The organism is Heyndrickxia faecalis (assembly GCF_040267745.1).
Taxonomy (GTDB): Bacteria; Bacillota; Bacilli; order Bacillales; family Bacillaceae_C; genus Weizmannia; species Weizmannia faecalis.
Genome location: NZ_CP158453.1, coordinates 3,285,663 through 3,401,005, shown reverse-complemented (window position 1 = coordinate 3,401,005; position 115,343 = coordinate 3,285,663). Strand labels below are relative to the sequence as shown.

At 46.4% G+C, this 115,343-nt stretch carries 102 protein-coding genes, 1 pseudogene and 3 riboswitches (2 of these 106 cut by a window edge); of the genes and pseudogenes, 71 read left to right on the top strand and 32 right to left on the bottom strand.

Going from position 1 to position 115,343, the window contains the following annotated elements; genetic code table 11:
• A protein-coding gene (locus tag ABR335_RS16130) for an IS5-like element ISBco3 family transposase (RefSeq protein ID WP_043052461.1) crosses the window boundary here: on the bottom strand, positions 1 to 1,432 show its 5' portion. It extends 89 nt beyond the left edge of the window; 1,432 of the gene's 1,521 nt are visible here — the first part of the coding sequence; it begins with the start codon at positions 1,430 to 1,432; its stop codon lies off the left edge, out of view.
• Positions 1,433 to 1,799: 367 nt separating this feature from the next.
• A complete protein-coding gene (locus tag ABR335_RS16125) occupies positions 1,800 to 2,204 on the bottom strand; it encodes an NUDIX hydrolase (protein WP_014096427.1) in 405 nt (134 codons plus the stop codon).
• A gap of 682 nt (positions 2,205 to 2,886) precedes the next feature.
• On the opposite strand from ABR335_RS16125, the gene ABR335_RS16120 reads away from it, so the two are divergent.
• The 5 genes from ABR335_RS16120 (at position 2,887) to ABR335_RS16100 (ending at position 7,566) form a co-directional block, all read left to right on the top strand.
• Positions 2,887 to 3,507, top strand: coding sequence for a hypothetical protein (locus ABR335_RS16120; protein WP_017550280.1), 621 nt, complete (start codon positions 2,887 to 2,889; stop codon positions 3,505 to 3,507).
• A 212-nt stretch (positions 3,508 to 3,719) separates the two neighbouring features.
• Positions 3,720 to 4,988: an MDR family MFS transporter gene (locus ABR335_RS16115; protein WP_014096424.1), complete on the top strand. Its 1,269-nt coding sequence runs from the start codon at positions 3,720 to 3,722 to the stop codon at positions 4,986 to 4,988.
• 197 nt (positions 4,989 to 5,185) lie between these two features.
• The gene (locus ABR335_RS16110) at positions 5,186 to 5,626 is read left to right on the top strand and encodes a GNAT family N-acetyltransferase (RefSeq protein ID WP_014096423.1); all 441 of its coding nucleotides are present in this window, start codon (positions 5,186 to 5,188) and stop codon (positions 5,624 to 5,626) included.
• 212 nt (positions 5,627 to 5,838) lie between these two features.
• Complete coding sequence (locus tag ABR335_RS16105) at positions 5,839 to 6,630, top strand: lipid II flippase Amj family protein (RefSeq protein ID WP_014096422.1); 792 nt, start codon at positions 5,839 to 5,841, stop codon at positions 6,628 to 6,630.
• Between the two features lie 195 nt (positions 6,631 to 6,825).
• The gene (locus ABR335_RS16100; RefSeq protein ID WP_014096421.1) at positions 6,826 to 7,566 is read left to right on the top strand and encodes a CPBP family intramembrane glutamic endopeptidase; all 741 of its coding nucleotides are present in this window, start codon (positions 6,826 to 6,828) and stop codon (positions 7,564 to 7,566) included.
• A gap of 70 nt (positions 7,567 to 7,636) precedes the next feature.
• Here ABR335_RS16100 and ABR335_RS16095 read toward each other — a convergent pair whose 3' ends face one another.
• Positions 7,637 to 7,873 (bottom strand): hypothetical protein, encoded by a 237-nt coding sequence (locus tag ABR335_RS16095; RefSeq protein WP_014096420.1) that lies wholly within the window; start codon positions 7,871 to 7,873, stop codon positions 7,637 to 7,639.
• A 555-nt stretch (positions 7,874 to 8,428) separates the two neighbouring features.
• Positions 8,429 to 10,114, bottom strand: coding sequence for an IS1634 family transposase (locus ABR335_RS16090; RefSeq protein WP_014096930.1), 1,686 nt, complete (start codon positions 10,112 to 10,114; stop codon positions 8,429 to 8,431).
• A 397-nt stretch (positions 10,115 to 10,511) separates the two neighbouring features.
• On the opposite strand from ABR335_RS16090, the gene ABR335_RS16085 reads away from it, so the two are divergent.
• The 3 genes from ABR335_RS16085 (at position 10,512) to ltrA (ending at position 15,714) form a co-directional block, all read left to right on the top strand.
• Positions 10,512 to 11,927 (top strand): ISLre2-like element ISBco6 family transposase, encoded by a 1,416-nt coding sequence (locus ABR335_RS16085; RefSeq protein WP_014095994.1) that lies wholly within the window; start codon positions 10,512 to 10,514, stop codon positions 11,925 to 11,927.
• Positions 11,928 to 12,304: 377 nt separating this feature from the next.
• The gene (locus ABR335_RS16080; RefSeq protein ID WP_014096418.1) at positions 12,305 to 13,594 is read left to right on the top strand and encodes a hydroxymethylglutaryl-CoA reductase, degradative; all 1,290 of its coding nucleotides are present in this window, start codon (positions 12,305 to 12,307) and stop codon (positions 13,592 to 13,594) included.
• 710 nt (positions 13,595 to 14,304) lie between these two features.
• Positions 14,305 to 15,714 carry a group II intron reverse transcriptase/maturase gene (gene ltrA / locus ABR335_RS16075; RefSeq protein WP_017552042.1) on the top strand — a complete coding sequence of 470 codons (1,410 nt, stop codon included), beginning with the start codon at positions 14,305 to 14,307 and terminating at the stop codon, positions 15,712 to 15,714.
• A 67-nt stretch (positions 15,715 to 15,781) separates the two neighbouring features.
• Here ltrA and ABR335_RS16070 read toward each other — a convergent pair whose 3' ends face one another.
• Entirely contained in the window at positions 15,782 to 16,966 is a 1,185-nt protein-coding gene (locus ABR335_RS16070; protein ID WP_017552043.1) for a hydroxymethylglutaryl-CoA synthase, read from the bottom strand.
• Positions 16,967 to 17,109: 143 nt separating this feature from the next.
• On the opposite strand from ABR335_RS16070, the gene ABR335_RS16065 reads away from it, so the two are divergent.
• Both ABR335_RS16065 and ABR335_RS16060 read left to right on the top strand, forming a co-directional pair.
• Positions 17,110 to 18,525 (top strand): ISLre2-like element ISBco6 family transposase, encoded by a 1,416-nt coding sequence (locus ABR335_RS16065; protein WP_260832253.1) that lies wholly within the window; start codon positions 17,110 to 17,112, stop codon positions 18,523 to 18,525.
• 447 nt (positions 18,526 to 18,972) lie between these two features.
• Positions 18,973 to 20,151, top strand: a complete 1,179-nt coding sequence (locus ABR335_RS16060) for an acetyl-CoA C-acetyltransferase (RefSeq protein ID WP_014096414.1) — start codon at positions 18,973 to 18,975, stop codon at positions 20,149 to 20,151.
• 236 nt (positions 20,152 to 20,387) lie between these two features.
• Here ABR335_RS16060 and ABR335_RS16055 read toward each other — a convergent pair whose 3' ends face one another.
• Together ABR335_RS16055 and ABR335_RS16050 are read right to left on the bottom strand one after the other, a co-directional pair.
• Positions 20,388 to 20,726, bottom strand: coding sequence for a DsrE family protein (locus tag ABR335_RS16055; protein WP_014096413.1), 339 nt, complete (start codon positions 20,724 to 20,726; stop codon positions 20,388 to 20,390).
• Positions 20,727 to 20,855: 129 nt separating this feature from the next.
• Positions 20,856 to 21,314, bottom strand: coding sequence for a CBO0543 family protein (locus ABR335_RS16050; protein ID WP_014096412.1), 459 nt, complete (start codon positions 21,312 to 21,314; stop codon positions 20,856 to 20,858).
• Between the two features lie 162 nt (positions 21,315 to 21,476).
• Between ABR335_RS16050 and ABR335_RS16045 the strand changes: the two genes are divergently transcribed.
• The 7 genes from ABR335_RS16045 to treR all read left to right on the top strand — a co-directional run bounded on the left by ABR335_RS16045 (position 21,477) and on the right by treR (position 31,341).
• Positions 21,477 to 22,454 carry a 2-hydroxyacid dehydrogenase gene (locus ABR335_RS16045; RefSeq protein ID WP_014096411.1) on the top strand — a complete coding sequence of 326 codons (978 nt, stop codon included), beginning with the start codon at positions 21,477 to 21,479 and terminating at the stop codon, positions 22,452 to 22,454.
• Between the two features lie 1,379 nt (positions 22,455 to 23,833).
• A complete protein-coding gene (gene opuFA, locus ABR335_RS16040) occupies positions 23,834 to 24,790 on the top strand; it encodes an osmoprotectant update ABC transporter ATP-binding subunit OpuFA (RefSeq protein WP_350346383.1) in 957 nt (318 codons plus the stop codon).
• Positions 24,783 to 26,312 carry an osmoprotectant update ABC transporter permease/substrate-binding subunit OpuFB gene (gene opuFB / locus ABR335_RS16035; RefSeq protein WP_017550606.1) on the top strand — a complete coding sequence of 510 codons (1,530 nt, stop codon included), beginning with the start codon at positions 24,783 to 24,785 and terminating at the stop codon, positions 26,310 to 26,312. Before opuFA ends, opuFB begins: the two co-directional genes overlap by 8 nt.
• 532 nt (positions 26,313 to 26,844) lie before the next feature.
• On the top strand, positions 26,845 to 27,327 hold the full coding sequence (locus ABR335_RS16030) for a PTS sugar transporter subunit IIA (protein WP_014096407.1): 483 nt from the start codon (positions 26,845 to 26,847) through the stop codon (positions 27,325 to 27,327).
• A gap of 30 nt (positions 27,328 to 27,357) precedes the next feature.
• Positions 27,358 to 28,776 (top strand): PTS system trehalose-specific EIIBC component, encoded by a 1,419-nt coding sequence (gene treP, locus ABR335_RS16025; RefSeq protein ID WP_168985815.1) that lies wholly within the window; start codon positions 27,358 to 27,360, stop codon positions 28,774 to 28,776.
• A gap of 128 nt (positions 28,777 to 28,904) precedes the next feature.
• Positions 28,905 to 30,581, top strand: a complete 1,677-nt coding sequence (gene treC / locus ABR335_RS16020) for an alpha,alpha-phosphotrehalase (RefSeq protein WP_014096405.1) — start codon at positions 28,905 to 28,907, stop codon at positions 30,579 to 30,581.
• Between the two features lie 40 nt (positions 30,582 to 30,621).
• Positions 30,622 to 31,341, top strand: a complete 720-nt coding sequence (treR, locus tag ABR335_RS16015) for a trehalose operon repressor (RefSeq protein WP_061565655.1) — start codon at positions 30,622 to 30,624, stop codon at positions 31,339 to 31,341.
• Between the two features lie 93 nt (positions 31,342 to 31,434).
• Here treR and ABR335_RS16010 read toward each other — a convergent pair whose 3' ends face one another.
• The 4 genes from ABR335_RS16010 to gnd form a co-directional block, all read right to left on the bottom strand.
• The gene (locus tag ABR335_RS16010) at positions 31,435 to 32,763 is read right to left on the bottom strand and encodes a gluconate:H+ symporter (protein WP_035190551.1); all 1,329 of its coding nucleotides are present in this window, start codon (positions 32,761 to 32,763) and stop codon (positions 31,435 to 31,437) included.
• Positions 32,764 to 33,164: 401 nt separating this feature from the next.
• Positions 33,165 to 34,721: a gluconokinase gene (gene gntK / locus ABR335_RS16005; RefSeq protein ID WP_260832256.1), complete on the bottom strand. Its 1,557-nt coding sequence runs from the start codon at positions 34,719 to 34,721 to the stop codon at positions 33,165 to 33,167.
• A 150-nt stretch (positions 34,722 to 34,871) separates the two neighbouring features.
• Entirely contained in the window at positions 34,872 to 35,564 is a 693-nt protein-coding gene (locus tag ABR335_RS16000; RefSeq protein WP_017550602.1) for a GntR family transcriptional regulator, read from the bottom strand.
• 60 nt (positions 35,565 to 35,624) lie between these two features.
• The gene (gene gnd, locus ABR335_RS15995; RefSeq protein ID WP_061565653.1) at positions 35,625 to 36,533 is read right to left on the bottom strand and encodes a phosphogluconate dehydrogenase (NAD(+)-dependent, decarboxylating); all 909 of its coding nucleotides are present in this window, start codon (positions 36,531 to 36,533) and stop codon (positions 35,625 to 35,627) included.
• Between the two features lie 766 nt (positions 36,534 to 37,299).
• Here gnd and ABR335_RS15990 point away from each other — a divergent pair.
• Together ABR335_RS15990 and uvrC are read left to right on the top strand one after the other, a co-directional pair.
• Positions 37,300 to 37,761 (top strand): flavodoxin, encoded by a 462-nt coding sequence (locus ABR335_RS15990; protein ID WP_014096398.1) that lies wholly within the window; start codon positions 37,300 to 37,302, stop codon positions 37,759 to 37,761.
• Positions 37,758 to 38,843, top strand: a complete 1,086-nt coding sequence (gene uvrC, locus ABR335_RS15985; RefSeq protein ID WP_014096397.1) for an excinuclease ABC subunit UvrC — start codon at positions 37,758 to 37,760, stop codon at positions 38,841 to 38,843. The genes ABR335_RS15990 and uvrC overlap by 4 nt, the downstream gene beginning before the upstream one ends.
• A gap of 13 nt (positions 38,844 to 38,856) precedes the next feature.
• Here uvrC and ABR335_RS15980 read toward each other — a convergent pair whose 3' ends face one another.
• On the bottom strand, positions 38,857 to 39,015 hold the full coding sequence (locus ABR335_RS15980) for an ATP-binding protein (protein ID WP_017550597.1): 159 nt from the start codon (positions 39,013 to 39,015) through the stop codon (positions 38,857 to 38,859).
• 71 nt (positions 39,016 to 39,086) lie between these two features.
• Between ABR335_RS15980 and ABR335_RS15975 the strand changes: the two genes are divergently transcribed.
• The 6 genes from ABR335_RS15975 (at position 39,087) to ABR335_RS15950 (ending at position 47,395) form a co-directional block, all read left to right on the top strand.
• Positions 39,087 to 39,839: a Crp/Fnr family transcriptional regulator gene (locus tag ABR335_RS15975; protein WP_014096396.1), complete on the top strand. Its 753-nt coding sequence runs from the start codon at positions 39,087 to 39,089 to the stop codon at positions 39,837 to 39,839.
• Positions 39,840 to 40,044: 205 nt separating this feature from the next.
• Positions 40,045 to 41,988, top strand: coding sequence for a heavy metal translocating P-type ATPase (locus tag ABR335_RS15970; protein WP_014096395.1), 1,944 nt, complete (start codon positions 40,045 to 40,047; stop codon positions 41,986 to 41,988).
• Between the two features lie 21 nt (positions 41,989 to 42,009).
• Complete coding sequence (locus tag ABR335_RS15965) at positions 42,010 to 42,231, top strand: heavy-metal-associated domain-containing protein (RefSeq protein ID WP_014096394.1); 222 nt, start codon at positions 42,010 to 42,012, stop codon at positions 42,229 to 42,231.
• A gap of 1,152 nt (positions 42,232 to 43,383) precedes the next feature.
• A riboswitch (cobalamin riboswitch) is annotated at positions 43,384 to 43,579 on the top strand.
• Positions 43,580 to 43,705: 126 nt separating this feature from the next.
• Entirely contained in the window at positions 43,706 to 45,940 is a 2,235-nt protein-coding gene (locus ABR335_RS15960; RefSeq protein WP_017550091.1) for a ribonucleoside-diphosphate reductase subunit alpha, read from the top strand.
• Positions 45,925 to 46,407: a flavodoxin gene (locus ABR335_RS15955; protein WP_014096390.1), complete on the top strand. Its 483-nt coding sequence runs from the start codon at positions 45,925 to 45,927 to the stop codon at positions 46,405 to 46,407. The genes ABR335_RS15960 and ABR335_RS15955 overlap by 16 nt, the downstream gene beginning before the upstream one ends.
• On the top strand, positions 46,352 to 47,395 hold the full coding sequence (locus ABR335_RS15950) for a ribonucleotide-diphosphate reductase subunit beta (protein ID WP_014096389.1): 1,044 nt from the start codon (positions 46,352 to 46,354) through the stop codon (positions 47,393 to 47,395). The genes ABR335_RS15955 and ABR335_RS15950 overlap by 56 nt, the downstream gene beginning before the upstream one ends.
• Before the next feature lie 322 nt (positions 47,396 to 47,717).
• Here ABR335_RS15950 and ABR335_RS15945 read toward each other — a convergent pair whose 3' ends face one another.
• Together ABR335_RS15945 and ABR335_RS15940 are read right to left on the bottom strand one after the other, a co-directional pair.
• The gene (locus ABR335_RS15945; RefSeq protein ID WP_014096388.1) at positions 47,718 to 48,332 is read right to left on the bottom strand and encodes a glycerol-3-phosphate acyltransferase; all 615 of its coding nucleotides are present in this window, start codon (positions 48,330 to 48,332) and stop codon (positions 47,718 to 47,720) included.
• The gene (locus ABR335_RS15940) at positions 48,329 to 49,414 is read right to left on the bottom strand and encodes a glycosyltransferase (protein WP_014096387.1); all 1,086 of its coding nucleotides are present in this window, start codon (positions 49,412 to 49,414) and stop codon (positions 48,329 to 48,331) included. Before ABR335_RS15940 ends, ABR335_RS15945 begins: the two co-directional genes overlap by 4 nt.
• A gap of 268 nt (positions 49,415 to 49,682) precedes the next feature.
• On the opposite strand from ABR335_RS15940, the gene ABR335_RS15935 reads away from it, so the two are divergent.
• The 5 genes from ABR335_RS15935 (at position 49,683) to ABR335_RS15915 (ending at position 52,813) form a co-directional block, all read left to right on the top strand.
• Positions 49,683 to 50,612: an Rpn family recombination-promoting nuclease/putative transposase gene (locus ABR335_RS15935; RefSeq protein ID WP_265114519.1), complete on the top strand. Its 930-nt coding sequence runs from the start codon at positions 49,683 to 49,685 to the stop codon at positions 50,610 to 50,612.
• Position 50,613: 1 nt separating this feature from the next.
• Positions 50,614 to 50,850 carry a hypothetical protein gene (locus ABR335_RS15930; protein WP_014096385.1) on the top strand — a complete coding sequence of 79 codons (237 nt, stop codon included), beginning with the start codon at positions 50,614 to 50,616 and terminating at the stop codon, positions 50,848 to 50,850.
• Entirely contained in the window at positions 50,847 to 51,110 is a 264-nt protein-coding gene (locus ABR335_RS15925) for a hypothetical protein (RefSeq protein WP_014096384.1), read from the top strand. The genes ABR335_RS15930 and ABR335_RS15925 overlap by 4 nt, the downstream gene beginning before the upstream one ends.
• 132 nt (positions 51,111 to 51,242) lie before the next feature.
• A complete protein-coding gene (locus ABR335_RS15920) occupies positions 51,243 to 51,740 on the top strand; it encodes a PaaI family thioesterase (protein ID WP_014096383.1) in 498 nt (165 codons plus the stop codon).
• A gap of 143 nt (positions 51,741 to 51,883) precedes the next feature.
• Entirely contained in the window at positions 51,884 to 52,813 is a 930-nt protein-coding gene (locus ABR335_RS15915) for a DMT family transporter (RefSeq protein ID WP_302466527.1), read from the top strand.
• A gap of 13 nt (positions 52,814 to 52,826) precedes the next feature.
• Here the strand turns inward: ABR335_RS15915 and ABR335_RS15910 are convergent, their stop codons facing one another.
• From ABR335_RS15910 to ABR335_RS15890, 5 genes are all read right to left on the bottom strand, one after another.
• Positions 52,827 to 53,141 (bottom strand): DMT family transporter, encoded by a 315-nt coding sequence (locus ABR335_RS15910; protein ID WP_014096381.1) that lies wholly within the window; start codon positions 53,139 to 53,141, stop codon positions 52,827 to 52,829.
• A complete protein-coding gene (locus ABR335_RS15905; RefSeq protein ID WP_014096380.1) occupies positions 53,141 to 53,482 on the bottom strand; it encodes a DMT family transporter in 342 nt (113 codons plus the stop codon). Before ABR335_RS15905 ends, ABR335_RS15910 begins: the two co-directional genes overlap by 1 nt.
• A 93-nt stretch (positions 53,483 to 53,575) precedes the next feature.
• Complete coding sequence (locus ABR335_RS15900; protein WP_013858187.1) at positions 53,576 to 54,358, bottom strand: TSUP family transporter; 783 nt, start codon at positions 54,356 to 54,358, stop codon at positions 53,576 to 53,578.
• A 139-nt stretch (positions 54,359 to 54,497) separates the two neighbouring features.
• Positions 54,498 to 55,523 (bottom strand): FecCD family ABC transporter permease, encoded by a 1,026-nt coding sequence (locus ABR335_RS15895; protein ID WP_014096379.1) that lies wholly within the window; start codon positions 55,521 to 55,523, stop codon positions 54,498 to 54,500.
• Positions 55,523 to 56,569, bottom strand: coding sequence for a FecCD family ABC transporter permease (locus tag ABR335_RS15890; protein WP_014096378.1), 1,047 nt, complete (start codon positions 56,567 to 56,569; stop codon positions 55,523 to 55,525). The genes ABR335_RS15895 and ABR335_RS15890 overlap by 1 nt, the downstream gene beginning before the upstream one ends.
• Before the next feature lie 156 nt (positions 56,570 to 56,725).
• Between ABR335_RS15890 and ABR335_RS15885 the strand changes: the two genes are divergently transcribed.
• From ABR335_RS15885 to ABR335_RS15875, 3 genes are all read left to right on the top strand, one after another.
• Positions 56,726 to 57,688: an ABC transporter substrate-binding protein gene (locus ABR335_RS15885; RefSeq protein WP_071452295.1), complete on the top strand. Its 963-nt coding sequence runs from the start codon at positions 56,726 to 56,728 to the stop codon at positions 57,686 to 57,688.
• Positions 57,689 to 58,015: 327 nt separating this feature from the next.
• Positions 58,016 to 58,831: an ABC transporter ATP-binding protein gene (locus ABR335_RS15880; RefSeq protein ID WP_026685131.1), complete on the top strand. Its 816-nt coding sequence runs from the start codon at positions 58,016 to 58,018 to the stop codon at positions 58,829 to 58,831.
• A gap of 31 nt (positions 58,832 to 58,862) precedes the next feature.
• A complete protein-coding gene (locus tag ABR335_RS15875) occupies positions 58,863 to 59,900 on the top strand; it encodes an NAD(P)/FAD-dependent oxidoreductase (RefSeq protein WP_026685132.1) in 1,038 nt (345 codons plus the stop codon).
• Positions 59,901 to 60,045: 145 nt separating this feature from the next.
• Here the strand turns inward: ABR335_RS15875 and ABR335_RS15870 are convergent, their stop codons facing one another.
• Positions 60,046 to 60,684: a hypothetical protein gene (locus ABR335_RS15870; protein ID WP_017550727.1), complete on the bottom strand. Its 639-nt coding sequence runs from the start codon at positions 60,682 to 60,684 to the stop codon at positions 60,046 to 60,048.
• 1,006 nt (positions 60,685 to 61,690) lie between these two features.
• Here ABR335_RS15870 and ABR335_RS15865 point away from each other — a divergent pair.
• The 12 genes and pseudogenes from ABR335_RS15865 (at position 61,691) to ABR335_RS15810 (ending at position 73,761) form a co-directional block, all read left to right on the top strand.
• The gene (locus ABR335_RS15865; RefSeq protein ID WP_014096373.1) at positions 61,691 to 62,311 is read left to right on the top strand and encodes a hypothetical protein; all 621 of its coding nucleotides are present in this window, start codon (positions 61,691 to 61,693) and stop codon (positions 62,309 to 62,311) included.
• The gene (locus tag ABR335_RS15860; RefSeq protein ID WP_014096372.1) at positions 62,304 to 62,891 is read left to right on the top strand and encodes a hypothetical protein; all 588 of its coding nucleotides are present in this window, start codon (positions 62,304 to 62,306) and stop codon (positions 62,889 to 62,891) included. Before ABR335_RS15865 ends, ABR335_RS15860 begins: the two co-directional genes overlap by 8 nt.
• A 384-nt stretch (positions 62,892 to 63,275) precedes the next feature.
• Positions 63,276 to 63,995 carry a YebC/PmpR family DNA-binding transcriptional regulator gene (locus ABR335_RS15855; RefSeq protein WP_061086630.1) on the top strand — a complete coding sequence of 240 codons (720 nt, stop codon included), beginning with the start codon at positions 63,276 to 63,278 and terminating at the stop codon, positions 63,993 to 63,995.
• 198 nt (positions 63,996 to 64,193) lie between these two features.
• Positions 64,194 to 65,213 carry an STAS domain-containing protein gene (locus ABR335_RS15850; RefSeq protein ID WP_014096370.1) on the top strand — a complete coding sequence of 340 codons (1,020 nt, stop codon included), beginning with the start codon at positions 64,194 to 64,196 and terminating at the stop codon, positions 65,211 to 65,213.
• 186 nt (positions 65,214 to 65,399) lie between these two features.
• The gene (locus tag ABR335_RS15845; RefSeq protein ID WP_014096369.1) at positions 65,400 to 66,644 is read left to right on the top strand and encodes an acyl-CoA dehydrogenase; all 1,245 of its coding nucleotides are present in this window, start codon (positions 65,400 to 65,402) and stop codon (positions 66,642 to 66,644) included.
• Positions 66,622 to 67,395, top strand: a complete 774-nt coding sequence (locus ABR335_RS15840; RefSeq protein WP_017550722.1) for an SDR family oxidoreductase — start codon at positions 66,622 to 66,624, stop codon at positions 67,393 to 67,395. Before ABR335_RS15845 ends, ABR335_RS15840 begins: the two co-directional genes overlap by 23 nt.
• Before the next feature lie 85 nt (positions 67,396 to 67,480).
• Positions 67,481 to 69,095 (top strand): annotated as a pseudogene (locus ABR335_RS15835) (long-chain-fatty-acid--CoA ligase).
• 68 nt (positions 69,096 to 69,163) lie between these two features.
• On the top strand, positions 69,164 to 69,727 hold the full coding sequence (locus ABR335_RS15830) for a TetR/AcrR family transcriptional regulator (RefSeq protein ID WP_017550721.1): 564 nt from the start codon (positions 69,164 to 69,166) through the stop codon (positions 69,725 to 69,727).
• A 265-nt stretch (positions 69,728 to 69,992) separates the two neighbouring features.
• Positions 69,993 to 70,205, top strand: a complete 213-nt coding sequence (locus tag ABR335_RS15825; protein ID WP_017550720.1) for a hypothetical protein — start codon at positions 69,993 to 69,995, stop codon at positions 70,203 to 70,205.
• A 248-nt stretch (positions 70,206 to 70,453) separates the two neighbouring features.
• Entirely contained in the window at positions 70,454 to 70,858 is a 405-nt protein-coding gene (locus tag ABR335_RS15820) for an acyl-CoA thioesterase (protein WP_017550719.1), read from the top strand.
• Positions 70,859 to 70,900: 42 nt separating this feature from the next.
• The gene (locus tag ABR335_RS15815; protein WP_017550718.1) at positions 70,901 to 71,959 is read left to right on the top strand and encodes a phosphotransferase family protein; all 1,059 of its coding nucleotides are present in this window, start codon (positions 70,901 to 70,903) and stop codon (positions 71,957 to 71,959) included.
• A gap of 383 nt (positions 71,960 to 72,342) precedes the next feature.
• Positions 72,343 to 73,761 carry an NAD-dependent succinate-semialdehyde dehydrogenase gene (locus ABR335_RS15810; RefSeq protein ID WP_017550717.1) on the top strand — a complete coding sequence of 473 codons (1,419 nt, stop codon included), beginning with the start codon at positions 72,343 to 72,345 and terminating at the stop codon, positions 73,759 to 73,761.
• A gap of 1,300 nt (positions 73,762 to 75,061) precedes the next feature.
• Here ABR335_RS15810 and ABR335_RS15805 read toward each other — a convergent pair.
• Positions 75,062 to 76,465 carry a glycosyl hydrolase family 28-related protein gene (locus ABR335_RS15805; RefSeq protein ID WP_179234138.1) on the bottom strand — a complete coding sequence of 468 codons (1,404 nt, stop codon included), beginning with the start codon at positions 76,463 to 76,465 and terminating at the stop codon, positions 75,062 to 75,064.
• Positions 76,466 to 76,634: 169 nt separating this feature from the next.
• Here ABR335_RS15805 and ABR335_RS15800 point away from each other — a divergent pair, with 169 nt between their 5' ends.
• From ABR335_RS15800 to ABR335_RS15775, 6 genes are all read left to right on the top strand, one after another.
• Positions 76,635 to 76,940 (top strand): TIGR04104 family putative zinc finger protein, encoded by a 306-nt coding sequence (locus ABR335_RS15800; RefSeq protein WP_035190342.1) that lies wholly within the window; start codon positions 76,635 to 76,637, stop codon positions 76,938 to 76,940.
• Positions 76,941 to 77,265: 325 nt separating this feature from the next.
• A riboswitch (SAM riboswitch) is annotated at positions 77,266 to 77,370 on the top strand.
• Positions 77,371 to 77,461: 91 nt separating this feature from the next.
• On the top strand, positions 77,462 to 78,187 hold the full coding sequence (locus ABR335_RS15795; protein WP_017550712.1) for a phosphoadenylyl-sulfate reductase: 726 nt from the start codon (positions 77,462 to 77,464) through the stop codon (positions 78,185 to 78,187).
• Positions 78,188 to 78,587: 400 nt separating this feature from the next.
• Positions 78,588 to 79,346 carry a uroporphyrinogen-III C-methyltransferase gene (gene cobA / locus ABR335_RS15790; protein ID WP_046721602.1) on the top strand — a complete coding sequence of 253 codons (759 nt, stop codon included), beginning with the start codon at positions 78,588 to 78,590 and terminating at the stop codon, positions 79,344 to 79,346.
• A 6-nt stretch (positions 79,347 to 79,352) separates the two neighbouring features.
• Entirely contained in the window at positions 79,353 to 80,093 is a 741-nt protein-coding gene (locus ABR335_RS15785) for a sirohydrochlorin chelatase (protein ID WP_350346382.1), read from the top strand.
• A gap of 259 nt (positions 80,094 to 80,352) precedes the next feature.
• Positions 80,353 to 81,006, top strand: coding sequence for an NAD(P)-binding protein (locus tag ABR335_RS15780; RefSeq protein ID WP_350346381.1), 654 nt, complete (start codon positions 80,353 to 80,355; stop codon positions 81,004 to 81,006).
• Between the two features lie 144 nt (positions 81,007 to 81,150).
• Positions 81,151 to 81,681 carry a YbaK/EbsC family protein gene (locus ABR335_RS15775; RefSeq protein ID WP_017550706.1) on the top strand — a complete coding sequence of 177 codons (531 nt, stop codon included), beginning with the start codon at positions 81,151 to 81,153 and terminating at the stop codon, positions 81,679 to 81,681.
• Positions 81,682 to 82,359: 678 nt separating this feature from the next.
• On the opposite strand, the gene ABR335_RS15770 is transcribed toward ABR335_RS15775, so the two are convergent.
• Positions 82,360 to 83,463: a glycerol dehydrogenase gene (locus ABR335_RS15770; protein ID WP_061565028.1), complete on the bottom strand. Its 1,104-nt coding sequence runs from the start codon at positions 83,461 to 83,463 to the stop codon at positions 82,360 to 82,362.
• Positions 83,464 to 83,695: 232 nt separating this feature from the next.
• Here ABR335_RS15770 and ABR335_RS15765 point away from each other — a divergent pair, with 232 nt between their 5' ends.
• Positions 83,696 to 85,288: a long-chain-fatty-acid--CoA ligase gene (locus ABR335_RS15765; protein WP_350346380.1), complete on the top strand. Its 1,593-nt coding sequence runs from the start codon at positions 83,696 to 83,698 to the stop codon at positions 85,286 to 85,288.
• A gap of 254 nt (positions 85,289 to 85,542) precedes the next feature.
• Positions 85,543 to 85,628: riboswitch (cyclic di-GMP riboswitch) on the top strand.
• A gap of 78 nt (positions 85,629 to 85,706) precedes the next feature.
• Positions 85,707 to 86,747: a GGDEF domain-containing protein gene (locus ABR335_RS15760; protein ID WP_026104534.1), complete on the top strand. Its 1,041-nt coding sequence runs from the start codon at positions 85,707 to 85,709 to the stop codon at positions 86,745 to 86,747.
• 291 nt (positions 86,748 to 87,038) lie between these two features.
• Here the strand turns inward: ABR335_RS15760 and ABR335_RS15755 are convergent, their stop codons facing one another.
• Together ABR335_RS15755 and ABR335_RS15750 are read right to left on the bottom strand one after the other, a co-directional pair.
• The gene (locus ABR335_RS15755; protein WP_014096346.1) at positions 87,039 to 87,263 is read right to left on the bottom strand and encodes a hypothetical protein; all 225 of its coding nucleotides are present in this window, start codon (positions 87,261 to 87,263) and stop codon (positions 87,039 to 87,041) included.
• Positions 87,264 to 87,385: 122 nt separating this feature from the next.
• Complete coding sequence (locus ABR335_RS15750; protein WP_017550701.1) at positions 87,386 to 88,315, bottom strand: DMT family transporter; 930 nt, start codon at positions 88,313 to 88,315, stop codon at positions 87,386 to 87,388.
• Between the two features lie 221 nt (positions 88,316 to 88,536).
• Here ABR335_RS15750 and ABR335_RS15745 point away from each other — a divergent pair, with 221 nt between their 5' ends.
• Positions 88,537 to 89,430: an NERD domain-containing protein gene (locus ABR335_RS15745; protein WP_340703271.1), complete on the top strand. Its 894-nt coding sequence runs from the start codon at positions 88,537 to 88,539 to the stop codon at positions 89,428 to 89,430.
• A gap of 498 nt (positions 89,431 to 89,928) precedes the next feature.
• A complete protein-coding gene (locus ABR335_RS15740; protein WP_237682124.1) occupies positions 89,929 to 90,156 on the top strand; it encodes a hypothetical protein in 228 nt (75 codons plus the stop codon).
• Here the strand turns inward: ABR335_RS15740 and ABR335_RS15735 are convergent.
• The 4 genes from ABR335_RS15735 to ABR335_RS15720 all read right to left on the bottom strand — a co-directional run bounded on the left by ABR335_RS15735 (position 90,148) and on the right by ABR335_RS15720 (position 94,835).
• Complete coding sequence (locus tag ABR335_RS15735; protein ID WP_017550699.1) at positions 90,148 to 91,089, bottom strand: cation diffusion facilitator family transporter; 942 nt, start codon at positions 91,087 to 91,089, stop codon at positions 90,148 to 90,150. The two genes, ABR335_RS15740 and ABR335_RS15735, sit on opposite strands and share 9 nt — an antisense overlap.
• 296 nt (positions 91,090 to 91,385) lie before the next feature.
• Entirely contained in the window at positions 91,386 to 93,221 is a 1,836-nt protein-coding gene (glmS, locus tag ABR335_RS15730) for a glutamine--fructose-6-phosphate transaminase (isomerizing) (protein ID WP_350346379.1), read from the bottom strand.
• 477 nt (positions 93,222 to 93,698) lie between these two features.
• On the bottom strand, positions 93,699 to 94,355 hold the full coding sequence (locus ABR335_RS15725; RefSeq protein WP_035182677.1) for a hypothetical protein: 657 nt from the start codon (positions 94,353 to 94,355) through the stop codon (positions 93,699 to 93,701).
• A gap of 171 nt (positions 94,356 to 94,526) precedes the next feature.
• Entirely contained in the window at positions 94,527 to 94,835 is a 309-nt protein-coding gene (locus tag ABR335_RS15720) for a hypothetical protein (protein ID WP_328228428.1), read from the bottom strand.
• A gap of 129 nt (positions 94,836 to 94,964) precedes the next feature.
• On the opposite strand from ABR335_RS15720, the gene mvk reads away from it, so the two are divergent.
• The 5 genes from mvk (at position 94,965) to ABR335_RS15695 (ending at position 99,853) form a co-directional block, all read left to right on the top strand.
• Positions 94,965 to 95,909 carry a mevalonate kinase gene (mvk, locus tag ABR335_RS15715; protein WP_230090504.1) on the top strand — a complete coding sequence of 315 codons (945 nt, stop codon included), beginning with the start codon at positions 94,965 to 94,967 and terminating at the stop codon, positions 95,907 to 95,909.
• 342 nt (positions 95,910 to 96,251) lie between these two features.
• Complete coding sequence (mvaD, locus tag ABR335_RS15710; protein ID WP_350346378.1) at positions 96,252 to 97,232, top strand: diphosphomevalonate decarboxylase; 981 nt, start codon at positions 96,252 to 96,254, stop codon at positions 97,230 to 97,232.
• A gap of 342 nt (positions 97,233 to 97,574) precedes the next feature.
• Positions 97,575 to 98,675 carry a phosphomevalonate kinase gene (locus ABR335_RS15705; protein WP_035190726.1) on the top strand — a complete coding sequence of 367 codons (1,101 nt, stop codon included), beginning with the start codon at positions 97,575 to 97,577 and terminating at the stop codon, positions 98,673 to 98,675.
• A 148-nt stretch (positions 98,676 to 98,823) separates the two neighbouring features.
• Positions 98,824 to 99,468, top strand: a complete 645-nt coding sequence (locus ABR335_RS15700) for an SDR family oxidoreductase (protein WP_017550692.1) — start codon at positions 98,824 to 98,826, stop codon at positions 99,466 to 99,468.
• 193 nt (positions 99,469 to 99,661) lie between these two features.
• The gene (locus ABR335_RS15695; RefSeq protein WP_017550691.1) at positions 99,662 to 99,853 is read left to right on the top strand and encodes a hypothetical protein; all 192 of its coding nucleotides are present in this window, start codon (positions 99,662 to 99,664) and stop codon (positions 99,851 to 99,853) included.
• Positions 99,854 to 99,957: 104 nt separating this feature from the next.
• On the opposite strand, the gene ABR335_RS15690 is transcribed toward ABR335_RS15695, so the two are convergent.
• The gene (locus ABR335_RS15690; RefSeq protein ID WP_350346377.1) at positions 99,958 to 101,511 is read right to left on the bottom strand and encodes an IS5 family transposase; all 1,554 of its coding nucleotides are present in this window, start codon (positions 101,509 to 101,511) and stop codon (positions 99,958 to 99,960) included.
• 84 nt (positions 101,512 to 101,595) lie between these two features.
• Between ABR335_RS15690 and ABR335_RS15685 the strand changes: the two genes are divergently transcribed.
• Positions 101,596 to 102,144, top strand: coding sequence for a zeta toxin family protein (locus ABR335_RS15685; RefSeq protein ID WP_350346376.1), 549 nt, complete (start codon positions 101,596 to 101,598; stop codon positions 102,142 to 102,144).
• Between the two features lie 243 nt (positions 102,145 to 102,387).
• Here ABR335_RS15685 and ABR335_RS15680 read toward each other — a convergent pair whose 3' ends face one another.
• Together ABR335_RS15680 and ABR335_RS15675 are read right to left on the bottom strand one after the other, a co-directional pair.
• The gene (locus ABR335_RS15680; RefSeq protein WP_110133754.1) at positions 102,388 to 103,725 is read right to left on the bottom strand and encodes an IS1380 family transposase; all 1,338 of its coding nucleotides are present in this window, start codon (positions 103,723 to 103,725) and stop codon (positions 102,388 to 102,390) included.
• Between the two features lie 900 nt (positions 103,726 to 104,625).
• Positions 104,626 to 105,795 (bottom strand): MalY/PatB family protein, encoded by a 1,170-nt coding sequence (locus ABR335_RS15675; RefSeq protein WP_026684596.1) that lies wholly within the window; start codon positions 105,793 to 105,795, stop codon positions 104,626 to 104,628.
• A 117-nt stretch (positions 105,796 to 105,912) separates the two neighbouring features.
• Between ABR335_RS15675 and ABR335_RS15670 the strand changes: the two genes are divergently transcribed.
• The 10 genes from ABR335_RS15670 to ABR335_RS15625 all read left to right on the top strand — a co-directional run bounded on the left by ABR335_RS15670 (position 105,913) and on the right by ABR335_RS15625 (position 114,880).
• Positions 105,913 to 106,560 (top strand): carboxymuconolactone decarboxylase family protein, encoded by a 648-nt coding sequence (locus tag ABR335_RS15670; RefSeq protein ID WP_026684597.1) that lies wholly within the window; start codon positions 105,913 to 105,915, stop codon positions 106,558 to 106,560.
• Positions 106,561 to 106,981: 421 nt separating this feature from the next.
• Positions 106,982 to 107,251, top strand: coding sequence for an ACT domain-containing protein (locus ABR335_RS15665; protein ID WP_026684598.1), 270 nt, complete (start codon positions 106,982 to 106,984; stop codon positions 107,249 to 107,251).
• A 15-nt stretch (positions 107,252 to 107,266) separates the two neighbouring features.
• Entirely contained in the window at positions 107,267 to 108,622 is a 1,356-nt protein-coding gene (locus tag ABR335_RS15660) for a PFL family protein (protein WP_014096331.1), read from the top strand.
• Positions 108,623 to 108,776: 154 nt separating this feature from the next.
• Positions 108,777 to 109,811: a LacI family DNA-binding transcriptional regulator gene (locus tag ABR335_RS15655; protein WP_026684599.1), complete on the top strand. Its 1,035-nt coding sequence runs from the start codon at positions 108,777 to 108,779 to the stop codon at positions 109,809 to 109,811.
• Between the two features lie 448 nt (positions 109,812 to 110,259).
• Positions 110,260 to 111,015, top strand: coding sequence for a sugar phosphate isomerase/epimerase family protein (locus tag ABR335_RS15650; protein WP_014096329.1), 756 nt, complete (start codon positions 110,260 to 110,262; stop codon positions 111,013 to 111,015).
• Positions 111,002 to 111,961, top strand: coding sequence for a sugar kinase (locus ABR335_RS15645; RefSeq protein ID WP_061087291.1), 960 nt, complete (start codon positions 111,002 to 111,004; stop codon positions 111,959 to 111,961). Before ABR335_RS15650 ends, ABR335_RS15645 begins: the two co-directional genes overlap by 14 nt.
• A gap of 25 nt (positions 111,962 to 111,986) precedes the next feature.
• Complete coding sequence (locus ABR335_RS15640; protein ID WP_061087290.1) at positions 111,987 to 113,291, top strand: MFS transporter; 1,305 nt, start codon at positions 111,987 to 111,989, stop codon at positions 113,289 to 113,291.
• Complete coding sequence (gene hxlA / locus ABR335_RS15635; RefSeq protein WP_035189130.1) at positions 113,288 to 113,908, top strand: 3-hexulose-6-phosphate synthase; 621 nt, start codon at positions 113,288 to 113,290, stop codon at positions 113,906 to 113,908. Before ABR335_RS15640 ends, hxlA begins: the two co-directional genes overlap by 4 nt.
• Positions 113,905 to 114,456, top strand: a complete 552-nt coding sequence (gene hxlB, locus ABR335_RS15630; protein WP_014096325.1) for a 6-phospho-3-hexuloisomerase — start codon at positions 113,905 to 113,907, stop codon at positions 114,454 to 114,456. Before hxlA ends, hxlB begins: the two co-directional genes overlap by 4 nt.
• A 76-nt stretch (positions 114,457 to 114,532) precedes the next feature.
• A complete protein-coding gene (locus ABR335_RS15625; protein WP_350346375.1) occupies positions 114,533 to 114,880 on the top strand; it encodes a hypothetical protein in 348 nt (115 codons plus the stop codon).
• A gap of 357 nt (positions 114,881 to 115,237) precedes the next feature.
• On the opposite strand, the gene ABR335_RS15620 is transcribed toward ABR335_RS15625, so the two are convergent.
• On the bottom strand, positions 115,238 to 115,343 hold the end of the coding sequence (locus tag ABR335_RS15620) for a spore coat protein (protein WP_014096324.1). 389 nt of this gene lie beyond the right edge of the window; 106 of the gene's 495 nt are visible here — the last part of the coding sequence; the start codon falls outside the window, past its right edge; the stop codon is at positions 115,238 to 115,240.

Sequence of the window (115,343 nt, the reverse complement as noted above, 5' to 3'; positions counted from 1 at the left end):
TCATTATAAGGAATTGAAGGGCTACTACTGTTTCACTGGTCTCCTGAAGGCGTGCTCGAATAAGGCCTAGCCCATACTTGCGCTTGCCTTCGCCAAATTTGCTTTCAACGGCATTACGTTCGGAGGCATCCTGCCTTGCCACGCGTTCTAAGGTTTTGTCTTCCGTTTTGGATGGGCGTCCCAACCTTGGCCCACTCAGACGAATGCCAAGAGATTTACAGTATGCTAGGTTGTCACGGTTTCGGTAGATTTTATCTGCTAAAATCGCTTCTGGATAAAATCCGAACCGGTTGTAGTAGTTCTCAATAGATTCTCTAAGGGTGATCCCTTCATTGTAATTTTCCCAGTCGAGTTGCTCAATCAAGGCATAGCCATCTACAACGCTAATGGCGACTTTTGAGCCGAATTCCACGTTCGCTTTTGCCTTGCCACGCACAATTGGACGGACATGCGGCTGGGAAATGCTCACAATCCGGTGGTCAATCCGATGTGTTTTCTTTTTGTACATTTCTGCCTGTTGGCGGTAAAGTTCATGAATCACGAGGAGTTGTCGGTATTCATCTTTGCTCAAAAGAGACAGGGAGCTTTGGGAAATGAGATTTCCAATGATCTCCAGATTCCGTTTCACATATCCAAGTTGTTTGCCGACAGCTTTCCGGATTTTCCGGGCTCCAGCTTTGCGTTGCTTAGCGACAGAAAGATAGTCCCTGCGGGCTCTTTTTCTGTAGGTCCGTGGCTTTGGTAATTTTCCTTTGTGCGGTTCATGCAGTACATCAATGATATGTTCCAGTTTCTCACGGGCTTCGTTCAAAAGCCCCAGATCAGTAGGGTAAGCAATATCAGCCGGTGCACAGGTTGCGTCCAGAATGAGCTTTCCTTTGTTCTTCGTTTTAGGAGAAGCCGATCCAGTTGAATTCTCTTCCGAAGCAGGACCGGAAGGTTGATGATCACCACTACTATGATCGTCATCATCATGGTGATCATCATCGTTGTCATTTTCCTTAGATGCTTCTTCCGATTGGCGTTCTTGTTCTTCCAGAACAATCCATTCATTCAGTTCATTGATGATGTTTGCACCCAAACGTTTTCTAAAACGAGTCATCAGAGAATGATCGAATGGGGCTTTTTCCTGGAATTCAGGCAACCCGATAAAATACTGAAGATACGGGTTTTCCGTGATCTGTTCGACTGTTTCCCGGTCAGATAGCCCAAGCCGTTCTTTGATATAGAGAGCCCCAAGAGCAACTCTGACAGAATAAGCCTTTTCACCTTTGAACTTTTTCTTGAAGGACTTGGCATACTTTTCTTCAGCCTTCCACCAAGGGATTAATTCAGCAAGACGGACCCAGCGATTTTCTTTATTTAATTTTCCACCGAATGGTAGAAAAAAATCTTCTACAAAAGTTAATTGATGTTCAGTCTTTTTGTACATCGTAACGGCCTCCAAGTGCAAGGTTTTTTACACGTTTCCTATAAAATCCTTACACTTTATATTCGACAAAAGTGGCCAAAATCCTTGTCAAATCTGGAATTTTTGTTTATTCAGCAAGCCCTATTTTAACTCACTGATGGTGCAGGCTCTCCAGCTTTTATTGTATTGGGGTGGGGGCTTTGTCCAACCTCATTTTTGTAGATCTCGATTGTTTTCGTCTGGTCACTTCTATTTCAAATCCTTGGGCTACAAGGAGCCTGTAACATCGTAAATACTCTCATATAAAATCGAAAACAGCATGCTGACAAACCGGATACAATCCAAAATTAGATTCGTTTAGCAAGCCCAAATTATAAGGGTTTGCTGACTATCCTTTTTTTTCGTAAACCAATTTTGCCGCCGCTGTTATTGAATGCCTGTATCCTTCTGGTATAAGTTCGTTTTCTAAATGGTTTATTTTAATCCATTTGTATTCTATATGTTCCTCGCTTATCTGAATATGTGACAAATTGTCGCATACACAGAAATATGTTACAATAAACACAAATTTATTTGGAAGGACTTCATATACCCACGAATCAATAATATTTTCAACGCTGCACTTTAAATTCAGTTCTTCTTTGATTTCACGTTTCACGCATGTTTCTGGACTTTCGTTTTTCTCGAGTCTTCCTCCCGGCAACTCCCATTCATTGCGTTCGTTTTTTAGCAGTAATACGTGACCGTTATGTATGATAATGCCTTTAACGGAAACAGGCAAAACAAAACTCATGTTATACCTCCAGTGGCAGTCATCTGTTTTTTATGCTCATTTTACTGCCAGGATTTTCACGTTCTTATTGTCTTTCCTGCTGCAAAAATAACACTGTTGTGGATGTAAATCAAGATTTGGAAAAACCAATAAGGAAAAAGTAGTTACGAGCCTGATAAGCGGTTTTCATTGCCTTTAAGCCAGTTCGGCCGTCATATGGCGGTCAAAAGCGTCATCTACAAAAATCAAGCAGGCAAGTCCATTGTGTAAGCCGGTATGCACCAGACATGATCAAACGAGTTTTATTTGCTAAAGATCTTTTTGACTGGTGTTTCAGCTTACCACCATTAAGTTTTTTTCTTTCGCCTTCGTTTTCCATATCGCAATCCTTCGTTCCACAGCCAATATACAATACTTTTCATTCTTCTATTCCTTGTCGAGGGAACAAGATTTAAGTTGAAAAATTTCTTAATAATATTTAGAATATATGATAAAATGAATACAAAAAACAGGATTTAATGAATAATCCGGCCATAGTGTTTAACGAAAAAGGGGACTGTTTTGCAGAATCTTTTACCAAAGGAGTTCTTGGTTCATTTAAGCGTACCGGGAAATACATACAAATCCAGCCTGCCCTGCCAGCTCAGTGTTAGAATCTGTACTTGATTTTAGAGTAATTTGGGAAAACTTGAGGAGGGTTCATATGCTGCTATTCCATTATCATTTTTGGACACCTCATTTAGAGGAAACAGAAAAATTCTATGTAGAGAATGGTTTTCGAACTTCACTTCGGACGGGGAAATACCAAGGAGAATATCAAACTTTCAATCCTCCTTTGGAATGGGATGATTTCCGGAACAAACCTATTACTTTCAGGATAATTGAAGTCAGGAGAGGTGCAATGAACATCACTTTTGGATTTGGGAAAAAGGTTATGTTTGATCACATTGGATTTTTAGTAACAAAAAAAGAACTCGATAAAATTTGTCACAATGCCCGGAGCATGAACTGGCCAGTTAACACGAATGATAGAAGAACTTTTATAGGAACGCCCTATGGTTTTAGAATTGAGCTTCAAAGTAATGCCGACTCAATAGATGGAACACGATCCAGTGAAAAAATGGAGGGATTGGAGTTAATTTTAAAAAAAGAGGGATTCGAAAGAGATTTATCTAAATTATTAAACAGTCCAGTTCATTTTATTCGCTCAAAAATAGGAGAAACCCCTACAATAAGTAAAGCAGTGATGAGTGGTATCCTTATTTCAAATCAAAAAGATCCCAATGGTGTAAATGTGATTGGGAAGGTTGGAGAAACGAATTAACAATAGCAGTACCCTGAAATGCAGCACAAAGCATTTAAAACAAAGCTATTAAAGAATAAGTGGGGAAGAAAAAGCGGAGGCCAAACTGATTATACGCTGTACCATCCCGGATGTGCACGATGTGATGCTGGTTGAAGACATATGAATCATTCGCTTAGGAATCATTTATAAACTTACCGAATCAGATTTTATGGCCTTGAGAGGATCAAATTATGAAATTTAGAGATTTTCACGTTAATATAAAAGTAAGAATTTTCGAATTATTTGCCAGCAGGTTAGTGGGTAACATGGTACTTCCCTTTATGTCTATATACTTGGCTGATCATTTTGGAACGAAAATTACCGGCTTACTGATCCTCATCAATGTATTTACCGGTATTACAATGTCACTTTTAAGTGGGTATATTGCGGATCAGTATGGCCGAAGAAATGTAATGATCACAGCTGAGTCTTTAAGACTTTGTTCATTTTTTATAATGACAGTGAGTAATTCCCCTTGGTTTGAATCTTATGGATTAACATTTATCGCAATGTGTATGAATAGTGTTTGCTGGGGACTTGCCGGACCTGCAAATCAGGCCATGCTTATTGATGTCAGTACGCCTGATCAGCGCAAGACGATTTATTCTATTATGTACTGGGCAAATAATATCTCTATGTCTATAGGCGGGATTATCGGAGCCTTTTTCTTCAAACGGTATCTGTTTCAGCTATTTTTAATTCTTACACTTATGACAGCGATCATCCTTATCGTCATTTTCTTGTTTATAAAAGAGACCCACAAACCTAGCAAATCGATAGCAACACCAAAAATGACGCCTAGAAAACATATTTTAGAAGTCTACTACACCTACAAGAAAGTAGTCCAGGACAGACTTTTTATAAGTTTTTTAACTGCAGCTGTCCTTTTGTTATCATTAGAAAACCAATTGACCAATTACATTGGAATAAAGCTGGATAAACATATGCCTATACAAGATTTTTTATTGTGGAAGATTGATGGATCCACCATGATGGGGCTATTAAGAAGTGAAAACACGATATTAGTAGCATTAATCGCTTTGTTTTCGGCCAAATTAACACAAAAATATAAAGATAAGAATATATTAGTAGTCAATTGTTTTATATATACAATTGGATTTTCCGGGATTGCGTTTTCAAATAATATTTGGGTTTTATTTATCATGATGGCGCTTCATACTTTAGGAGAAGTACTATTGGCTCCTGTTCAAGAATCTTACATGGCAACCATTCCTCCTGAAAACGCCAGAGGTGCATATTTAGCATTTTATAATTTACAATACGACTTATGTATGATCATAGTCGGAATAACTGTCTCGTTAAGTGGATTCCTGTCACCCTTCGTTATGGCTTGGATATTAACTGTAATCGGACTTTTAGGGACCTTTATTTTCTATTTCATCACGCCTAAGTTAGATATTTTAAAAGATAAAGCTATCAAAGAAGAAATGAGGATTTAGAGATTAATCATTGTAAAACAGTATAAGTGCAAGCAAGATACGTCTGTGGTATTTTCTTTCATTATGGTAAAGATGAAAAGCAGTTTTAGCGAATTTCTCGTGGAGAAAACGATGTACCAAGAAAAATATCGAGAGGATTAAAAATGGCCCTCAAGATTGGGGGATTTCAGTTCTATTGATCCGAGGGAGAGGGATAAATGGAAATAAGATTGCCGAATCAATTGGAAATGAAACAAATTCAACGTCTTACTTCGCAGGCGATTTATGAGGGGACAATGGGCGAAACAAAGCCAAATCTTGAAAAAGCAAAGGAAATCGTTGCATCCCTTTTAAAAAAGGGATGCAGCTACTTTGTTGCGGTTGAGGATCAGCAAGTTTTAGGATGGATACTAACCGGTATAAGCAAAGATTCTTTTACGGAGAAATCAGTCGGGTTTATTTATGAATTGTTTGTAAAGGAAGAGTTTAGAGGAAAAGGGATAGCGAAAGAATTAATGCTATACGCAAAACATTCCTTAAAAGAAGAAGGACTTACGGAGATACGCTTAAATGTATATGAGGGTAATCCGGCTATAAGATTATATGAAAAATTGGGGTTTCAAGTTAGAAGTGTTTCAATGGCTTTGAAATTGGAATAGCCAGCACTATTCTAAAACGTCCATTGGCGCTTAACCGGGTAAGATTTTGAGCAATGATAGAGGGAGAAATCATGGTTTTAAGTTGTTGGTAGCTAAATTGGTTTAGTAAAATGAAAGTTGAGCTTTGTGGCACCAAAGACTATGGAACAGAAGATAGAAGGGCTTGAATGGGAAGGATTGTCCGACGATCATTTACCCCAGGAGGTGGAAATATGGCCTTACAGATGATCATTGTGTTCATCTTGAATTTCATCATATCCTTGATTGGAACCCTAGCTTATTCGGTCAGAATGGTAGGGGTAAGAACAGGGAAGATTGCAGTATCTTTTGCCGTCTTCAATATTTTAACCTTGATTTCCAGGATTGCAGTGACATTTCAAGTACCGCTGCTGACGAAATATGTTGAAGGTCATACGGAGACAAGCGGCTTATTACATATTTTTAACCTTATCATCATTATTTCCGGAGTAGCCACTGCAGTTGGCGCTTTGCTCATTCCAACTTTCCAAAGACTATTTTACCGGGGCGTTTTGTACTTCTCGGCTGACCGGTCTATTCCTAAGCTGGTTCTGCACAGTTTTTCCAAGGCAGGTCTTCATTATATGAAGGACTGCGTTGCTGTACCTGTAAAAGAAAATATTTTACAGCTCAACTTTAGAAAGCTGCCGGTGAAAATTATTATTTACAATCTGGTAACAGTTGCTTTATTAACAGTTGGTTCTTTGGCGCCGATTTATGCGGGCAGTCTTGAACCGGATTTAAGGGCAACATGCATCACTTTATCTTCCATTATTAATGGAGTTGCAACCATTTTGATGTCGATCTTCATTGATCCGCAGCTATCCATCATGACCGATGATGTGATCGATGGCAAATGCAGTGAAGAGGATTTTAGAAAAGTGGTTGTTGCAATGGTAGGTAGCAAAACAGTGGGCACATTCGCATCGCTATTCCTGCTTATTCCTTCTGCCTATGCCATCGTTTTTGTAGCTAAAATGATTTGAAAATGGCCAAAAAGGGGCTTCCTAAATGTTCATTACAGCGGGATGCTAGAGGGTTGCTAGCATTTAAGAATGTTTCTTTTTTCCTTGATCAGCCATATGACACAGCTTATAAAAAGCGAACGCCGGAATACAGCCTGAGATTATGTTAAAATCATATTTGGTTTGAAAAATGATACGAATGGCTGGTGGGCGTTCATGAGAAAAACGCGTGATTGTTGGGTGATGATTTGTTCGATGGCATGGGTTGCCTTTGTTCTAATTTGTTTAAGATTCACCTTTGTCGCAAATTTTGGAGACATCACGAAAGTATTTGTTGAAGAATTGGTACTGCTTGTAAGTGTTTTCTTTTTAAATGTGTTGTTTTTAAAACAAAAAGTAACATGGCGGATAAAGTCTTCTTTTAAAGAAACACTGCTGATCATGATACCCGTTTTCTTTTTCTTTATGATTGATATATTGGTATCTTCCGGTCATGCATTGCTAAATATATTAAAGGCCGGCGGGATTTCAGTGATTGTCGCGCTCTTCGAAGAATATTATTTCAGGGGAATTATTTTTTCTAAAATCAATTTCTATTTAAACGAAGGAAAAGCGGCTTATGCAGGGAGAATAAAAGCCTGCCTGTATTCCGGGTTGATTTTTGGCGGATTTCATTTTATTAACCTTTTTCATCAATCATTTTATATTACAACGTTGCAGGTCATCCAGGTTACTTGTTTAGGCCTAGTTTTATGTGCCTTATATCTTCGCTCGGGAAGTTTAATACTCCCGATCATGCTTCATGCAGCAATCGATTTTATTAGTTTTATCAGTAGCGGGCCGGAAGTGGATGCCCATCTCACATTAAGAGGATGCCTTACGGGGGCAGTGGTTTATATTGTTATTGCATTTCTACTGTTAATTGGAGGCAGAAGGCGTATAGCTGCAAGGACATAACCTGCAAATGATGAAGGCATACTCCTCGCTTTATCTGTCTGCTGGTCCCATATAGTGAATCAGCAGCCGGTTAAATAAATGAGGGACTCCCATCAGCCATTGATCGACTATTGGGACAGCTCCTGTGCAGCCAACAATCTTTAGGAATATTTCTTTTTTCCTTGATGAGTTGTTCAAGTTCATTCAGATCTTCTTCTGTTGCCATGTTACGAATAAAAGAACGGGCGGAGGAGCGCAGGGGTAAATAGCGCCTGTGCTCTCTGTTTTTGTTATTATAAGAGGCCTGGTCGAACTTTTTATTTGTCATATGATTCCCTGCGTTTAAATAATTTTACGAAATACCATACAACAACGACTGTACCGATTACGGATAAAACAGCTCCGGAAACAAGATGAAGTGTTTGATTAAATCTGTCTCCGAAATAAAGATACAATGCAACAGCTGCCCAGAAGAAAATCAACAGTATTTTTTTCATAGTGTTTGTGCGATGCTAAGATATCGTTTTAGCGAGGAAGAAGATAATCCTCTCCACCTCTTTTCGGTTTGGCGGAAGGGTTTGATACAACCGTGTAGCGTTAATCTCCGCTGGTATTTATGCATCGGTGAAGTGATCCAGCATCGCTTTTCCCACTCCCTTTCTAAGATTAATTATACGAATGTATGATAAAACCGCCATAGAAAATAACAATTTTCTTATATCTTTTAACCCACATTTCGCACGTCTTAAATAAAATTCATTTTAATTTTTGAATGAACTATATTTAAACATTTTGGTGGGATGATATCTTCTTATTTTTGAGGAATTTTCGATAAAGTTCTATTGAATTCGACATTCTTTTCATGAATTCCTCCTGTTGTGTGTTATTCGCCTTTGTTTTCGACATTTTTTGACACGTATATTGATAGATCATACCCGCATAATTCAATGATTTTTTTGGCTTGTGAATCAATATTATCGGGTAAGAGCCTTAATTTTTGTCGATTTTGATTTATAAGGATCACGGTGATATCTTCTAATTGCTCTAACAATGCTTGACCTGTGGGTTGATAGAGTTTCCTTTTTCCTTTCAAGATTAGAGATAGGTTCTTTTCTTTCAGTTCTTTTCTAACTCGATATTCTAAAATTCCATAGATTAATAAAGCCATCACATACACAATCCCTAAGGCCTCAACCCTTTCCGGGGTTTTCAAGTAAATGGCATCAATCATTTGTGAATCTTTGATTAATCGGAAACGGGTCTCAACGGCCGACTGTCCTTTATAAACCCTCAAAACTTCTTGATTGGATAGTGTCTCCTCGTCTAATTTATTTGTGATTAAAACAAAAGTGCTGAGCATTCTTTTCTTATTTTCGATAAAATCATGATCTTTTTCAAACGATTCCAGTTGTATCTGATAGATTTGTTCTCGTTTTGTCTGTTCGTCCTTTTTAGGTCTTCCTCTCTTTTTTCGTTTGATAGGTTGATCACTCATCTGGACGTTTAGTTTATAACAGAAATATGAAGCCTTTTGTTTTTTCTTAAAAGATTGAATTGCTTCTAGTGCGTCCTCTTTACAATGAAAGATAACTTTACTTAGTTTTTCTATCTCTTTTTTTAATTTTATTTCTTCCTTTTCGATCGCCCGATTTAGGGTTTTCTCTTTTCGTTGATCTAAATTGTTTGAGTGGACAACAAGAAACCGGTAAGGAAGGTTTTGAATTTGTCTTTCAAAAGCTTGAATTTGGTAAATAGCTGCGTCTTTTTTATTGCTAAGTGAGCCTACCCTTTCCCAGTTATTGAGCAACCATGCCTCTTTCTTTAGTTCTGTGCTTAAACCGAATGTATCAGGTAAACGGGAAATAAACGATAAATTTTGTTGTTGAATTTCCGCTAGATTTTCCGTTGTGATTAATGCAGAATCGGCTTGATAAATGAGATTTTTCCAATCTTCATGGGAAAGGATTTTTCTCATCTTTTGAATGAATTCCACATTCCAAGATTTATCCGAAGTATTCCCATTTTCTACTTTTGCAAGAATAGGAATTCGTTCAGGTGTGACCCCCATCCCCAGAACGATTTGTTTTAAGTCAGGCCTATGGGCCTTACTATACCCGTACGTAATTTGCAGTCCATCTTCCTTCGGTTGTTTATATTCACCGTAAACAGAAATTGATGTTGTATCGTTATGGAGTACACCAATAGGAAGATTCAATTTTTTTAATGCTTTTAATGCAAGGGTGGAATATACTTTCCATGCTTCGGCTTTATACAAGTAATCTAATGCTCTTCCTAATGCATCATCATTTAATTGATCGGGTGAAATCGATGTATCGAAAAGCATCTCAGAATCTAGGTTTTGATAGAATTCATGAACCTTATAAAGGGGCTTGCCACTGCATAAAATGTTTAAGACAAGGGCTTTAATCCTTGTTCCGGGTGAGATATGACAACGGACAGAATCCCATTTGACTAAATTATTAATGGTCTTTTCGAGTTCTATTTCATCACACAGTTTAGATAAAAGTTGAGACGGCCCCACATGTAAGGTTAAAATTTGATCTGACATAAAAATTTCCTCATCTTCCTCTAGTTAGATAATCATTCAATTCTACAAAGAAGGAGAAAATTCCTTTAAAAAAATCACAAAATAGAAAAATTTACGTGCGGAATATGCGTTTTAACGAAAATCTCCGGCTTTTTTCGGAGATACCGAGAAAAAGGCAAAATTTTTATAATTCAACTATGAAGTGGAGAGCACCCCGTTTCTTCTGAGTAAACTAAATTATTAAAAAATTATCTACGTGGCTATTAAGATAAAAAAACGCACGAAGGAAGATGGCAAGCTGGAAAATTGTATGTGTAAAATTTTACTCGAAGGGGCATATGAGTGGAAAAAAATGGGAAGACGCTCTATCATCTAATTGTACACTTCAAGATGAACATCTAGAGAGAGAGGTCTTCCCATGGATATTATATCAATAATTGCTGGATTATTAAAGGATACAAAGAGTCTTATCGAATTTGAAGAACAGCTTAAACTTCTGATGCAGAAGGCTTTTACACAATGGGTTGGGGAAATATTTGAAGAGTTAGATAAAACAATTAAACAGGAGAAGTTAGAGGAGGGCTGGGTGTACTGCCGGAGTGATAACAGAAACATTCAGTTTCTATTTGGAAGTGTGACCTTTAAACGCTCATTAATGCATGACAAGAGAGGAAATTCCCATTATCCTCTGGATGAATGGTTAGGGCTGGTACCACACCAACGATACAGCCCGTTAGTGGAATTAAAGGTGGCAGAGTTGGCAAGTGAGAACACCTATCGGGAAGTAGCTGATATTTTAAAAGAGTGGACAGCAGTGAGTCTTAGTCACACAACTGTAGGGAACATGGTAAAACACGTAGGGAAAACTCAGGCGGAAGCCGATAAGGCACTTGTAGAAGAGCTAGAAATAGCTGTTTCCCTGCCTGAGGGGAAGAAGGTAGACTACCTGTTTTCTGAAGCAGATGGTGTATTCGTTCGGGGACTAAAAAAGAAACAGAGTATGGAAGTCCACCACGCCATTCTCTATGAGGGATGGGAAACCAATGGTAAAAGGGTCTCCCTGCGTCAGCCCACAGTCATCATGACGACGGAAGACATTCAGACATTTTGGGATGAAGTCCAAGCCACAGCTGCCAACACCTACTCCCTCGAAAAAACGCATGTCATTACAAACAGTGATGGAGGTGCGGGATACACAGCTGAACGGTTTCAAACAGCTTTCTCACAGTCGGAATTTCCGGTGCTCAACCAGCTGGATACCTACCACGTTGCACAAGCCATCATAAGGACATTTGGGGGCGGAAAGAGCGAGATCAAGGAGCAAATTAGAAAAGCGATTAGAACGCATGACCTGGACCAATTCACGTTATATTTGGATACGCACGAAAGCACCTTGACGGATAAAAAGGCTCTCAAGAAAATCAAGGAATTCCGTTCGTATATCTTGAAAAACTGGGACCGCATTTTTGACTGGAGAGACAGGGTGAAAAACGTGCCGGAAGGTGCGAGAGGCCTAGGAGCGATGGAATCGAATCAAAGGCATATCTCCTTCAGGATGAAAAAAAGGGGCATGCATTGGAGTGAACTTGGCGCAGAAGCCATGGTGAAAATCAAACAAGGCATACTCAATGGGACATTGAGAGAAGCCTATCTGAAACACCGTTCAAGAAGCGAGAGAAAGCAACGGAACTTGAAACAATTCATCAGGATGTCTCAACTACTCAAGCAGCCTGTACGCCCGTCAGTGGGCGTAAAGCACGGATCAGTTGCCCTGCATTCAAGCAGTTCATCGGCAATGGGACATTTAAGCAAAATATTAGAGCTTTCGTTTTAAGCCTGGCTCAGTGGGGACTGATCGTTGAGGCGCGCGAAATTTACGAGACTCCTGCGGGAAAAGCGAGCCAGGAAAGACCCCGCAGCGAGGTACGAGCGAGGAGGCTCGCCGGCCGCCCGCGGAAAGCGAGTGAATTTCGCGCGCCTCAACATCCCCGTTATCCATCTTTATACGGAAATATTACATCTTTTCCGAAAATTACACCGAGCAAGTAAAGCACGGTAGCCGAAAGTGTACAAAAAGAGTGTCTTGGAATACCCGATATTTAAACCTTGTCGAGAAAAACTTGACACATACGGAAAATTGGATGGCTGGTTTTCCCCCTGAAATGCGTTAAAATAAATGTATGCACTTTATCGCGCACAGAGGAGGAAAATATGGAAAAGCAACCTTTGCATAAATTTTACGAAAAAAACCGGCTTGAAAGAATCAAGGCGCTGGAACAGGCGAAGGCCATTTCAGCCGAAGATGCCGCGCTGCTTGAAAAAGGGCTTGTGCTGCCGGATGAAACGGCGGACCATATGATTGAAAACCAGATTGCCAAATATGAATTGCCATATGGTACGGCATTGAACTTTCTGATTGACGGAAAAGAGTATGTCGTCCCGATGGCGATTGAGGAGCCTTCTGTTGTGGCGGCGGCAAGTTCGGCGGCAAAAATCATCAACAAGGCAGGCGGTTTCCGAACGACAGTGAGCAATCGTATGATGATCGGGCAGGTGGCGTTAATGGAAGTTCCGGATCCGATCCGTGCGAAAACGGTGGTGATGGCCCATGAGGAAGAACTTTTGCAAACGGCAAATGAAGCCAAGCCTTCGATTGTGAAGCGGGGCGGCGGGGCCCGGAAATTGGAAGTCCGTCTGATCCCGGCTGATGAAAAAGCCGGCACACCTGCTTTTTTTGTTGTCCATCTCCATATTGATACGCTGGAAGCAATGGGTGCGAATATCATCGATACCATGGCGGAGGCGATCAAACCGCATTTGGAAGAGTGGACAGGGGGACGGGCATTAATGGGCATTCTCTCCAATTATGCCACTGAATGCCTGGCAACGGCCGAATGCCGGATTCCCGTGTCATTGCTTGAAAAAAACGGCATGTCCGGTGAAGAAGTCCGCGACCGGATCATTGAAGCCGCCCAATTTGCATACGCGGATCCTTACCGGGCTGCAACGCATAACAAAGGCATTATGAACGGCGTTGATGCCGTTGTGATCGCAACCGGAAACGATTGGCGCGCAATTGAAGCGGGTGCCCATGCCTATGCAGCAAGGTCCGGCAAGTATCGTTCCCTTTCTATTTGGAGCAAGGCAGAAAACGGAGACCTGCTTGGCAGCCTCACCCTTCCGCTTCCGGTCGGGACAGTCGGCGGCCAGATCAGCATCCACCCTGCTGCCGGTTTCAGCAAGCGGCTGCTGGGTTACCAAAATGCAAAAGAACTGGAATCGATCATTGTCTCCGCTGGGCTTGGCCAGAACTTTTCCGCCATCAAAGCTCTTGTAACAGACGGGATTCAAAAAGGGCATATGGCACTGCACGCCAAATCGCTCGCTATCACAGCAGGTGCCTCCGGAAGCGAAATTGACCGGGTTGCAGAAAAACTAAAACAAAGCGGGACAATTGATCTTGCTACGGCAAAGGAAATTTTAAAAGAAATCAGAGGATGACAGGCGGGGGCACTGAACACAGATAGGAAGAAAAAACACGCGGGTATGAAAAACGGCGCCAAGAATACCGAGGTACTGAACAAAATATAGAAAAAAAACGGTGAGACACGATTATGGTGATGTCCCACCGTTTTCTTCTTTTGGAGCTTTTCAGCGGCTTCTGGCAGGCAGGCGGTTTTTCCTAAAGCTGGATGGAACCACTGAGGCCCGTGCTTACGGCGACATCTCCGTTTTTGAAAAGTGGCCTGCGCTTATTCTCTTTAGCAAAAACGAGAGGCACGCTTTAAGCATGCCTCTCGTTTTTACAGTGCGCCGTGCATGGCGATTCGCTAGGCGGTGTAAGTCCGCTATGGGGGTAGGTAGCGACCAACCATTAGCCAAGAGCAAGGGTGTCCATCGTGAGATGGAATCTGAAGGAAGCTGGAGGCAAAATTCTGACCCGAGGAACACGAACATCATTAGGCGTACTCTCACAGGGTAAGGCTGCTGAACAAGTCAAAGCCCAAAAGCTATCCGGATGTGGAAACGTAAATGGTGCGGGTACATGGAATGAAAGTGAATCACCTTACCACGGGAGGTCTCATGGACAGGTGGAAACAGAGTATGAAACCTGGTTGAAACAAGATTTGCCGTGAGAAGTCAGCAGAAGCCATAGTACGGAGATGCCTGGAGCATCGAAGGAAGGGCTGAACTAAAGGAAGTGGAAGTCAATGAAAGTTACCGAAGAAACGAACAAATGCAGAAAACAGGAAGAAACCTGCTGTCAAAAAGATACTGCGGAACAGGAAGGATATGGCAGAGGGCATAGTTTCAAGAGGATAACTGAAAACAACACCACTAACACCAACAGACAGAACGAATGGATGCTCGAACGAATCCTTTCAAGTAATAACCTGCACCGTGCCTATAAAAAGGTAAAGAAAAACAAAGGTGCGGGCGGTGTCGATGGAATGAAAACAGGTGAACTTTTGGCATACCTAACTGAACACCAGAGGGAACTCGTCCTCTCCATTCGAAATGGGACATACAAGCCCCAACCCGTTAGAAGGGTAGAAATACCAAAAGACAACGGGAAAACAAGGAAACTTGGAATACCAACGGTAGTAGACCGAGTCATCCAACAAGCCATTTCGCAGGTCCTAGTCCCTATATATGAAAGAAAGTTCTCAGACAATAGCTACGGTTTCCGACCACATAGAAGTACACATCAGGCACTTCTCAAGTGCCAAAAGAATGTAAATGAAGGATACCAGTATGTAGTAGACCTGGACTTAGAACAGTACTTTGACACGGTAAACCATAGTAAGCTTATCCAGATATTGAGTGAAACAATTCACGACGGACGTGTAATCTCCTTAATCCATAAATTCCTAAATGCAGGTGTTATGATCAAAGGAATAAGGACAACAAATGATTTCGGTGTTCCACAAGGAGGACCACTAAGTCCGCTTCTTGCCAATGTAATGTTAAACGAATTGGATAAAGAAATGGAAGCAAGAAATCACCGATTTGTCCGTTACGCTGATGATGTGATCATATTCTGTAAGAGCCGAAGAAGCTGCGAAAGAACATACCATAACATTCTCCCATTCATTGAGAGGAAATTGCGACTCAAAGTGAATCGAGAGAAGACGATGATCACACATATTAGAAACATCAAGTTCCTGAGTTATGGATTCTACCTTTATGAAGGAAAATGCAAATTCCGGGTACACCCGAAGGGTGTTCAAAAATTAAAGGAGAAAATTCGCAGAATCACAGGAAGAAGCAACGGATTAAGCGTAGAGGAAAGAAAGAAAAGGCTAAACGACACTGTCCGAGGATGGGTAAATTACTACAAGCTAGCGGATATGAAAAGTCTGGTAACCAGACTGGATCAATGGACACGAAGAAGAATGCGAATGGTAACTTGGAAAAGATGGAAGAGAGTACGCACAAGATTTTATTGGCTCGTGAAATTAGGGATCAATAAAAGAAAGGCGTGGGAATGGGCTAACACAAGAAAAGGCTACTGGAGAATCTCCGGCAGCCATATATTAGCCAGAACCCTTACAAACGAACTCTTCCGAAGAGCAAGATATATAAGTTTTCTGGATTATTATCTGTCTGTACGGTCGTAAACTTTAGAACCGCCGTGTACGGAACCGTACGCACGGTGGTGTGAGAGGTCGGCTAATCAAATAATGATTAGCCTCCTACTCGATTGTTTTTATTAACGTATTGCCGCTTGTGCCCTTCGATTCCGGCAAGGCAAACGGTGGCCGGATCCTCGTTCACCGGCAAGGTAACGGCCGACCCGTCGTTTGGAAGCGATGTGGTAAAAATGGCTTCGTATTCGGCAACGCTAATTTCTTTTCGTGCCTCGAGCATTTGCTGATGGCGGGCCGGCTGCAAGGCTTTACGGTAGCCCGGCTGCAGGATCCCTGAGAAAAATTCCCCGACTGCGCCGGAACCGTAGCTGTACAGGCCGATCCTCGCACCTGCTTCTATATTTGTATTTTGTTCGAGCAGGGAAAGCAGGCTCAAATACAAAGCGCCGGTATAAATGTTCCCGACTATTTTGTTATAACTTTTGCTTGTTTCATAATGGGCCAGGAGTCTTTCGCGCCCGTCTTCATCCGTTTCATCCAACACCGTTCTCAGCGCTTTTAAGCCCATTTTTGTATACGGCATATGGAAGCAAATGGCTTTGAAATCACTTAGCGTAAAGCCGGTTTTTTCTCTGTACTGCTTCCAGACATTTTGGAAGAAACTGATGTATTTTTCATTGGAAAACTTGCCATCCACATAAGCGGAATCCGAATAGACCGGCCGCCAAAAGTCCATGATGTCTTCCGTATGATACACACTCGGTTCTTCAATCGCAAGAATTTTCGGATGGGCGCTTACGACCATAGCGACGGCGCCCGCCCCTTGGGTAACCTCTCCTGAAGTATTCAATCCGTATCTTGAAATATCGGACCCGAGCACGAGCACTTTGCTTTCCGGATGCAGGGCGATATGCCCTCTTGCCATTTGCAGCCCTGCCGTAGCACCGAAGCATGCTTCTTTCACTTCAACGGCCCGCACTTCCGGTTTTAAACCGAGCAGGCGGTGCACATAAATTGCAGCTGCCTTCGAGTGGTCGACGCCGGATTCCGTGCCGAAAATAACAAAATCGATCTTTTCTTTATCTTCGTCTGTTAAAATTTCGAGCGCCGCATTGGCTGCGAGCGTCACCGCATCCTGGGTCACCGGGGCGACGGCCATTTTTTCCTGGCCGATTCCGATTAAAAATTTTCCAGGGTCCTCATTCCGGGCAAGTGCCAGTTTTTCCATGTCAACATATAAATGCGGGGTATAAAACCCGATCTTGTCTATTCCGATTTGCAACTGCTATTCACACCTTTTTTACAGGAATTGTTAGTATGTGTAAAATTTTACTCGACGGGGCATATGAGTGGAAAAAAATGGGAAGACGCTCTATCATCTAATTGTACACTTCAAGATGAACATCTAGAGAGAGAGGTCTTCCCATGGATATTATATCAATAATTGCTGGATTATTAAAGGATACAAAGAGTCTTATCGAATTTGAAGAACAGCTTAAACTTCTGATGCAGAAGGCTTTTACACAATGGGTTGGGGAAATATTTGAAGAGTTAGATAAAATAATTAAACAGGAGAAGTTAGAGGAGGGCTGGGTGTACTGCCGGAGTGATAACAGAAACATTCAGTTTCTATTTGGAAGTGTGACCTTTAAACGCTCATTAATGCATGACAAGAGAGGAAATTCCCATTATCCTCTGGATGAATGGTTAGGGCTGGTACCACACCAACGATACAGCCCGTTAGTGGAATTAAAGGTGGCAGAGTTGGCAAGTGAGAACACCTATCGGGAAGTAGCTGATATTTTAAAAGAGTGGACAGCAGTGAGTCTTAGTCACACAACTGTAGGGAACATGGTAAAACACGTAGGGAAAACTCAGGCGGAAGCCGATAAGGCACTTGTAGAAGAGCTAGAAATAGCTGTTTCCCTGCCTGAGGGGAAGAAGGTAGACTACCTGTTTTCTGAAGCAGATGGTGTATTCGTTCGGGGACTAAAAAAGAAACAGAGTATGGAAGTCCACCACGCCATTCTCTATGAGGGATGGCAAACCAATGGAAAAAGGGTCTCCCTGCGTCAGCCCACAGTCATCATGACGACGGAAGACATTCAGACATTTTGGGATGAAGTCCAAGCCACAGCTGCCAACACCTATTCCCTCGAAAAAGCGCATGTCATTACAAACAGTGATGGAGGTGCTGGGTACACAGCTGAACGGTTTCAAACAGCATTCTCACAGTCGGAATTTCCGGTGCTCAACCAGCTGGATACCTACCACGTTGCACAAGCCATCATAAGGACATTTGGGGGCGGAAAGAGCGAGATCAAGGAGCAAATTAGAAAAGCGATTAGAACGCATGACCTGGACCAATTCACGTTATATTTGGATACGCACGAAAGCACCTTGACGGATAAAAAGGCCCTCAAGAAAATCAAGGAATTCCGTTCGTATATCTTGAAAAACTGGGACCGCATTTTTGACTGGAGAGACAGGGTGAAAAACGTGCCGGAAGGTGCGAGAGGCCTAGGAGCGATGGAATCGAATCAAAGGCATATCTCCTTCAGGATGAAAAAAAGGGGCATGCATTGGAGTGAACTTGGCGCAGAAGCCATGGTGAAAATCAAACAAGGCATACTCAATGGGACATTGAGAGAAGCCTATCTGAAACACCGTTCAAGAAGCGAGAGAAAGCAACGGAACTTGAAACAATCCATCAGGATGTCTCAACTACTCAAGCAGCCTGTACGCCCGTCAGTGGGCGTAAAGCACGGATCAGTTGCCCTGCATTCAAGCAGTTCATCGGCAATGGGACATTTAAGCAAAATATTAGAGCTTTCGTTTTAAGCCTGGCTCAGTGGGGACTGATCGTTGAGGCGCGCGAAATTTACGAGACTCCTGCGGGAAAAGCGAGCCAGGAGAGACCCCGCAGCGAGGTACGAGCGAGGAGGCTCGCCGGCCGCCCGCGGAAAGCGAGTGAATTTCGCGCGCCTCAACATCCCCGTTATCCATCTTTATACGGAAATATTACATCTTTTCCGAAAATTACACCGAGCAAGTAAAGCACGGTAGCCGAAAGTGTACAAAAAGAGTGTCTTGGAATACCCGATATTTAAACCTTGTCGAGAAAAACTTGACACATACGAATTGTTATTGAAATTTGAGAAACTGTACTAAATAATTTAATATAAACGGTGTCGAAATACAACTTATCACGATGCACGGACACCTTCCCATTATAGTACAAGTTGCTAGGATTGTGGATGGGAAATGACAGAGAGGGAGTAAACGTATATGCATGAAGTTGCGATTATCAGCGCCGTCCGGACCCCGATCGGGAAATTCGGCGGCAGTTTAAAAGATATATCTGCTGTGGAACTGGGTGCGATTGCCGCAGAAGAAGCGATCCGGCGCACCGGCGTTTCTGCACAGGAGGTCGATTATGCCGTTTTTGGCAATGTTCTGTCGGCGGGTCTCGGTCAAAATCCGGCCCGGCAAATGGCAGTCAGAGCCGGCATTCCGTATGAAGTGCCTGCCGTAACCGTGAATGAAGTATGCGGCTCTGGATTGAAAGCTGTGCTGCTTGCTGCCCAGATGATCCAGCTTGGTGAGGCGAAAATAATAGTTGCCGGCGGGGCGGAAAACATGTCGCGTGCGCCCTTTCTTGCAGAACAGGCACGCTGGGGCCATAAGCTTGGCAATATGGCGATGGCAGACAGCATGCTGCGCGACGGCCTGACGGATGCATTTGAAGGCATCCATATGGGTTTGACGGCGGAAAATGTGGCGACAAAATTCGGCATTTCCCGCGAGGAACAGGACCGTTTTGCGCTTCGATCCCAGCAAAAAGCCGCACAGGCACAAAAGACCGGCCGCTTCAAAGACGAAATTGTGCCGGTAAAAGTAAAACAGAGAAGAAGCGAGATGCTGTTTTCCGAGGATGAGCATGTCCGCCCCGATACGACGCTTGATGGGCTCGCGAAGCTGAAACCCGCTTTTCTCGAAAACGGTACTGTCACAGCAGGGAATGCTTCGGGGATCAATGACGGCGCAGCTGCTGTTGTTTTAATGGAAAAATCACTTGCGGATGAAAAAAAGATTCCTTATTTCGGGGTCATTAAAGGGTATGCAGAAGCAGGAGTGGACCCTTCCATCATGGGTTATGCCCCTTATTATGCAATTCAAAAGCTGCTTGAAAAGACTGGTGCATCCCTTGAAGAAGTGGATTTAATCGAGCTGAACGAAGCTTTTGCTTCCCAAAGCCTTGCCGTTATCAGGGATTTGGGGCTTGATCCGGAAAAAGTCAATGTTAACGGCGGGGCGATTGCACTGGGGCATCCGATCGGGGCATCCGGCGCAAGAATTCTCGTTTCACTTTTACATGAAATGGAAAAAAGAAATGTGCGCACCGGCCTTGCCTCGCTTTGTGTCGGCGGCGGCATCGGCATTTCGATGCTGGTCGGGCGCACCTGACACCACCGGGATTTTCCGGCTTTTTGGAAAAGTGAGGAAAAAATCTGTCAGACGCAAAACTTTTCCGCTGTTGCTCTTGCATGAAATGAAAAAAAGAAATGTGTGCACCGGCCTCGGTATTTCGAAGCTGGTTAGGCGCACGTGACATCGCCGGGATTTAGCAAGAACAGAAAAAGCCCTGCCTGATGCAGGGCTTTTTCTCTATTTTTTAGTCCGAATGAGATTTTCCCACCTGGTCAGGATAATGTAAGGACTTCATATTTGGATGCTAATTCTGCAAATTGTGCCATGCTGCTGATTTTTCCAGCTGTAAGTTTTTCGTTTAGCCCATAAAAGTCCACACAGGTTTTACAAGCAAGAACGTCCACGCCTTTTTCCTCCAATTCTTTCAATTGAAGGGAAACAAGCGAGCCTTCTGTTAACGTAAACACACCGCGGTTTACGCAAAAAACAGCGGCCGGCAGTTCTTCCTTTTGTTTCAGGATGGTAAAGAAGGTTTCCAACAATCCTTCCCCCAATTCTTGTTCTCCTTTTCCAAGCTGATCCGATGCAAGCAAAATAACTTTGTTTTTCAATGTCTCCACCTCAATGACTTTCTTTCTATTTTAGCAAATCCTGCCAGACTTTTCCCGTGCCAGATACGGCGGCTGCCACAAGCCCGGGGCGTTCAGTGCCGCGGTTTCTTTAACCATTTTTTTGGATGCCTAGCGGTTGAGGGTATATTTGAGCAAAAGCAGGTGAACAAGCTGATAGAATAACGCCAGGATGCAAAAGAGGATAGGGTACGCAATAGCAGAATACACAGGTTTCCAGCCATTGTAGTAAAACGTACCCGTCATGATGAACAAAAACTCAAAAACCATCGCCACGATCGTCCATCCTGCAATATAGAGGAACCGGGTGCGGAACCGGTTTGGAAAAAAGTTGATAAAGGTAATATTGATGGCCGGATAAATCCCAAACAAATAACAAAGGGCTTTCCAGTCGACTCCTTTTGTAAAGTATCCAAAAAGATCATACTTGAGATCCAGAAATAAATTGACGATTAATTCAAGGTACATGGCAAACAGGGTGGTGCACAGCATTTCAATGCCACTAAATTTTTTGGGCATGAGAAAAGCAAACAGATTCAGGACAATCATCAAAATGATAAGGAATACCATGCTTCAACACCCCGATTCCAGGATTGGCTTTTTCTTATCCTATCCTATTTTGGCCGGGAGATTACAAAAAATCGCACATTCCGGAAACCCGGTTAAAGGACGCTCGCCTTATTCTTTGTTATAATTTTACAAGAATAACGTAAACAAAGGGGGATGGCTCGGTTGGCGAAAAAAGTATTGGTATACAGCGAACTGTCTGGGGATTTGATTGAAAAGCTGAAGGAAACATTTGAAGTACGCTACATACCGGGGGGCAAGGATATTTCCGATCTTCTGCCTGACTTAGCGGAAGCGGACGGGCTGCTTGGTTCCTGGCTCCGGGCAGGAAAAGAATTGCTGGACCACGCACCGGCCTTGAAAATCATCAGCAATATAACGGTCGGATATGACAATCTCGATATCCCGTTGCTAACAGAGCGGGGGATTATGGCAACCAATACGCCGGGTGTGCTCGATGAAACAACAGCGGATACCATCTTTGGCTTGATGCTTGCAGCGGCGCGGCGATTTACGGAACTGGACCGGCTTGTCAAAAACGGAAATTGGAAAGCGCCTGTTTCCACTGAGCATTACGGCATTGATATTCACCATAAAACGCTTGGCATTATCGGAATGGGCAGAATCGGAAGCAAAATTGCGAAACGGGCCCATTTCGGTTTTGATATGGACATTTTATACCATAACCGTTCCCGCGACCCGGAAGCCGAGCAGCTGTATGATGCGGTATACTGTGAGCTTGATGAACTGCTGGAAAAATCGGATTTCATTTGCCTGATGGTGCCGCTTACCCCGGAAACGCACCGGTTAATCGGGGAACGGGAATTCAAAATGATGAAGAAAACGGCCGTTTTTGTCAATGGTTCAAGGGGTAAGACAGTAGATGAAGCGGCGCTTGTCAAAGCCCTTCAGGAAAAAATCATTTATGCGGCCGGCCTTGATGTATATGAACAGGAACCTGTTTCGCCGGATAACCCGCTTTTAAAAATGGATAATGTCGTCACCCTTCCGCACGTTGGCTCTGCTACACACGAAACACGCTATGCAATGGCAAAACTGGCGGTTGAAAATCTCACGAAAGGGCTGCTTGGAGAATGTCCGCCCAATTTGATTAACCGGGAAGTTTTTCGCAGCCGGGCGTAATCACGTACACTTGCTGAACGATTCCGATTCGGTCGGCATGTGCAGGAAAGTTTGAAGACACGGGCACGGGCAAAAAACCTGATGGCAATGGAACGTTTCTAATAAACATGATTGCTGTATTTTTACAATGGGCGTTCCCCGGCCGGGTTGCTTGCCGGGGAACGCCACTGTTTTTACGGCGGGAGCATCCGCTTTTTTTATTTTCCAAGGGGTATATCAATGAGTAAGCGGGGATGTAGACAAACCATTCGTTAATGTAATATAATGAGGAACAATTGTTCTTTTTTGGCAGATTTATTTTATAAAAATATCCAATGTTGGCCTGATTCGACCAAGAGAGATCCTTATAAGGAATGGAACCGTGTGTAAAACGGTTGTCAGTGTGAAAATCCCGCAAAATTTTGGTTGAAAGGTGAATCTGGAGTGGCTCTATGTTAAGAAAGGGAGCCAAATTTGTCTTGTATCTTAACATAGAAGCGCTCTACGTTAAGGAAGCGAGCCAAAACCGCCGTGTATCTTAACATAGAAGCGCTCTACGTTAAGGAAGCAGCTGAAATTTTCCGTGTATCTTAACATAGAGAGGCTCTACGTTAAGGAAGCAAGTCAAATCTGCCGTGTATCTTAACATAGAGAGGCTCTACGTTAAGGAAGCAAGTCAAATCTGCCGTGTATCTTAACATAGAGAGGCTCTACGTTAAGGAAGCAGCCGAAATCTGTCTTGTATCTTAACATAGAGAGGCCCTACGTTAAGGAAGCGAACCAAATCCGCCGCGTATCTTAACATAGAGAGGCTCTACGTTAAGGAAGCAGTCGAAAACTGCTGTGTATCTTAACATAGAAGAGGTCTACGTTAAGGAAGCAGCTGAAATTTTCCGTGTATCTTAACATAGAGTGGCTCTACGTTAAGGAAGCAGTCGAAAACTGCTGTATATCTTAACATAGAAGGGCTCTACGTTAAGGAAGCAAGCCAAACCTTCGCCGTATCTAAACATAGAGTGGCTCTACGTTAAGGAAGCAGCTGAAATCCGTCGCGTATCTTAACATAGAAGTGCTCTACGTTAAGGAAGCAGTCGAAAACAGCCGTGTATCTTAACATAGAAGGGCTCTACGTTAAGGAAGCAAGCCAAACCTTCGCCGTATCTTAACATAGAGTGGCTCTAAGTTAAGGAAACAAGCGAAATTTTGGTTAAAAGTAAGCACAGACAGGTTATATATGAAGGAACAGGCCGATATTTTGCCAAAAATAAACGCGGACCGTGCTTAGTCTACGAATTCACCAAAAATTTGCCGGAAAATGAACGCAGAAGCATTTTATTCCGAAAACCCGGTGCAGTTCAAGTGCCGGATAATCGAGAATTCATTGATAAAGGAGAGATAAAATGATCCGGTTTGAACATGTATCGAAACAGTTTCCGAACGGGACCCTTGCTGTAAAGTCTCTGGATTTGGAAATAGAAAAAGGGGAATTTTTCGTTCTGATCGGCCCGAGCGGCTCGGGGAAGACGACAACATTAAAAATGATCAACCGCCTCATCGAACTGTCAAAAGGCTGGGTCCGAATCAACGGAAAGAAAATCAGCGATTATGATATTCATGAACTTCGCTGGGATATCGGATACGTGCTCCAACAAATTGCGCTTTTCCCGCATATGACCATTGCGGAAAATATTGCGGTTGTGCCGGAACTGAAAAACTGGGACAAAAAAAGAATCCGTACCCGTGTCGATGAACTGCTGGAAATGGTGGGCCTGGACCCGAAAGAATACCGGAACCGGAAACCCCATGAACTTTCCGGAGGGCAACAACAAAGAGTGGGCGTCCTACGGGCTTTGGCTGCCGACCCGGAAATCATTTTGATGGATGAGCCATTCAGCGCGCTCGATCCGTTTAGCCGGGAAAAATTGCAGGATGATGTGCTTGAAATTCAACAGAGGCTGAAAAAGACAATCGTTTTTGTTACCCATGATATGCGGGAAGCATTGAAACTCGGGGACCGGATTTGTCTCATGAAAGACGGGGAAATCGTTCAGGTCGGGACGCCGCATGCATTTTTAACCAACCCCGCGAACGATTTTGTACGCGAATTTGTCGGGAACAAACAGGTGCCGGTCCGCCTGGAGGAACTCATGATCCCGGTTACAGATGAACAGGCAATATTGCCCCAAACAAAAACCGTTTCTTTACAGGCTCCATTGGCAGAGGTATTCGAACAGCTGGCCTCGTTTGAACAGATTGCCGTTATGGATGGCGGAAAAATGGTCGGGGTGATTAACCGCCCGCACGCCATGAAAGTCATGTCACAATACTTAAGGGATGGAGGCCGGATGCATGAGTAGTTTCATCACCACCTTTTCAAACCGGAGAGCCCAGCTTTTGGACGCCCTTTTACAACATATAGAGATTTCATTAATTGCGCTTTTTTTCTCGTTATTGATCGCGATCCCGCTCGGCATTTATTTAACGCGGAAACAAAAAATTGCGGAAACCATTATTGGCATAACCGGCGTGCTGCAAACCATTCCTTCTTTGGCTTTGCTCGGCCTGTTAATCCCGCTTTTTGGCATAGGGACCGTCCCGGCTGTGATTGCGCTCGTCGCATATGCGCTGCTTCCGCTTTTGCGCAACACCTACACTGGCATTAAAGAAATCGACCCTTCATTATTGGAAGCAGCAAGGGCGATGGGAATGAACAGAAGAAAACGGCTGATAAAAGTGGAGCTCCCTCTGGCCATGCCGGTTATCATGGCGGGGATCCGGACGGCGGCTATTTTGATCATCGGAACAGCGACGATTGCGGCGCTGATCGGAGCCGGCGGATTGGGTGACATTATCCTGCTTGGCATTGACCGGAATGATTATGCCCTTGTCATTCTCGGTGCCATTCCTGCCGCCTTGTTGGCCATTCTTTTCGATGTTTTGCTCAGGCAGCTTGAAAAAGTTTCTTTTAAGAAGATGATGGTGGCATCCGGCATTTTTATCTTGATGATCGTGTTGATCGTTGGTTCACTGGTTGCGCCAAACTTGCTTCATAAAGACGGGCAAAAAACGATTGTGATTGCCGGCAAGCTGGGGTCGGAACCGGAAATTCTGGACAATATGTACAAGTTGCTGATTGAAGAGAACACAGATTTAAAAGTGAAGTTAAAAACAGGGTTGGGCGATACAACCTTTGTTTTCAATGCGTTGCAGTCAAAGGATATCGATCTTTATCCGGAATTTTCCGGGACAGCCATCGTCAACATGCTGAAAGAGAACCCTGTCAGCACAGACGGCAAGGAAGTGTACGCGCAAGCAAAAGCAGGCATGGCCAAAAAATACAAGATGGCATTGTTACGCCCAATGAAATTTAATGACACTTATGCGATTGCAGTTCCGCAAAGTTTTGCAAAGAAATACCATTTGAAAAAGATATCGGACCTTGTAAAAGTCGAACAGGACGTAAAAGCCGGATTTACCCCCGAATTTGCCGATATCAAAGACGGATATCCCGGTTTGTCAAAAAAATACGGGTTGCATTTTCATGTGGTGACAATGGATCCGTCTGTACGGTACCATGCCATCCAACAAGGCAAAGTGAATCTAATGAACGCCTACTCCACAGATGGCGAACTGCAAAGGTATCACCTGGTCGTTCTTGAAGATGACAAGCATTTCTTCCCGCCATACCAGGGTTCGCCTTTATTGCGGCAGGAAACGGTTGACAAATATCCGGAAATTGTGCCGGCATTGAACAAGCTGGCCGGGAAGATTACAAACACCCAAATGCAGAAAATGAATTATGAAGTCGGTGTCAAAGGTAAGAAAGCGGAAGATGTTGCAAGAGCCTTTTTAGTAAAAGAAGGGCTCCTGAAAAAGTGACCGGATTATGCCGGGGCGTGCCGCGGAAACGTTACGGTGCATCGTTGAATGCGTGAACCTGTTGTTGCAAAGGTAGTCCAAAGTTTTAATCTGTGCCGGGAATTTCGCCCCGTATCGGGTGGAAATTGCCCGGCACGAAATTTGTCTGCGATATAAAATGCACAAAATATTGCAGCCTGTTGCCTGCTGTAAAATGGAGTTATCATGCAAATGGGTGCTTGAGCTTATGGTAAAAACTTAAGTTTATTTTTGCCCTCGTCCATCGACATGTTAGGTTATTCCACGATCCTGCCACAATTTTTCAATTCCCTGCCCTAGCATCAGCATATCTGGTAGTCTGCCCCTTGCCTCTTCAATCAATGCCTGAATCGTATTTTCCCACCCCATGGAACACCGGCAGCATTTTATTTCTGGGAAAAAGAAAGCGCTATTGACAAACTTGTATATACAGGATATGATGAGAATGTAAGATGTATATACAAGATTACGAGTAAATGAAAACGGTTTTGTGAAATAAAGTGAGGTGGCAATCATGTTTAAATTATTTCAAAAGAAGCCAAAGGAAGAACGTATTTTTGCTCCGGTAAGAGGGCAGGTTGTTGCCATTGAAGAAGTGCCGGACCCAACTTTTTCCGAAAAAATGATGGGGGACGGCATTGCGATAAAACCAACCGAAGGCCTCCTCGTGGCGCCATTTGACGGGGAAGTGGTGCAAGTCTTTCCGACGAAGCATGCCATCGGGCTGCGCGGCGCATCCGGGCTGGAACTTTTAATTCATATTGGGTTGGAAACGGTGACATTAAACGGGGAAGGATTTGAAACCGCTGTAAAAGCAGGCGATAAGGTGAAAAAAGGCGATACGCTCATCACCTTTGATCTGGCATTGATTCAAGAAAAAGCGGCGGATACCATCACATCCATCGTGGTGACAAACGGCGAGGCAGTTCATCTTGACAAAAAAATAAATTTGGATGCTATGCCGAAAGAAACGGTGGTCATGGTTGCCCAGTTGTAAGATCGCCAACAAGACAGGAGGAATGACAACATGGCGAAAATCAGCAATGAATCTGTAAAACAAATTGTTGAAGCAGTAGGCGGAAAAGACAATATTACCGTGGCAACGCACTGTGTGACACGGCTGCGGTTTGCATTAAAAGATGAAGGAAAAGTAGACAAAGAAAAACTGGGGAAAATCGATCTTGTCAAAGGTTCTTTTTCAGCAAACGGACAGTACCAGGTTGTGATCGGCCAAGGGACAGTGGACAAAGTATATGACAAAATGGTTGAACTGACGGGTATCGGGCACGCTTCAAAAGAAGATGTGAAAAACGAAGCCGCAAAGAAAATGAATCCGCTTCAACGATTTGTCAAAATGCTTTCCGATATTTTCATCCCGATTTTGCCGGCAATCGTGACAGCTGGTTTGTTAATGGGATTGAACAATCTTTTGACAGGCCAGGGCATTTTTTACGCCCATAAGTCTTTTATTCAAGTTCACGAAAGCTGGGCCGGGCTTGCGGACATGATTAACATCATTGCCAATACCGCCTTCACGTTCCTGCCGATCTTAATCGGGTGGTCGGCTGTGAAACGGTTTGGCGGCAATCCGCTTCTCGGGATTGTGCTCGGCGCGATGATGATCCATCCGGACTTATTGAATGCTTATTCATACGGTGAAGCACTGAAAAGCCACTCTATCCCGGTATGGAATCTGTTTGGCTGGCATGTCAATAAAATTGGCTATCAGGGGCAGGTGCTGCCGGTCCTCGTATCGTCCTTTATTCTGGCGAAACTTGAACTATGGCTGAAAAAACGGATCCCGGATGCCATTCAGTTGCTGCTTGTCGCCCCCATTGCTTTACTTGTAACCGGATTTGTGACATTCGTGGCAGTCGGGCCGCTGACTTTTGGCATCGGGAACTGGATTACAGGCCTTGTCGTATATGTATTTAACCATGTACCGGCAATCGGCGGCCTGCTTTACGGCGGCTGCTATGCGCTCCTTGTCATTACAGGGATGCACCAGGCTTTTCTTGCGGTCGACTTCCAGTTGATCTCGAGCGCTGGCGGCACGTATTTGTGGCCGATTCTCTGCATGTCCAATATTGCACAAGGTTCGGCTGCGCTTGCCATGATGTTTTTGGCAAAGAACAAAGTGGATAAAGGGATGGCCGGCACATCTTCCGTTTCTGCTTATCTCGGTATTACGGAACCGGCGATGTTCGGTGTCAATCTCCGCTTCAAATATCCGTTTGTTTGCGCACTGATCGGCTCAGCCATTGCAGGGATTGTACTGGCAACCGGACATGTGAAAGCCCCGGCCATCGGCGTCGGCGGGATCCCTGGATTCTTGTCCATCTTCCCGCATTCGTGGGGAACGTTTTTTACCGGTATGGCGATCGTCATTGTCGTGCCGTTCGTGCTGACCTTCTTGTTCGGTAAATTAAAAAGACAAAAAGCGTAAAGGACAGGAAAGCGGACTGTACAATGGCAGGCCGCTTTCCGGCTATATAAAATTGGATCGCTTTAACATCCAAATCATATTTCGAGCCTTCATGGCATTACGACGATAGCAATTTGGGAGTGGAAAAAATGGAACAACCTTGGTGGAAAAAAGCAGTTGTCTATCAAATTTACCCTAAAAGCTTTAAAGATACAAACGGGGATGGCATTGGCGACCTTGAAGGGATTATTGAGAAACTAGATTATTTGAAAAAGCTTGGCATCGATGTCATTTGGTTGACGCCGGTTTATCCGTCCCCGCAGCGCGATAACGGGTATGACATCAGCGACTACTATGCCATTGATGAGACGTACGGTACGATGGAAATATTTGAGCAACTGCTTATAGAAGCGCATGCACGAAATATAAAAATCATGATGGACATCGTTGTCAACCATACTTCAACCGCGCACAGATGGTTTATCGAAAGCGCATCATCGAAAGACAACCCGTACAGGGATTACTACATTTGGCGGGACCCGAAAGACGGGAAAGAACCGAACAACTGGGTCTCCAAGTTCGGCGGGCCGGCATGGCAATACGATGAAAAAACCGGGCAGTACTACTTGCACCTGTTTGATGTGACACAGGCGGACTTGAACTGGGAAAACGAAAAAGTCCGGGAAGCAGTCTACACCATGATGAAGTTTTGGCTTGAAAAAGGGGTTGACGGCTTCCGCCTTGATGTCATCAATTTGATTTCCAAAAACCAGGATTTCCCCGATGATGACGGATCAGTCCCGCCGGGCGACGGGCGCAAATTTTATACGGACGGCCCGCGCATCCATGAATTTTTGCATGAAATGAACGAGAAAGTGTTTTCAAAATATAATGCGATGACTGTCGGGGAAATGTCTTCAACCACGATTGAAAACAGCATCCGCTATACGAACCCGGCTTCCCGTGAGCTGGACATGGTGTTTCAGTTTCATCATTTGAAGGTCGATTACGAAAACGGCGACAAGTGGACGGCTGCCGATTTTGATTTTCTAGCACTGAAAAAGATTCTGTCCACATGGCAGACGCGCATGCATAAAGGCGGCGGCTGGAACGCCTTATTCTGGTGCAACCACGACCAGCCGAGAATCGTATCAAGATACGGAGATGACGGCAAGTACCGGGTGGAATCGGCGAAAATGCTGGCAACGGTGATCCATATGATGCAGGGAACGCCTTATATTTACCAGGGAGAAGAAATCGGCATGACCAATGCGCATTTTGACCGGATTGAACAGTACCGGGATGTCGAGTCCCTTAATATGTACAACATTTTACAGAGCCGTGGAAAAAGCCATGCGGAAATCATGGAAATATTAATGCGGAAATCAAGGGACAATTCGCGCACACCGATGCAATGGGACAGTACGAAAAACAGCGGGTTTACCGAAGGCACGCCATGGATTGCAGTCGCTTCCAACTATCCTGATATTAACGTAGAAAAAGCGCTGAAAGATCCGAACTCCGTTTTTTACCATTATCAAAAACTCATTCAGTTAAGAAAAACGTATGACGTCATCACAGATGGGGACTTTCAGCTATTGCTTCCGGACCATCCGCGAATCTTTGCTTATTTGCGGACAAGTGAAGACGGCAAGCTGCTGGTGGTGAATAATTTTTACGGAGAACCGGTGCAGTTTGAGCTGCCGGGTACACTGGACGGGGTAGCTGAAATATTGATTTCCAATTATCCCGATTCTCCTCTGGATTTTCATTCTTTCACTCTGCGTCCGTATGAATCTGTTGTGTACTTTTTGACAGAATCGTAATGCCGGTTTTGCCATGGTACAATACAAGTGGTGATCCCAAATGAAAGAAAACAAGTATTACACGATTTACCATCAGCTTGCTGAAAAAATCGAAAACGGGGAGATGGAAGCAGGCAGCCTCCTGCCATCCGAGCATATTTTGGCGGAACAATTCGGGGCTTCAAGGGAGACGATCCGGAAAGCCCTCAATCTGTTATCCCAGAATGGCTATATTCAAAAAATCCGGGGAAAAGGTTCTGTTGTACTGGACGTAAAAAAGTTTGATTTTCCGGTTTCAGGCCTTGTCAGCTTCCGTGAAATTGCGGAAAGCTCAGGGAAGCCATGGCGCACGAATGTCCATGAACTTGTCCTCATCAGACCGGACGATGCCCTGGCCCGGCAGTTGAAAATATCCGGAAAAGAAGAAGTATGGCAGGTAGTCCGGTCGCGGGAAATTGACCATGAGAACATCATTTTGGATAAGGATTACATCCGGAAAAAGTTTGTCCCGTCGATTACAAGAGATATTTGTGAAATCTCGCTCTACCAGTATTTTGAAAAAACACTCGGCCTTGTGATCAGCTTTGCGAAAAAAGAAATCACAGTCGAAAAAGCAACAGAGGAAGACTACAAGTATCTTGACATGGACGAGTACAATCATGTCGTCGTTGTCCGGAACCATGTTTATTTGGATGATGCAAGCCTTTTGCAATATACCGAATCGCGCCACAGGCTGGACAAATTCCGGTTTGTCGATTTCGCGAGGCGGGAGCACCGGTAAGCGGATTTGTTTAAAGCCAAGTGCAAAAAATACCCTGGCAATGTTCGCCAGGGTATTTTTGTGCATGGAGGAATCCTCCCGTGTTTTTCCTGATTATACAAACAGATTGATGATCAGGACAATAAAGAATGCTGCAAACGACAACAAGGTTTCCAATACGGTCCAGGTTTTAAACGTCTGTTTGACAGACAGCCCGAGATATTCTTTAACAAGCCAAAAACCGGCATCGTTGACATGGGAGAACATGAGTGATCCTGCACCGGTTGCAATAACCAACAGCGGAAGATTGATCCCCGTCATATGGACGACAATCGGATCGACGATGCCTGCTGCCGTGGTCAGTGCGACAGTCGCAGAACCGGTTGCGATCCGGATCAGGCCGGCTACAACAAAGGCCATGACAAGCGGGGAAAGTTGCCATTGCGTGGCAACATGGGCAATCGCATCACCGACACCGGAGGAAATCAGCACTTGTTTAAATGCCCCGCCTGCACCGATGATCATCATGATCGAGGCAAGAGGAGCGAGGGACTCCCCGGTCAGTTTATTGATCAAATTCCGCCCGATGCCCTGTCTGGTCCCAAGCAAATAATAAGCGACAAACACTGAAATCAATAATGCAATCAACGGGTTTCCGATAAAATTTAAAAAATGGGCCAATTGGGCAGGCATCCGGACGAACGGTACAATAACCGTTCCGATCATTAAGATAATTGGCAGTAAAATCGTAAAAAAGGAAACCCCGACAGACGGATAAGATGTTGCCGAAACATTTGCCGCCACTACTTTCGGTTCTGTTTCCGGTTTTACCCGTTTACTAATGTAATGAGCAAATAACGGGCCGCCAATGATACCGGCCGGCAAAGCGACAATCAATGAATAAAGCAAAACCTGCCCCACATCGGCATGAAAAATACCGATCGCTGCCATTGCTCCCGGATGGGGCGGGACGATGCCGTGTGAAATGGATAAAGCAGAAATCATCGGGATCGCAATCAGCAAAAGATTTTTCTTCGTTGTTTTTTGGATCGCAATCACAAGCGGCAGTAAAATGACAAGGCCGACTTCAAAAAATACCGGAATACTGATAATCAAGCCGGCAAAGAAAGTGGCCCATGGAAGATTCCGGTCACCGAATGCCCGGGTGAAATAATTTGAAATCTGTATACCGGCGCCTGATTCGGACATCATTTTCCCTAGAATGGTGCCCAGTGCAAGAATCCCCAGCAATGAACTGAGAATACCCCCGACACCTTGTTCATAATCTGTCACAATTTTTGTGATTGGCAGTCCGGCTGCAAGGCCAAGAGCCAAACTTGCAACCGACAGACTGATGAATGCATGCCATTTTAACCATGTGACCCCGACAATGACGAGTACAATGGCAAGGATGGTTATCGTGATGAGATACGCACTGCTCATGAAAATCACTGCTTTCTTTAATAATTTTTAGGGTACGATTGCTGATGAAGCGAATGGCCTCTTATCCGTTGATGCAAAACAGGGGGCCCTTCCCCCGGCCGCAACACCGCTGATGTATAAATAGGACTTGTTTTTTGGAACCGGCTAAAAAGCGTTCCCGGTTCAAACGGCGAAAATACCCGGCTAGAGCCGGCATTCATCTGCGGCTTTAAAACGCGGCTGGCGTCAGGCAATGTATGCTTCAAATCGCGGCTCATGCTTGCCTCGCATTCGTTTTAACGGATATTCAAGCCGCGGCCAATACCTGTATAAATATCGCAGTACTGTTGCCTGCTGTAAAAATAGGCATCATGCATGGGTGCTCGGGTTTGATATAAAAACTCAAATTCAGCTTATATCGTTCATTTTTCCGCGTCTGTTCCAAATTGCGATTGTTGAAAAGCAGCAATATCGTTCCATTCATCGTTCAGTTTGCGCGAAAGGCGGATGAAGATCGGGAATAGCTGCTCATAAACCGCCACGTTTTCCGGGATCGGCTGATGGCTGTGTACAGAACCAACCATTGTGGAAACGACATCCAGGCTGTCCGCTTCTCCTACCGCATACAAGCCAAGTACAGCCGCCCCCAGGCAGGAACTTTCAAAACTTTCCGGGACATTGACCGGCTGATTGAAAATATCTGCCATCATCTGGCGCCAAAGCGGTGAACGGGCAAATCCCCCGGTTGCCTGGATCCGTGCCGGTTCTCCGGTTCTTTCCTTCATGGCCAGCATGACACTGTAAAGGTTGTAAATAATGCCCTCCAACACGGCCCGGATCATATGTTGTTTTTCATGATGCAGAGTGAGGCCGAAGAAGGCGCCCCGGGCATTCGGGTTCCACAACGGTGCGCGTTCACCGCTGAAATACGGCTGAAAAATTAACCCGTCCGCACCCGGCTTCACACGCGATGCCATTCTTGTCAGCACATCATAAGGGCTGATGCCAAGCCGCTTTGCCGTTTCAACCTCGGAAGCTGCAAATTCATCCCTTGCCCATCTCAATATGCCGCCTCCGTTATTGACAGGCCCGCCTACCACCCATTTATCTTCCGTCAATTCATAGCAGAAAAGCCTGCCTTTTGGATCAGCAGCAGGATGGTCCAGTACGGTCCGGATCGCGCCGCTTGTGCCGATGGTGACCGCAACAACGCCCGGATCAATCGCGTCCACGCCGAGATTTGAAAGCACACCGTCGCTTGCGCCGAGCACAAATGGCGTATCTTTGCCCAACCCCATTTGGTCTGCATATTGGGGATCAAGCCCGCTCATGATCTGTGTGGTCGGAACAGGTTTGGATAACCGGTCCGCTGTTAATCCGGCCAGTTTTAATGCTTCTTCATCCCAGGACAAGGTGTCCATTCTCATCAGACCGGTGCAGGAGGCAATGGAATAATCGACAACGTATTGATGGAACAAACGGTAAAAAACATATTCTTTAATCGAAATAAATTTTGCTGCTTTTTGAAAGATTTCAGGCCTTTCATGCCGCAGCCACATCAGTTTTGGCAATGGGGACATCGGATGGATCGGCGTCCCCGTCCGCATATAGATTTCATGGCCACCCAATTCTTCTTTCAGTTTGCGGCACCAGCCGATGCTCCGGTTATCCGCCCAGGTGATGCAGCGCATAAGCGGTTTGCCTTCCCGATCTACAGGGATGACACTGTGCATGGCGCAGCTGAAGCTGACAAACCGGATTGTTTCGGGGCTTTGGCCGCTCTTCGCTGTAACAGCCTGAATGGTATGAAGGACAGCTTGGAAAATCTGCTCCGGATCCTGTTCTGCAGTAAATGCATCCGGCGTATACAACGGATAACCTTGATTGGCATTTGCGATGATGGTTCCATCGGTTTTGTAAAGCACAGCTTTGGTGCTGGTTGTGCCGATATCAACCCCTATCATACAGGCGTCATGCATCGTAAAAGCCTCCTTTTTAGTATGTTAAAGCGAACGTAGCAAATTCATTGAATACTTGTCGACAACTTGAATGTAATAAAAAGCGATGCCGCCGGGCCAGATTGCCGAAAAGGAATGGAAACATAAAACCCTGCGCCAGGCGGGCTGCGCCTACTCCGTTTTTCCCTCTGCCGGAAAAGATTTATCGAGTGTTCTTTTTGAGTCTTTAAAATAAGCAGAAACAGATTGTTCCACGTTTTCTTCATTTCCGGTTAAAAGGCTGTTTACGATTTTCCGGTGTTTTTCAATGACCCATGCCAGATGGTCAGGGCCGTGGGCAAAAACATCTTCCGTTGTCACGAGGAGTACGGCCATGATCAAGGACTTCATGCCATTCCAAAGATTCAAGATCCGTTTATGGCCGGCATGGCGGATGATCCGATCATGGAAAGAAAAATCGTAATAGGCGAAATCGCTGTGATTCTCGTATTTTGCTGCAATCTTCATTTTATCGATCGTCTCGTTCAGGAATTGGATCAACTGTTCCTGAGGAGCAGCAGACACTCTTTGCTGCGCAAAAATCTCAATCATTTCACGTACGTCGTACAGTTCATGAATATCTGTCAGCCCCATTCCCAGTACGCGGGCGCCCATTCTTTCCAATTGAATAAGACCGTCGTTGGCAAGGGCTTTCAATGCATCACGGACCGGCGAACGGCTCGTTCCGTATTTCCGGGCAATCTGGTTTTCGGAAATGATGTCACCAGGCTTGATTTCATTTGTAAGGATCAGCAGGCGCAATTCATTTGCGATCTGCTCGCCAAGAGAAGCATTTTTCATCCATTGTTCAGGGAACTGTAGCATATTCAAAACTCCCGTTCGTGTAAATTTGATCCCGAAAAGCCTGTCTCCGTTTCAGGCGGCTTACTGGCCGGACCGGGTTACTGCATGTCCGCCAAATTCATTCCGGAGTGCGGCAACGACTTTGCCGGTAAAAGTATCTTTTTCAAGGGAACGGTACCGGTTCATCAAGGATAAGGCAATGACCGGTATGGATGCTTGCAAATCAAGTGCGGTTTCAACCGTCCATTTGCCTTCCCCGGATGATGCCATGACACCACTGATTTCATCGAGATGGGCGTCTTTTGAAAATGCATCTTCCAATAGTTCAACAAGCCAGCTGCGAATGACGGATCCGTGGTTCCACACTTTTGCAACAGCCTGGTTGTCGTAGTCATACGGGCTTTTCTCGAGAATTTCAAATCCTTCAGCCAATGCTTCCATCATGCCGTATTCAATACCGTTATGCACCATTTTGAGGAAATGGCCGCTTCCCGGTTTTCCGGTGTATAAATACCCGTCTTTTTCTGAAATTTTTTCAAAAAGGGGCTCCAACTGATCAAATACCGGCTTGTCTCCCCCGATCATCAGGCAGGCGCCATTCCGGGCTCCGTTGATCCCGCCGGACGTGCCGACATCAAGAAAATGAATGCCTTTGTTTTGAAGCAAAGTATAATGCCTGCATGAATCGGTATAATGAGAGTTGCCGCCGTCAATTACAATATCGCCGGCGCTGAGCAAGTTGCTGAGCTTGTGAATGGTTTCGTTTGTCGGTTCCCCGGACGGCACCATCACCCAAATTTTTCTAGGGGCTTCAAGATTTTGGATCAGCGCTTCCAATGAAGGAAAGCATTTTGCCCGTGAATCAAGGGATGACAACAGTGCGGTTGCATCTCTGGACGTGTCATACGCCTTTACATCCACTTGATGATCCAGCATATTGAGTGATAAATTCAACCCCATTTTTCCAAGTCCAACGATCCCGATTTCCATAAGAGATCCTCCTCTCGTAAGATTGTAAGATTAGTATACTTGTCGACAAGTTGAATCGTGAGCGCTTTCTTTTTTGTGAAAAAGTAAAATGTTTTCGTTTTCAAATCCATCATAGTTGATCGAACAGGGGTTGTCAAGGAAGAGAATGTATTCCTATTTTTTCCACTTATCTGCATACAAGCGTTCCATCGATCCGGAATGGGAAGTTTCAGGTGGTATAAAACTGGATCGGATCTCCCCAGACGCTCCAAGAGCTTTACCTCCGTTAAGTGTGGAGCCTCAAAACGGCTAGAGGTCTAAAGAAAGGCTCTTAAGCTGTTTCGAGGCTTTTTACTCTTTGATTCTTTCTTAATTGTACTCATATTGAGTAGAAGCTTATTATGCCAACAACCCAAAGGAACAATAGTATTCCAATAATTGTAAACAACATAATTTTTGTACTTTTTTTCATGACCCGGCCCCCTTTTTATTAACACTTTTTACCAATCCGCGTAATGCCTGTCCATCTTTTTCCATCACATTTTTACCAATTCTTCATCTATCATTATTAATCAAACAATAAGGAAATTCCTTTAAAAAATGGCCATTTTGTTGCGGGAAAGTAAAATATTTTCGATTTCAACTTTTTCATAGTCTGAGAGATATGCCCGCCGGTCCGCATGGAAATTTTCAGTTGGTATCTAAACTTGATGCAGATCAAATGCAGATTTTCACAATTGATATAGAATAAAGGGAGGGGGAATTCAACAGATCGGAGTGAAAAAAGATGAAAACGATCATTGTGTATTCAACCATGACAGGTACAACCGAATTTATGGCAGAACAAATTGCGGCAGCCCTGACAGAAGCGGGTTATGCCGTTGATATAGCAGAATCAACCAATACAAGCGCGCATGAACTTACCGGTTATGATCTGATTCTGATCGGCGCAAATACATGGGACGAGGGCGATCTTTGGGATGAGATGATCGATTTTTATGAGGAACTTCCGGAAGTCGATTTAACCGGCAAAAAAGGTGCGGTGTTTGGCGCCGGCGACTCTTTTTACGAGCATTTCGCCACCGCGGTGGATACGATGGAGGAAGCATTGAAAAAGCAGGGGTGCGAGCTGCTTTTGGACGGGTTAAAAGTGGATGTCGTCCCGGATGAGGAAATCGAAACCGCCTGCAAAGATTTTGCCCGGAAACTTGATTTGCGCTGCCGCGAGCTGGGGCTTGTGCAGCAATGAACACCGTCATCCTGCACAAGCTTTCCCTTTTGCCAGAAGAGCCGGGATGCTATTTGATGAAAAGCCGGGAAGGGGAAATCATTTATGTTGGAAAGGCAAAAAAGCTGAAAAACCGGGTACGCTCTTACTTTACCGGTTCCCATGATGAAAAAACAACCCAGCTTGTCGGAGAGATTTTTGATCTGGAATGGATCGTCACAGCGACCAACACGGAGGCTTTGGTGCTGGAAATGAATCTGATTAAGCAGTACCGGCCGAAATACAATATTATGCTAAAAGATGATAAAAGCTACCCCTTTATCAAAATTACGGATGAACGGCACCCCCAGCTCATTTTAACGCGTGAAGCAGGCCGTGATAAAGGGAAATATTTCGGCCCGTTTCCGAATGCCCGGGCGGCAGCGGAGACAAAAAAAGTACTGGACAGGCTTTATCCGCTCAGGCGTTGTCCGGAATCAAGCACCCGCCCCTGCCTGTATTACCAGCTTGGACTGTGCATTGGCACCTGTGCAAGGGAAGTGGGTGAAGAAGAATACAAGGAACAAATCCGCAAAATTGTCCATTTTTTCCACGGCGGTTACCGAGCAGTTTTAAAAGACATGAAAAAAGAAATGCTGCAGGCAGCAAAAAAGCTTGATTTTGAAAAAGCGGAACAACTGAAGGAACAAATCATGCAAATTGAAGTGACCATGGAAGATCAAAATATCGTGCTGAACGACCCTGTAAGCCGGGATATATTCGGCTTTGCTGTTCAAGACGGGTTCATGTGTGTCCACGTTTTTTATATGCGGGACGGCAGGATTATAGAGCGGGAGGTTATTTTCAGACCAATTGGAAGTAAGGAACCGAAAAGGGCATTTCTTGACTTTTTACAGCATTTTTATGGCGAGAGTGGCAATACGTTGCCAAAGGAAATGCTCATTCCGGCAGCAGTTGGGAAGGAAGCGGCCGAAATATGCGTTTCCGCCCGTATCGTACAGCCGAAACGCGGGCAGAAAAAAGAAATGGTGCAGCTGGCAACTAAAAATGCGCGTATTGCGCTGGAAGAAAAGGTTTCGTTAATGGAGCTTGAAACGGTGTAGACTGCCGCATATTTCACGGCAATATCGGCAAAAGAATGCGTACTGCAGTGCCTTTGCCAGGTTCGCTTTTTACATTGATAGAGCCCCCGTGAAGTTCCACGAGCTGTTTCGTAATCGCCATACCGAGGCCGGGATCACTTGTCTGTAAAGCGTTTTCCGGGTAAAATGGCATGAGAAGCTAAGCCATCATCATATGACATAAGAGCTTGGGCAAAACTAAATTTTTTTTAGGGGGCTCATCACATGGAGTGCCATCATCATATCCATGGTTCCCATCCCGGGCATGGTTGTAAAAGCCATGCGGGATGCATACGGCTCGTGCCTATTTTCAACCATCTGGAAGAAGAACAGATGGCGAAAATCGGGGCGTCTGTTGAAACGCTGGCATTACAAAAGGGGGAAATACTTTTCCGGGCAGGGGAAAGAGATGATACGCTGTATATTATCCATACCGGAAAAGTGAGAATTTACCGGTTGGCAGATTCGGGAAAGGAGCAGCTTGTCCGCATATTAAATCCGGGTGATTTTACCGGCGAGCTGGCTGTTTTTCAACCGGGGGAAATTCATGAGAATTACGCAGAGGCCCTGCAGGATTCGACTATCTGCAGGATGAAACAGAAGGACCTTCAAGCCTATTTGCTGGCATATCCCCAAATCGCTTTAAAAATCTTAACGGAAATCACAAAGCGTTTGGAAGAATCGGAAAAACAAACGGCCCGGGTAGCGGTCGAAAATGTGGAATCCAGAATCATCTCCTTTTTAGCCAGTTGTGTGGAACAAAGCGGCACGAATGATACAGTGATTGCCTTGCCAATGTCTAAAAAAGATTTGGCTTCTTATCTTGGAACAACCCCCGAAACCATCAGCCGAAAGTTTACAAATCTGGAAAAACAGGGATTAATAGAGCAGTTGCCAAATAAGAAAATCAAAATTCCTGACTTGGACGAGCTGTTATTGTATGCAGATGAGGCAACGTCAGCCGGCGGTCACCACTGAAAAAGTGCTGAAAAAATAAACAAGCGACGGGAAACCACTAATAATGGTGACCCGCCGCTTTTTGTGTGTCCAAAATTTTGTCTGCGCATTTTTTCAATGGACCCGTCCTGCGGTGTATTTTTAAATTAAAAATCTTGACAAGGGTCAATGATGAAAGCAAGGGGCTCTTTTAAAATAATCGTATAACAGGTGAGGGGGAGTTCCAATGTTAGAACAAATCCATCAACATAAGCATCATCTGGCATGGATCGCCGGCATTTTAATCGTTCTTGGTTTATGGATGAAATGGATGGGCTTTTACGCCTGGAGGGACGGTTTTTTGATGGCGGCAACCGTTGCTGCTGTCCTTCCCATCGCCATCAAAGCCTGGCAAGCGGCGAGGATGAAAACGTTCAGTATTGAGTTGCTCGTTACGGTGGCGGTTGCAGGTGCCTTGCTAATCCACGAATATATGGAATCCGCAGCTGTCACTTTTCTGTTTTTGTTTGGCGATTATTTAGAAGCCAGGACATTAAAGAAAACCCGTTCGTCTTTAAAGCAATTGGCAGATATGGCCCCGCAGGAAGCGATCTTGCTTCAAGAAGACGGAACCCGAAAAAAAACGGCCGCAGATCGCGTCCGGGCAGGGAACAAGCTGGTTGTCCTCCCGGGCGGCAAAATTCCGGTTGACGGGATCATTACAAACGGCCGGGCATTCGTGGATGAATCAGCGGTTACCGGGGAACCGGCACCCGTCATGAAAAAAGAAAACGATCCTGTTTTTAGCGGCTCGATTTTAGATACCGGCTATATCGAAATGATCGCTGAAAAGATCGGGAATGACACAACCTTTGCAAAGATGATTGAACTGGTGGAAGAAGCACAGGATGCAAAATCGAAAACCGAACGTTTCCTCGACCGGTTTGCAAACTATTACACACCGGCGATTGTCATCCTTGCACTCGCCGTGTTTGTTTTTACCCGTGATTTTCACAAAGCGATTACCTTCCTGGTCATTGCCTGCCCAGGTGCGCTCGTGATTGGCGCTCCCGTGTCAAACGTAGCGGGAATTGGAAACGGCGCGAAACACGGTGCGCTGATCAAAGGCGGGGATGTGATGGAAAAACTGTCAAAAGTGGATACGCTCGTATTTGATAAAACCGGCACGCTGACAAAAGGGAAGTCGGAAGTCACGGATTTGCACCTGCTTGGCACAAGGCGCGAAGAGGAAGTGCTCGGGCTTGTGGCCAAGGCGGAAACCGTTTCTGAACACCCGCTCGGCCAAACGATTGTGAAAGAAGCAGAAGCAAGGGGCATCCCGTTTAACCGGTATCACTTGCAGGAAGGTGAAGCGATAAAAGGGAAAGGCATGACGGCAACCATTGATGGCATAGCCATTACTGTGGGGAACCGCAAATTGATGGAAGCACAAGGCATCACCATTTCTCCATCAGCGGGCAGTTACGCAACCGATCGTGAAAAAATGGGGAATACTGCTATTTTTATTGCGGTCAATGGAAAGTTGGAAGCCATTCTGTCCATCGCCGACCAAATCCGTGAAGATGCCCGGGCTGCCTTGGAGGACATGCGCGCTGCCGGGATCAAAAGGATCGTCATGTTAACAGGCGATAACCGCCATACCGCCCGAGCCGTCGCCAACCAATTGGGTATTGATGCCTTTCATGCAGAGCTGCTTCCGGATGAAAAAGTGGACTATGTGAAGAAACTGAAAGAGGAAGGAGCTGTTGTGGCGATGGCAGGAGACGGCATGAATGATGCCCCTGCGATTGCAACGGCAGATATCGGGCTTGCCATGGGGAAAGGCGGAACGGATATCTCTATCGAAACGGCTGATATCGTTTTGATGGCAGACAAGCTTTCCCAATATGCCCATGCCTTTGCCCTGTCGAAAAAAACGATGCGGAATATGAAACAGAATATAGCAATTGCACTTTCGGTCGTCGTATTTTTGCTTGTTGGTGTTCTTCGGGGACAAGTAGACCTTGCAGCCGGGATGTTTGTCCATGAAGGAAGCGTTTTAGCTGTTATTCTAAATGCAATGCGGTTGATCGGATTTGCACCAAAGGGCGGACGGCAGAAGTTCAAGATCAGCAAAATCGGCCAACTTGATGGAGATCAATTACGGAAACCAGTGCGGCATGTAAAATAAAAACAAAAGGAGGGAAACGGAATGAAAAAAGCCGTGATGCAATTAGAAACGTTAACCTGTCCGTCTTGTATGAAAAAAATAGAAGGCGCGCTGGACAAAGTGGAAGGTGTGGAAAATGTGAAAGTACTTTTCAACGCCAGCAAAGCAAAAGTGGATTTTGACGAGGCAAAGGTTTCGGCAGATGAATTGAAAGAAATCGTTGAAAAAACAGGCTATCAAGTTCAAGCAGTGAAGACGAATTAAAAAAGGATAAGGTTGAGGCCAGTTGTTGGTCCCAACCTTTTCTTTTTTTGCAACCTGAAAGACGTATACGAATCAGCCCAGAAAGGTCGCGGTTGTTGGATCAACTTTTTCATTTTTGCAACTGCTGCTTGAAAGGGGCGGGAATAACGGGCTAATCGGGATTGCCTCTATAACGTAGACAGGTTCTATGTGAAGGAAGGCCTCCGTTTTTTTCAAGCTTCCTTAACAGGAAGATCTTCGTTATTTCGTGCTTCCTTAACGTAGCTGGGCTCTATGTGAAGGAAGGCCGTCGTTTTTGCATGCTTTCTTAACGTAGCCGGGTTCTATGTGAAGGAAGGCCGTCGTTTTTGCATGCTTTCTTAACGTAGCCGGTTCTACGTGAAGGAAGGCCGTCAATTTTGCAAGCTTCCTTAACATAGCCGGGTTCTATGTGAAGGAAGGCCGTCAATTTTGCAAGCTTTCTTAACGTAGCCGGGCTCTATGTGAAGGAAGGCCGTCATTTTTTCAAGCTTTCTTAACGTAGCCGCACTCTATGTAAAGGAAGGCCGTCAATTTTCCGTGTTTCCTTAACGTAGCCGCCCTCTATGTAAAGGAAGACCTCCGTTTTTTCAAGCTTCCTTAACATAGCCGCGCCCTATGTGAAGGAAGATCTTCATTTTTCCGTTCTTCCTTAACGTAGATGGGCTCTATGTTAAGAAAGCCCTTCATTTTTCCACGCTTTCTTAACATAGCCGGGCTCTATGTGAAGAAAGACCTTCGTTTTTCCATGCTCCCTTAACGTAGCCGGGTTCTATGTGAAGGCAGCAGCCCACATTTTCACCAGTGCTTTACGAAGAGCGCCCCTATGAATGAGAAGGAAACGCTTAAAATTTTTGCCATTGTGCTTCTGGTTTTTTGCAATGTCATGTGTGGGGGAGAAATTTAATGGGTAAAGTCAAACCGATGTATTGTACCTGCTCCCTCAATCGTCTAAAATGGATAACGGACTGTGAAAATCCATTCCTTAAGGAAAAAGGCGAAGAAGGCTGCTCCGTATTCGGCATCTTTTTACGGACAAACTTGAAACATATTCAACGTAACTGAGGATTGATATCTTTTGTCGAATATGGTAGGATAACAACATATAGAAATTCTAAAACAAAAAAATACTAAATATAGTATGCGAGTATTGGTGGCTTTGAAATGCCTGAAAAGGGAATCCGGTGGGAAACCGGAGCTGCCCCCGCAACTGTCAGTGTGGACGAAAGAGCGAACCACTGTACCGGCTGCTTTTTTTGGCGGCGGTATGGGAAGGGCTTCATTAGAATGAAACACAAGCCAGGAGACCTGCCAATACTCGAAGTTTCTATTCTTCGGGGTGCGGGAACGGGAAACGGCGGAACAGATGATCACGGATGCTGTTTTTCTGCCGTTTTTGCCGTTCATCCCCCTGAAATGAACGGTTTTTTTGCGTTCAAAAAAGGGAGGAGAAAACGTGATATCTATTCAACTGGAATCAAAAGAAATGATTTTGCAGCTCATTGATCAAATGTCTGCAGGCCTGGAGATTGAAACCGGCGCTTATAAGGAAAAGATTTTAAAGTTATGGGACCAGGATGCCTCTTTGGTGGAAAAAACAGATCTACTTATTAAACATGCCCTTGAAAATATCGATGAAGCAGGTGCGACCTGGACATTCTTTGCAGCGAGAATTTACTTACATAAGCTTTATGCCGAAGCCGCCAAAAACCGGCATTATGATCCAACCCTCAAGTACGGGTCTTTCTATGATTTGATCAGGCAGCTGGTAGAAAAAGGCATTTATTCTCCAAAACTGCTTGACAAATATACAAAGCAGGAAATAGAAACGCTCGGCCGCCTAATCGACCCGGAGAAGGATTTGCTTTTTACGTATCCCGGCCTCTATACGCTCGTAACCCGTTATCTGGCAAGTGATTTTGAAAAGCATGTCTATGAACTGCCGCAAGAGCGCTGGATGGTGATTGCGATGTACCTGATGCAGGATGAACAGCAGGAAACCCGGATGGAACATGTGAAGGAAGCGTACTGGGCACTCAGCAATCTGTACATGACGGTCGCAACCCCGACGCTCGCGAATGCGGGCAAAACGCATGGCCAGCTCTCGAGTTGTTTCATTGATACAGTGGCGGACAGCCTGCAATCAATCTATGACAGTAACACCGACATCGCCCAGCTTTCGAAAAACGGCGGCGGGATCGGTGTGTATATGGGAAAAATCCGTGGACGGGGAAGCGCGATTAAAGGTTTCCCGGGCATGTCGAGTGGTGTGGTGCCGTGGATCAAACAACTGAACAACACGGCAGTGAGCGTTGACCAGCTCGGGACAAGAAAAGGCGCCATTACCGTCTACCTCGATGTGTGGCACCGCGACATTGAAGATTTTCTCGATTTGAAGTTAAATAACGGCGATGACCGGCTCCGTGCCCGCGATATTTATACAGGCGTGTGCATCCCAGATTATTTTATGGAACAGGTGGAAAAGCGCGGGGACTGGTATGTTTTTGATCCGCATGAAGTAAAAGAAGTCATGGGGTTTGCTCTTGAAGATTTTTACGATGAAGAGAAGGGAAAAGGGAGCTGGCGTGAAAAATATGAGGCGTGCATCCATGCCGATCTCCGTTCGAAAAGGAAAGTTCCGGCGATCGAGATTATGAAGCGCATCATGAGATCGCAACTTGAAACAGGAGCGCCGTTTATGTTTTACCGCGATGAAGTGAACCGGCAAAACCCGAACAGCCACAAAGGGATCATTTACTGCTCCAATTTATGCACGGAAATTGCCCAGAACCAGTCCCCGACTGAGCTGATTGAAGAATGGATCAAAGAAGAAAATGTGATCGTAAAGAAATACCGTTCCGGGGATTATGTCGTCTGTAACTTGAGTTCCATCAATCTTGGGAAAGCTGTCCCGGACGGGGTGCTCGAACGGCTTATCCGCATCCAGGTCCGCATGCTCGATCATGTGATTGATGTCAATACGTTGCCCATTAAACAAGTGCAAATCACGAACAAAAAGTACCGTGCGGTCGGGCTTGGCACATTTGGCTGGCATCATTTGCTGGCACTTGAGGGAATTGAATGGGAAACGGAAGCAGCCGTCGAATATGCGGATAAACTGTACGAAAACATTGCCTACTATGCGATTAAAAGCAGCATGGAATTAGCCAGGGAAAAAGGCAGCTATCCGGCATTTCCAGGCAGCAAGTGGAGCACCGGCGCTTATTTTACCGGTAAAGGCTACACAAGTGAACGCTGGTTGGCGCTTGCTGAAGAAGTGAAAAAATACGGCTTGCGGAACGGATATTTAATGGCGGTTGCACCGAATGCGACCACTTCGATTATTGCCGGCTCGACAGCAAGCATTGACCCGGTTTTCCAGCCTTATTATATGGAAGAAAAAAAGGATTACAGATTTCCGGTTACAGCGCCTGATTTAGACCACCGGACGTACAACATTTACCGCCGTTCGGCTTATAAACTTGACCAAAGATGGTCCGTCCGGCAGAATGCGGCAAGGCAAAAACATATTGACCAGAGCATCTCTTTCAATTTTTATGTGCCGTACAATATCCGCGCGCAAGTGTTGCTTGATCTCCATCTGCAAGCTTGGAAGTCCGGCTTGAAAACGACCTATTATGTGCGCTCGACCTCCAATGAAGTGGAAGAATGCGAGTGGTGCCAAAGTTGAAAGTGCTGATTGCGTACTTATCCTATAGTGGCAATACAAAAGAAACGGCGGAACTGCTGGCATCCTGGTGCAGGGCGCGCGGGATGGCGGTGGACATGCACGAAATCGGCATTTCCCCGCCGTTTTCGCCGCGCGACTATGATTTGATCCTGGTCGGAACTTTCACATGGGAACGGGGCGCCACGCCTGAAGAAGTGAAGGATTTTGTTCTGGAAATTGGCTGGAAACCTCCCAATGTCGCTGTGTTTGGAACGGGGGAAACGCAATTTGGCGGTGATGATTTATTCTGCCTGGCCGCCCGCAAACTTGCAAAATTTTATAATAGCCCATGGGAACCGTTAAAAATTGAACAGTCTCCGAGGGGAAGCCAGGAAAAAGAAGTGGAAAAATGGATAGAAGGAGTGCTGGAAGATGTCAAACGCTTTGCTGGAAAAAGCGAAAACGTTGGATCCGGTTCACCCGAATAAAGCGACTGCCTTATTCGGAGGAAAGTCAAGCGGAATTTTAAACTGGAATGATCTTGCTTATCCGCACTGGTATAAGACGTATAAACGATTGTTGGGGAATTACTGGCAGTCGGATGAAGTGAATATGTCAACAGATGTGAAACAATTCCCGCTGTTATCGGAAAAAGAGCAGGAAACGTTTTTGAAAATCATCAGCCTGCTGGCAACGCTCGATTCTTCACAAACGAGGACGATTTTGCTTGCTTCACTGTATGCGACCGATCCGTCCATCCAATCGATTTTGGCGGTGATTGCCCAGCAGGAAGCTGTCCACAATGAGAGTTATTCTTATATTTTATCGTCCGTCGTGTCCCTTGATAAACAAAATGAAGCGTTTGAAATCGGGCGGAAAGATCCGGTGCTGCTAAAGCGAAACAAAAAACTGATGGAGCAATACAATGCGTTTGCCCAGCAGCCGGATGTGGAAGATATTGTGAAAACGCTCGTGTATTCGACACTGCTGGAAGGGTTGTTCTTTTATTCCGGTTTTGCTTTCTTTTATAATCTGGCGCGGCAGAACAAAATGGTCGGCACATCGACGATGATCAGTTATATTAACCGCGATGAGCTGGAACACGGGCGCTTTATTTCGGAACTGATCCGCGCGGTGCTTTCCGAACATCCGGAATTGAACACGCCGGCCTTTTCCGATTGGGTATATGCCCGGTTCCGCGAGTCCGTTGACTTGGAAACCGAGTGGTCGGAATACGTGCTCCAGGACGTGGAAGGGATCGATCTTGAGGAAATGGCAGGTTTTATTAAATACCGTGCCAATAAAATGCTGCGCATGATCGGATTAAGCGAGCTGTACCCGGAACATGTTGAAAATCCGATGAAATGGATTCGCGCCTATGCTGATAATTTCGATGCAACCAAAACGGATTTCTTTGAACAAAAGTCCCGTTCTTATACAAAAGTGAGCGATTTGAACGGATTTGATGAGCTGTAATCTGTCTAGAACACAGTTTGCAGCACGGTGAAAAAATATTTTCGGAAAGAAAACGGCAAAAAAAGATCTGATGGATGGCACTAGCAAAAAAGCGGGAGTGATTCCCGCTTTTTGCATGCCAACTAGGGCTTGCTGAATAAGCAAAATTTCTAGATTTGGCAAGGATGCTGACGGATTTGGCAAAAATTTAAATGCAAGGGGTTTACAACCAATTTAGGGAAAAACTTGCATTCAAAAGCCAATACAAACGAGATATTTTTAGACAGCGTTTACGGACAAATAGGGTGCAAACTCAGAATTGGATTCGTTCAGCAAGCCCCAATTACGTGGTGAAATGCTTTTCCTTTTTCAAACGCATGAGCGCTTTTTTATTTTTCCACAGCAGGATGATGAAGTTGCCCAGCCAGATCCATAAGAGAAAACGAGGATATTTTTGAAAAATGAGAAAGAGGGATAGCAGCAGGAATCCGGTTGTCGTTTGCAGGCTGTCTTCACTGCTGGTTGTTTTTTTGCCTTTTTTCACCACCTTTGCTAGGACATAAAAGCATGCAAGAATAACGGCATAAGTGAGGGATATGCGAAATTTGGTCAATGCGCTCCATACGCCGAAGCTTACGGCAAGGCCTTTTCCACCGTTTCCCTTTAAAAAAGGGGAAAAGGCATGCCCGGCAATCGGTGCCAGGGCAATGGGAATCAACGCCTTGTGCGATGGGACCGCCCCCGATTTTATGATCAGCCAAACTGGAAGAAAACCTTTGCCGAAGTCACCCGCAATGCCAAGCAGCCCAAATTTGTAACCGGCTTTTTTCCAAAGGTTTGCTGCACCAGGGTTTCCGTCCCCGGTTTTGCGAATATTGACGTTTAATAACAAGCCGATCCAGTAAGAAAACATCAGCGAACCGGAAAGAAAACAAAGTGCTGATAATAAAAAAGTCATTTGTTTTGCCCCCTTCCCACATCAATGTATCTGCCTTTCCAAAGCACTTTTTTACGAAAATGGGACTGATAAAGGGAATACAGGATGACAACCAGGAAAAAAATCATCGATAAAAAGTGAAATAAAGGATGCAGGATGCCAAAGTTTCCCGTATGCCGGTTAAAATAATAGATTTGGGCGGCATACAGCAAATACCCCGCAACAAAGTAAGGGATGCCGGAGAAGCAGCCGAGCTCGGATATGAGCAGACCGAGAATCCAGAAAACTACAGCCGCAATTGTAAAAGGATGAATGGCTGATGTGCTTAACACCGCCCCTTTTGCAAATCCTTGCAGCTCATGGCTGAAACCGCCGGGATACATGTGGAAGAAGACGAGCCCGCTTCCGGTAAAATTGGTGACCGGAATGCCAGCCTGTTGAAAACGGGCGCCTAAGTTCAGGTCGTCCAGCATTTCAGCGCGGATATTCCCGTGCCCGCCAATTTTGTCATAATCTTCTCTTGATACACAAATACAGGCACCATAAAGCCCTTTTTGTCGGTTTAGGCGCTCAAACGGCGAGGTGAATGAGAAAATCCCGAGCAGGTTCAGAACCATTGCCAGTTTCTCATAAAATTTTTCAGTAAGATGGTATGGAACGACAGAGATGGCGCCTCCCTGCTGTTTTTGTGCTGTAACAAGAGAGCTGATGGCGTGTTCAGCAAGGCGGATGTCGGCATCGAGAAAGATAAGCAGATCCCCGGTGGATTTCACGTAACCGTTCCAGACGGCCCACGTTTTTCCGGTCCATCCATCCGGAAGATCAGGCGCAGAAACGACGGTGACACCGAATTTTTCTGCTGTTTCTTTTGTTTTGTCTTCGGAATGGTCGTCCACCACAATGATTTCACCGGGTTTGGTTGTTTGCTTGTTTAAAGAATCCAACAGGGCAGGCAGGGTGTTTTCTTCATTTCTTGCCGGAATAATAACGGATATCTTTTCCCGCCCGGCTGTGCCGTGTGCTTGCGGTAAAGGGCGCTTACGGAAAAGGACGAATCCCGTCAGCAGGCCGCATAAAATAAACCAGAATAAAATGGCAGACATGTTCACCACTTCCTGTTCTGCTGTATAGAGTGAACGTAGGGTAAATTTGTATGGCAAAGCAGTTAAGATGAATTTTGTATCTCTATTTTACATCAGGGCTTCCCGGAAGGAAAAAGTTAGCATGCAGATAGAATGATGGTTTTGCGTCTGCCCCTCCTGTTCTGAGGGCATGGCAGATGAAATTTGAAAAAATAGTGTGCCCACCACTTGAAAAACGAACGTTTGTCCTTTATAATAAAACTGAAAAATAAGAAAAGGAGTGCTGCCTTTGGAACTTGTAATGGAAAAACATGCCGGTTATCACGTGCATGATCGTTTTTTTAAGGAGCTGATCCAAAACTTTTTTCAGGAGTTTATGGAGGCGTTTTTCCCGGATCTTTCAGCGGATCTCGACTACCGCCGGGTGCGGTTTTTGTCGCAGGAACAGTTTACGGACTTTCCGGGCGGTGAGCAAAAACGGGTTGACATCCTTGCCGAAACGAAGGTAAAAGGCAAAGATACCGTGATTCTCATCCATGTAGAGCCGCAGTCGTATTACGAGAAACCTTTTCCTGAACGCATGTTTCGTTACTACATGATGATCAGTCTCCGGCACCGGAAACCGGTATTGCCGATTGCCGTTTTTAGTTACGAGGAGAAAACAGAAACCCCTGATACGTACACCTTTGCGTTCCACAACATTGAAATTCTTCGTTTTCACTATTTATCCATTCATCTGATGAAACAAAATTGGAGAAATTATATCCGGAGCAACAACCCTGTTGCCGCGGCATTATTAAGCAAAATGGGGTATACAGAAAAAGAACGGGTGCAGGTCAAACTGGAGTTTCTGCGGATGCTGGCCCGGATGGAACTTGACCCTGCAAAAATGAGGCTGTTACACGGTTTCTTTGATTATTATTTAAAATTGAACGAAAAAGAGGAGGCGGAAGTAATGGAAAACATTAAAATGCTGGATCCAGACGAAGCAGAGCAAGTATTGAAGCTGCCGAATTCCTATTTTGACCGCGGGTATAAGAAGGGGAAAGAGGAAGGCAGAGAAGAAGGAAGGGAAGAAGAAAGAAAAGAATTGCTACAAACGATTCCAATTGCCATCAAAATGTTGCAGGAGGGTATGGAGCTTCAATTAATTGTGGAAAAAACTGGCCTGAGCCAGAGAGAAGTGGAAAAAATAAAACAACAATTGGAGCATTCATAAGATGGAAGTCAGGCTGCCTGGTGTGGATGGAAAAGAAGTTGTCCTGGACTTGCCAAATTCTTACTTTGACCGCGGGTATAAGAAGGGGAAAGAGGAAGGCAGAGAAAAAGAAAGAGAACGATTGATTATCAATTTTCTAAAAAATCAAGTGGATGTGAAGGTCATTGCCCAGGGATCCGGCTTGAGTGAAGACGAGATCATGAAGATCAAAAGGCAGATAGAAGGGGAAAAGCCTTGAACCCGAGTTATGACGAGGCAGAGCAAGTATTGAAGCTGCCGAATTCCTATTTTGACCGCGGGTATAAGAAGGGGAAAGAGGAAGGAATTGAAATAGGAGTAGAGAAGGGAAGAGAAGAAGAGAGAAAAGAAATGTTACAAACGATTCCAATTGCCATCAAAATGTTGCAAGAGGGTATGGAGCTTCAATTAATTGTGGAAAAAACTGGCCTGAGCCAGAGAGAAGTGGAAAAAATAAAACAGCAACTGGAAAATTTATAAGTAAAAAAAGATTTTCACCGGACATCTGTTTGCCGGTGCTTTTTATATGGCCAAACTTTCTAAAAATACAGCTGTTAAAATTTCGTGCAAAATGTATTATAATTTTAAATAGAATAAAAAAGGGGTGAGGAAATGGAGGAAAGTGTTACAAAGGCAGTTCAGGATTACTATCCCGATTCATTTGCAACTTGTTACGGCTGCGGGCGGCTGAATGAAAAAGGCCATCATTTTCGCACGGGCTGGCTGGGGGACAAAACCATCACGATTTATACGCCGCTTCCTGAATATATGGGGGGGATCCCGGGGTTTGCCTACGGAGGGATCGTAGCATCGCTGATTGACTGCCATAGCGCCGGTTCCGCATCGCTGTATGTGCTCCGGAAAAACGGCAACGAACTTGGCGACGGGACAGAGCCGCCGCGGTTTGTAACCGGCACATTAAAAGTGGAATATAAACACCCTACCCCGCTTGGTGTGCCGCTTAAGGCAATAGGAACCGTTACCGAGATTCATCCGAAAAAGTACCGGATCAACACAGAAGTATTTGCGGAAGATAAAGTGGTCGTAACAGGGGAAGTTATCATGGTGATGATGCCGGAAAAATTCAGGGAGAAAGTAAAACAGCAGTAAAGCCTAGCGCGGCATCGGTCCTTGAAAGATGCGCCGGGTAAAAACAATCAAGCAGCATGGAAAGCATCTTCCGGGCAACCGGCACGGATGCGGACCGCCATTTCCACAAGACAGCCAAACAGAATAGAAAGATGGGGAATAGATTGGAAAAAGTTGTCCAGCAGCTTGCAACAGAAGCGCATACACTACGAGCGAAAGGAATCGCGCTTGTTTTATCAGGCGCGGTACTATGGGGTGTATCCGGTACGATTGCGCAATATTTGTTCCAGCATTTGCAAATGGATATGCAATGGCTCACGGTCATGCGGCTGCTTGTATCCGGCCTGCTTTTGCTCGGATTTTGTTACGGAAGAGAAAGAAATCGTGTCACAGGGGTATGGAAAGACCCGGCTTCACGGAGAGATCTGATTTTTTTTGCGGTTTTCGGCATGCTCGGCGTCCAGTACACCTATTTTGCCGCTATCCGGTACGGCAATGCAGCAACAGCAACCATTTTGCAAAGCCTCGAGTGTGTCATTGTGCCGTGTTTTCTGGCCGCCCGATTCAGGAGAATGCCTGGCCGGCGTACGTTATTTGCCGTCTTTCTTGCAGTTGCCGGAACATTTTTGCTTGTCACACACGGCAGTTTTACGACGCTATCCATTTCGGGAAAAGCGCTTTTCTGGGGTATTTTAACGGCTTTTACCGCTGCTTTTTACACACTCCAGCCGATAAAGCTCCTTCACCTATGGGGTGCGGACGTAACCGTCGGCTGGGGGATGCTAATTGGGGGCGCGGTCTTAAGTTTCATTCATCCGCCGTGGCATGCAGCTGGGAACTTTTCTCCGGCCGCGGTGCCGGGGATTGCTTTTGTCATTTTATTTGGAACGCTGGTTGCCTTTCTTTGCTATTTGGAAGGGCTGAAATATTTAAGTGCATCAGAAACAACCGTACTTGCCACAGCAGAGCCGCTTTCCGCCGCATTTTTAACTGTGGTGTGGCTCCATGTTCCGCTCGGTTTTTTTGACTGGGCCGGTGCGCTGATGATTATCAGCACCATTTTCATTTTGGCGTTAAAAGGAAAACATGCATAACACCGCGTGGCGGTCATGATACCAGCTTCAGCCCGACCGCTGCGCCTAAAATCATCGTGATAAAAACAATTCTCCGCCAGTCTCTTGATTCTCCAAAAAATAACATGCCGACAATTGCGCCCCCTGCTGCACCGATTCCTGTCCAGACGGCGTAGGCCGTGCCCATCGGCAATGTCCGCATCGCAAACGACATAAACAAAAAACTTCCGCCGAAAGCAAGCACCATGAGCAGCACAGACTGCAGATTGCGGCGGCGGTTTACCATATTCATGGCGGCCACGCCGAGCATTTCACATAACCCTGCAATGAGTAGAGAAGCCCAAGCCATCAAGAATCCGCCTCCCCGCTGCTTTTTTCATTTTCCGCAATCCTTAAGCCGATAATGCCCGCCAGCAGAATGAAAATCAAAACAATTTTTATGAAACTGAACGGCTCGCCGAAAAATACGATTCCGGAAAAAACCGTTCCGGCTGTGCCGAGCCCGACAAAAACGGCATACACCGTTCCGACCGGCAAATCCTTGCTTGCCGCAATGAGTGCGTAAAAGCTTGCAGTAATGGCAACCAGCGTGCCCGCCCATTCTAACAAATTATCCGCATGCTTTAGCCCGATGACCCAAAAGACTTCGAAAAAAGCACCAACAAGAACAATGAGCCAGGACTTGTTCATTTCAAACACCTCCATAAAAAATCCCGGCGAGCTGCACAAAAAGCATCCCCCGGGTTGCATGGCAAAAACGTGATCCTTCATCTAACCTTTTTGTCAGCCGAAAAGAAACGCGTGTACATAATCATATGTATTTTTGGCAAGCAGCAAAAATGTGACGGCGATAAACAGCGCGCGCACATAGCCGCTCCCCTTTTTGATCGCGAACCGCGAGCCGATGATGGAGCCGGCGATTTGCCCAAGGCCCATCGGAATCCCGTAGGCATAATGAACCTGCCCTAAAAAAATAAACATAAGGAGGGCCGAGATATTGCTGCCAAAATTTAAAAACTTCGCGTTTCCGGCTGCTTTTAAAAAGTCAAACCCGATCATGAGGTAGGCAAACATTAAAAAGGAACCGGTGCCCGGGCCGAGAAATCCGTCGTAAAAACCGATCAGAAAAATGAGTGCCGTAAACAAAATCAGCCGGCGGACGGATAACTTTTTATACGCCATGATTTTTCCCCAGTCTTTCTTCGTCACCGTATAGATGCCGACTGCGGCAAGCATGATCAGCATCAATGGTTTTAACACATCCGGATCCATGAGATGGACGGTGTAAGCGCCGAGCATCGAACCGAAAAAGGTGAGCGGAAACATTTTATAAATGGAAGATAAATCAAGTTTCCCGGAACGATAAAATACAAATGTGCTTGTAAATGACCCCATTGTCCCCGCGAGTTTGTTGGTAGCAACCGCTGCAGACGGCGAAAGCCCAGTAAACAGCAGGGCAGGCAGGGCAATCAGGCCGCCCCCGCCGACAACAGAATCAATAAAAGCTGCACAAAACCCAAAACCAACTAACAGTGCCAACATGGATGGATCGAGCCCGAATATCATAAAATCAGCCTTCCTTTTTTATCACTGTTGTTATCGTAGCGAAAAATTTAAAAATTGTAAATATCTTTCCGCTCTGGGCATGTGCAAAATTTTTCCAACGGAATGAATAAGGGACTTCCGTGTGCTTTACTATTATGCATTATGCTGTCCGTATCAGCAGATAAATAAAGTATGGTGCGCCGAGGATTGAAATGACAATCCCGACCGGCAGTTCCATGGAAGGTATCACGACTCTCCCGACTGTATCAGCCAAAAGCAAAATGTTTGCCCCAATCAGCGCCGTTAAGGGCAGGGAAAATTCATGTTTTGTCCCCATAATCCCGCGGGCAATGTGGGGCGCAATCAGGCCGAGAAACGTAATCCCGCCCCCGACCGCTACACAGCATCCGGCCAGCCCGACCGCGGTCCCGAGAAGTTTCAGCCTTTCTTTTTCAAGCGGCACCCCGAGCCCTGTGATGACCGGCTCATCCAGACGCATAATATTCAAGTAACGGGCTTTGTATATAGCAAATGGGAGCAGAACAACCAGCCAGGCCAAAGTGACAAGGACATAATCCCAGTTTGTTGCCCAAATGCTTCCGGATATCCAGGTCAGCGTTTTTGTAAAATCTTGGGGATCCATTTTCATTTGCAGGACTGTTGTTGCCGCATTAAAAGCCGCATTTAATCCAATACCTGTTAGAACGAGACGACCGGGCGCCACGCTTCCGCCTTTTTTGGCAAGCAAATAGACGAGGATCGCCGAAAGAAAGGCGCCGGTTAATGCGAAAAACGGCATGACAAAAATAGAAACTACCCCGGCAAGAAAGGCCGTGCCTTTAAAAAAGAATGTATATAATACAACGGAAAAGCTTGCCCCTGCATTCACGCCGATAATGCCGGGATCTGCAAGCGGGTTTCTGGAAATGCTCTGGAGAATGCCGCCTGAAACGGCAATTCCGGCGCCAATCAGCATCGCGAGCACGATCCGGGGCAGACGGAATTCAAACAAGGTCATCCGCTGGTTGCCAACATCACTGCCGAAAAAGGCAGACCATATTTGCGGAAACGGAATGTTCATCGTGCCCGTCCGGATGCTGGCAAAAAAGAGGACGATCAGCAAAACAAGTAGGATAGTGCAAAGCATGCTGAATTTCCGTTTGTCGGTTGCAAGCCGTTTTTCCACTACAATCCGCCCCCTTCTCTTCGTGCCAAATAGAGAAAGAATGGGACGCCGATGATGGCGGTTACTGCGCCTACTGGTGTTTCAAAAGGGGCATTGATCATTTTTGCAGCATCATCGGCAATGATCAACAAAAGGGCGCCCAGAATCGCTGAACAAGGGATGATCAAACTATAATCCGATCCGACAAGGAAGCGGGTAATGTGCGGGATGACCAATCCGACAAACCCGATCATCCCGGCAATGGATACAGCCGCCCCTGTCAGCAAAAGAACGGCCACAATGCCTGCGATATAAACAAATACCGTATTTTGGCCGAGTCCTTTTGCGATTTCCTCCCCGAGGCTTAAAATGGTGACGGCGCGCGAGATGGCAATGGCGATAATCACACCGGCAATGATGGCCGGAATGACATACTTGAGCTGGCTGGATTGCACACCGCTCACGCCGCCTGCATACCAGTAGCTCAAATCTTTTGATATGTTGAAACGAAGCCCGATCGCCGTAGATAAGGCGCTAAGCAGAGAAGTAACGGCTGATCCGGCAAGCGCCAGCTTCACAGTGGTGTTCCCGCCTCTGGATAAAGCTGTGATTAAAAAAACGAGGGCCGCCCCCAAACCGGCTCCGGCAAAAGATATGAAAATCAGGCTCTTGTAAGAAATGCCCGGAAAAAAAGCATAGGCAATCGCCATAAGAAAAAGGGATCCCGAGGTTACCCCCAAAATAGACGGGGATGCGAGCGGATTTCGCGTCATTCCCTGCATGACCGAACCGGAAACGGCCAGCCCGGCACCGACGCATAAAGCGGCAATGGCACGCGGCAGCCGCAATTCATGGATGACGACATGGGCCGGGTTGTTTGCATCATAAAAAAACAAACTTTTCCATACAGTTGTATAGCCGACATTCGATGCACCCAATTGAATGGAACCCGCGACGGCAAGTATGATAAAAATCCACCCGAAGCCGAGGATAAAATAAGCCAGTCGTTTTTTATACGGTTGATCCTGCACGCGGTGTGCCGCTTTACTTGTGTGCGCTTTTGCCATCCCTGACTTCCTTCCTTCTATTTCGATACGGTTAAAAATTTATGATTCAAAAAGAAAAAAGATTGACAGAATGAAAAATTTTCGCTTTAATTGATGTTGATAATCATTATCATTTATCTGTCTACAATATTTTAACATAATGCCAGGGGGATGAAAATGTCTTACAATCTAAAATTAAAAAAGATTTTCCAAATATGCGGGATTGTCTTTCTGTCCGTTGCCCTTGCTGCCTGCGGGAACAGCCAGTCCGGAAATGGAAACGGAAACAAGCCTGCCGGCGGTTCAAAAACCCGGACGGTAACAGACGTGATGGGGCATAAAGTAAAAGTGCCGGCTCATCCGAAACGCGTCATTGCGACTTATTTGGAAGACCATCTTGTTGCACTCGGGGTGAAGCCTGTCGCACAATGGAGTGTCAGCAACGGCATTCAGGAATATTTGCAGGACGATTTACTGAAAGGGGTACCGGCTATTTCTTACGACCTGCCTTATGAACAAGTGCAAAAATTCAAGCCGGATTTAATCCTGATTGACGATGCCAGTATGGTGGAAGGCGGGAAGTATGAACAATACAGCAAAATCGCTCCGACCTTTGTCGTAAGCAAAAAGCAAAACAGTGACTGGAGAAAAGAACTGCTTACTGTTGGGAAAGTGTTGAACAAGGAAGCAAAGGCAAAACAAGTGCTCGCAGATTATGAAAAAACAGCCAAGAAAGCAAAAGCACAACTGGCAAAAAAAGGAAAAGCGCCTTCTGCCGCTGCAATCTGGCTTGTGAACAATAAATTCTTTATCGTATCGAAAAATGTATCAAGCGGAGACGTCCTATACAATGATTTGGGCTTGAAGGTGCCGGCCGTTGTAAATGAAATTTCTGCAAAAGCAACCAGCAACTGGAATGCCATCTCGCTTGAAAAATTAACCGAGCTGGATGCAGACTATATTTTTCTGATTAACAGCGATAAAACCCACGCAACAGAGCTGGACAATGCATTATGGAAAAGCATTCCTGCCGTCAAGAAACACCATGTAGCTGAATTTTCTGCTAATACCGGCTGGCTTTACTCTGGCGCGATTGCAAACAAAGAGATGATCCGGGATGTATTAAAAACGATCAAATAATCCTTTTCGCGGCCTGCCGTCCATGTTGCATGGACGGCTTTGGCTGCGGGAAGAACATATTGATGTTTCCAAACCCGGCATCATGCGGATACGGGGGAAGAACACCCTTATTCCAACTGGAAAGGCCCAAAAAAGGAGAGCCTTTCCTCCGAAAAAAATTGCAAAATTTCAAAAGTACAGGAAGGGCAGCAGGAAATGCTTAAATTGCGGAAAAACCTGGAGATTACCGGCGAAAAGCCGATTTGACACCCATTTGAAAACCTTATAGAATAAAAATGATATTAAGAATCATTTTCATTTAATGATAGATTCATAGGAGGAACTGAGATGCCAAAGCTTTGTGCAGAAAATTTAAAAGTTGCCTATGGAGACCATGAAATTATTAAAAACTTAAATTTAAATATACCAGCCGGAAAAATGACGGCGATCATCGGCCCGAACGGATGTGGCAAATCCACTTTGTTAAAGGCATTGGCGCGCATCCTCTTTCCGAAAAACGGATCCGTTTATTTGGATGGAAAAGAGCTGGCAAAACAATCAACAAAGAAAATTGCGCAAAAGCTTGCGATTTTGCCCCAGTCTCCGAGTGTGCCGGAAGGACTGACGGTGTCAGAACTTGTATCTTATGGCAGGTATCCACACCAAAAAAGGTTTGGAAAACTGAATCGTGAAGATTGGAAAGCAATTTACAGGGCCCTTGAAATGACGGGAACGGAAGAATTGAAAGACCGCCCTGTGGATGCGCTTTCAGGCGGACAACGGCAGCGGGTCTGGATTGCGCTCGCACTTGCGCAGGATACCGAAATGATTTTACTGGATGAACCGACAACCTATCTGGACCTGTCACATCAGCTGGAAGTGCTGGAACTCTTGAAGGAACTGAACAGAATGGAACACCGCACGATCGTAATGGTGCTGCACGATTTAAACCAGGCGGCCCGTTTTGCGGACCATATCGTTGCCATGAAAGATGGCGAAATCCTTTACGAAGGCAGCCCCGAAGCTGTGGTGACAGTGGAAATGATGCGGGAATGTTTCGGATTAGATGCCCAAATTGCAGTTGATCCGAGGTGCAAAAAACCGGTTTGCCTTTCCTATGATTTGATTAAACCGTATAAAGAAGTACGTGCACAAATGGCGTAGCCACTTTCTTTATGAGCGGGAATGGAGGATCTTGGCATTGGACCATGAAATATACGATGTAACCATTATTGGCGGTGGGCCGATTGGCTTGTTTACGGCGTTTTACAGCGGCATGCGAAAATTAAAGACGAAAGTGCTGGAATCTAGCGGCCAGCTGGGCGGAAAAATCACGATGTTTTATCCGGAAAAAACATTGCGGGATATTGGCGGGATCCGGAAAATAACAGGCGGGGATCTTGTTAAGGAACTGATCCGGCAGGCGGAAACTTTTTCGCCAACGATCCTTTTTCATCAGCATGTATCCGGATTACAGCGGCGCCCGGACGGTATCTTTATGTTAAGTACGGAAAATGGCGGCCTTCACTTGACCAAAACGGTTATCCTCACTGTCGGGGCGGGCATTTTTAAACCGATTAAGCTTGATATTCCGGGGGCAGAGCGCTATGAATCCGGCAATCTCCATTATGCCGTTGATGACTTGAATCGTTTCCGCAACAAGCGGGTGCTGATTTCTGGCGGCGGGAATGCGGCAGTCGACTGGGCAAACGAACTGGCCGGGATCGCCGAAAGCATTACGATCGTCCACAGGCGGGAAGCATTCAGCGGGCATGAATACGATGTGTCCGAAATGGTGAAAAATGCACGCCTTTTTACCCCTTACTGCATTTCAGCTCTGCACGGGACTGGTAATAGGATCGAACGCGTTGCGGTGAAACAGGTCGGGACGGGCGAAGAAATATGGCTTGAAGCCGATGAAGTTGTCGTGAACCACGGCATTCAGGGTGATTATGGCGGCATTTTAAACTGGGGTCTTAAAATGAAAGACGAGCGGATCGAGGTCAATGGCGCGATGGAAACGAATATACCCGGGATCTTCGCGGCAGGGGATGCGGCAATTTACCCGCACAAATTAAAATTGATTGCCGGGGGGTTTGCGGAAGGCCCGGTTGCTTTAAACAGCGCCGTCCGCTATATGTGCCCGGATGCAGAACCGATGGCCATGTATTCTACGCACCACGAAGATTTTGTAGATAAAAACGGCCGCGAAAAAGAACCACAGGCACGCTGAAAAGCTCCGCTCATAAGGGCGTTGAGATGTGTCTCAGCGTCTTTTTTGTGTGCACTGAAAAGCAGCAAAATGCGCATCCGCTCCTTTCTGTCCGCACATGGCGGTAATTACAGGGAAACGGCGGATATCATGACCCGCCGTCTGTTCATGCGCTGCGCTTGTTATTTTTAAATTCGCACCGCACCACTAAAAGGGTTGCGTAAGATTGTATTTCCTTTTTGTGTTTTTTCAGGTCTTCAAAGTCATGAAGCGGAGGGGCCGGGGCAGAATCATCTTTTGAAAAACCAATGGCTCCTAAAATCTTTTTGCCGCTTGCCGATTCCGCGCTGTCAACGCCGCTCAAGGAAAACGCGTTGATGTCTTTATCCCCTGCTGCCGGGAAAGTTTTAAATGTGCTGAAAGTGGTATTGCCTTTACCCGTATAGATGCCTTCGATGACCTTATAACGTTTGCTGTTTTCGCTTACCGGAGAGGCTGTGAACATAATTGTCCCTTTCTTCCCCGCTTCCCCTTCTAGTTCAAAAAGATGGTCATTCACCAATTTTCCGTATTTGTATTCTTCCAGCCAGATTCTAACGGATTTATACTTGTTAGGGTCGACACGGTATTGATAAAGAAAAGAGTTGTCCGTTGAAGCGTGTAAAATGGCTTCTTCATTTGCCGTTAGTTTTGCCGGTTTAAATGTGTTGGCATTGGCAGGCTTCCCGCTTTTCCCAAGCAGATTCCATCCGGTGAGAACACAGAGCAACAGCAGGGCCAAGCATGCAAACAAAACTTTTTTCATAAAACACCTCCCTAGCTTATTTTATCATTAAAATTGAAATGTTTTAAATACTTTTTGGAAAAGAAAACGCCGCTCATACGGATGTTTTTACGATCAGGCGGTTTGTCGGCTATATAAGTTGGGCTTAACATTCCTGCTCCTTATGCGTTGCCAAAAGCCATATCTAACCTTGAATTTTGACGAGAAAAATCTATGTACGGTTTGCTGAATAAGCAAAATTCATAGATGTGGGCAAGGATGCTGACAGCTTAGGAAAAAATTTAAATGCAAGGGTTTTATGAAAGACCCATGAAAAAGTTGATCCAACGTATAGAGAAGACAGAATCGCATTTTCGCAGATGGATTCTTCTAGATCTTGCTGACAAATTGGGTACAAACGCAGAATTGGATCCGGGGTTCAGCAAACCCTAATATAGACGGGTTCTATGTGAAGGAAGGCCTTCGTTTTTTCGTGCTTTCTTAATGTAGACGCCTTCTATGTGAAGGAACAACGTCATTTTTCTACGCTTTCTTAACATAGACGGGCTCTATGTAAAGGAAGGCATTCGAATTTCCGTGCTTCCTTAACGTAGACGGGTTCTATGTGAAGGAAGGCCTTTGTATTACCGCGCTTTCTTAACGTAGACGGGTTCTATGTGAAGGAGGGTCATCGAATTTCCGTGTTTTCTTAACTTAGACGCGCCCTATGTGAAGGAAGGTCTTCGTTTTTTCGTGCTTTCTTAACGTAGACGAGCTCTATGTAAAGGAGCAACGTCTTTTTTCCATGCTTCCTTAACATAGGGTTTGCTGAATAAGCAAAATTCCTAAATTTGGGCAAGGATGCTGACAGCTTAAGCAAAAATTTAATGCAAGGTGCAAGGATTTTATAAAAAATCCAGGGAAAAGCTTGCACCAGAATCGCATTTTCGCAGATGGATTCTTCTAGATAGAGCTTGCTGACAAATTGGGTACAAACGCAGAATCGGATTCGTTCAGCAAACCCTATGTTCATTTTATAGAGGATGAAATGGAAAAAGAAAGGGTATCCTATTTTTGGAAAAGAACAGAACGGGGTGGAAAGGTGAAACGCATCATCATTATACTGCTCAGTACCGGCATGATGTTGCTTTTGGCCGGGCTTATGGTCTATTTTATTATAAAGCATGATACATTGCGGTGGGGAATTGCGGCCGGCGGGATTGTGTTAAGTACGCTGCCGCTCGGCTTATTATTTTTAAAACATAACCGAATCAATACGCCCTCGATTATTGGCTGGTATATTTTCGTGATTTGCTCCATCTGCCTCGGTTCGATCGCCGGATTTTACGGGCGTTTTTCGTGGTGGGACACGTCCGTTCACTTTTATAAGGGCATTTTTACAGCTTGTATCGGCGTTACGCTGTATAAAATACTGGTTCCGGAGGCGGCAAGGCGGGGCATGTCGCGCTTGATTCCCGCATTGTTTGCCCTCGGGCTTGCGATAACAGGGAGCGTTCTTTGGGAGATGTATGAATTTTTGGGGGATGTAATTGCCTCCCATACGATGCAGCGTGGCGGCAATACCGATACGATGGTGGACTTGCTGGCCGGATTTTTTGGCGGGGTGCTGATTGCGATATATACTGGATTCAGGAAACAAAATGTATAAGAAAGAAAGTGGAAATATGGACCGGAAAATTGTGTTTGGAATCAGCTTGGTTTATGTACTGTGGATGGCCGTTTTATGCGCCATGCAATATACGGCCGGCGCGTCCTGGAAGGCTGCGGTCGCTGCGGGCGGGGTGATCTCGGGCGCAATTCCGCTTATCCTTTCGTGGGTTCCGCGCCTTCGGTTCCACCTGCCCCTTGTCATTTCTTATTTTCTTTTTTTAACCGGCTCCCAATATTTCGGATCGATCCGTGGCTGGTACGGCTTAGGCTGGTGGGACACCTTCCTGCATTTCGTGAGTGGCCTTCTTCTTGGATTTGCCGCGATCGCACTTTATGAACGGCTTGTGCACCGGGATGCGGGCAAGGCGATCTCCGCATGGTTTGTATTTTTATTTGTGCTTGGGTTTGCCGCGCTTGGCGGTGTAATGTGGGAGATCTATGAGTTTTCGGGTGACCAATTTTTTGGCACTACTTTGCAGGGCGGCGGAAACAAGGATACGATGACCGACTTGATTGCAGATGTGCTCGGCGGCCTGGTTGTGGCAACAGGGTCCGGGATACGAACGAAACGAAAGTGAGAAACAAAAACCAGCATGCCGCATGCGTGTGGAGCCCTGTGTTTCTGGACCTTTAAGAATGGTGGAATTTTAAAAAAATCTGCGGTTTTCAAGAAACCGGCGAAATAGAAATGGCTTGAGGAAATAAAGCGGAACCAAAAATCAATGGAAAGCGGATCTGAAAAACCAGCCATTTTCCAAAAACCAATGAAAAATGGCAAAACTGCGGAAAGATCATCCGGGACACCGGCGAAAAGGAAGAAAAAATTGGCACATCATGAATCCCGGCTATCCAACCGGGATGTTTTTTCAATTATTTTCCCCCACCGGAAAGCTTTTGGTGTATAATTCAACAATGGGCAAGTACGGAAGCATTCGAATTTTTGTTGAAAGTGAGTGATCCCCGTGGGACGCAAATGGAATAATATAAAAGACAAAAAAGCAGCAAGGGATGCCAATATGAGCCGCATTTATGCGAAATTCGGCCGCGAAATCTATGTTGCTGCGAAACAGGGTGTGCCGGATCCGGTGGCAAACAGCGCGTTAAAAATGGTGCTCGAGCGTGCTAAAACATACAGCGTGCCGAAAGCGATCATTGACCGCGCGATTGAAAAAGCAAAAGGCGGCGCTGATGAAAACTATGATGAGCTGCGTTACGAAGGCTTCGGCCCGGGCGGCTCGATGATCATTGTCGATACGTTAACGAACAATGTCAACCGGACCGCCTCCGAAGTGCGCGCCGCTTTCGGGAAAAACGGCGGCAATATGGGGGTGAGCGGTTCAGTCGCGTATATGTTTGATAAAACGGCAGTCTTTGGCATTGAAGGGAGAACAGCGGATGAAGTGCTGGAGCTTTTGCTTGAAGCTGATATTGATGTCCGCGATGTCTTTGAAGAAGACGGTGCCGTTATTGTTTACGCGGAACCGGACCAGTTTCATGCGGTTCAGGAAGCTTTTGAAAATGCCGGCATTACGGAATTTACCGTTGCCGAACTGACAATGTTGCCGCAAAACGAAGTCACATTACCGGATGAGGACCGGGAGAAATTCGAAAAACTGATTGATGTGCTGGAAGACCTGGAAGATGTCCAGCAAATTTACCATAATGTCAATTTAGATGATTAATTAAGATGGACGGCGGGGTGATCCCGCCTTTTTTTCGTATAAGCAAATTTCTTTGAAAGTAAGGCCCTGGTGTGTGAGCACATTTTCCTGCAAGCACGCGAATTTTGTCACATTACAAAACTCGTATCAATAGACGCAAGAAAACTGAACCGGTATAATAAGAATACAATTTATTGTACATAATAGAGGGGATATTCTGTGAGCGAACATCCGAATATACATGTGGGCGGTCTTCAATTTGAATGGGAATTGGAAAAAGGAAGATTCATTTTCGAAGGGGAGGATGCGGTCCTTTTCTGGATTCCAACCGCGATGCGCGATCTGTTTACTACAATTGAAGAAATATCCGGGGAAGAAGCATCCAATGTTGTCTTTGAAACAGCGGGTTTCCGTCAGGGATTGCTCGTTGCCGATTATTTTAATAAAATCAAAGATTTCGATGTGAAAAAGGCGTCTGAACTCATTACCACTACTTACGCATCAGCGGGCTGGGGAAGAGCCGTGATGAAAGACATGAACTTTGATCAGAAGACGTTGACGATTGAGCTGAAAGACAGCTGGGAGCATAAAATCAATGTGGCCCAGGGAAAGAAAACGGGCAGCAATTTTCTGCCTGCCCACTACGCTGGTATTTTTACCGGACTGTTCCATACAAATATATGGTATAAAGTCGTCCGGTATCAGATCGAAGGCCACGACTCCACGATCATTGAGTATTTCCCGTCGGATATCACGGTGTCACATAATATTCACCAGCTGGCGCGGAAAAAAGAAGCTGAGCAGATTATTCAGCTGGAGGCGCTCGTCGAAGATAAGACGCGGGAGCTGAAAGAACTCATCAAGCAGCTGTCCTCACCGATTATTCCGATTTTAGACGGCATTGTCGTCGTGCCTTTAATCGGGAAATATGACGATGAACGTGCCGAAGAGCTGGTAGAAAAAACATTGAAAAATTTGCCGCAGTACAAAGCAAAGTATTTGGTGCTTGATTTAACGGCACTCGATGTGGAAGACGATCCGCACAGCATCCAGTTTATTGAAAATATCGGAAAAGCATCTTCCTTAATCGGCACGCAAACGATCCTTGTCGGTATATCGCCGTCCATGAGCATGACCATTTCTTCTTCCGGGCTTGATTTCAGCCAGTTTGACTGCTTCCAGACGTTGCAGCACAGCATCCACTATGCGCTCGGACAATTGGGGAGGAAAATACTCTGATTGGCAAGGCCTGAAAAATCTGTTTCAAAAAGCGGGAGATTTGTTTCCCGCTTTTTTTATTTTTTACCGGGAAGATTCAACACAAATCGAGGAAATTCGGCTTATTTTTTTTTGAAATTTTCGAATGATTGTTTATAATGAAATTAACATACTAACCGGTTAGTCAACGGGGAGGGGATGAATCATATGGATTTTGATTACTCACCAAAAGTGAAGGCACTGATTTCAAAGCTTGAGCGTTTTATGGAAGAAAACGTCTATCCGGGTGAAAAGATCTTTGAGGAACAACTGAATGCACAGGAAACACGGTGGGCTGCTGTTCCGCCGATTATGGAAGAATTGAAGGCAAAAGCAAAGCAGGAAGGGCTTTGGAATTTGTTTTTGCCGGACAATGAATACGGGGCCGGGCTTTCGAACCTCGAGTATGCCCCGCTTTGTGAAATCATGGGAAGATCCATCATCGCCCCCGAAGTATTCAACTGCAATGCACCCGATACCGGAAATATGGAAGTGCTTGCCCGGTACGGAAGTGATGAGCAGAAAGAAAAATGGCTAAAACCGCTTTTAAACGGCGAGATCCGTTCGTGTTTTTCTATGACAGAGCCGGATACTGCTTCAAGTGATGCGACCAATATTTCATGCAGCATTGTACGTGACGGTGATGAATATATTGTGAACGGGCGGAAATGGTGGTCATCAGGCGCCGGCGACCCGAGGTGCAAAATTGCGATTGTCATGGGAAAAACCAATCCGGATGCACCGCGGCACGAACAGCAGTCTATGATTCTCGTACCGCTCGATACACCAGGCGTGAAGATTGAGCGGATGCTCCCGGTTTTCGGTTATGATGATGCACCGCACGGCCATGCGGAAATTACATACGAAAACGTGCGGGTGCCGGCTGAAAATATCATTTGGGGGGAAGGAAAAGGGTTTGCGATTGCGCAAGGGCGGCTTGGGCCGGGCAGAATCCATCACTGTATGCGGCTGATTGGAGCTGCGGAGCGTGCACTTGAACTTTTATGCAAGCGCATACAAAACCGTGCGCCGTTTGGTAAGCCGCTCGCGGAACAGGGCGTCATCCGCCAGTGGGTGGCCGAGTCGCGTATTGAAATCGAGCAGGCACGACTTCTCACATTGAAAGCAGCGTATAGGATGGACACGGTCGGCAATAAAGTGGCGAGAAAGGAAATTGCAATGATTAAAGCAGTGGCACCGCGGATGGCGCTTGCTGTGATCGACCGTGCCATCCAAGCGTTCGGCGGCGCCGGCGTTTCGGACGATTTTCCGCTCGCCCGGCTGTGGGCCAACGCGCGCACATTGCGGCTTGCAGACGGCCCGGATGAAGTCCACCTCGACCAGATTGCAAGGCTTGAGATAAAACCATACCAGGAAAGGGGATCAGCCGATGAACGTGTTAGAACTGTTTAGTTTAAAAGGAAAAACCGCCATCGTGACAGGCGGTGGCAGGGGGCTCGGTGAACAAATCGCGCGGGCATTTGCGGAAGTGGGGGCGGATGTCGTGCTTTGCTCCAGAAAAAAAGCGGCATGCGAAGAAGCGGCTGCACGCATCGAATCTCTCGGAGTGAAAACGCTTGTAATGGAGTGTGACATTACAAATCGCACCCAGGTTGATGAAGTAGTCGCGGAAACCGTGAAGCAGTTTGGCAAAATTGACATCCTCGTCAATAATTCCGGCGCAACTTGGGGGGCGCCTGCCGAAGAGATGCCGATTGAGGCATGGGAAAAAGTGATCAGCACGAATGTGACCGGCACTTTCCATATGAGCCAGGCAGCCGGAAAAGTCATGATCAAACAGGGGCACGGCAAGATTATCAATATTGCCTCCATTGCCGGGCTTGGCGGCGTCGATCCGCGCATCATGGACACGATCGGTTACAACACAAGTAAAGGGGCGGTCATCACGTTTACAAAAGATCTCGCTGCCAAATGGGGCAGATACGGCATCAATGTGAATGCGATTGCGCCGGGCTTTTTCCCGACAAAAATGGCCAAAGTCATCATTGAACGCGGCAAAAATCCGATATTGGAAGCAACGCCGCTCGGCCGATTCGGAAATGATCAGGATTTAAAAGGTGCAGCTGTTTTTCTAGCATCCCAAGCTTCGGACTATGTGACAGGGGATGTGCTGCTCGTCGATGGCGGCATGCATGTGCTTTAAAAACCGACATGCCGGACGGTAATCGGTGCCTTATTAAGCCTAGGGAAACAGTCCATTTGGCAATGAAAAACAAGGGGGATTTGGAATGGAAAACAAAGTATGGCATGCTGTCTATACCGATGAGATTCCGAAAGAAATTGAAGTGCCGGATACGCCGCTGTACCAAATACTTGTTACTGCAGCCGAAAAGCACCCGGACCGGACTGACCTCTCTTTTTACGGCAGAAAGACGACCTATGCGGAACTTTACAAAGCATCGCTTGCCTTTGCTTCCGCCCTTCAGAAAAGAGGCGTGCAAAAAGGCAGCAGAGTGGCGATCATGCTGCCGAACTGCCCGCAGTATGTCGTATCCTATTACGGTGCGCTGATGGCAGGTGCTGTGATTGTCCAGATCAATCCGATGCTCGTCGAACCGGAGATCAGGCATATATTAAATGACTCAGGCGCAGAAACCATCATTGTCCTGGATGATTTGTACCCGAAAGTGCAGGCCGTCCGTCCGGAAACATCCTTGAAAAATGTTGTCACAGCCAGTTTTAAGCCGGCAGCCGGCCCTTTGAATGATGCTGAACCCTTTGAGGCCTTTTTACAGGCAGGCACGGATTACACCCCTCCTGCGCTCGACCCCCGGGAGGATATTGCCGTACTCCAGTATACGGGCGGCACCACTGGCCGGTCAAAGGGTGCGATGCTGACCCACCGAAACCTTCTTGCCAATCTGGTGCAAACCTATGCATTTTTCAAACCGGTCATGGGGCCGGGAGAAGAACGGATTTTGACCGTTATTCCGCTTTTCCACGTGTTTGGCATGACATGTGCCATGAACTATGCAATCTACACCGGTTCGGAATCGATCATGCTGCCGCGTTTTGACCTTGAAGAAGTACTCCAGACCATCAAAGAAACGCAGCCAACCTATTTTCCGGGTGTCCCGACGATGTATGTTGCCATCACGAACCACCCGAAAGCGATGGAGTACGGGCTGGATTCCATTAAGACCTGCAACAGCGGGAGTGCACCGATACCGCTCGGACTTTTGCGCCAGTTTGAAGAAAAAACGGGGAGGCGTCATTGTCGAGGGGTATGGCCTTTCGGAAGCTTCCCCGGTTACACACTGCAATCCGGTTTTCGGAAAACGCAAGCCGGGCAGCATTGGGATCGCGATACCATCAACAGATTATAAAATCGTCGATGTTGCAACCGGCACGGAGGAACTGAAACCGGGCGAAGTGGGCGAACTGATTGTAAAAGGCCCGCAAGTGATGAAGGGGTACTGGAACATGCCGGAAGAAACGGCGGAAGCACTTCGGGATGGCTGGCTGTACACCGGCGATATCGCGAAAATGGATGAGGAAGGGTACGCTTATATTGTTGACCGCAAAAAAGATATGATCATTGCAAGCGGCTATAACGTGTACCCGCGCGATGTCGAGGAGGTGCTGTATGCGCATCCCGCCGTCCAGGAAGCAGTGGTGATCGGTGTGCCGGATCCATACCGGGGTGAGACGGTCAAGGCGTTTGTCGTGTTAAAAGAAGGGCAGAAGATGACGGAAGAAGCACTGAGCGAATATTGCAGCGCCCATCTCGCCCCGTATAAACGCCCGAAGATCATAGAGTTCCGTGATGCGTTACCGAAAACAAATGTCGGGAAAATTTTGCGCCGCAAGCTGCGCGAAGAAGAAAAGAAAGTGCGCGAGTAAGAGCAGAAACGTGAAGCCGGGCATGTGATATAATTTTCTTAATATAGTAATAGATGGAGAGGACCGGCATGAAAGCGAAGATTACGGAACACAGCATACGCTTGTTTGAACAAAAAGGCTTCACGGAGACATCCATTCAGGACATCGTCGACAGCATCGGCGCGACAAAAGGCACGTTTTACTATTATTTTTCCAGCAAAGAACAACTTTTGATGGACATTCATATGGACTATATTACGAAACTTTTGGAAAAACAGAAGGCCATTCTCTCGGAAAACGCATCGTGCAAGGCAAAACTGCATGCGCTTGTCCTGATGCTGCTTGAAAGCATCAAAACGGAAAAAGCAAAAGCCCTGATCTTTTTCCGGGAGATCAAAAATTTAAGCGGTGAAAAGCTCGAACTGATTTTACAAAAACGCGAAGCTTTCCGCCTCGGGGTTGAAAAGCTGATCCGGGAAGGCATTGAGATCGGCGAGTTTGCGGAGCATCTGGACGCGAATCTTACTTCCTTTGCCATTCTCGGCATGGTGAACTGGAGCTACCAGTGGTTTAACCCGGAAGGTCGGAAATCGGCGGCAGAAGTGGCAGAACTGTTCATGGATATCGTCCTGCACGGGATTGAAAAAGCATAGAACCATGCAGCTGTCGTAATGGTGTTGTTTTGAGATCGAGCAAGCGGGCTGAACGGATTGAAAAAGCACATTACGTTACGGCGGCTGTATTTGAGAATGGCTTTGAGAAATAGAGGTTTAGTATCGGAATTATTCATAGCCAGGATCCTGGGATGTGCATCACCTACAGCTTCCGCAATGAGTTTGTATTGAGCGAGCTGCATGGGATGAAAAAGCGCATCACGTTACCGCAGCTGACAGAAAATGGCCTTGTGAAAAGAAGGGATTGCAGCAGCGGATCAATCATGGCCAGGACTTGGAAGGTGCAACACCCTACAGCTTTCGCAATGAGTTTGTATTGAGCGAGCTGCATGGGATGAAAAAGCGCATCACGTTACCGCAGCTGACAGAAAATGGCCTTGTGAAAAGAAGGGGTTACAGCAGCGGATCAATCATGGCCAGGACCTTGCAAGGTTGTAAAACCGTACAACTGCTGTAATGAGATTGTATTGCGGGACTGCACGAAATCGAAAAAGTGCATTACAATGCGGCAGCTGGAATTGGGGACGGCCTTGTGATGAGCAGACTGCACGGGATGAAAAAGCGCATCACATTGCGGCAGCTGTGACAAGAAATGGTCTTGGGAAAAAAAGGGATTGTAGCAACGGATCAATCATGGTCAGGACCTTGCAAGGTTGTAAATCTACAGCTACCGTAATGGTGTTCAAGCAAAAGGGAGGGATTTTTTTGCATGAATTGAAATTACGGACACGCTTTTGCGAAACAGATGCTATCGGACATATTAACAACACCAGTTACTTCATCTACTTGGAAGATGCCCGTTTGAAATTTTTTGAAAGCATTGGTGCAAGCGTAGAAATAAAAGATTTCAATATTATTTTAGCTTCAGTAAAATGCGATTTTGTCAGCCAGGCGTTTTATAATGAAGAACTCACGATCAGGACCGGTGTGGCAAAGCTCGGCAATACGAGCTGTGAACTGGCTCATGAAATTCTGGATGCAGAAACCGGCCGCTTGATCGCAAGGGGGAAAGCGGTTGTCGTTTTTTTTGACTTTGATAAGCAGCAATCCCGCCCGATTCCAGATGACATAAGGGGCATCCTGGAAAAGCATTTGCAGACGGCGATGTGAAAAACGATCTGCCTATTACGGGATACAAGGGGGAGAGGAAAAATGCATTCAGACACAATTCCGGTCCGCAAAGGGGAAGAACTGGACTTAACCAGGCTGCAGGAATACCTGCAGAAGAAGTTTCCGCAAATGCCGAATGTACCGCTTGGAATCGCACAATTTTCAGCAGGCCGTTCGAATTTGACCTATCAATTAAAAGCAGGTTCGTGGGAAGCAGTGCTCAGGCGCCCGCCGCTTGGCCCGGTTGCCCCGAAAGCGCATGACATGGGGCGCGAATTTCGCGTGCTGAAGGCGCTCCGGCCATTTTTCACACCGGCGCCGGAAGTGTTGCTTTTCGAGGAGGACCCGTCTGTGATCGGCGCTCCGTTTTTTCTCATGGAAAGAAAGCATGGTATTGTGCTTGACACCGCTTTTCCGCCGGGAGTGGAGCCGACAAAGGAGACGTGCCGGCGGATTTCCGGTATCATGGTTGACCGGCTTGTGGAACTGCATGCGATCCCATATGAAAAGACAGAGCTCCTTTCCATGTCAAAGCCGGATGGTTTTCTCGAACGCCAGGTGAACGGCTGGATTGAGCGCTACCTGCGTGCGAAGACGGATGAAATTCCGGAAGCAGAGCCGCTCATCCATTATTTGCGTGATCATATTCCGCCGCAACAAGGTGCAGCCGTGATTCATTATGATTATAAGCTGAATAACGCCATGTTTAACGAAGATTTTTCGGAAATGACTGGCCTGTTTGACTGGGAAATGGCGACCATCGGCGACCCGCTCGCAGATCTTGGCGCTGCGCTCAGCTACTGGACGGAAAAAGATGACCCGGATTTGATCAAAAATGGGCTCGGTGAACCGTCCGTCACGACGCTGGACGGCTTTATGACACGCCGCGAGTTTGTCGAAGCCTATGCGAAAAAAAGCGGGCGCGACGTCTCGAACATCGATTATTACTTGATTTTCGGTTACTTTAAGCTCGCCGGCATTTGCCAGCAAATCTACTACCGCTACAAACGCGGCCAGACACAAGACCAGCGTTTCGCCCATTTCGGCAACGTCGTCCGCAGCCTGATCCGTCACGCGGTGGAAGTGGCGGAAAGGGTGTGATTGGGGATTTTTCTTATAATGGGTGAAGGTGGATTCACGTTGTAGTTAAGACTTCCGGATCTGATTCTTTCCCGCAGTTAACTTTTGTTTGATTGGCATTTGGATTGTGCGTAACAAGGGCTTTGTATGAGCTTCTGTTACGTTTTTTTATGACCTGATTGTCGCTCCATTAAATTTTTGTCAACTGACAGGGTCAGCTTATCGTATGAAACATTTCAGCATGCTTCCTGACATCAAAATTATGTAAAAATGAGTAAGTCAGAGGTATTCTTTTTTAATTACAAAATCAAGAATACTCATGTCGGCGAAACAAATTTTGCAATCATAAAACGAGAAAAATCATCTGAAAAATCGTAAACTATTACTCGAAGGGAGATGGAGCTATGGAAGACTACTTGATGTACTTGAATGGTGAGTGGACAGGGGAAGGACTGCCAAAAATTAAAGTGGACAACCCTGCGTCCGGCGAAGTGATTGCGACGATTCCAAAAGGCGGAGAAAAGGAAGCCAGGCTTGCTGTGGATGCGGCGCATACGGCTTTTCCGGCGTGGGCGGCGCTTTCTGCCTATGAACGAAGTGCTTACCTCCGCACGTGGTTTGAACTGATCCGCGAAAATGAAAATGAGCTTGCCAGGACGATGACCATTGAACAGGGCAAGCCGCTAAAGGAAGCACTCGGTGAAATGCGTTACGCAAATGGCTTTATCGAGTGGTTTGCCGAAGAAGGAAAGCGTGTGTATGGCGAAACGATTCCGGCATCCACCACCAATAAACGCCTGTTTGTCCATAAACAGCCGGTCGGCGTTGTCGCGGCCATTACCCCGTGGAATTTCCCGGCTGCCATGATTACCCGCAAAGTTGCGCCTGCGCTTGCTGCTGGCTGCACCGTTGTCATCAAGCCGGCAAAACAGACACCACTTACTGCTTTGAAGCTTGCTGAGCTTGCTGCAAAAGCCGGCATTCCGAAAGGCGTCATCAATGTAATAACCGGGAGTGCGAAGGAAATCGGGGACACTTGGCTTGCCGATGAACGCGTCCGCAAACTTACTTTTACCGGATCGACCGAAATCGGGAAAGAGCTGATGCGCGGCTCAGCTGACACAGTGAAAAAAGTGTCGCTTGAACTTGGTGGGCATGCACCGGTGATCATCACAAAACATGCGGACCTCGATAAAGCTGTAGAGGGCACGGTTGCAGCAAAATTCCGCAACGCCGGTCAGACTTGTGTGTGCTCGAACCGCATTTATGTACAGGAAGAAGTGTATGAAGCTTTTACCAAGAAATTTACAGAAAAAGTGAAAGCACTCCGTGTTGGGGACGGCCTTGCAGAAGGAACGGATATCGGTCCGCTGATTGACCGGAATGCGGTTGAAAAAGTAGAACATCACGTCAAAGATGCAGTGGAAAAAGGGGCTACCGTGGAAACAGGCGGCAGCGCGAAAGATGGGTTGTTCTTTGAGCCGACAGTCATTTCCAATGTTACCGATGATATGATATGCATGAATGAAGAAACATTCGGGCCGCTTGCACCGGTAACGAAATTTACGGATATTGATGAAGCAATTCGGCGTGCCAATGATTCCATTTACGGTCTTGCTGCGTATGTGTTCACGGAAAATATTTCAGAAGGCATTCAAATTGCAGAGGGGCTGGAATATGGCATTGTCGGGCTGAACGACGGGCTTCCGTCCACGCCGCAGGCCCCATTCGGCGGTTTCAAGCAGAGTGGTCTCGGCAGGGAAGGCGGCCGTTACGGCATCGAAGAATTTTTGGAAGTCAAATATATTTCGCTCGGTTTATAAGTACCTGGATCGGCCTGCAGGAAAAAAGTGGGATCTCTAAAAATGGGGATCCCACTTTTTTGATCCTAAACCAGTTGCGGTACTTGGCTCGAATGTTTTTGAGGCAGATCCGGGGAAGTGGTCCAAAGGTCTTTTACAGGCTTTCAAAAAGACAAAAAGGGATCAGGCCAGAGCTCAAAATGTCCCCTAGAAGCCGTCAAAAAGACAAAAAGGAATGGGATCCGCCCCCAAATGTCTTTTTAAGACGTTTAAAAAGACAAAAAGGATCTGGGCAGTGGTCCAAGTGTCCTTTAGAGGCCTTCTAAAAGACAAAAGGAAATGATTCCCACCCTGAAATGTCCCCTAGAACACTTCAAAAAGACAAAAAGGAGGTGGGACCGAGTCCAAATGTCTTTTTAAAACGTTCAAAAAGACAAAAAAGGATCCGGGCGGAGGTCCAAATGTCCTTTAGAGACCTTCAAAAAGACAAAAGGCAATGATTCTCGCCCCAAGATGTCCCCTAGACGCCTTCAAAAAGACAAAAAGGAGTGGGGATCGAGCCAAAATGTCTTTTTAAGATGCTCAAAAAGACAAAAAGGATCTGGGTAGTGGTCCAAGTGTCCTTTAGAAGCCTTCAAAAAGACAAAACGGGGGTGGGACTGAGTCAAAATGTCTTTTTAAAACGTTCAAAAAGACAAAAAAGGATCCGTACGATGGTCCCAATGTTTTTTAGAGGTCTTTAAAAAGACAAAAGGCAACAAATTTCCCGGGAAAGCGTCCTTTATGGTGAAAGGAAAATAACACAATTGGTCGGGAAAAGTATTCGCAACTTAATGAGAGAAAAATTGCGATAACATTACTGGCACGAGTGCTATGAAAGACATGTCACAACAAATTTCCGGGCATTGGCATCAAGGAAGACAAAATGTCTTTTACTCGAGAAGGGGCGCAAAGTCGGCAAAAACTTTGTATAGAAATGTCTTTCCACGCCCGCATTCATGACAAAAGACACCAAGTTTCCCCGGGAAATGATCTTCAAACGATGATGAAAAGGAAGGATCCAGGGCTTGCTGAATCAGCAAAATCTCGGACGGGCAAGGATCCCAAGGGTTTTGCCGAACTTTAAATGCAAGGGTTTCAAAAAGATGTAGAAAAAACTTTGCACTCGAAAGCCATTTCATCCCCTTTTTTGCAGATATCGCTTCTATTGGTGGCAAACATGAAGGCTGGACTTGCAGGGTGAATCGGATAAGAAGCTATTATCCGATTCATTCGGCAAGTCTTGCTTAGATTCTCTCTTTATTTATGAACAATCCAAGCATTACAGCAGTACGCATTTGTCTTTGCCCCTGATCCGTTTTGCATTTTGAAACCCGCTGATTTCTACATTTTTCAAAATAACATTTTTTGCGCGGTACTGGATGGCGACAACAGGATTTCCCTTGAAATCATAATCCGGGTCGCCAAGCGCAGTCAGCCCGTTAATTACAACGTTTCGGTAAGCGGAAACAACGAGGCTGCGCGGCGTTGAACCTTCATATAAATCCGTAAACACTGGCGCGACGGAAACTAGATTGGCCGCCACAATATGGTTCGCGCTTTTCGAGTCGGCATCTTTGCCTTTATGGTGGCCGATATGCCGGAAGTTAAAAGAGCGGTTGTCGCGGACAGAAAGATGGCCATACAAATGTACATGAGAAGCAGCCGATGCATTGTGGTGGGCTTTGATTTCGACACCACCAAAACAGCCGCTTGATGCATTATTGCAAAGCCATACATGGCGCGAGCCGTCATCAATCTCAATGCCATTGGAGTTGGAAAACCCTTTTTTGTGGGCCCTTCCACTTGGGTTGTAACAGAAAGAATTTGAAATAAAACAATAGTCGCTATGGTGGGTGGTAATCCCGTCATCACCGAATCCGCTTGCCGTGAGCCCGTCAAGCCAGATATAGCGGCTTCTTCCTGGGGCGAGAAAGCCGTCGCCCAAATAATGATAACGGGCAGAGGATACATCAAAACCGTGTAGGCCGGCCCCCACCGCCTCCACATTTTTCACCCAGCCAAACGTGACGTGCGCAAAAGTCAGGCAGCTTGAACGGTTATTTCCTGCCGCCGTTCTTTCCTCCTGCCCGAGCCTTTCGACATTCCAATCGAGCGTGAGCCCCTCCACCGATATATGGTGATTGCCGCGGTGAAAATGGGCATTTTGGATGAGACGCGTTTTTTTCGGCGCATGCGGATGGAGTTTGATGATGGTTACGCCTTTTCCACTCCCACAAAGGCATGTCCATGAAGGCAGCTTAAGCCCCTTTACTAGAAAAACACCCTCCGGTACGATCACTTTCACCCGGCCGTTTCCCAATGCTTTTTGGAATGCCACTGTGCAGTCGGTTTTTCCATCGCCGACCGCACCGTAATCTGCCACATTGACTGTACGGGACGCCGCAGCCAGCAGCCGGCTGTATGCTTGATCCAATATCTTTTTCCATTCCGGGTACACGAGGCCGTTCTGATCTGCAAGCGTTTTATACGGTTCAACCGGATATCGCCGGTTCAGCAGCAGCCGTGAAAGGGAAAATGGTTTGTGAAATTCCGGCTGACAGTACTGTTGAAAAAGCGCTTCATTTTCCTGGACCAGGGTGCCCGGCTGGACTGTCCTGCGCGAAAGCTGGCGCAGCAGCATGCCGTTTGTCCGAGGGTCATGATGCTTGTCCAAATGAATCATTTTTTCACCCCACTTTGCCTTCATTCAGTCTGTGTCAATTGATATATGTAGTTTACCCCCGCAGGTTGGAAAACGCACTGAAAAAGAAGACTTTTCCAAACCATAGTTGTTAATATAAAAAAGAAATTGAATTTTATGTTAGAATCAATGAAAAGGAAGGTGAAATTTAATGAGCCTGCCAAAATGTTTGAATTGTAACCATCAATTTAAGTGGATTTATATTTTTAAGAGACTATGGAAGTTTGACCAAACCATGGAATGTCCAAATTGTACAGCCAAGTTATATCCAAGTTTGAAGTTTCGAAATAAAGTTGGTTATCTTTCTCTACTTTGCCTTTTCGTATCATTTGGACTGATGATATTGAGCATTCCAAAAATTGCATTCATAACACTAATCGTCATTCTTTGGGTTTGTTTGATTCTTACGATGCCTTATGTTTATTCGTTTGATAATAAGGAAAGACCTCTATGGTAAAAGGTAGCTGTTGTTCCTTTTTAAAAAGATGCTGCAGAAATCCGGGTGGGATGGAGCGCAGATTTGAGCCTGGTACGACTGAGGACATCCGCAAGTTTAAAGATGAATGACCAATCTGGTACAGAAGCAAAATTTTGAAGAAAAGCCCAAGGAAGCTAGCCAAAAAATGAAGGGTTGGTTGGAAACTTTTTCCGTTCAATGAGGATCAAAAACGGACATATAAACATCTTTCATGAAAATGGGCCTGATTTTCTTTATCAGAATTTTTCGTTGACGAATAGCATAAGAAGGTATACAATAAACTTCAAGCTTATATGTTGTTATTTTCTTATCAAGAGAGGTGGAGGGAAGGGCCCTGTGAAGCCTCGGCAGCAGGTCCGGAAACGGGCACTGTGCCAATTCCTGCAGGTGGTGGCCTGAAAGATAAGAAGATTTCCCGGGAATGGATATCTTCTTACTTCAGGGTAAGAAGATTTTTGTCGTTTAATCCTTAGTAATCGAATGCGAAAGAAGGGAATAGAGTGGAGCAAACGCGGCTCACATATGAACAGTTTACGTCGGATCCGTTCGCAGCGTTCGTGCCGGAAGATGAAACGAAGGGCGCATTGGAAATTTTGCAGTGGGCATATGGCACGTACGGCAAATCAGTGGTATATGCGTGCAGTTTCGGCGCAGAAGGAATGGTGCTGATTGATCTCATTTCGAAAGTCAGAGAAGATGCGGATATCGTATTTTTGGATACCGACCTGCACTTTCCGCAGACTTACGAATTGATTGAAAAAGTGAAAAAGAAATATCCGGCTTTAAATATACAAATGAAAAAACCGTCGCTTACGCTTGATGAACAGGCGGCGCAATACGGATCTGCCCTTTGGAAAAGGGATCCGGACCAATGCTGCTATATCCGGAAAATCAAGCCGCTTGAAGAAACGCTGCAGGGAGCTGTGGCCTGGATATCCGGCTTACGGCGGGAGCAATCGCCGACAAGGGCAAAAACGAATTTTGTCAATAAAGATGAAAGGTTCCATTCGATTAAAATTTGCCCGCTGATTCATTGGACATGGGATGATGTTTGGAACTATATCCGGTCTAACAATCTTCCATATAACGAATTGCACGACCAGGGATATCCGAGCATCGGCTGCTTCCCGTGCACACGTGCTGTCGGAAACAGCGACTCAAGAGCGGGAAGATGGGCGGGCTTTAATAAAACCGAATGCGGGCTGCATACGGTTCAGAAAAAATAAGGCTGCTATATAAAATGACATAGGTAATAAGAGTAAGCATCAGTCTGCATGACAAGATTTCGTTCATTTTACAAAATTCCTAGATTTGGTAAGGATGCGGCAAAAATTTATATACAAATCGGTTTTATGAAAAAACCAGGGAAAAAATTGCACTTGGAAGCTGATTCAGCGTATAGAGAAGATAAAATCGCATTTTCGAAGATGGATTCTTTTATATTTTGAGATGGAGCTTGCTGATAAATTGGGTACAAACGCAGAATTGGACCCGTTCAGCAAGCTCTAGCGGCAAAAGCAGCCAGCTTTTTCAGGTGCCCGCTTGTAGCCAATCCAGACTAGGATTGTTCAAGTGCTCGCATCAACCAAAACAACGAGTCCGATTAAGTTTAAAGCAGGTGAAGAAATGAGAAAAGTATATTTAGTCGGGGCAGGACCCGGCGATCCGGAGCTGATTACAGTGAAAGGATTGCGCCTGATCCGGGAAGCGGATGTCATTTTATATGACCGGCTGGTGAATCCGGACCTGTTAAAAGAGGCAAGGCCGGATGCAGAACTTGTCTACTGCGGGAAAAAACCGGATGCCCATACGATGACGCAGGATATGATCAACCACCTGCTTGTGAAATTTGCTAACCAAGGAAAAACGGTTGTCCGTTTAAAGGGCGGTGATCCGTTTATATTCGGTAGAGGCGGGGAGGAAGCGGAAGTCCTGGTGCAAAAACATATTCCGTTTGAAATCGTGCCGGGAATTACAGCCGGTTCCGCTGTGCCCGCCTATGCCGGCATTCCGCTCACCCACCGCGGGCTCAGTACATCCGTTGCTTTTATCGCGGGCGTCACGAAAAAAGGCGAAGATCTTGATGCGTATTGGTCCAAATATGCGGGAATTGATACACTTTGCATTTATATGGGCGTGAAAAATCTGCCACTCATCTGTGCGCAACTGATAAAGCACGGCAAATCACCGGACATGCCGGCTGCACTAATCCGCTGGGGCACGACTGAAAAACAGGAAACCGCGGTCGGCACGCTTGGAAATTTAAGTAAAAAGGCGGCTGGGCTGCGCAACCCATCACTTTTGATCATCGGAGAAGTGGTAAAACTGCGCGAAGAGTTAAAATGGTTTGAACAGCTTTCCGCTGCTTCGGCCTGTACCGGGTGAGCGGGTATGAAGCAAGGCGTTTTATATGTCAGCCATGGCAGCCGTGTGCCCGAAACCGCCCGGGAAGCAGCAGCGACGATCCGGCAAGCAATGGCACAGGTGGATGCGGATCTCCAGGAAATTTGCTATCTGGAAATTGCGGAACCGGATATTGCGGCAGGGATTGATGCACTTGTCCGGGGCGGCGCAGGGCGCATTGCTGTTGTGCCGGTATTGCTGCTGAGTGCCGGGCATTATTATGAGGATATCCCGCGCGCGATCCGGGAAGCGAAACAGCGTTATCCGCATATTGTGTTTACGTACGGCCGCCCGCTCGGTGTCGGGGACCGGATCATCGAAATTTTGGCAGAAAATATTTTGGAAACCGGCATGCCTCCGGGTGCCTGGATTCTGCTTGTTGGACGCGGCAGCCGCAACCCGGAAACACTGTGCGATTTTGCAAAAATTGCTGCCGGGTTGTGCGCGCAATTGGGGACAGAGCAGATCAAAACGGCTTATTTGGCGGTGCTTGAGCCCCGTTTTGATGATGCGCTGAAGGAGCTGACCGCAACCGGGCGCCCGGTAGTTGTGGCCCCTTATCTTTGGTTTACCGGCGTGCTCGTCCGGTCGCTGGAAAAGAAAGTGGGCATGCTGCATCGGGAAGGATATGATATCCGGCTAGCACGGTATCTCGGCTGCCATCCGGATATGGCGGATGCATTGGCCGTTCGGGCAAAAGAAGCGTTGGGCGCAGAGGATTTTATTTGAGATCACGGGATTTTTACCCAGTCAAGCCTGCGGTGTTTTTTATTGTGCACCCCGGACTTTTTGGGGCGATGCAGTTTAAAAGATGCCTGGGTGCAGCATTCATTGCGCGTACCGGCACTTTTTTGGGCCCGATGCAGTCTGAAAAATGCCCGCGGCCCGGTGTTTTCTATTACGCGTGCCGGCACTTGCCCGATTCCGGCTTTCCAGGAAACGCTGGAATGGGAGCATGCCAAGCAGGGAGAACGGCGGGCTTTTTGCAATGGATAAACTGGAAAGGAGATCAGGAATGGTTTGGGTACCGGTTATGGTCGATTTAGACGGGAAGCAGGCTGTTGTTATCGGCGGTGGAAAAGTTGCGGCACGCAGATTCCGGCTTTTGCAGGAAGCGGGGGTATGCGTTACCGTCGTGAGCCCGCACCTGAACGATGAATTGCAGGCTATGGCTCAACAACGCGCATTCATTTGGAAACAGAAAACGTTTGAACCGGAAGACATCCGGCAGGCCGATGTGGTTGTTGCAGCGACAAATGATCCGGAGACAAACAGCCGGATTGTTGCCCATGCCCCGGCCAAAGCCCTCGTGAACGATGCCGGCCATGCGGGAAACGGCAACCTTGCTTTTCCGGCGTTTTTCCAAAAGGGCAGGCTTTCCATCAGTGTTTCTACAGCCGGGGCAAGCCCAAAACTGGCTTCCAAAATTGCAAATGAATTATCCGAACATTATGATACAACCTACGCCCAATATGTGGATTTTTTATATGAGTGCCGCCAGCTTCTGAAGCAGCCGCAGTTTTCTGCATCGGAAAAAAGCGAGTGGCTGGAGAAGCTGCTTGGAGAATCATACCGCCAGCCTGAAAAGCAGCAGGAAATCTTGTCTTTCTTTCACAGCCGCATACAGGGGAATACCCGTTGAAAGACGAATGAAGCTGAAGCTTTGGGAAATCAGCCGGTGTGCCCGGCGAAAAACTTGGCAAACCCATTTTCCAGTCCGTTTGCAACTCGGAATGGCTTCCGTTACAATGGGGTTAAAAATTTTCACAAAAAGGAGTGTCGCCATATGTCATTGGAAGATGTCAAAGCTTATTTTAAGCAGTGGGACCGGGAAGAAGATGTGCGCGTCCTGCCGTCATCAAGCGCGACGGTTGAACTTGCGGCTGAGGCGCTGGACACGGAACCGGAACGGATTGCAAAAACGCTTGCGTTCAGGGGTACCGGTGAGGAAGAAGCCCTTCTTGTTGTCACCGCGGGAGATGCGAAAATCGACAATAAAAAATTCCGGCATACATTCGGCGGGAAAGCGCGGATGCTGTCACCGGAAGAAACGCTTGAGCATACCGGCCATGCTGTCGGCGGCGTCTGCCCGTTCGGTTTGAAAAAAGATTTGCCGGTCTATATGGACGTCTCACTCAAACGGTTCACGACCGTATTTCCGGCATGCGGGAGCGGCAACTCGGCAATTGAATTGACCTGCGAAGAATTGTATACATACGGGAAGGCCGAAAAATGGGTGGACGTCTGCAAGGGCTGGAAAACGGTGGAAGATTACCAGCAAGTAGCTGGGACTGGTGTCTTATCGGATCCGCAATAATCTACGTGTCGCTTCAGACCTGCTTTTGAAATGGAAAGGGGCCCCGGGTACGCGCCGGAAAATGCATGATATATAATTAGGGCTTCCTGAATAAGCAAAATTCCTAGATTTGGCAAGGATGCTGACAGCTTTGGCATAAATTTAATGTAAGGGTTTTATAAAAAATGCAGAAAAAAGTTTGCACTTGAAACGCGCCCTAGTGAAGAAAGACCTTCATTTTTCCACGCTTTCTTAACATAGACGCGCCCTATGTCAAGGAAGGTCTTCGATTTTCCGTGCTATCTTAACGTAGATGGGCTCTATGTTAAGAAAGGCCGTCAATTTTTCATGCTATCTTAACGTAGACGCGCCCTATGTGAAGGAAGGTCGTCTTTTTTCGTGCTATCTTAACGTAGACGCGTTCTATGTGAAGAAAGACCTTCAATTTTCCGTGCTTCCTTAACGTAGACGTACTCTATGTGAATAAAGCTTGATAGCGGATTCAATATATAGAGAAGACAGAATCGCATTTTCAAAGATGAATTTTTCTAGAGATTACTAACAAATTGGGCACAAACGCAGAATTGGATTTGTTCGGCAAGTCCTAACTTAAGTTCATATGATATAGACAAAAACGGCGGGATACACGATCGTGTTTTCCCGTCGTTTTTGTGATGGATTCACATATGCTGCTTTGATTTAATCATGGTACTTTTCGGCAATGGCATTGGCGGCAACAATGGCATTGTACACATCTTCAGGCGTAACCGGGAATGGTTCGTTGCCCATTGTGTCATCCTCGGCACAGGCATCTTCCGCCACTTTCCGCCATTCGGCTTCTACAAATTCTTCAACGCCGAGGTCCTTCAGTGTCAGCGGCAGGCCAACTGCTTTGATAAAGCGGATTACCGTTTCAAGCTCTTCTTTCGGTGCATTTTCAAGAACGAGCTGTGCGAGCAGGCCAAATGTCACTTTTTCGCCGTGCTGTGCACGATGGAGGGCAGGGACAGCTGTCATGCCGTTATGGATGGCGTGTGCTGCGGCAAGACCGCCGGATTCCGCACCGACACCGCTCAAATAGATGGTCGCTTCAATGGTATCCTGCACCGCCCGGGTTGGCACTTTGTTTTTCACGGCTTCCACTGCTTTTACGCCGTTTTCGAGAATCGTTTCGTAGCAAGTGCGGGCAATGGCCAGGCCGGTGAGGGATGGCTTCATTAAAACAAGGTTGTCGCCGTTTGCCGCGTAGCAGGCGCGCGCTTCAAAATAAGTGGCAAGCGCGTCCCCGATCCCGGCGGCGAAAAAGCGGACCGGTGCTGCAGCTAAAATTTCCGTGTCTGCGAGCACGACATCCGGATTGCTCGGCAGGAACAAGTAACGGTCAAAAGCGCCGTCTTCTTTGTAAAGAACGGCAAGGGCCGTGCACGGTGCGTCAGTGGAGGCAATCGTCGGAAAAATGACAACCGGAAGTTTTTCATAATAAGCGGTTGCTTTTGCGGTATCAAGCGTTTTTCCGCCGCCGATGCCGACAATGACATTGGCGCCTGCTTCACGTGCAAGCCGGCGGTTACGGTCTACTTCTTCCTGGGTGGTTTGATAATTGAACTGTTCGAAAGTTGCTTTCCCGCCGCCTTCCCGGACAGATTTTCCGGCTTCTTCTTTTGCGCGGCCGAGGATGAATTCGTCACAAATCACATAGGCATTGTCGCCCAAATCTTTTATGTACGCATATAAATTGGCAAGCAGGCCGTTCCCTACGATAAACTTTTTCGGCGATGTAACGGATTTTACAGGAATTTTCATAACATGTACTGCCTCCTAAAATTTTTTTCTTTCTACACTCTCATTATATTAAAAATGTAAGCGGAAACCAAGGTAAAAGATGTGAAAATAAGATCATCCGATGTTATAAAAAAACAAATAAATATGATGATTGAAAACGCGTTCAAAAAATTTTATAATATTGTTATACAACAGTGCTGGTTTTTAAACAGCAAGGGGAAACAGGGAGAAAATGAAAATGGGAGGGGAGTCCATGAACGTGCCATTGGTGTTGACGGAATTTCTGGATCGCGCGGTGCTTTTGTACGGCGGGAAAACAGCGGTGTATTGCGGGGACCGGGCGTTTACATACCGGGAGCTGAACGGAAGGGTGAACCGGCTGTCGTACGGGTTAAAAAATCTTGGCATTGAAAAAGGGGATCGGGTGGCCTATCTCGCGCCGAATACAGTGGAAATGCTGGAAGGCTTTTACGGGATTTTCCAGCTGGGGGCGGTGATGGTGCCGCTGAATATCCGGCTGACCCCGGAAGACTACCGGTTTATTTTAAATCACAGCGGATCGAAAGTATTGTTTGTGGACCAGGAGATGTACCATTTGATCGAGCCGGTAAAGGATGAGCTTGAAACGGTGGAGCAAATTATTATCCACTATAAAGAGGATGACTGTGCTGAAATTGATTATGACCGCTGGCTGGACAGATTTCCGCCGGATCCGTTCCCGCGTGCCGGCCTCGATGAAAACGATGTGTGCAGCCTGCTTTATACGAGCGGGACGACCGGAAATCCTAAGGGCGTGATGCTTACCCACCGCAATAATTATTTGCATGCATTAAGCGCGATGCACCATTTGCGCGTTACGGACCGCGATGTCTATCTGCATGTGCTCCCGATGTTCCATGTAAACGGATGGGGTTCGCCGTTTTACTATACAGCAAACGGGGCGGCCCATGTATGCCTCCGCAAACCGTCGGCGGAAGCCATTTTCACGGAAATCATCAGGCATCATGTAACGGTGGTGCATATGGCGCCGACTGTGCTGAACAGCCTGTTGCAGTACAATGCGGAACACCATCCCGCCATTGAACAGGATGTGCGTGTTGTCATCGCCGGAGCTGCGCCGCCGCCTGCATTTGTAGAACGGGTGGAAAAAGAGCTTGGCTGGGAATTCATCCAGGTGTACGGCATGACGGAGTCCACACCGCTCACCCTTGTGTCTGTCATCCGTTCGCAGCTTGGCGGGCTGGATCATGATAAACAATTGCGGTTGCGGGCGAAAGCCGGGTTTCCGATGATCGGCAGTGATGTCCGGGTTTTACGGGAAAACGACGAAGAAGTGGCCCATGACGGAAAAGAAATCGGCGAGGTCACGGTAAGAGGGCATGGCGTTATGCACGGATACTGGAAAAACCCGGAAGAAACGATGAAAACGATCCGGAACGGGCGGCTCTATACAGGGGATATGGCGACCGTTGATGAATACGGCTATATCGATATCGTCGACCGTAAAAAAGACATTATTATCAGCGGCGGTGAGAATATATCCTCTATTGAAGTGGAAGGGGTGCTGTATGAACATCCGGATATCCTTGAAGCGGCGGTGATTGCGGTTCCGCATGAAAAATGGGGAGAGACCCCGCATGCATTTGTCGTCCTGAAGGCAGATGCGGCCGCCACTGAAGAAGATATCATCCGTTTTTCAAGGGAAAGGCTTGCCCATTTCAAAGCCGTGACGGGTGTGACATTTGTGGAGGAACTGCCGAAAACGGCATCCGGGAAAATCCAGAAAGTCCGCCTGCGTAACGAATACTGGGAAAAGCTCGGAAAAACAGAGCGGTTCGTAAATTAACATGCCGGAAACAGATCCGGCAAAACGCAAGGCCGCTGAAAAGCACAGGACAGCGCGTGCCATTTCGGCGTAAAACAGCGGAAAGCATGCCGCATCCATGCCCCTTCTTCAGCGATGAGGCGGGGGCGTTGGCGGAACCGCCATAAACGTTTCCGGCAGCTGCAGACGGCAAATTTTAACCGAATTGCCCTTTCTTATCCTTTGACTGATGGTTTCTTTTGGACAGAAATACAGTATAATAGGATAAAAGACCTATATCAAAGGGGCAAATCCATTGAAAAATGGAGACGCAAAACTACAGGGGCTACCGGTTTTCTAACCATGCCAGCCAGTTGCTAATGCGCAGTGAAAAGCCGAAGTTTGGCCTTTGTTTTCGTTTGCAAGTTCCCCGGAGATTGATCAGAAAGGCGGGGCGGAAATGGGCAGGAAAATCGAGACATTGGAAGATTTTAAAAGAATCCTTTATCTTTGGATCAGCCTGCTTTTGATCGCTGCCCTTGCGATTTACAATTTGGTCCCTCACACAGGCACCCGTACAGCTTTATTTTATCTCGCCACGACGCGGATCCTGATTGCCTGGAACGCTCTGTTTCTCATCTGCATGGTTTTCAAGCGTTATTTCCGCTTGTTTGACTATGTGAATCTCGTGATCCTCACGGTTTATTATCTTGCCATCGTGATGGACTGTGTTTTTCAATACATGGTTCCGGGAAAAGAGGGAGCCATCGGAATTTCGATCATTTGGAGCCCACTTCTATTTCTCTATATTTTTATCACGTTGAAAAAGCGGAACGGGATCATTTATTCGCTCGCTTTGTTCGTGACTACGCTTCTGATCGGAATGCCGCGGTTCCGCCATTTTTCCTTTGACTATAAAATATCCATGCTGATCTTTTACCTTGCCAATCTCGTCTATATCGCCATCTTTTGCATTTCTCATTATCTCTTAAAAGTATTTAGAGAATTGGAAGAGGAAAAGAAAAAGGCTTATTCGGACATGTTGACCGGGATTGCCAACCGGCGCCAGGTGCAGGCATGGCTGGATGCTGCGGTTAAACACGCGGACAAAACCGGCACATCATTTTCCGTGATTTTTTTCGATATCGACTATTTTAAACAGGTGAATGACCAGTTCGGGCACCAGACAGGAGATGAGGTGCTGAAGGAATTTGTCCGTCTTTCCTCCCGGGTGATTTCAGCGAATGATTACATCGGACGCTGGGGCGGTGAAGAATTCATCATCATTACAAAGGATGAATTGCCCCAGGCAGAGGAACTGGCGGAATATTTGAAAGCAAGCATTAGCCGCCATTCATTTGGGCATGCGGGAAAGCTGTCCGCAAGTTTCGGTGTGACTGCATATACACCGGGGGATACAGCAGAAACCATTGTAAGGCGGGTGGACGAAGGGCTATACAAGTCGAAGGGTCAGGGCAGAAACCGGATTACGGTGTTGTAAGGCAGGGGGAGAGCGGATTTTCTTCATTGCATGTGGCGAACATTTTAGCTGGCGGGTTTGCGATCAAAAAAACGTATGACAGCGGTAGTCCATTTAATTAACAGACTTGCTGCTCATAAACTGGGGTATGCGATTTGGCATGGAGAGTGCCTATAACCGCGGACGAACCTCAAAATTTGCAAAATCACTACGCGAGGCAGGGCATACGTTTGCGGCGGCACACTTCCGCTTGCGGAGCCTAAGCGGGGACTGCCATTTAGAAGTTCCCCGGTTTGCCCTGCCAGATGCTTTTTATACGGCGTATATATAATTTTCCATAAATGCATAAACCTGCTCGGCATCCGGCGGCTGTATGTTCAGCCGTTTTTCACAGTCTTCCAGATACGGCTTGAGCGTGCTGTCGTTTTTTGCCTCTTTGAGCGTAAGGCTGCCCTGTACGAGGCGGATTGCCGCTTCTTTTACCGTGTTATCATCCGTTTGAAACAAAAGATATGCCAAGCAACTGTACCGATCCATTGTTCTGCCTCCCGGAACCTTTTTATTCCCTTTTCGATAAAAGCGGCAAAAATTCCTGCAAATTCGCAAAAAAAGAAACAAAAAAGCAAGACCGGTGCGACAGGCCTTGCCTTGATGCTATTTTAATCCGATATATTTTTTGACGCTTCCATCCGACGTACGAGGCGCATCCTTTCCGGGAGCAACGAAATGGCAATCGCGGCCAGAATCAGGGCGCCGCCGAGAAAGAAGCGGCCGTTCAGGCTTTCATGGAGCAAAAGCCAACCGAGAAAAGAGCCAGTGACAGGCTGCAAAAACATAAACAGTGACCCGCTGCCGGCTTCTACCATTTCAAGCCCTTTGTTCCACAGAAAGAAAGCGCCGGCTGTAGAGATGACGCCGAGATACAAAATACCTGCCATCCCCCAAAAACCGCCCGATGATACAGGCCAGGCCATCATGGCTTCGCGGGCGGCAAAAGGCGTTGTAAACAGCAGCCCGAACAAAATGGCATATGTTGTAATGGTTAACGAATCCATTTTCCAGGAAGCCACTTTTACATAAACGGACAGAAGTGCCCATGTAATCATCGCTCCAGCCAGAATCAGGCTGCCCCAAAAGTAGGTTTGCACGTGAATGTCCCAGCCGATCACGATGACAACGCCCGCGGATGCGGTAATCAGCGCCAGTATTTTGCGCGCGGTCAATTTTTCTTTTAAAATGAAGCGCGCGAATATCACGATAAAAACCGGAGAAGCGGATGTAATGATCGCGCCGGTATGGGCGTCCGCTTTTTGCGTCCCGATAAACTGCATGGCAACGGATGCAAAATAGCCGATAAACCCGATCCAGGCGAGCAGCAGCCAGTCTTTTTTTGTAAGGCTTACCTTTTCCTTTTTCTTTCTGCCGGCATGCAATATCGCGTACAGTGCGGCAAAACCGATCATATACCGCAGCCATAAAAGCGTAAGCGGCGGTACGAAGTTTAAGACATATTTACTGACCACATACATCCCGCCCCAGATGCCGGATGCAAGTGCGAGGCAAAGTGCACCTGCCCATTTGTTTTTCACAGTCATCAACCTCCGTCTTTATTTTTTATCTAACAGCCAGACGGGGGTTTCGAAGCGGCTGTTCGTCCCCCGCATCAGGAACGAACAGGCTGGTCATTTTCAAACAGATCAAGATACAGACGCACAAACAGCACCTCCCACTATAATATTCTTAATTTTAACATATTTCCTCCCACGCAGCGAATAAAATAAAAAAAATCATGAAAAAGGGGAAGTTGGACGTGATTGTAAAACAGCGGGAATATCCCGCGCAAATCCGAGCGGGAGAGGCGTTGCTGGGGAGGCTGCCCAAAAGGCATCCGCTGTATGGGCAGATTGCGGGGGATGTAAAAAAGTGGAGGGTGAAATATAAAAGGGAGAAGCGGGCAGACCGTTTTTTGGAGATTCTTCCGTCTGACCAATTCCATGTTTACCATGCACTGCCCATTGCAAATACATGCCTGGACGGGTTAATTCTCACACGGAATTTTGTTTTGATTATAGGCTACACCCATTTATCCGGCGTGATTTTTCCGGATCCGGCTTTTTCCCAGCTTATCCAGCAAAAAGGCGGGAAGGAAAAAGGCTGGCCGGAACCGTTTGCGCGCCTGCAAAAACAAAGAGAAATCTTATGTACATGGGCCCGTATGCGGCATTTGCCCGAATTGCCGCTGGAGTATTTGCTTGTCCTTTGCCATGAGGAGGCCGAGCTGAAAATGCCTGTTGCCAATTCAGCAGATGAATTGAAGATCTGCCCGGCAAGCCAGGCTGTTTATAAAGTTATCAAGATGCAGGACACATACAGCCAGCCGGTCCTAGACAGCAAGCATTTTAAAAAATGGCACAAGCATTTGCTGGAATGCCACGAAAAGTCGGAGATCTTTCCGTGGCCGGTTGACCAAAGCGAATGGTATACGGGGGTCGGGTGCCCGGTGTGCCGCCGTTTCGAAATGGATTTTAATAATGGCATGTGGCACTGCCAGGTTTGCGGCCATACCAGTAAAGATGCGCACCGTAAAGCGATAGAAGAGTTCTATTTGCTTTTTGGCCAGGATGCGCCGGATGAGGCACTTTGTTCATTTTTGCGCGTGGATGCGCAAACAGCGGCAAAAATCGTGCGCGAGGCAGCGCATTAGTACACCAGTGCGATTTTAGCTGGAGGGCGCAATCGGAAAAAGTCTCCAACCAGAACGATGTGTGCACAGCCCTTGCTTTGATCCGCCAATCGCCACCGGGGAAGCAAACTGGACCTGGCGTACAAGTAAAAAGGCCCAAATCTATACATTCCCTCACTGCCCATTTGGCGACTGTATAGAAATTGGCGGGTAACATAAGCTATTGAAAAAACGTTAACGCTGATTGCGAGGCTCAAACATGATTGGGTATGTTGTTTCCCTCATTGGATTTAATCTGGCTGTTTTTTGTGTAAAAAAGCGGCTTTCTCCCGGGCAGATCGTACAGATTTGGACGTTCACCATCGCTTCCCACTTGGTTTTTGATGTATATATCGATTACAAGTACCATGGCTACTGGTATTTTACAAAGGGAGTGGACTGGGAGAATCTCCCAGGTTTGGTTTGTTTACTTCCGCCTGTCAATATTTTATATCTCAACTGGTTCCCGTTTGGAAAAGCATGGATAAAAAGGTTTTTTATATTGCCATTTGGGAAGTGCTGATGCTGGGGTATGAAATGATCACCCTGTTGCCGGCACCATGGGGTTATTTTCATTACGGATGGTGGAATTTCACCATTTCGGCACTCGTAAATCCGTTCCTTTTGCTCAGTGTGGTCGGTTTTTACAAATGGATTGTCTGGCTGGAAAACAAAAAAACTGTAACTGCTGAGCAGCAGCTACAGTGAAACGGTCCGGTCTTTCTGCCGGAGATAATCGGTATGATCATGGATGGTGGGGTCCTCTGTCTGGATGGTCGTATGGCGGATGCCGTATTTTTGTTCAAGCATCTGATTGACAGCCAAAATGACGTGCATCGGTTCGGATGAATGCCTGACAAATACATGGGCGGTCAGAGAACAATGGTCGGAAGAAATGTTCCAAAGATGCATGTCATGGACGTCTTCAACACCCTCAATTTGATACATATCTGTGCGGATCTGTTCTAAATCAAACCCTTCCGGCACCGTATCCATCAAAATCAAATAGGAAGCGCGGATGATTTTGGCACCGCCGTAAAAAATGATGCCGCCGATCACGATGCTGATGAGCGGATCAAAGAAATTCATTCCCGTAAAATAAATGAGCAGGGCGGAAACAATCACGCCGGCTGAATTCAATAAGTCACCGATAAAATGCCATAACGCGCTTTGAACATTTAAGTTTTCTTCTTCTTTTGTGCTCCGGTGCAGCACAATGGTGAGGATGATGTTCACAACAAGCCCGGTCACTGCAATGATAAACATCCACTTAAAATCAATGGGTTGCGGATGGACGAGGCGATTGATCCCTTCAATGAAAATACCGATTGAAATGCCCGCAAGCGTTAGCCCGTTCAGGAACGATGCGATGATTTCAAACCGCAAATAGCCGAATGTATATTTGCGGTTTGGCGGGCGTGTCGCCATGAACAAAGCAAGCATACTGAAGAGGAGCGCAATGACATCAGAAGCCATATGTGCCGAGTCGGAAAGCAAAGCAAGCGAATGCGAAATCAGACCACCAGCAATTTCAACAAACATGAAAAACAAGGTTAGGACGAGCGTTGCCCATAATGCTTTTTTTGATGCGGACTGGACTTTGACATGGGGAAGGTGGTGATAATCATATTCCGGCATCATCGCACACCTCTTCCTAAATAAACTTATTTTCACCTGTATTGTAGCACGAAGAAACGAAAAAGAATAGCGTTTATTCTCAATTAATATAAATTTTTTTGAATAATTGAGAATGGGAATCAATATGGATTAGCGGGTTATTGCTGTAAACAAAAAGAAATAGAATCATTTATAATGCTTATTATATGATAAAAAATCAAATAGGAGCCTGCCCTAAAAGAGAAAAACCGCCAGAATCCTTTTTCCCGGCGGTTTTTGTGTGAAAGGCACGGCCTGAAAAAGTTTAACACGATTTCCCTTTATTCGACGGTTAAGCTCTTCGCCAGGTTGCGCGGCCGGTCAACGTCATAGCCGCGTACGATGCCGGCATAATAAGCTAGCAGCTGCAGCGGGATGGCAGCCAAGATCGGCATGAGAAACGGGTGTGCTTCCGGAATGTAGAGCACTTCGTCCACGACGGCGCTCACTTCGTCATCTCCCGTGGTCGTAATCCCGACGACATATGCATCGCGTGCCTTTACTTCTTTAATATTGTTTATGGCCTTATCGCGCAAATGTTCCTGGGTGGCAAGGGCAATGACCGGAACACCCGGCGTGATCAAAGCCATTGTGCCGTGTTTCATTTCTCCTGCCGCGTAGGCATCCGCATGGAGATAGGCGACTTCCTGGAGTTTAAGCGCCCCTTCAAGCGCCAGCACATAATCGAGCCCGCGGCCAATAAGGAATAGATGCTCCTGGTCGTTTGTGACCTGTGCAAACTGATCGATGGCATCCTGTGTCATCACCAGGCATTTTTCCACGTCATCAGCAAGTGAATGAAGGGCATCGAGCAGGGCGGGGATTTGGCCTTCGCCGGAACCGTGCAGTTTTTTTGCCAGGACAATCGAAAGCAGGACGAGCGCCGTAATCTGGGTTGTATAGGCTTTTGTTGCAGCAACCGCCAGTTCCGGCCCTGCATGCGTATAAATTACGCAATCCGATTTCCGCGCCAGCGTGCTCTTTCGGTAATTGCTGATCGCGATCACCGCTGCCCCGGACTTTTTCGCTTCTTTCAAGGCGGAAATTGTATCCGCCGTTTCTCCTGATTGGCTGATGGCAATGACGAGCGTTTTTTCGTCCAACCGCCCGTGCTCACATCTGAATTCAGATGCAATCGCGGCTTCAACCGGTATATCAAGCATGGTTTCGAGAATCTTTTTGCCGATCATGCCGGCGTGATGGGAGGTGCCGCTTGCGACAATGGTGATTCTCTCCGGATCTGTAAGCTTGCGCCTTGCGAAAAAATCGTCCACTTCCGGAATGACGACACCGCTTTCTGTCAGCCGGTCTTTTAACGTGCGCTTGATTGCTTCCGGCTGCTCCATGATTTCTTTTAACATGTAGTGACCGTAATCCTGCAGGTTGAGTTCGTCTTGGTTCCAGCGCACGGATGTCTTTTCCGGCAAAATTTTCTCCCCGGAAAGTGTCTTAATTTCCACATTTGTCTGGGTCAAAATGGCCATCTCTCCGTTTTTAATTGGGTAAATTTCTTTTGTATACGAAAGCAGCGCCGGGATATCCGAGGAGAGATACGCTTCCCCGCTGCCAAAGCCGATAATGAGCGGATTATCATAAGAAATGGCGATAATCTGGTTCGGGTGATCTTTTGCCATGATTGCAAGCGCAAACGCACCTCTTAATTGCGGAATGACGATCCGCACGGTTTCTTCAAAATTGCCGGTATCATAATGCGCGAGAAGATACGGAATGACTTCTGTGTCGGTGTCCGTTTGTAAACGATGCCCCTGCGCGATAAGAAATTTTTTTAATTGCTGGTAGTTTTCAATGATCCCGTTATGAACAACGTAGAAACGTGCTTCTTCATCGCATAACGGATGGGAATTTTCAACGGTCGGCATCCCGTGTGATGCCCACCTTGTGTGGCCGATCCCAAGGCATCCGGTGGGAATCGGTTCGAGCTGGAGGGAAGCTTCCAGATCTTCGACGCGCCCTTTTTCTTTGCGGACGCCGATGGTTTTCATATCGGAGACGGCAATGCCTGCTGAATCATAGCCCCGGTAATCCAGTTTTTTCAGGCAATCGAGCAGAACCGGCTGTGCCGAATGTCTGCCAATGTACCCAACGATTCCACTCATCTTCTTCACCTCAACGTATCGCTTTCCTTCTATCACGTGTATTCCTATCTTCATGCTAACATGAACCGGGCGGGGAATAAAGCGATTGTGCTGCAGGCAGCAATGCCAGAATTTCCAAAGTATACCAGGAGGGATATTCGAGCACACGGACAAAAAGCGCAACCCGATCGGATTGCGCCTTTTGCCTCATCCAAATCTGATATTCAGATGACGTCCAGTACGGACTTATCCAAACCTGGCCTCAGATAAGTCCGGGGCTTCAAATAGTAGGCGGACACGAACCTTCACCGAAAGTATATCGGTTCCGGACGGTTGTCCCACTTGCCCGCTGGACAAATGCAGTGCCAAATACGGAAGATGAAGTTGCTGTCAAGTCTTTCATCAAAAACTTTACCAGTCCCTTCTTTTAAGATGTATTGGCCTTGCACTGCTCCTATTCCCGGCAGGCACGAAATAAAACAAACCAAAATATGGAAATCATGCTCTTTTCCGCTGCTCCGCCGCAGCCGGGATGATCGAAATATTCCCATATTTCGTAACCGACAGCTCCCCGCATCTGCCATAGTTTCCGAGTTTCGCATGCGGATCGGCATGAAGGCGGAGTTTTTTCAGCAAAGTGCCGGCTTTGACCTCAAGAAAAAGATCCACCGTCTGCTGTAATGCAAGCCAGTCCGCTAAAAGCGCAATATCAACGGCAGCAACAAAGCGCATCCTTCTTTGCGGCAACAGCCGGATCACAGCCGGAATCCGCCGCTCCTCCTTTGTGGTGCGGTTTTGCAAAATCACCGTGATGCCCGCTTCCTGCTTTGAGCGCGGCGGCAAATAGCCGATCTGGCCGAACCCTTTTAAAGAAAGGGCGCGGTTGCATAAGTCGCCGGCAAGCAGTTCCGCTTTTTCCGGTTGTAACCCAGGCGGCACGCGGACAGCGTCAGGAAGCAGATGGTCGAAATCATGCTTTCCTTTAAAGGCGCGGAAATCAAAGCAGCCGTCCGGCATTACCGGCAAATACCCGCGCGAAACGCTTGCTGTTGCCGCAAATTCAAATGGCATTCCGTTGCGCAGGAAGAAATAGCGCGCCCGCACCAGCTCCGGTTCCGGCACATAGTAAACGGGAAGTATGACGCTGACTTTCACAAAACATCCTCCTTATCATTTCCAGTATATGCAAATCGTTGCGCTTTTATTGCAAATAAGATCAATTTTCGATAGAATGGACGGGGAATCACGATACGGTGAAAGTAATCCTGTGATCGCTCTGTTTGTGGATAGCCTCACAACCATGAGCGGTTATTTTTTGGCACAGATTTAAACATTGCATTCTCCCGTTTCATCATCTGTAGAAACGGGAATGGGCACAACTACCTTTCCACATCCGGCTCGCAAAAGACGGATGCTGCCCATAAGAGGTGAAGGCACGAACCCAATTCTATCAGTACCGGTATAAGCTAGAATTTCCAACGGCTGGTTTTCTTTTGGAACTTTTGGGAATCCGGCCCATATTTTCATATATATGCAACAGGCTTCAACCATTGGCATCACGCGGCCTGTTGCGATAAAATAGGCATTGTCGAAAAGTGGCGATGCTCGATGGAATACGATTTGCCAGCGATCCATTCACCGCTGGATAACATAGATTTTTTTCTGTATGGCACCGTTTAAGGAGCCGGCACAATGAAGGACTTTTTTTAAAAAATTTTCCCGAAAACCGCGCATCGGTCTGGCAAGGGAAAGCGAGGGGTAAACATGATGAAAATTCCCGGCAATATAGCAACCGGGACGGCACACGGAAAATTAATTTTAGCGGGGGAACATGCTGTTGTTTACGGACAACCGGCGATCGCGCTTCCATTCGATCATGTGAAAATTGAAACGGCAGTTATCCAAAAACAAGGCCCGCTCTCCATTGACTGCCGGTTTTACAAAGGGGCACTGGATAAAGCGCCGGAAAGGCTTCACGGAATCAGGGCATGTGTCAAAGAAATCCTCCGTACGTTAAAAAAGCCGGCTGAAAATTTGGCGATTAAACTGGAGTCGACCATTCCGATCGGGCGCGGGCTTGGCTCGAGTGCTGCTGTTGCCGTTGCCATTGTCCGCGGGCTGTATGCTTTTTTTGAAAAACAATTAACGAAAATGGAACTCGAACGGTTTGTCCAAATTGCTGAGAATTTTGCCCACGGGAATCCGAGTGGCATCGATATGATGGCGGTCATCAGCAATGATCCGATCTGGTTTGAAAAAGGAAAGGCGGCCCGGCCGCTTCCGTTTTCGCTTCCGTTTTATCTGGTGGTCGCCGATTCCGGGCGCGTGCATAATACGGCAATGGCGGTCGGGAGCATCCGTGAAAAAAGCGGTTCTGACCCGAAAACGGTGGAGTCCGCCATCAACCGTTTAGGCGAAATCGTGCACGAAGCGGGAAGGGCATTGATTGAAAAAGACGGACTGCATCTCGGCCGATTATTTAATGAAGCACATGCACAACTTTCCGTTTTGGGTGTCAGCGACGAAGGGCTTAACGCATTATGCGCTGCAGCACGCTCAGCCGGCGCACTCGGTGCCAAACTGACCGGTGCGGGCCGGGGTGGTTGCATTATTTCGCTCGCCGAAAGCAGGAAAAAGGCTTTAGCAGTTGCGCAAGCCCTGCAAAATGCAGGCGCCGCCCAAGTATGGCAATTTTCGCTGGAAGGATGACCGTTATTCCGCAATCATGCAGCACAGCCCCGAAAACAGGAGATGCTTCATGTAAAAGAGGCTCCCTGTTTTTGCTTGTAGCGGGCAGCTCTTTTGGTCCTGGCTTCAAAGCCGAGCGGATCATGAGAAGAGATTTTCCGTTGAAGCGGCTGGATAAGGAGACCCGAAGCTGCTAAGGATGGGGAATCGCAGGCAGTTGCCCCTTGCAAGAAAATGGTTTGCGGCATTTTCCTTTGGGGGCAGTAGCTCAGGGCAGCTTTTTTGTCCGGCAGCGAGAATAGCATTGACAGGGAAGTACCTTTTCAAAGCAAGAAGGCATTTTTACTGGAAGGACGATGAAAGATGGAGGCAACAGCGAGGGCCCATACGAATATTGCCCTGATCAAATACTGGGGGAAACGGGACGAAAAGCTTTTTCTCCCGATGAACAGCAGCCTGTCCATTACGCTGGACAGGTTTTATACGACAACAAAGGTGGCTTTTGATTCCGCTTTAAAGGCGGACGTGTTTTTTCTGAACGGAAAACCGGCCATTGATGCAGAAACGGCGAAAATTTCCCGCTTTATGGATAAGATCAGGGCATTTGCGGGAGAAAAAAGATATGCCTATATAGAATCACAAAACGAAGTGCCGATCGCTGCCGGGCTTGCCTCTTCCGCATCCGGTATGGCGGCGCTTGCAGCTGCGGCTGTTAAAGCGCTCGGCATTGAGGTGGACGGGCGTACGCTGTCAATCTTGGCGCGCCAAGGTTCCGGGTCCGCCTGCCGCAGTATCTACGGCGGTTTCGTCGAGTGGCAAAAAGGTGAAAAAGCGGATGGCTCCGATTCACACGCGGTTCCGCTTCTCAGCGAAGACGATTGGGATCTCAGTATTTTATCCTGCCTGGTGGAATCAAAGCAGAAAAAAGTTTCGAGCAGGGAAGGGATGAAACGGACTGTCAGCACGTCGCCGTTTTATAAAGCCTGGCTCGAAACTGTGGAAACAGATTTGGCCGCCGCAAAATCCGCGATTGCAGCGCGCGATTTTACGATGCTTGGGCGCGTGCTTGAAGCAAATGCGTTAAAAATGCATGCGACAACGATCAGCGCCAACCCGCCTTTTTTATACTGGCAAAGTGCAACGCTCGATGTCATGCAGGAAGTGGCGCTTTTGCGCGAACGCGGGATTGAAGCTTATTTTACAATTGACGCCGGCCCGAATGTGAAAGTGCTGTGCGAACGAAAAGATGAAGAGACGGTATATCATGCGCTTTCTGCCATCCCGTCCGTCCGCGAAGTGCTGGTTTGCCATCCAGGTCCGGGCATTCAATACGGCCCGTTTTAATGCTTTTCGAAACGCTGGAACCCCGGCAGGAAGGCGCCAAAACATCCAGATGATGCACTTTTTAAAAAATGCCGTTTTTCCTTCTGCAGCCGTTGCTGAAAAAACCATTTAGGCGTCACTGGCTGTTTCGCGCTATTTAACGGCACCATGCCCGTAACGGGTTCTGGGCTGATTCCTTTTAATATGAGCATGGAAGTGCCATGGAACTTGTTTTGACGCGGGAAATGCAACCCCCGTCCGCTAGTTGGTCAGGGGGATCGATCCGAAAAAGCGGTGCAGCAGGCATTGGATGTGATGCTTGCAGATTTGACGGGTACACCGACCTAAAAAGGATTGAAAGAGATGAACGGGATGCAATTTCAAGTAAAGGCGCCGGGTAAACTGATGATTGCCGGCGAATATGCGGTCATTGAACCCGGTTGCCCTGCTATGGTTGCCGCGGTAGACCGATACATCACAATAGAGGTAAAAGAAAGCACAGAAAACCTTTTTTCTTTGCCGCAGATTGGCATTCCGCATGCCGCGTGGCGTGTGGAGAACGGGGAAGTCCGCTTTGACCGCGATGACCCGAAACTCCGGTTTATCCAAAATGCGCTCGCCGTTTTTAACCAGCTGCTTATGGAAAAATCGATTCCGCTCCGCCCGCTTCACATTACGGTAACGAGTGAACTGGATGATCCCACAACAAGGCAAAAATACGGGCTCGGTTCCAGTGCTGCGATTCTTTCTGCCGTTCTTACCGCCCTTTTGCACGCCCATGAAGGGTTGCCGGAAACGAAGGAAGCCATTTTTAAACTGGCCGCTGTGGCCCATTTGAAAACACAGGGCAACGGGTCCGGCGCGGATCTTGCCGCTTCCGTGTACGGCGGCATGTTGAAATATGCCGCATTCAGGCCAGATTGGATTTTTTCCCGGTTGGAAGCGGGCTGCACAGTTTCGGAATTACTGGCAGAAAAATGGCCGTATTTGTCCATTTCTAAATTGGTACTGCCGCCGGACCTCACTTTTTGCGCGGGTTGGACCGGAAAAGCGGTGGCAACCGGGCCAATGGTGGAGCGCATTGGCAAATTGCGAGAGGCGGCAACGGAAACATACACGGCATTTTTACGAGAAAGTACCGCCGCAGTGGATAAATTGGCGGAAAGTTTCATGCAGCAAGATACGGCTGGCGTATTTGAGCACATCCGGCAAAACCGGCGTGCTTTGCAGAAACTTGAAGCAGCAGCCCATACCACCATTGAAACGGCGCCATTGAAGCAACTGGCAGACATTGCCGGCCGTTTCGGCGCCGGCAAATCATCGGGCTCGGGTGGCGGAGACTGCGGCATTGCCTTTGTAGCAGGGAAGGAAAAAGCTGCCGCCTTGAAAGCAGCATGGGAAGCTTCAGGCATTATCCCGCTTGCGCTTCATATTTCAGAACAAGGTGTGTCCATTATGGAGTAAAAATCCGCAAAAAAATGCGGATTTTTTGCTTTTCTGTGGAAACAACGGAAGTTCTACCCTCAAGTACGCTGCATCCCACTTTTCTCAATCATTTGCTTCTCCATACTCCTTTTGAAATAATAGAAAAAAACGAAAGGAGATGGATTGGATGAAAGTTCTTGTTGCAGGCGCAAACGGAAAGATCGGAAAAATGCTTGTGGATCTTTTACAAAAAAGTGACCGCCATATCCCACGTGCCATGGTGCGGAAAGAAGAACAGGCTCAATTTTTCAGGCAAAAAGGGGTAGATGCGGTCATATCCGATTTGGAAGGCACTGTCGATGAGCTGGCGGAAGCGGCGAATGGATGCGATTGCATTGTGTTTACCGCTGGTTCCGGCGGGCACACGGGCGCAGACAAAACGCTGCTTGTCGATTTGGACGGCGCAGTGAAAACGATGGAGGCGGCAGAAAAAGCAGGTATCAGCCGTTTTGTTATCGTGAGTGCGCTCCAGGCCCACCACCGCGAAAACTGGAGCGAGGCCATCAAGCCGTATTATGTTGCCAAGCATTATGCAGACCGCGTGCTCCAGTCGACCAAGCTGAACTACACGATCATTCGGCCGGGCGGCTTGCTGAACGAACCCGGCACCGGAAAAGTCGAAGCGTCGGAAAACTTAAAACGCGGCACCATTCCGCGTGAAGACGTCGCACGCACCATTCTCGCAAGCCTCGACGAACCGAAAACATACCGGAAAGCATTCGACCTCATTTCGGGAGATACACCGATTGAGGAAGAGTTGAAACGCTTATAGAAATGGGCAAATCAAAAAAATGCAATTTGCTAAAACCCCCTCCCTCCTGCTTCATAGAAGAAGGGGGTTTCATAAAGGTTCGGCTTGCTGGATGCATGCATTCAGCAAGTCCTGCTTCAATATTTGCCATGCAGGATGAAGCGCAGTAGCATCCATTTGTTATCAATGATTTATATGAAGGTGGTGTTTCTAGTTGGGAGAGCAAAATCATATTCCAAAAAGAAAATTTGCTTGGGCAGACAAATGGATCAAGATGACTGGCGAGCGAGCAAGAATTGATGCAAAAGTAAATAACACTTATATTGTGTACGAGAAAAACGGCAAGTTGGTAAAGGAATATCCTAATGGAGATATAGTCCCATTAAAGCATAATGGTGAGTCATAATGCATAAGCATAGCCCCATGTTTTATGTATTTGCGGGGAATAATGGAAGCGGAAAAAGTACAATAAGAAACTTAATTAGGGCTTGCTGAACGAATCAAATTTGGTCAGATACAAGCCAAATTCCGATTATCAAAATATAAAATAGTGTTGTGTAAAAATTTCAAAAAAAGAACCCTGAGCTTGCGCTCCAGATTCAGTATGAGGAATTGAAGGGCTACTACTGTTTCGCTGGTCTCCTGAAGGCGTGCTCGAATAAGGCCCAGCCCATACTTGCGCTTGCCTTCGCCAAATTTGCCTTCAACGGCATTACGTTCAGAGGCATCCTGCCTTGCGACGCGTTCCAAGGTTTTGTCTTCCGTTCTGGATGGGCGTCCTAACCTTGGCCCACTCAGACGAATGCCAAGAGATTTGCAGTATGCCATATTATTACGGTTTCGGTAAATTTTATCTGCCAAGATCGCTTCCGGATAAAATCCGAACCGGTTGTAGTAGTTTTCAACAGATTCCTTGAGAGTGGTCCCTTCATTGTAATTTTCCCAGTCGAGGTGCTCAATCAAGGCATAACCATCTACGACACTGATGGCGACTTTTGAACCGAACTCCACGTTCGCTTTTGCCTTGCCGCGCACAATTGGACGGACATGTGGCTGGGAAATGCTTACAATCCGGTGGTCAACCCGGTGTGTTTTCTTTTTGTACATTTCTGCCTGTTGGCGGTAAAGTTCATGAATCACGAGAAGTTGCCTGTATTCATCTTTGCTTAAAAGAGACAGAGAGCTTTGGGAAACAAGATTTTTAATGATCTCCAGATCTCGTTTCACATATCCGAGCTGTTTGCCTACAGCTTTCCGGATTTTCCGGGCGCCAGCTTTACGTTGCTTAGCGACAGAAAGATAGTCCTTGCGGGCTCTTTTTCTGTAGGTCCGTGGCTTACGTAATTTCCCTTTGTGTGGTTCATGCAGGACATCAATGATATGTTCCAATTTCTCACGGGCTTCGTTCAACAACCCGAGGTCTGTAGGGTAAGCAATATCAGCCGGTGCACAGGTTGCGTCCAAAATGAGCTTTCCTCTGTTCTTCGTTTTGGGAGAAGCCGATTCAGTTGAATGCTTTTCTGAATCGGAACCGGAAGGCTGAAGATCGCCACGATCATGATCATGATCATTACGATCTTCATCATCATGATCGTCATCGTCGTGATCCTGATCATCATTGTTGTCGTTTTCCTTAGATGCTTCTTCCAATTGGCGTTTTTGTTCTTCCAGAACGATCCATTCATTCAGTTCGTTGATGATATTTGCGCCCAAACGTTTTCTAAAACGAGTCATCAGAGAATGGTCGAATGGGGCTTTTTCCTGGAATTCAGGCAAGCCGATAAAATACTGAAGATACGGGTTTTCTGTGATCTGTTCGACTGTTTCCCGGTCAGACAGCCCAAGCCGTTCTTTGATATAAAGAGCCCCAAGAGCGATTCTGACAGAATAAGCCTTTTCGCCTTTGAATTTCTTCTTGAAGGACTTGGCATACTTTTCTTCGGCCACCCACCAAGGAATCATTTCAGCAAGACGGACCCAGCGATTTTCTTTATTTAATTTCCCACCGAATGGTAGAAAAAAATCATCTACAAAAGTTAATTGATGTTCGGTCTTTTTGTACATCGTAACAGCCTCCAAGTGCAAGGTTTTTTACGTGTTTCCTTTGAAATCCTTACACTTTATATTCGACAAAAGTAGCCAAAATCCTTGTCAAATCTGGAACTTTTGCTTATTCAGCAAGCCCTAATTATTGACAAAATTGGTATTGATATTAACATTGATCCGGATGCTACAGCAAGAAAAATTGATCCGGATAACCCTGAATCAAAAAGGGTAACAGCGGGAAAAGAAGTTATAAAATCAGTAAATGAATACATTCAAGAAGGTAAGGATTTTTCTATCGAGACAACGCTTGCTGGTGGAAATGTCATTAGACAAATGGAGAAAGCAAAAGCGATGGGTTATAAAATTACCATGTTTTACGTAGCTCTAAATAATGTGAATCAGAATATTGAACGGGTTGCAATGAGAGTTAAAAATGGTGGGCATGACATCCCAACTGAGGATATCCTCAGACGAAATAAAACGTCTTTTGAACATCTACATAACTATGCCACTATGGCTGATAATCTTGTGTTAATCGACAATAGTCTATATAACGGGGAAATTGTTTTGGAAGTAAATGATGGTCAGATTACTTTTGAAAAGAGTAATTTGCCAAAATGGGCTCTTCCTGTCTGGGAACGATTTAAATGACATTAACTATAACCTGAATCCGTGACGAAAATCTAACAAACATCGGTAATAGGTAGTTTTCCCAAGTGTGGATTTCTAGATGTAACTGATTATTCATAAAATATATCTTTGTAACTTTGGTAGGTAAATTTTTTCCTATTTCATTTATTTTAGGCACGAAAAATAAACCTGCAAATTTCCATTTTTTTGCAAGTTTTCTGGTTTATTTCGGCTTTTCTTCTTATCGCTTATTACCCTGGTTGTCTAGTAAAAGGCATCGTATAAGCGAGCAAAAGTCGGCAACCATTTGTTGGTCGCCGTCACTTTTAATTTCCATTGCCGACCTTGGTAAACAAGCTTTGAAGCCAGTGTAATCATATTCTGGATGACAGTTCGGATTCTTCTTCGTGTTGCTTTCTTTTTCAATGGTGCATCTTGTTTTTTCAAACTTTCTTGTCCGATCAAACGAAGTAAATTATACGCAAATACACCAAAATGGAGCACAAGGCCATTCGTTTCATATTTGCCCGATGGCAACCGTTCCAGATCCAGTTCTGATTTAATTTCACTGTGAAACTGTTCGCATGTGCCATGGTCATGATAGAGAGAGATCACCACATGAGGCGGCACTTCAAGATCTGTCCAGTAGGTTTCAAATTCATATTCGGGAATCAAAAAAATCTGGCCGTCTCTTGAGATGGTTCTTTCGATCACTTTAAAGACTTTTCGGATGGTTCGTATCTGGTCTTTTAATTGAATGGTTTCGGGGATGGATCCAAGGTAAACCTTCTTTCCTTCCCGTTCTTCACAGCAGATCCCATATTTTTGGGCAATATGAAGCCAGTCTTCTGCTTTTTCCTTACGAGGATTGCGTTTGATAACAAAGCTTGCATGTTCTTCCAAGAAAATGATGAGATTATCCCGGCTGTCATTTCCGGAATCAAGCCTGAAAAGCAATGGCTGATCCGTTAATCTCCTGGCAGATTGGATGGTTTCCTTGATAAAATTCGGCGTACCTTTTTGGCAGTGGTCATTTCCCTTTCGCATCTCAACATGCAGGCAGTAGCCTTCCTGCCCAATGTAACCGAACATAGGTGCATAACCGTCGCAGCCTTTATAGGTTCTTTCCACTCCTTCTTTTTTTGTTTTGGAGTTATCAAAAGGGGAGACATCCAGATCAACCGGGATATACGGCTTGTCTTTGGAGTAAACTGGGCTAATTTCCGCATTTGTATTGCGGATCAGATTCAGCGATTCTTCATGCAAGATCGCTTTCCATTTTTCCGTCAAGGCAGCATGGTCCAATCGCTGCCTTAAAGTCGGGCTGGAAGGAACCCTTTGGATATCCAAAGCCAGTGCAAAAAAAGCATCTTCGCGGAAGGTTTCAATATTGTCATAATCACTTTTTCCTTGGCAAAGCAGGCCAATATAGGATTTGGCTACATCAGCATTGGAACAGACGGGATTTCTGGAAATATCAGGGAGTCGATAGGCATTTAACCTGGAAGCTAAATTCGTTAGATTTAGTAAATTCCCTACTATCGCTAAACCGCTTTGGGCAACAATTCGTTCTTTCGTGGCTTCTATCACTAACTTTTTCATTAGATCACCTGAATGTGGAATGAGTTAAATTTAATGGATATGCTTATTATACTAGATTTCATGCGAATGGGTTAACGTTAAGTGAAAATTTCGTCACGGATTCAGGTGTTGATTTTATTTCATTTGGTAGTTGATTATTCAGGCTGTTTTTCGCTATCATAGTAGGAGACACCTCTTCTATTTGGTAGTGATTGTCGATAAATCAACTATACCAAAAGTAGAGGTGTTTTTTCATATATTAATTTTACTGTCAAGTGCTGTATCTGAGACGTAATAGACATTAGCCAGCACTGAATTTATTATGATTTTCTAGGTGCGAAAGTTGAGTTATTTATTAATCGGTTACCGGCCAGTTCTCGGAATTTGTCGTTTTGATTTCGTGATTGGCAAATTTTGGGAGGCACTATCTTATTCATACATATTTTTTCTGTATTATAGAAGATAACTCAATCAAATCCATTTTTGAAGATCTATTAAAACCTTCTCAAATCAAAAACAGCGAATCAACATATTCTTAGAAAATGAAGGGCTTCCTGTTCCCATTGGATTTTACTGAGTCCATCCTGTTGAAAAACAAAGATTGTTCAAAGATATATTTTGATTGAATTATTTATATATTATGACTTTGTGTTGTTGTGTTGCAGCACCGCATTACCTGTATCAGTTAGAAAAGACTTAAATACTCAACTTGAAAATGAAAAACATACCTCCGATATTGTGCCAGACCTAAGCCAAGTGATTAGAATCCTTGAAAAAGAAAGGTTTGTGGATATTGGTTAAACTTCCAAGGGGACTGCGAACATGCTCAAGGACGCGAAAAACATAAAGACTCCATCATCCCGCATTGCAAGCACCCAAAAACACCTAGGCCGGCCCAAACCTTTTGGGCCGGCCTTTTCCTTACGAAAAGGCCTTTTCGAGCCTGTTTAAGCCTTCCATCAAAATTTTGCGTGGGCAGGCGATATTCATGCGGATAAAGCCTTCTCCACCGGGGCCGAATTTGCTGCCGATTTCGACGCCGAGCTTTGCTTTTTTCCATAAACGGTCCTTCAATGCCTCTTCTTCCAGGCCATATGCGCGGCAGTCGAGCCACATTAAATACGTACCTTCTGTTTCCATCACCCGGATTTCCGGCAGGCGTTCCGCGATGAACCGTGCCGCTGTATCAATATTTTCCTTCAAGTAAACAAGGAGCGCATCCAGCCATTCGCTGCCGTGCCGGTATGCTGCTTCCATGCCGACAATGCCAAATGTATTCAAGGCAGATGTCCCGTTTACCGCCTGCACATCTTTGAACTTTTTGCGCAGTTCCGGGTTCGGAATGATGACGGCAGAAGCTTTGATCCCGGCTAGATTAAACGTTTTTGTCGGCGCAATGCAGGTGATGGTCATATCGCGGTACTTGTCCCCGAGCGAAGCAACCGGCACATGGGTATGCGGCGGGTATACAAGGTCGGAGTGGATTTCATCGGACAAAAACAAACAGTTATACTGCGCGCAAAGATCCGCCATTTTCATAAGCTCGTCTTTCGTCCAGACGCGCCCGCCCGGATTATGCGGATTGCAGCCTAAAAACAGCTTTGCCCCTTCTTTCAGCCGCGCTTCAACCTGCTCCCAGTCGATTTCAAACCGGTTTTCCACAAGCTTCAGCTGCGCGTTTGCGACAACGCGGCCGTTTTTTTCAACCATATGGAAAAACGGATGGTACACCGGAGACATCAGCAGTACTTTATCGCCCGGTTCGGTAAATGCCTGAATGGCTGTGCTGATCGCCGGGACAATGCCGGTACAGTACGCGATCCACGCCGGGTGGATGTCCCAGTTATGACGCTTTTTCAGCCATGCCTGAATCGCTTCTGCAGTGGAATCCGGCACAAACGCATATCCGAGAATTTCGTGTTCAACCCGCTTTTTAATCGCTTCCGCCACTTCATGCGGCGGGTTGAAATCCATATCGGCCACCCACATCGGGAGCACATCTTCTTCCCCGAAGACCTGTTTGACCTGCTCCCATTTAACAGAAGCGGTATTTTTTCTCTCAATGACTGTATCAAAATCAAACAAAACCATCACCATCCTGATATTGATCTTCTTCCCATTTTACCACACAAAAGCAGATGAATATTCATTTTCAGATGGAAGGGCTATAATGAAAAACAAGTATTCCAATTGGGAGGAGTGTCCTTTATGTCGTATTATGAAAAAGATATGCTGCAACATCTATCGAAATTAAAAGACCTTGCGCCGGAACAGGCGGCTGCTTTTGACCGCCTCAATGCCGAAGTGTTTAAAGACGGTGCCGTTTCTGCCCGGGACAAAGAAATCATCGCCGTCGCCGTGGCCCATGCGACAAAATGCCCGTATTGCCTTGACATTCATACAAAAAAAGCAAAAGCAGCCGGTGTCAGTCTTGAAGAACTTACAGAAGCGGCATTTGTGGCAGCAGCGCTGGAAGCAGGCGGCGCGGTGGCCCACAGTGTCCATATGCAGCTTGCCCTGATTGAAGATGCCAGTGATACGATTTACAAAAAATCCAATATGAAAAAACTTGCCAACATGAACCATCTTGCCAAAGACGGCTTCGCGGCCTACAATGCGTTCGGTGCTGCTGCTATGAAAGCCGGCAAATTGCCTGCGCTTGTCAAAGAACTGGCTGCTGTTGCGGTCGCCCATATTACCGAGTGCCCGTATTGCATTGATTTTCATTCCAAACAGGCGCAAAAAGCGGGCGCAACGGAAGAACAACTTGCGGAAGCCATCCTTGTTGCGGGCGCGCTTGCAGCAGGCGGCGCCTACACGCATATCGCGAATATGATTGACAGCTTTGAAAGCTGACCCGGGCGGTATAAAGAAAGAACAGCTTGAGCGCAGGATCGTTGTTGACATGCTTTAAGCAGGCGGCGCCTACACACATATTGCGAATATGATTGACAGCTACGAAAGCTGACCCGGGTGGTGGAAGAACAGCTTTTAACACATGATTTTTAGCAGGCGGCGTCTCCATTGCCGATAAAAACAGATTAGAATTGTGCACGAAAAACCGGCTTGCGGGGGCTGGCCTCGTTGCCGGTGCGCTTGTTCTCTATATGATACTGAAAGTTTGCGACAATCTGTTTACGGCGAAAAGGGAAGCAGGGGAGTTTCAATCTTGCTGCCCTATTTTTTAATGAAAAATTCCAAAAATATACATAGACAAGACCGGAAAAATTTGTGATAGTAAGGATATGAATTTTTTTACAAAACAGGAGTGGACAAAATGAGAGCAATTTTGACAGTAATCGGCAAAGATCAGGTTGGCATCATTGCCGGTGTCAGCACACAGCTGGCAGAATTAAAGATTAATATTCTCGATGTCAGCCAGACCATCATGAGCGGTTATTTCACGATGATGATGATGCTCGATTTGTCGAAAGCTGAAGCGAATTTTGATGAAATCAAACAAGCCCTTGCGAAAAAAGGCGAAGCACTGCAAGTCCAAATCAAAATTCAGCGCGAAGAAATTTTCCAATCGATGCACAGCTTGTAAAAACGGGGGACAATCATGGAAACGAAACAAATACTTGAAACCATCCGGATGATTGAAGAAGAAAAACTCGATATCCGCACCATCACAATGGGCATTTCGCTCCTCGACTGCATTGACGCGGACGGGGAAAAGGTGCGACGGAAGATTTATGATAAAATAACGCGATTGGCAGAAAACCTTGTCCGAACCGGGGAAGAGATTGAATCGGAATACGGTATCCCGATCATTAACAAACGCATCTCGGTCACGCCGATTTCCCTCATCGCCGGGGCAACGGACGAAAAAGATTACATTGCTTTTGCCAAGACCCTTGATGCGGCTGCGAAAAAAGTCGGCGTTCACTTTATTGGCGGCTTTTCGGCGCTGGTGCAAAAAGGCTGCCACAAAGGCGATAAAATATTGATAGATTCGATTCCAAGGGCACTGGCTGAAACCGAACGAGTCTGTGCCTCGGTCAATGTTGGCTCGACACGTTCCGGCATTAACATGAACGCGGTCCGTGATATGGGTGTCATCATCAAAAAGACGGCCGAGCTGACTGCCGATACGCAAGGGCTCGGCTGTGCAAAACTCGTTGTGTTCGCGAATGCGGTGGAAGACAATCCGTTTATGGCTGGCGCGTTCCACGGGGTTGGTGAAGCGGATGTCGTCATCAACGTCGGCGTCAGCGGCCCGGGTGTGGTAAAACGCGCCCTTGAAAAAGTGAAAGGCGAACCGTTTGATGTCGTTGCGGAAACGGTCAAGAAAACCGCATTTAAAATTACGCGGATGGGCCAGCTTGTCGGCATGGAAGCATCCAAACGGCTCGGTGTTCCGTTCGGGATTGTCGACTTGTCGCTTGCCCCGACACCGGCTGTTGGCGACTCTGTAGCCCATATTTTGGAAGAAATGGGCCTTGCGTCTGTCGGTACGCACGGAACAACGGCGGCGCTCGCTTTGCTGAATGATGCCGTGAAAAAAGGCGGTGTTATGGCATGCGGCCATGTTGGCGGCTTAAGCGGCGCATTCATCCCGGTTTCTGAAGACGCCGGCATGATTGATGCGGTCAACCGCGGGTCCTTGAATCTCGAAAAACTGGAGGCGATGACCGCGATCTGCTCCGTCGGCCTTGACATGATTGCAATTCCGGGCGATGTTCCGGCAGAAACGATTTCAGCAATGATCGCGGACGAAGCTGCAATTGGCGTCATTAACAATAAAACGACAGCGGTCCGCATCATTCCGGCACCGGGCACAAAGGTTGGCGATACGATCGAATTTGGCGGCCTGCTCGGACATGCGCCGGTGATGGGCGTCCATTCCTTTTCATCAGCGGACTTCATTGCCCGCGGCGGCAGAATCCCGGCCCCGATTCACTCATTTAAAAACTGAGCTCTTGAAAAAGAGCTCTTTTTCATATGCGGCGGCACAAAACCGAGGGGAGTCGGAAAAAATTTTCGTTCATTTTTGATTGACAGCTCCTCTCACTTTGTTATAATGAAATCAAATGGTACCGGTTTCATTTTAAAGATGGATGGTAAACAACATGAGGGGAAAAGAAGCGAAAGTCACGATTTACGATGTGGCAAAAAAAGCTGGCGTGTCGAAATCAACCGTTTCGAGATATTTAGGCGGCCGGTTTCATGAATTGTCACCGAAAACCCAGCAAAAAATCAAACAGGTGATCGATGAACTCCAATACCGCCCGAATAATTTGGCGAGAGGGCTGAAAAGCAGCCGCAGCTACTTGATTGGCGCGCTGGTTGCGGATATTACCAACCCGTATACAACGGCAATTTTAAGGGGGGCTGAGGATGTCTGCAAGCAGCATGGCTACAGTTTGCTGATTTGCAACTCTGATAACCGTCCGGCGAAAGAACGCGAGTATATCTCCATGCTGCAGTCCCACAAGATTGATGGGCTGCTGATTCAAACAACAGGAGGAAACAGCGACTTTTTGGAAACCTTGTCGGAAAACGGCAAAACCCCGATTGTCCTGGTTGACCGTAAAATTCCTGAGCTGCCGTTTGATACCGTTGAAATTGATAACCGCGGGGCCGTGATGCAGGCCGTGTCCTATCTGATAAAGAAAAATTATAAAAGAATCGGCTATTTTACAGAGCCGGTTGCACATTTCAGCCCGCGGCACGAACGGTATACAGGATTTCAGGAGGCTTTACGGCTGGTTAGCCCCAGTCACCCGAGCCTGGAAGACTTGTTTGAAGTGGATCTCAGGGACGAAAGCCAATTGGAGAAAAAGCTCAATACGTTTTTGTCCCGCACCAGCAAAGAACCAAGAGCCATCATTGCCGGAAACAGTGTCATCGCGTTAAAAATCATTATCAAACTGAAAGAGCAGGGCTATAAAATTCCTGACGATACCGGTTTTCTGAGCTTTGACAATCCGGAGTGGGCAGCCGCCGTATTTTCAGGCATTACCACCATTGAACAGCCGACTTATCAAATTGGCAAAACGGTAATGGAACTCATTTTAAAACGGCTGGCGGACAACGAATCGCCGGTTCAGACGATCTCTTACCAGACGCGTTTGATTGAAAGGGAATCTGCCCCGGGGAGATAACTTCCCCCCTAAGGAAAAATGAGATCGGTTTCACCGAAAGAGGCGACGATACAGGCTGAAATCCTGCGTCAAAGGATCAGCTCGCAGGATTGAAAAGATGTCAACATGGGATTGGTCAAGACAAAAGTGGCAGCTTTCCCCTTTAATGGTACCGGTCCCATCTAAAAAGAAAAAGAGCTTCTGGAAGCATCCAAAACAGGAAAAACGATAGATAGAGTAAACGGGAAAAACCAAAAAAAATCCCAACATCGTACTGCTCATGGAAATTTTGCAAACTATATAAGTTGTACTTAAGTTCCCAAGCACCAATTTGCACGATGACTATTTTTTACAGCAGGCAACAGAGCTGCGATATTTTATTCAATTTATAAAATACAGATCCGGCATTGAAAAATGGTATCGGTCCCAAGAAATTCGGTTCCAACACACAAGAAAAGAGGAAACACCAATGGCCCATTTATTTGTCACCATGAATGCATTTCAGGATACTGCCATTTTATCTTACCCGGTGTTATTCGCCGCCATACGCAAGGCCGGATGTGACGGGGTGGAAATCCGGCGGGAGCTGCTTGAAGACCCGTCTTCTCTTTTACCCGCGGTGAAAGGCATGCTCGATAAGGCGGGGCTGATCCCTTACTATTCCTGCCCGGTTTCTTTATTTGGGGAGGATCATCAAGTTATCGATGTGGCGCCTTATAGGCAGGAGGCTGTGGAGCTCGGGGCAAAACTCATCAAATTTTCATTGGGCAACTACCGGGAGGGTCTATCTGATGTGGATACGCTTGCCAAAGCTGCCGCCTGCTTTTCGAATGCCGGCATCCTGGTGACCATCGAGAATGATCAAACGGACCTCGGGGGAAAAACAGAGCGGCTCGCGCCATTTTTTGCAGCATGCCGCAGCAAGGCCATTCCGATCCGTTTTACCTGTGATATCGGCAACTGGGCTTACACAGGGGAAGATGCTGAAGAGGCCGCTGCCGCTTTAAAAAACGAGGTAGTATACATTCACGTGAAAGAAGTGGTGGAAACGGCATCCGGTTATGCAACGATCCCAATTGGCCAAAACGGCAGGCAAAAATGGAAACGGTTGCTGCATCTGTTGCCAAAAGAAGCCGCGATTGCGTTAGAATTTCCGATTACAAGTGATTTGAAAGATTACATCGAACTGCTGAAAGAAGAGGTGTTCGTAAATGAAAGTGTATGATGTGCTGACATTCGGAGAAGCGATGGGCATGTTTATTGCGGAAGAACCCGGACAGCTCGCCTCGGTCCGGCATTTTACAAAAGAACTGGCAGGGGCGGAAACAAATGTGGCAATCGGACTTTCTCGCCTCGGGTACCGGGTACTGTGGCTGAGCAAAGTCGGAACAGACCCGCTTGGCGATTATATCATCCAGGAACTGCAGCGTGAAAAAGTGGATACTTCCTTGATTAAAAGAGACGAAGAAAACTTGACGGGATTTCAATTGAAAGAAAAAGTATCGGAAGGCGATCCGGGTGTTTATTACTACCGTAAAAACTCCGCCGCAAGCCTGATGGGGATCAAAGATTTCCCTGAACTCAGAGAAATGCATGCAAAACATTATCACTTAACGGGGATCCCGCTCGCACTCTCCCCGTGCGTACGGGAACTGAGCGAAGCTTTCATACAAAAAGCCAAAAAAGAAGGCAGTATCGTTTCGTTTGATCCGAATTTGCGCCCTTCCATGTGGAAAGACGAAAAAACGATGGCGGAAACGATTCAAAGATACGCCTGCCAGGCCGACATTGTTTTTCCCGGTATCAAAGAAGGGAAAATTTTGACCGGCTATCAAGCACCTGAAGATATCGCGAACGATTATCTCGAACGCGGTGCCAAAATGGTGTTTGTCAAACTCGGGGCAAAAGGCGCCTATGTGGCAACGGAAAAGAAAGCGCATACCGTTCCAGGCTTCCCGGTTACCAAAGTGGTGGATACGGTTGGTGCTGGAGACGGATTTGCAGCCGGTGTATTAAGCGGCCTGTTCGACGGTTTAACTCCATTTGAAGCAGCGGAAAGAGGGAATGCAATCGGCGCTTTACAAACCATGTCTTCCGGGGATAAAAACGGGCTTCCGACCCGGGAAGAACTGTTGGCATTTATGAACGGGCATTCGGTGAAAAACGGTTAAACCCACAACAAAGGAGTGTTTTGGAATGGAAAAGTCGTTGAGAAATGTCGCAAGCAAGAAGAGATTTTTGCATCTGGTTCCAATCGCTTTCATTACCTACAGCCTTGCCTATTTCGACCGGGCGAATTACAGCTTTGGTGCAGCGGGCGGAATGGCGCACGATTTAAATATAACAACAGGTGTTGCCTCCTTTTTATCGGCATTATTTTTTCTTGGTTATTTCTTCTTTCAAATTCCGGGCGCGGCGTATGCAGAAAAAAGAAGTGCCAAGAAGCTCGTATTTGTCAGCCTGATTCTCTGGGGCCTGCTTGCTTCTGCAACCGGTCTGGTCCATAATGTCGCATGGCTGTATCCGATCCGGTTTTTCCTCGGTGTCGTAGAATCTGCCGTTATGCCGGCAATGCTCGTCTTTTTGAGCAACTGGTTTTTAAAAGAAGAGCGTTCCCGTGCCAACACCTTCTTAATTTTGGGCAATCCTGTCACCGTTTTATGGATGTCCATTGTTTCCGGTTATTTGTTAAAGGTGTTTGACTGGAGGGGAATGTTTATTGTGGAAGGGATTCCGGCCATCGTTTGGGCATTTTTCTGGTGGAAGCTGGTTGAAAATAAGCCGGAAGAAGCAAAGTGGCTGACGGATGAGGAAAAGGAAAACATCGCATCTGAAATGAAAGAAGAACAAAAAGGAATGATCAAAGTAGCGGGGTATAAAGAAATGTTCCGCAATAAAACGGTGCTCATTCTCGCGGTTCAGTATTTTGCATGGAGCATCGGCGTCTACGGATTTGTCATGTGGCTGCCGTCCATGATAAAAGCGGCCTCCCATATGGATATTGTGGCAACGGGCTGGCTGTCTGCCGCTCCATACTTACTGGCGACAATCGGGATGATCGCTGTTTCCTATTTTTCCGATAAAACGCTAAATCGCAAAACATTTGTCTGGGTATCGCTATTGATCGGCACCATTGCCTTCTACGGTTCTTATTTGATCGGTTCATCAAATTTCTGGTTCTCTTACGCGCTGCTTGTCATTGCGGGAGGCGCCATGTATGCACCATACGGGCCGTTTTTCGCAATCATGCCGGAAATTTTGCCGAAAAATGTATCAGGAAGTGCCAATGCGTTTATCAACAGCATGGGTGCTTTAGGCTCTTTTGTTGGCGCATACATTGTCGGATTTTTAAATGGGGCGACGGGCAGCACGCAGGCATCCTTTATCTTTATGGCGGTTTCGCTCCTTGTCTCGGTTTTGTTAACCTTGATGGTCCGAACAAAAAAACAGGCGTCTCTTAAGACACCGGAAAATCTTAAAGCAAAGGCGGTTTTAAAATGAAGATTCAACTGGCATTAGACCGTTTCACCATCCAGGAAGCAATCGAAATTGCAGCAAAAGCGGAAAAAGCGATAGAATGGATTGAAGTCGGCACATCGTTAATTAAAGAATTCGGCGTCAAAAGCATTTATGACATAAAAAACCGGTTTCCGGACAAAACGGTGGTAGCCGATATCAAGACGTTCGACAATGCGAAGTACGAATTTGAACTTTGTTTTCGGGCGGGAGCCGACATTGCGACTGTGATGGGGGCAGCCCCTCCTGTCACACTCCGTACGTGTTTGGATACGGCCGGGCAGTTTGATAGGCAAGTGATGGTCGACCTTTTGAATACAGAGGCGCATCAACAGAAGGAGATTGCCCGTTTGGAAAACATCATCGTCTGCCAGCATATCAGCAAGGACCAGCAGGAAGAAGGCGGAGGCGGAACGTGGGGGCGCCGCGCAGCATCACGCAACCAGCAGCTTGCAGTAGCCGGGGGCATTTCACTGGAAAATTTGGCTGCCGTCCGCGCCCTTCAGCCGGATGTGCTCATTATTGGTTCAGCAATCAGCAAGGCAAGTGATCCTTTGCTTGCGGCACAAAAGATAAAAGAAGCTTGGGAGGCATTGAAATGAATCGGGAAATAGAAGTCATTTTAAATGAAATTCAAACGGTGTTTTCAAAAATAGACGGGGAACAAGTGGAAAAGCTGGCGGATATGCTTGCTTCTCCGAAAAGCATTTTTGTATTGGGCGAGGGGCGTTCGGGGCTGATGGCCAAGTCTTTTGCGATGCGGCTCATGCATCTTGGTTTCCATGTGTTTGTCGTCGGCGAGACGATCACTCCTTCGATTCAGCCGGGAGATTTATTGATTGCAGTTTCTGGTTCCGGCACGACTTCCAATGTGGTGCAAGCGGCGGAAAAATCGAAAAAGAATGGTGTATCCGTTGTGGGTGTGACTTCTGATCCGTCTTCGAGACTTGCGCAAACTTCGGATAGCGTGGTTCATATTCCGTCCGCCACGAAATACCGGAGGCCGGGAGAAATTGAAAGCAGACAGCCGCTCAGCTCATTGTTCGACCAGTCTGTTCATCTGTTTTTTGACGCGGTTTGCCTGAAAATTGCCGAACAGCAGAAATCGGGGAATGAAGCAGCGTTGAACCGGCACAGCAATCTGGAATAAGGCGTTGGCAAAAATCAATGAGCCAGAGCAAGCCGGTAGATTTGGCCATTCGGCTTCTGAATAAGACAAAATGGTAATGAAACACAGAAAAAAACAGCGGGTATGGCTTGTCTCATCCCATTGGATATGGGGCCGGATCCGGTTCATTCCGGTTGCGGACTGCTCGCTGTACTATTTAAAGGATATACCGCGGATGAACAATCGATCCGCGGTTTTCCATTCTTTTATCCGGAACATTACGCCGGCTGATTTTCATCCTTCTGCGGGCGCTATTTATTTTGCCGCCGGGCGATTACACTGGAAATATGGGCCGTTCCACCGCTGGTACGCATTCATTTTGGCATGGGCGCCTATCTCGGTGGGTGACTTGCTGGCACTGCATTCAATGGGTATGGCTTTCTCCCTGAAAATAGGCACTGGCTGATTTCTGTTCCTGCGCTGGTGCTGCATTCATTGCGGCATGGAGCCTATCTTGTTGGATGACTTTCATTCTACGGCTGGTGTCATATTCAAGCATGGCTGTCTATCCCGAAAATTTGCGACGGAATTTTCATTCTTCCGCTGGTACCAAATTCTTTGCGGCATTGGCGTCTGCCCTGAAAATAGGCACTGGCTGATTTCTGTTCCTGCGCTGGTGCCAAATTCTTTGCGGCATTGGCGTCTACCCTGAAAATAGGTACCGGCTGATTTCTGTCTGCCGCTCTGGTGCTGCATTTATTGCAGCATGTGCGCCGGGTCACTCGCTAGTGCCGCATTTAATGTAGCACGGGGGCCGGATTCTTCACTCTTCTTCCCGCATTTGCAGCGCCCGGTTGGCGTTCCGGACATCGTTGTTCAGCAATTGGCTTAAGTTGTAGGCCTGGTACATACCATGTTCATGCATATAG

What these genes read in the sequence shown, in the direction of transcription:
- ABR335_RS15900 (WP_013858187.1), bottom strand. Translation starts at nt 54,358, where the DNA reads ATGATATTCGGGCTCGATCCATCCATGTTGGCACTGTTAGTTGGTTTT.
- ABR335_RS15840 (WP_017550722.1), top strand. Translation starts at nt 66,622, where the DNA reads ATGAACGTGTTAGAACTGTTTAGTTTAAAAGGAAAAACCGCCATCGTG.
- ABR335_RS15800 (WP_035190342.1), top strand. Translation starts at nt 76,635, where the DNA reads ATGAGCCTGCCAAAATGTTTGAATTGTAACCATCAATTTAAGTGGATT.
- ABR335_RS15970 (WP_014096395.1), top strand. Translation starts at nt 40,045, where the DNA reads ATGTTAGAACAAATCCATCAACATAAGCATCATCTGGCATGGATCGCC.
- ABR335_RS15805 (WP_179234138.1), bottom strand. Translation starts at nt 76,465, where the DNA reads ATGATTCATTTGGACAAGCATCATGACCCTCGGACAAACGGCATGCTG.
- ABR335_RS15735 (WP_017550699.1), bottom strand. Translation starts at nt 91,089, where the DNA reads ATGATGCCGGAATATGATTATCACCACCTTCCCCATGTCAAAGTCCAG.
- ABR335_RS15945 (WP_014096388.1), bottom strand. Translation starts at nt 48,332, where the DNA reads ATGACTTTTTTATTATCAGCACTTTGTTTTCTTTCCGGTTCGCTGATG.
- ABR335_RS15645 (WP_061087291.1), top strand. Translation starts at nt 111,002, where the DNA reads ATGAAAGTGTATGATGTGCTGACATTCGGAGAAGCGATGGGCATGTTT.
- opuFA (WP_350346383.1), top strand. Translation starts at nt 23,834, where the DNA reads ATGATCCGGTTTGAACATGTATCGAAACAGTTTCCGAACGGGACCCTT.
- mvk (WP_230090504.1), top strand. Translation starts at nt 94,965, where the DNA reads ATGATGAAAATTCCCGGCAATATAGCAACCGGGACGGCACACGGAAAA.
- treR (WP_061565655.1), top strand. Translation starts at nt 30,622, where the DNA reads ATGAAAGAAAACAAGTATTACACGATTTACCATCAGCTTGCTGAAAAA.
- ABR335_RS15830 (WP_017550721.1), top strand. Translation starts at nt 69,164, where the DNA reads ATGAAAGCGAAGATTACGGAACACAGCATACGCTTGTTTGAACAAAAA.
- ABR335_RS15760 (WP_026104534.1), top strand. Translation starts at nt 85,707, where the DNA reads ATGGGCAGGAAAATCGAGACATTGGAAGATTTTAAAAGAATCCTTTAT.
- ABR335_RS15860 (WP_014096372.1), top strand. Translation starts at nt 62,304, where the DNA reads ATGTATAAGAAAGAAAGTGGAAATATGGACCGGAAAATTGTGTTTGGA.
- ABR335_RS15785 (WP_350346382.1), top strand. Translation starts at nt 79,353, where the DNA reads ATGAAGCAAGGCGTTTTATATGTCAGCCATGGCAGCCGTGTGCCCGAA.
- ABR335_RS16000 (WP_017550602.1), bottom strand. Translation starts at nt 35,564, where the DNA reads ATGCTACAGTTCCCTGAACAATGGATGAAAAATGCTTCTCTTGGCGAG.
- ABR335_RS16010 (WP_035190551.1), bottom strand. Translation starts at nt 32,763, where the DNA reads ATGAGCAGTGCGTATCTCATCACGATAACCATCCTTGCCATTGTACTC.
- ABR335_RS15940 (WP_014096387.1), bottom strand. Translation starts at nt 49,414, where the DNA reads ATGTCTGCCATTTTATTCTGGTTTATTTTATGCGGCCTGCTGACGGGA.
- ABR335_RS15765 (WP_350346380.1), top strand. Translation starts at nt 83,696, where the DNA reads ATGAACGTGCCATTGGTGTTGACGGAATTTCTGGATCGCGCGGTGCTT.
- cobA (WP_046721602.1), top strand. Translation starts at nt 78,588, where the DNA reads ATGAGAAAAGTATATTTAGTCGGGGCAGGACCCGGCGATCCGGAGCTG.
- ABR335_RS16100 (WP_014096421.1), top strand. Translation starts at nt 6,826, where the DNA reads ATGAGAAAAACGCGTGATTGTTGGGTGATGATTTGTTCGATGGCATGG.
- ABR335_RS15810 (WP_017550717.1), top strand. Translation starts at nt 72,343, where the DNA reads ATGGAAGACTACTTGATGTACTTGAATGGTGAGTGGACAGGGGAAGGA.
- ABR335_RS15660 (WP_014096331.1), top strand. Translation starts at nt 107,267, where the DNA reads ATGGAAACGAAACAAATACTTGAAACCATCCGGATGATTGAAGAAGAA.
- ABR335_RS15990 (WP_014096398.1), top strand. Translation starts at nt 37,300, where the DNA reads ATGAAAACGATCATTGTGTATTCAACCATGACAGGTACAACCGAATTT.
- ABR335_RS15920 (WP_014096383.1), top strand. Translation starts at nt 51,243, where the DNA reads ATGGAGGAAAGTGTTACAAAGGCAGTTCAGGATTACTATCCCGATTCA.
- treC (WP_014096405.1), top strand. Translation starts at nt 28,905, where the DNA reads ATGGAACAACCTTGGTGGAAAAAAGCAGTTGTCTATCAAATTTACCCT.
- ABR335_RS16110 (WP_014096423.1), top strand. Translation starts at nt 5,186, where the DNA reads ATGGAAATAAGATTGCCGAATCAATTGGAAATGAAACAAATTCAACGT.
- ABR335_RS15720 (WP_328228428.1), bottom strand. Translation starts at nt 94,835, where the DNA reads ATGGATCGCTGGCAAATCGTATTCCATCGAGCATCGCCACTTTTCGAC.
- ABR335_RS15975 (WP_014096396.1), top strand. Translation starts at nt 39,087, where the DNA reads ATGGAGTGCCATCATCATATCCATGGTTCCCATCCCGGGCATGGTTGT.
- ABR335_RS15640 (WP_061087290.1), top strand. Translation starts at nt 111,987, where the DNA reads ATGGAAAAGTCGTTGAGAAATGTCGCAAGCAAGAAGAGATTTTTGCAT.
- ABR335_RS15870 (WP_017550727.1), bottom strand. Translation starts at nt 60,684, where the DNA reads ATGAAAAAAGTTTTGTTTGCATGCTTGGCCCTGCTGTTGCTCTGTGTT.
- ABR335_RS15740 (WP_237682124.1), top strand. Translation starts at nt 89,929, where the DNA reads ATGGATAAAAAGGTTTTTTATATTGCCATTTGGGAAGTGCTGATGCTG.
- ABR335_RS16080 (WP_014096418.1), top strand. Translation starts at nt 12,305, where the DNA reads ATGGAAAAGCAACCTTTGCATAAATTTTACGAAAAAAACCGGCTTGAA.
- ABR335_RS16105 (WP_014096422.1), top strand. Translation starts at nt 5,839, where the DNA reads ATGGCCTTACAGATGATCATTGTGTTCATCTTGAATTTCATCATATCC.
- ABR335_RS16030 (WP_014096407.1), top strand. Translation starts at nt 26,845, where the DNA reads ATGTTTAAATTATTTCAAAAGAAGCCAAAGGAAGAACGTATTTTTGCT.
- glmS (WP_350346379.1), bottom strand. Translation starts at nt 93,221, where the DNA reads ATGAGTGGAATCGTTGGGTACATTGGCAGACATTCGGCACAGCCGGTT.
- ABR335_RS15775 (WP_017550706.1), top strand. Translation starts at nt 81,151, where the DNA reads ATGTCATTGGAAGATGTCAAAGCTTATTTTAAGCAGTGGGACCGGGAA.
- ABR335_RS15705 (WP_035190726.1), top strand. Translation starts at nt 97,575, where the DNA reads ATGAACGGGATGCAATTTCAAGTAAAGGCGCCGGGTAAACTGATGATT.
- ABR335_RS15670 (WP_026684597.1), top strand. Translation starts at nt 105,913, where the DNA reads ATGTCGTATTATGAAAAAGATATGCTGCAACATCTATCGAAATTAAAA.
- gnd (WP_061565653.1), bottom strand. Translation starts at nt 36,533, where the DNA reads ATGGAAATCGGGATCGTTGGACTTGGAAAAATGGGGTTGAATTTATCA.
- hxlA (WP_035189130.1), top strand. Translation starts at nt 113,288, where the DNA reads ATGAAGATTCAACTGGCATTAGACCGTTTCACCATCCAGGAAGCAATC.
- ABR335_RS15965 (WP_014096394.1), top strand. Translation starts at nt 42,010, where the DNA reads ATGAAAAAAGCCGTGATGCAATTAGAAACGTTAACCTGTCCGTCTTGT.
- ABR335_RS15930 (WP_014096385.1), top strand. Translation starts at nt 50,614, where the DNA reads ATGGAAGTCAGGCTGCCTGGTGTGGATGGAAAAGAAGTTGTCCTGGAC.
- ABR335_RS16115 (WP_014096424.1), top strand. Translation starts at nt 3,720, where the DNA reads ATGAAATTTAGAGATTTTCACGTTAATATAAAAGTAAGAATTTTCGAA.
- ABR335_RS16125 (WP_014096427.1), bottom strand. Translation starts at nt 2,204, where the DNA reads ATGAGTTTTGTTTTGCCTGTTTCCGTTAAAGGCATTATCATACATAAC.
- ABR335_RS15980 (WP_017550597.1), bottom strand. Translation starts at nt 39,015, where the DNA reads ATGCCATTTTACCCGGAAAACGCTTTACAGACAAGTGATCCCGGCCTC.
- ABR335_RS15770 (WP_061565028.1), bottom strand. Translation starts at nt 83,463, where the DNA reads ATGAAAATTCCTGTAAAATCCGTTACATCGCCGAAAAAGTTTATCGTA.
- ltrA (WP_017552042.1), top strand. Translation starts at nt 14,305, where the DNA reads ATGAAAGTTACCGAAGAAACGAACAAATGCAGAAAACAGGAAGAAACC.
- ABR335_RS16060 (WP_014096414.1), top strand. Translation starts at nt 18,973, where the DNA reads ATGCATGAAGTTGCGATTATCAGCGCCGTCCGGACCCCGATCGGGAAA.
- ABR335_RS15700 (WP_017550692.1), top strand. Translation starts at nt 98,824, where the DNA reads ATGAAAGTTCTTGTTGCAGGCGCAAACGGAAAGATCGGAAAAATGCTT.
- ABR335_RS15625 (WP_350346375.1), top strand. Translation starts at nt 114,533, where the DNA reads ATGAAACACAGAAAAAAACAGCGGGTATGGCTTGTCTCATCCCATTGG.
- ABR335_RS15880 (WP_026685131.1), top strand. Translation starts at nt 58,016, where the DNA reads ATGCCAAAGCTTTGTGCAGAAAATTTAAAAGTTGCCTATGGAGACCAT.
- ABR335_RS16065 (WP_260832253.1), top strand. Translation starts at nt 17,110, where the DNA reads ATGGATATTATATCAATAATTGCTGGATTATTAAAGGATACAAAGAGT.
- hxlB (WP_014096325.1), top strand. Translation starts at nt 113,905, where the DNA reads ATGAATCGGGAAATAGAAGTCATTTTAAATGAAATTCAAACGGTGTTT.
- ABR335_RS15650 (WP_014096329.1), top strand. Translation starts at nt 110,260, where the DNA reads ATGGCCCATTTATTTGTCACCATGAATGCATTTCAGGATACTGCCATT.
- ABR335_RS15890 (WP_014096378.1), bottom strand. Translation starts at nt 56,569, where the DNA reads ATGGCAAAAGCGCACACAAGTAAAGCGGCACACCGCGTGCAGGATCAA.
- ABR335_RS15755 (WP_014096346.1), bottom strand. Translation starts at nt 87,263, where the DNA reads ATGGATCGGTACAGTTGCTTGGCATATCTTTTGTTTCAAACGGATGAT.
- ABR335_RS16090 (WP_014096930.1), bottom strand. Translation starts at nt 10,114, where the DNA reads ATGTCAGATCAAATTTTAACCTTACATGTGGGGCCGTCTCAACTTTTA.
- ABR335_RS15655 (WP_026684599.1), top strand. Translation starts at nt 108,777, where the DNA reads ATGAGGGGAAAAGAAGCGAAAGTCACGATTTACGATGTGGCAAAAAAA.
- gntK (WP_260832256.1), bottom strand. Translation starts at nt 34,721, where the DNA reads ATGCATGACGCCTGTATGATAGGGGTTGATATCGGCACAACCAGCACC.
- treP (WP_168985815.1), top strand. Translation starts at nt 27,358, where the DNA reads ATGGCGAAAATCAGCAATGAATCTGTAAAACAAATTGTTGAAGCAGTA.
- ABR335_RS16085 (WP_014095994.1), top strand. Translation starts at nt 10,512, where the DNA reads ATGGATATTATATCAATAATTGCTGGATTATTAAAGGATACAAAGAGT.
- ABR335_RS15885 (WP_071452295.1), top strand. Translation starts at nt 56,726, where the DNA reads ATGTCTTACAATCTAAAATTAAAAAAGATTTTCCAAATATGCGGGATT.
- ABR335_RS15680 (WP_110133754.1), bottom strand. Translation starts at nt 103,725, where the DNA reads ATGAAAAAGTTAGTGATAGAAGCCACGAAAGAACGAATTGTTGCCCAA.
- ABR335_RS15815 (WP_017550718.1), top strand. Translation starts at nt 70,901, where the DNA reads ATGCATTCAGACACAATTCCGGTCCGCAAAGGGGAAGAACTGGACTTA.
- ABR335_RS15780 (WP_350346381.1), top strand. Translation starts at nt 80,353, where the DNA reads ATGGATAAACTGGAAAGGAGATCAGGAATGGTTTGGGTACCGGTTATG.
- opuFB (WP_017550606.1), top strand. Translation starts at nt 24,783, where the DNA reads ATGAGTAGTTTCATCACCACCTTTTCAAACCGGAGAGCCCAGCTTTTG.
- ABR335_RS16050 (WP_014096412.1), bottom strand. Translation starts at nt 21,314, where the DNA reads ATGGTATTCCTTATCATTTTGATGATTGTCCTGAATCTGTTTGCTTTT.
- uvrC (WP_014096397.1), top strand. Translation starts at nt 37,758, where the DNA reads ATGAACACCGTCATCCTGCACAAGCTTTCCCTTTTGCCAGAAGAGCCG.
- ABR335_RS15690 (WP_350346377.1), bottom strand. Translation starts at nt 101,511, where the DNA reads ATGTACAAAAAGACCGAACATCAATTAACTTTTGTAGATGATTTTTTT.
- ABR335_RS15665 (WP_026684598.1), top strand. Translation starts at nt 106,982, where the DNA reads ATGAGAGCAATTTTGACAGTAATCGGCAAAGATCAGGTTGGCATCATT.
- ABR335_RS15910 (WP_014096381.1), bottom strand. Translation starts at nt 53,141, where the DNA reads ATGGCTTGGGCTTCTCTACTCATTGCAGGGTTATGTGAAATGCTCGGC.
- ABR335_RS16120 (WP_017550280.1), top strand. Translation starts at nt 2,887, where the DNA reads ATGCTGCTATTCCATTATCATTTTTGGACACCTCATTTAGAGGAAACA.
- ABR335_RS15905 (WP_014096380.1), bottom strand. Translation starts at nt 53,482, where the DNA reads ATGAACAAGTCCTGGCTCATTGTTCTTGTTGGTGCTTTTTTCGAAGTC.
- ABR335_RS15675 (WP_026684596.1), bottom strand. Translation starts at nt 105,795, where the DNA reads ATGGTTTTGTTTGATTTTGATACAGTCATTGAGAGAAAAAATACCGCT.
- mvaD (WP_350346378.1), top strand. Translation starts at nt 96,252, where the DNA reads ATGGAGGCAACAGCGAGGGCCCATACGAATATTGCCCTGATCAAATAC.
- ABR335_RS16095 (WP_014096420.1), bottom strand. Translation starts at nt 7,873, where the DNA reads ATGACAAATAAAAAGTTCGACCAGGCCTCTTATAATAACAAAAACAGA.
- ABR335_RS15845 (WP_014096369.1), top strand. Translation starts at nt 65,400, where the DNA reads ATGGATTTTGATTACTCACCAAAAGTGAAGGCACTGATTTCAAAGCTT.
- ABR335_RS15950 (WP_014096389.1), top strand. Translation starts at nt 46,352, where the DNA reads ATGTCAAACGCTTTGCTGGAAAAAGCGAAAACGTTGGATCCGGTTCAC.
- ABR335_RS15865 (WP_014096373.1), top strand. Translation starts at nt 61,691, where the DNA reads ATGGAAAAAGAAAGGGTATCCTATTTTTGGAAAAGAACAGAACGGGGT.